The 106,926-nt window shown below is 66.5% G+C and carries 55 protein-coding genes and 2 pseudogenes; 27 read left to right on the top strand and 30 right to left on the bottom strand.

From position 1 onward, the window contains the following. The 5 genes from QRN34_RS15385 to QRN34_RS15365 all read left to right on the top strand — a co-directional run. Positions 1 to 1,094: thioesterase domain-containing protein (locus QRN34_RS15385; protein WP_285405766.1), on the top strand; the 1,094-nt coding region annotated here is incomplete at its 5' end. Beyond that, a complete protein-coding gene (locus tag QRN34_RS15380; RefSeq protein WP_285405764.1) occupies positions 1,091 to 2,698 on the top strand; it encodes an MBL fold metallo-hydrolase in 1,608 nt (535 codons plus the stop codon). The genes QRN34_RS15385 and QRN34_RS15380, both read left to right, overlap by 4 nt. Next, on the top strand, positions 2,673 to 2,945 hold the full coding sequence (locus QRN34_RS15375) for an MbtH family protein (RefSeq protein WP_345782909.1): 273 nt from the start codon (positions 2,673 to 2,675) through the stop codon (positions 2,943 to 2,945). Before QRN34_RS15380 ends, QRN34_RS15375 begins: the two co-directional genes overlap by 26 nt. An 89-nt stretch (positions 2,946 to 3,034) precedes the next feature. Next, entirely contained in the window at positions 3,035 to 3,634 is a 600-nt protein-coding gene (locus QRN34_RS15370; RefSeq protein ID WP_285405760.1) for a hypothetical protein, read from the top strand. Beyond that, positions 3,622 to 4,398, top strand: a complete 777-nt coding sequence (locus tag QRN34_RS15365; protein ID WP_345782908.1) for an alpha/beta fold hydrolase — start codon at positions 3,622 to 3,624, stop codon at positions 4,396 to 4,398. Before QRN34_RS15370 ends, QRN34_RS15365 begins: the two co-directional genes overlap by 13 nt. A gap of 4 nt (positions 4,399 to 4,402) precedes the next feature. Here QRN34_RS15365 and QRN34_RS15360 read toward each other — a convergent pair whose 3' ends face one another. Further along, positions 4,403 to 5,455 carry a TauD/TfdA family dioxygenase gene (locus QRN34_RS15360; protein ID WP_285405758.1) on the bottom strand — a complete coding sequence of 351 codons (1,053 nt, stop codon included), beginning with the start codon at positions 5,453 to 5,455 and terminating at the stop codon, positions 4,403 to 4,405. A 1,477-nt stretch (positions 5,456 to 6,932) separates the two neighbouring features. Further along, positions 6,933 to 7,237 (bottom strand): annotated as a pseudogene (locus tag QRN34_RS15355) (transposase); the annotation flags it as partial. Between the two features lie 321 nt (positions 7,238 to 7,558). Here QRN34_RS15355 and QRN34_RS15350 point away from each other — a divergent pair. From QRN34_RS15350 to QRN34_RS15340, 3 genes are all read left to right on the top strand, one after another. Next, positions 7,559 to 8,218, top strand: coding sequence for a contact-dependent growth inhibition system immunity protein (locus QRN34_RS15350; RefSeq protein ID WP_285405756.1), 660 nt, complete (start codon positions 7,559 to 7,561; stop codon positions 8,216 to 8,218). Between the two features lie 125 nt (positions 8,219 to 8,343). Beyond that, on the top strand, positions 8,344 to 8,670 hold the full coding sequence (locus tag QRN34_RS15345; protein WP_285405755.1) for a hypothetical protein: 327 nt from the start codon (positions 8,344 to 8,346) through the stop codon (positions 8,668 to 8,670). A 32-nt stretch (positions 8,671 to 8,702) separates the two neighbouring features. After that, entirely contained in the window at positions 8,703 to 9,266 is a 564-nt protein-coding gene (locus tag QRN34_RS15340; protein ID WP_285405753.1) for a hypothetical protein, read from the top strand. A gap of 120 nt (positions 9,267 to 9,386) precedes the next feature. Here QRN34_RS15340 and QRN34_RS15335 read toward each other — a convergent pair whose 3' ends face one another. Both QRN34_RS15335 and QRN34_RS15330 read right to left on the bottom strand, forming a co-directional pair. Beyond that, a complete protein-coding gene (locus QRN34_RS15335) occupies positions 9,387 to 9,590 on the bottom strand; it encodes a hypothetical protein (protein WP_036141265.1) in 204 nt (67 codons plus the stop codon). Positions 9,591 to 9,747: 157 nt separating this feature from the next. Then, positions 9,748 to 10,329: an ABATE domain-containing protein gene (locus QRN34_RS15330; RefSeq protein ID WP_285405751.1), complete on the bottom strand. Its 582-nt coding sequence runs from the start codon at positions 10,327 to 10,329 to the stop codon at positions 9,748 to 9,750. A 213-nt stretch (positions 10,330 to 10,542) separates the two neighbouring features. Here QRN34_RS15330 and QRN34_RS15325 point away from each other — a divergent pair, with 213 nt between their 5' ends. From QRN34_RS15325 to QRN34_RS15310, 4 genes are all read left to right on the top strand, one after another. Further along, the gene (locus tag QRN34_RS15325; protein WP_285405749.1) at positions 10,543 to 11,409 is read left to right on the top strand and encodes an alpha/beta hydrolase; all 867 of its coding nucleotides are present in this window, start codon (positions 10,543 to 10,545) and stop codon (positions 11,407 to 11,409) included. A 155-nt stretch (positions 11,410 to 11,564) separates the two neighbouring features. Next, positions 11,565 to 11,960: a VOC family protein gene (locus tag QRN34_RS15320; RefSeq protein WP_285405747.1), complete on the top strand. Its 396-nt coding sequence runs from the start codon at positions 11,565 to 11,567 to the stop codon at positions 11,958 to 11,960. Positions 11,961 to 12,105: 145 nt separating this feature from the next. Next, complete coding sequence (locus QRN34_RS15315) at positions 12,106 to 12,534, top strand: lysozyme inhibitor LprI family protein (protein ID WP_285405745.1); 429 nt, start codon at positions 12,106 to 12,108, stop codon at positions 12,532 to 12,534. Positions 12,535 to 12,591: 57 nt separating this feature from the next. Beyond that, entirely contained in the window at positions 12,592 to 13,971 is a 1,380-nt protein-coding gene (locus QRN34_RS15310; RefSeq protein WP_285405743.1) for a peptidoglycan-binding domain-containing protein, read from the top strand. 89 nt (positions 13,972 to 14,060) lie between these two features. On the opposite strand, the gene QRN34_RS15305 is transcribed toward QRN34_RS15310, so the two are convergent. Continuing rightward, the gene (locus QRN34_RS15305) at positions 14,061 to 14,348 is read right to left on the bottom strand and encodes a DUF1330 domain-containing protein (RefSeq protein WP_285405741.1); all 288 of its coding nucleotides are present in this window, start codon (positions 14,346 to 14,348) and stop codon (positions 14,061 to 14,063) included. Positions 14,349 to 14,386: 38 nt separating this feature from the next. After that, positions 14,387 to 15,121, bottom strand: a complete 735-nt coding sequence (locus QRN34_RS15300; RefSeq protein WP_285405739.1) for an SDR family oxidoreductase — start codon at positions 15,119 to 15,121, stop codon at positions 14,387 to 14,389. Between the two features lie 270 nt (positions 15,122 to 15,391). On the opposite strand from QRN34_RS15300, the gene QRN34_RS15295 reads away from it, so the two are divergent. Both QRN34_RS15295 and QRN34_RS15290 read left to right on the top strand, forming a co-directional pair. Further along, positions 15,392 to 15,931, top strand: coding sequence for a GNAT family N-acetyltransferase (locus QRN34_RS15295; RefSeq protein WP_285405738.1), 540 nt, complete (start codon positions 15,392 to 15,394; stop codon positions 15,929 to 15,931). Positions 15,932 to 16,090: 159 nt separating this feature from the next. Then, positions 16,091 to 17,206, top strand: a pseudogene (locus tag QRN34_RS15290) (glycoside hydrolase family 5 protein); the annotation flags it as partial. A 107-nt stretch (positions 17,207 to 17,313) separates the two neighbouring features. Here QRN34_RS15290 and QRN34_RS15285 read toward each other — a convergent pair. The 4 genes from QRN34_RS15285 to QRN34_RS15270 all read right to left on the bottom strand — a co-directional run bounded on the left by QRN34_RS15285 (position 17,314) and on the right by QRN34_RS15270 (position 22,173). Continuing rightward, complete coding sequence (locus QRN34_RS15285; protein WP_285405736.1) at positions 17,314 to 18,561, bottom strand: PAS domain-containing protein; 1,248 nt, start codon at positions 18,559 to 18,561, stop codon at positions 17,314 to 17,316. 115 nt (positions 18,562 to 18,676) lie between these two features. Then, positions 18,677 to 19,615 carry a Gfo/Idh/MocA family oxidoreductase gene (locus tag QRN34_RS15280; protein WP_285405734.1) on the bottom strand — a complete coding sequence of 313 codons (939 nt, stop codon included), beginning with the start codon at positions 19,613 to 19,615 and terminating at the stop codon, positions 18,677 to 18,679. A gap of 2 nt (positions 19,616 to 19,617) precedes the next feature. After that, the gene (araD1, locus tag QRN34_RS15275; RefSeq protein ID WP_285405732.1) at positions 19,618 to 20,610 is read right to left on the bottom strand and encodes an AraD1 family protein; all 993 of its coding nucleotides are present in this window, start codon (positions 20,608 to 20,610) and stop codon (positions 19,618 to 19,620) included. A 36-nt stretch (positions 20,611 to 20,646) separates the two neighbouring features. Beyond that, positions 20,647 to 22,173 (bottom strand): aldehyde dehydrogenase (NADP(+)), encoded by a 1,527-nt coding sequence (locus QRN34_RS15270; RefSeq protein ID WP_285405730.1) that lies wholly within the window; start codon positions 22,171 to 22,173, stop codon positions 20,647 to 20,649. 119 nt (positions 22,174 to 22,292) lie between these two features. Between QRN34_RS15270 and QRN34_RS15265 the strand changes: the two genes are divergently transcribed. Next, positions 22,293 to 23,051, top strand: a complete 759-nt coding sequence (locus QRN34_RS15265) for a FadR/GntR family transcriptional regulator (protein WP_285405729.1) — start codon at positions 22,293 to 22,295, stop codon at positions 23,049 to 23,051. Positions 23,052 to 23,099: 48 nt separating this feature from the next. Here QRN34_RS15265 and mmsB read toward each other — a convergent pair whose 3' ends face one another. Genes mmsB through chvE form a run of 3 tightly spaced genes read right to left on the bottom strand, consistent with a single transcriptional unit; the run spans position 23,100 to position 26,997 of the window. Beyond that, positions 23,100 to 24,305, bottom strand: a complete 1,206-nt coding sequence (gene mmsB / locus QRN34_RS15260; RefSeq protein ID WP_221174305.1) for a multiple monosaccharide ABC transporter permease — start codon at positions 24,303 to 24,305, stop codon at positions 23,100 to 23,102. After that, entirely contained in the window at positions 24,289 to 25,845 is a 1,557-nt protein-coding gene (gene mmsA / locus QRN34_RS15255; RefSeq protein WP_285405727.1) for a multiple monosaccharide ABC transporter ATP-binding protein, read from the bottom strand. Before mmsA ends, mmsB begins: the two co-directional genes overlap by 17 nt. 24 nt (positions 25,846 to 25,869) lie before the next feature. Next, positions 25,870 to 26,997, bottom strand: coding sequence for a multiple monosaccharide ABC transporter substrate-binding protein (gene chvE / locus QRN34_RS15250; protein WP_285405726.1), 1,128 nt, complete (start codon positions 26,995 to 26,997; stop codon positions 25,870 to 25,872). Positions 26,998 to 27,253: 256 nt separating this feature from the next. Here chvE and QRN34_RS15245 point away from each other — a divergent pair, with 256 nt between their 5' ends. Beyond that, on the top strand, positions 27,254 to 29,047 hold the full coding sequence (locus tag QRN34_RS15245; protein WP_285405725.1) for an IlvD/Edd family dehydratase: 1,794 nt from the start codon (positions 27,254 to 27,256) through the stop codon (positions 29,045 to 29,047). Between the two features lie 52 nt (positions 29,048 to 29,099). Here the strand turns inward: QRN34_RS15245 and QRN34_RS15240 are convergent, their stop codons facing one another. Next, entirely contained in the window at positions 29,100 to 30,776 is a 1,677-nt protein-coding gene (locus tag QRN34_RS15240) for a methyl-accepting chemotaxis protein (RefSeq protein ID WP_285405724.1), read from the bottom strand. 151 nt (positions 30,777 to 30,927) lie between these two features. Continuing rightward, positions 30,928 to 32,352, bottom strand: coding sequence for a glycosyltransferase family 39 protein (locus QRN34_RS15235; protein ID WP_285405722.1), 1,425 nt, complete (start codon positions 32,350 to 32,352; stop codon positions 30,928 to 30,930). Positions 32,353 to 32,475: 123 nt separating this feature from the next. On the opposite strand from QRN34_RS15235, the gene QRN34_RS15230 reads away from it, so the two are divergent. Then, positions 32,476 to 33,720 carry a hypothetical protein gene (locus QRN34_RS15230; protein ID WP_285405720.1) on the top strand — a complete coding sequence of 415 codons (1,245 nt, stop codon included), beginning with the start codon at positions 32,476 to 32,478 and terminating at the stop codon, positions 33,718 to 33,720. A gap of 26 nt (positions 33,721 to 33,746) precedes the next feature. On the opposite strand, the gene QRN34_RS15225 is transcribed toward QRN34_RS15230, so the two are convergent. Further along, on the bottom strand, positions 33,747 to 36,167 hold the full coding sequence (locus QRN34_RS15225; protein ID WP_285405719.1) for a penicillin acylase family protein: 2,421 nt from the start codon (positions 36,165 to 36,167) through the stop codon (positions 33,747 to 33,749). A 187-nt stretch (positions 36,168 to 36,354) separates the two neighbouring features. Here QRN34_RS15225 and QRN34_RS15220 point away from each other — a divergent pair, with 187 nt between their 5' ends. The 3 genes from QRN34_RS15220 (at position 36,355) to QRN34_RS15210 (ending at position 38,126) form a co-directional block, all read left to right on the top strand. Further along, positions 36,355 to 36,804 carry a VirK family protein gene (locus QRN34_RS15220; RefSeq protein ID WP_285405718.1) on the top strand — a complete coding sequence of 150 codons (450 nt, stop codon included), beginning with the start codon at positions 36,355 to 36,357 and terminating at the stop codon, positions 36,802 to 36,804. Between the two features lie 186 nt (positions 36,805 to 36,990). Then, positions 36,991 to 37,176: a hypothetical protein gene (locus QRN34_RS15215; RefSeq protein ID WP_285405717.1), complete on the top strand. Its 186-nt coding sequence runs from the start codon at positions 36,991 to 36,993 to the stop codon at positions 37,174 to 37,176. Positions 37,177 to 37,241: 65 nt separating this feature from the next. Further along, the gene (locus tag QRN34_RS15210) at positions 37,242 to 38,126 is read left to right on the top strand and encodes an EamA family transporter (RefSeq protein WP_285405716.1); all 885 of its coding nucleotides are present in this window, start codon (positions 37,242 to 37,244) and stop codon (positions 38,124 to 38,126) included. Here the strand turns inward: QRN34_RS15210 and QRN34_RS15205 are convergent. Next, the gene (locus QRN34_RS15205) at positions 38,110 to 41,121 is read right to left on the bottom strand and encodes a TonB-dependent receptor (protein ID WP_285405715.1); all 3,012 of its coding nucleotides are present in this window, start codon (positions 41,119 to 41,121) and stop codon (positions 38,110 to 38,112) included. The genes QRN34_RS15210 and QRN34_RS15205 overlap by 17 nt on opposite strands. Before the next feature lie 161 nt (positions 41,122 to 41,282). Next, positions 41,283 to 42,434, bottom strand: coding sequence for a sialidase family protein (locus QRN34_RS15200; RefSeq protein ID WP_285405714.1), 1,152 nt, complete (start codon positions 42,432 to 42,434; stop codon positions 41,283 to 41,285). 162 nt (positions 42,435 to 42,596) lie between these two features. Here QRN34_RS15200 and QRN34_RS15195 point away from each other — a divergent pair, with 162 nt between their 5' ends. The 3 genes from QRN34_RS15195 (at position 42,597) to QRN34_RS15185 (ending at position 48,605) form a co-directional block, all read left to right on the top strand. After that, positions 42,597 to 44,153 carry a methyl-accepting chemotaxis protein gene (locus QRN34_RS15195; RefSeq protein ID WP_285405713.1) on the top strand — a complete coding sequence of 519 codons (1,557 nt, stop codon included), beginning with the start codon at positions 42,597 to 42,599 and terminating at the stop codon, positions 44,151 to 44,153. A gap of 286 nt (positions 44,154 to 44,439) precedes the next feature. Continuing rightward, entirely contained in the window at positions 44,440 to 46,680 is a 2,241-nt protein-coding gene (locus tag QRN34_RS15190) for a protease pro-enzyme activation domain-containing protein (RefSeq protein ID WP_285405712.1), read from the top strand. A gap of 116 nt (positions 46,681 to 46,796) precedes the next feature. After that, complete coding sequence (locus QRN34_RS15185; RefSeq protein WP_285405711.1) at positions 46,797 to 48,605, top strand: glycoside hydrolase family 97 protein; 1,809 nt, start codon at positions 46,797 to 46,799, stop codon at positions 48,603 to 48,605. Positions 48,606 to 48,608: 3 nt separating this feature from the next. On the opposite strand, the gene QRN34_RS15180 is transcribed toward QRN34_RS15185, so the two are convergent. Then, positions 48,609 to 50,327 (bottom strand): M1 family metallopeptidase, encoded by a 1,719-nt coding sequence (locus QRN34_RS15180; protein ID WP_285405710.1) that lies wholly within the window; start codon positions 50,325 to 50,327, stop codon positions 48,609 to 48,611. A 390-nt stretch (positions 50,328 to 50,717) separates the two neighbouring features. On the opposite strand from QRN34_RS15180, the gene treS reads away from it, so the two are divergent. Then, complete coding sequence (gene treS / locus QRN34_RS15175) at positions 50,718 to 52,790, top strand: maltose alpha-D-glucosyltransferase (protein ID WP_285405709.1); 2,073 nt, start codon at positions 50,718 to 50,720, stop codon at positions 52,788 to 52,790. A 10-nt stretch (positions 52,791 to 52,800) separates the two neighbouring features. On the opposite strand, the gene QRN34_RS15170 is transcribed toward treS, so the two are convergent. The 4 genes from QRN34_RS15170 to QRN34_RS15155 all read right to left on the bottom strand — a co-directional run bounded on the left by QRN34_RS15170 (position 52,801) and on the right by QRN34_RS15155 (position 56,185). Next, positions 52,801 to 53,676 carry a bestrophin family ion channel gene (locus QRN34_RS15170; RefSeq protein ID WP_285405708.1) on the bottom strand — a complete coding sequence of 292 codons (876 nt, stop codon included), beginning with the start codon at positions 53,674 to 53,676 and terminating at the stop codon, positions 52,801 to 52,803. 23 nt (positions 53,677 to 53,699) lie between these two features. Next, on the bottom strand, positions 53,700 to 54,137 hold the full coding sequence (locus tag QRN34_RS15165; RefSeq protein WP_285405706.1) for a hypothetical protein: 438 nt from the start codon (positions 54,135 to 54,137) through the stop codon (positions 53,700 to 53,702). Positions 54,138 to 54,429: 292 nt separating this feature from the next. After that, the gene (locus tag QRN34_RS15160) at positions 54,430 to 55,749 is read right to left on the bottom strand and encodes a sorbosone dehydrogenase family protein (protein WP_285405704.1); all 1,320 of its coding nucleotides are present in this window, start codon (positions 55,747 to 55,749) and stop codon (positions 54,430 to 54,432) included. Further along, complete coding sequence (locus QRN34_RS15155; RefSeq protein ID WP_285405702.1) at positions 55,742 to 56,185, bottom strand: hypothetical protein; 444 nt, start codon at positions 56,183 to 56,185, stop codon at positions 55,742 to 55,744. Before QRN34_RS15155 ends, QRN34_RS15160 begins: the two co-directional genes overlap by 8 nt. A 146-nt stretch (positions 56,186 to 56,331) precedes the next feature. Between QRN34_RS15155 and QRN34_RS15150 the strand changes: the two genes are divergently transcribed. Next, on the top strand, positions 56,332 to 56,961 hold the full coding sequence (locus QRN34_RS15150) for a TMEM175 family protein (RefSeq protein WP_285405700.1): 630 nt from the start codon (positions 56,332 to 56,334) through the stop codon (positions 56,959 to 56,961). Between the two features lie 19 nt (positions 56,962 to 56,980). On the opposite strand, the gene QRN34_RS15145 is transcribed toward QRN34_RS15150, so the two are convergent. Further along, the gene (locus QRN34_RS15145) at positions 56,981 to 57,181 is read right to left on the bottom strand and encodes a hypothetical protein (RefSeq protein ID WP_285405698.1); all 201 of its coding nucleotides are present in this window, start codon (positions 57,179 to 57,181) and stop codon (positions 56,981 to 56,983) included. 73 nt (positions 57,182 to 57,254) lie between these two features. Further along, positions 57,255 to 65,591 (bottom strand): glycoside hydrolase family 94 protein, encoded by an 8,337-nt coding sequence (locus QRN34_RS15140; protein WP_285405696.1) that lies wholly within the window; start codon positions 65,589 to 65,591, stop codon positions 57,255 to 57,257. Positions 65,592 to 65,642: 51 nt separating this feature from the next. Between QRN34_RS15140 and QRN34_RS15135 the strand changes: the two genes are divergently transcribed. Continuing rightward, a complete protein-coding gene (locus QRN34_RS15135) occupies positions 65,643 to 65,837 on the top strand; it encodes a hypothetical protein (RefSeq protein WP_285405694.1) in 195 nt (64 codons plus the stop codon). A 65-nt stretch (positions 65,838 to 65,902) separates the two neighbouring features. Here QRN34_RS15135 and QRN34_RS15130 read toward each other — a convergent pair whose 3' ends face one another. The 5 genes from QRN34_RS15130 to QRN34_RS15110 all read right to left on the bottom strand — a co-directional run bounded on the left by QRN34_RS15130 (position 65,903) and on the right by QRN34_RS15110 (position 105,349). Beyond that, the gene (locus tag QRN34_RS15130; protein WP_285405692.1) at positions 65,903 to 67,294 is read right to left on the bottom strand and encodes an MATE family efflux transporter; all 1,392 of its coding nucleotides are present in this window, start codon (positions 67,292 to 67,294) and stop codon (positions 65,903 to 65,905) included. Further along, a complete protein-coding gene (locus tag QRN34_RS15125) occupies positions 67,291 to 68,736 on the bottom strand; it encodes a cytochrome P450 (protein WP_285405690.1) in 1,446 nt (481 codons plus the stop codon). Before QRN34_RS15125 ends, QRN34_RS15130 begins: the two co-directional genes overlap by 4 nt. A gap of 17 nt (positions 68,737 to 68,753) precedes the next feature. Continuing rightward, positions 68,754 to 101,642, bottom strand: a complete 32,889-nt coding sequence (locus QRN34_RS15120) for a non-ribosomal peptide synthetase (protein WP_285405688.1) — start codon at positions 101,640 to 101,642, stop codon at positions 68,754 to 68,756. Positions 101,643 to 101,671: 29 nt separating this feature from the next. Continuing rightward, entirely contained in the window at positions 101,672 to 104,986 is a 3,315-nt protein-coding gene (fabD, locus tag QRN34_RS15115; protein WP_285405686.1) for an ACP S-malonyltransferase, read from the bottom strand. 153 nt (positions 104,987 to 105,139) lie between these two features. Continuing rightward, positions 105,140 to 105,349 carry an MbtH family NRPS accessory protein gene (locus QRN34_RS15110; protein WP_285405684.1) on the bottom strand — a complete coding sequence of 70 codons (210 nt, stop codon included), beginning with the start codon at positions 105,347 to 105,349 and terminating at the stop codon, positions 105,140 to 105,142. 846 nt (positions 105,350 to 106,195) lie between these two features. Between QRN34_RS15110 and QRN34_RS15105 the strand changes: the two genes are divergently transcribed. After that, positions 106,196 to 106,384, top strand: coding sequence for a hypothetical protein (locus tag QRN34_RS15105; protein WP_285405682.1), 189 nt, complete (start codon positions 106,196 to 106,198; stop codon positions 106,382 to 106,384). Positions 106,385 to 106,926 lie beyond the last annotated feature (542 nt).

Raw genomic sequence — 106,926 nt, 5'->3', positions numbered from 1 at the left:
TGCCGCGCACGCCGCAGGAAGAGATTCTCGCCGGTCTCTTCGCCGAGGTGCTGGGTCTGGACACCGTCGGCATCGACGAGTCCTTCTTCGACCTCGGTGGCCACTCCCTGCTCGCCACCCGGCTCGTGGGCCTTATCCGCTCTCGCGTCTATCCTAGCCTCTCGATTCGGGCGTTGTACGCAGCGCCTACCGTTGTCGCGCTCGCGGCATCAATCAACTCGGCCACCGTGCCAGAGCAGTTGGATGCCATGCTGCCACTGAGACGAGGCGGTGCGGAAAACGCGATCTTCTGTTTTCCACCCGCGGGCAACTTGGCATGGTGCTACTCCGGAATGGTGGGGCACCTTGCTGTGGATTGCCCGGTCTTCGGCATGCCGATGCCACGTCCGACGACCGAGAACGCCCAAGATATGCAAGCAATTGCAGCGCATCACGTCGACGCCATTCTTACGAAGCAACCCCAAGGCCCGTACCGACTGCTTGGCTGGTCGGTGGGGGGGATGATGGCGCACGCCGTCGCGACAACGCTCCAGTCGCGGGGCCGTACCGTTGAACTGCTCGCGATCATCGATGCCTATCCCACGGTGGAGGTGCAATACGTCCAGTCACAGACCCATGACGAGACCGACATTCACGCGAAGAGCTTTCATGCCCTGCTACGAGGTTTTGGTGTCCGGTCCCCTGAAGCCTTCGTTCCAGGCACCGACATGGTGTCGTTGAGACGCCAGTTGTCAGAACTCGTGGACCTGTCTAACGCGGATGTCGAATTGCTTTGCGACACGTTCCTGTCGGTTCACGAAAGTCGACGACTGACCCGGACATTCGTTCCGTCGGTCTTTAAGGGTGACGCCCTATTTTTCCATGCGACCGCTACGCCTGCCGGCATCGTACCGCCTTCGCCAGCGGACTGGGCGCCCTATATCACAGGAGACCTTTCGATCACGGAGCTGCCAACCGACCACTTCGCGATATTGGACGCGCCTTACCGCCAGCGCATTGCCGCACGACTTACCGAAATCCTCACAGTTCCTCGAGACCGGGGTCTTCGGGACCATAGCTCATCAGAACATGTAACGACAAAGGGAACCCTATGAGTACTGACGCTCAGACCGAGATGGTCTATCTGGCAGACGATGTGAAGATCGAGCCGCTCGTGCATCGGTGGTATGCCTGGAGCCACTTAATTTCGCCGGCGCAATTGGCGCTCAATCTCGCATATCGGCAAATTCCGATGCTTCGCTCCTTCGTTACCAATCCTCGTGTACACGAAGCCGCGTCGAGCGACCCGCGAATGCTCGGCGGCTCCTTCCTCGAATTGAAAGCAGACGATGTCATAGCTGCTAGACAGTTACTGCAAGACACGCTTAAGTCCGGTGCGCCATTGCTTCGACTTGCGGAGGACCTAATTAAACAGGATCGCCAGCTCCACAAGGGTGAGACAGGACATAGTCTTGACCACGTTTACGCCAACCTCCCGGAATCGCTCGCAGGAATGGTCGAGGTAACCTATGACCTAAACGGGAACCCCTCGCTTCGTATCTTCGAAGAGATGCTTTATAAGGACCGGCCGACGGATGCTCGCGCGGAAGAAATCGCGTTCAGCAGAATAGATGACTCGAAGCGGAATTTCTTTCTCAACACCCCGCGCCTTCCCACCGACGAAAGAATGATAGTTCCCCTGCCCTTCAGCAGCGAACATTTCTCAGTGCTGTCGAGGGCCCGCATCGAGAGGGTACCGTTCTCCGAAATCACTTCGGCGCTGGGTGTCAGCGACGAGGAATCGGCCAAGCGCCTACGGAGCTATTTCAGCACCGAGCCACCTGCGCGGCACGGTACCGCGTATGAAGGCGAGGGTATGCGAGTGCGCTATTTCGGCCACGCGTGCGTCATGGTCCAGAGTGCCGAATCGACTATTTTGATTGATCCTTTCCTGGCCTGGGACCGTAATGACGAGGACGGCCGACTCACATTTCATGACCTGCCCGACCATATTGACTATATCTTCCTGACACACAACCATCAGGACCACTTCAGTATTGAATTGCTGCTCCAGCTTCGTGGACGAATTGGCCAGATCCTCATTCCACGCAACAATCCCCACAGCTTGGCTGATCCTTCGATGAAGCTCGTTCTCGAGCATATTGGACATCGAAACGTGAGAGTGATGGACCCATTGGAAACCATCGAGCTCTCTTCTGGCCGGCTGATGAGTATTCCTTTTTACGGCGAGCACGCGGACCTCAGTATCGACAGTAAGCAAGGCTTGTTCGTCGAGCTAAAAGGGAAAACATTTATGTTTCTCGCAGACTCCGACAACAAAGATAGGGCGCTCTACAAACGGCTTGTCAAGTTAGTAGGAACGGTAGATATCCTCTTCATCGGTATGGAGTGCGATGGAGCCCCATTGACATGGCTTTACGGCCCCTACCTTAGTGCCCCTATTAACCGCAAAGACGACGAATCTCGACGCTTATCCGGTTCGGATAGCGACCGCGCTTGGTCGATAGTTGAGGAGCTCCAATGTAAAACAGCCTATGTGTATGCCATGGGGCAAGAACCGTGGCTCCGCTTCGTCGCGGGCCTGGAGTACACCAAAGACAGCAAGCAGATCATCGAGTCTGATAGATTTGTCACCCGTTGTCGGGCAGAGGGCATCCACTCCGAGCGGCTCCATGGAAGCCGAACGTTTGAATATTGAACAGTCTCTTGTAAAACACCTTCATCGACACAGGACTATCATGACCAACCCTTTCGACAATGACACCGTATCCTTTCTCGTCCTCATCAATGACGAGCAACAGTACTCGTTGTGGCCTGAGTTTGCCGACATTCCCCACGGATGGTCGACGTGTTTCGGACCAGAGAAAAAACAGGCTTGCCTGGAATACGTCGACCAGAACTGGTTCGATATGCGACCCAAATCGTTAGTCGAGGCTATTTCCTAAGGCGGGGGGGTAAGAGCGAAATGTTGCTTGGCGTACGATTATGGGCCTCTAGGCATAGAACAGCGAGGGACATCCTTAAGAACGGCACCGTGTTGGGCATCGTTCTCGCGATGCATGTCTTTCTATTGGCATTTTTGATGGCAGGTTCGAATAGCAACTACGAATGGACGCAACGTGCTGCCGCAAGCACCGTTACGGCGCTTGAGGTCCATTTCATCGAGCCTCGACGATCTTTGCCTCCGCCGCCGCCTCAAGCGACGTCTCTACCGCCCCAAGCTAAGCCCGACCATGCGCCCCGGCGAGACGTTGCACCGCGTAAGATCGTCAAGGCCGAACCGCCCAATGCTGCCTCACCGGTAGAGGCTCCGGCGCCGATGCCTGACGCCCCGCCGCAATTGCGTTACGACACGGCGGACACCACGATGCCCTCGTCGTCGTACGGTGACCCCTCACTTCGCAGTGCATTGGACGCAGGTCAAGCGCGTTCTGCGGCCAAGTTACCAGGATACAAGGACGGCTCTGTCGTACAGGGCATCAAAGTGTCGAATCCGGGCAGCATTAGGGATTCAATTCGGAAGGTTGGCGACTTCATGAATTGCAGCGCCGTTGAAATGCAACGAAACAAGCCTGGGGGAAGCCTTAATCAGAGCCTGCTCAAGGCGTATGACGAGATGGGATGCAAGAAATGAGTCTATCGCCATGGCTGGTACCGCTGAGGAGATCGGCGCGTACGGAAAGGAGATTGATCTGCCTACCGCACGCAGGAGGGAGTGCCCATACATTCCGATCCCTAGCCGCGTACTTACCTGAAGACATTGATATGTGGTCGGTGCAGCTTCCTGGCCGAGGAAGCCGATTTAATGAACCACCGTTGCAGTCCATGAGTGAGGTGCTCCATGAACTGCTGCCGGTAGTCGAAATGCTGCTCGACTACCCTTCAGTGCTCCTGGGCCACAGCCTTGGATGTCGGATCGGATTCGAACTAATCCGGAAATTAGAATCGGAGGGCCGCCTAGTACCCTCCCACTTCATCGCGTCGGGGTGCCGCCCCGTTCACCTTGCCGACGACGCCACGCCTATGTGGCCCCTCTCTCACGACGAATTCGTCGCACGACTCACTCAATACGAAGGGATGCCGAGTGAGTTGCTCAACGATAAAGATGTCATGGCGTTGATCGTTCCAACGCTTCGAGCGGACTTCCGCGTCGCGGAAACCCACCGAAATACAATCAACGACACAATCTCCGTCCCGGCCACGGTCATAGTCGGCAACGCCGATCCCAGTGTACCCGTCACGACGCTAGCCAGCTGGAAAACCCACTTTCTTGGGGATATGGATATTGCGATTGTGGACGGCGGCCACTTTTTCTTGCAGGAGCAATTGGAGAATGCGCTACCCGCGTTGATGAGTATTCTAGCCAAGGTGAAACGTTCTTCCGAAAGTGTGGCGTGAGTCCTCAATCGCCGGTAGCTACATTTTTCCAATCACATAAGTCGGCAAAGCCCGTCAAGATTCGGCGGTAGCCCTCGTAAGACTCTCTACCGTGCGCTACCGTCATATTGTCGAGCATCAACACGTCACTGCGCTGCCAAGGAAAGGCTACGCTTTCGATCTCATAGGCTTCTCGAAGTGCAGCAAGGACGTCGGCTTCGATTATCCCGCCATCGCCGTAATAGGTATTGTTGGGTAGCTCATCGTCGGGCATGAGTTCAGTAAAAATGTTCCTTATGTCCTCCGGGAGCGTCGTCACGTGAAAGAACGTCAAATGATTAAACCAGCATAGTTCTCCCGTAGCAGGGTGCCTAGCCGCTGTCTCCCTAACCTGCCGCGTGCGTAAGCGACCTCCCTCAAGCCATTCAACGGCGATATCGTTCTCACGGCAATAAGCTTCAACTTGCGTTCGATCAGATGTCTGAAAAACATCATGCCAATGCAGACCAATATCGCCACCTAGAAGCCGCTGGTAGAGGTATTTCCTCTTTGCGAACTCCGCAACGACTTCCGACCGCAGCCGCGCATATACGCGCCGGACGTCTGCAATAGGCGTCGCGCCGTTTCGCGCGGCCGCATCGATGCACATGAAATAGATCTTTCGAGGAAAAGAGAGGTTATAGGATTGCTCGTTATGAAGAAAAATCGGGTAGTCAGGTGGATAATCTGTCGATGTGTAAACATTTCCCGTTACCCGGCTTCGCGGAGATGATCGCTCAGTGTACGGAAGCGCTCCGGACGAGGTGCCCGAGATGATCGTTTCGAATGAATTTTCATCGGCCTCGAAGCCCCGAAACAGCAGTGCTCCGAATATATTTAGTTGAGCGTCGAGAAATTCTCGATGCTCGCATACCCACTCTGAAAGAACTTCGCGGTCAGCCACAGGCTCGACGATCAGCGGCAGGCGGCAGTTTTCGAAAAGCAACGTGCGAACTGAAGGTGGCATGCGATCCACAGGGTGGAGGACGGCATGCCGGTGATTTTCGGCAACTCCATTACGACTGTCTACATCGCTCATGGGTGACTCCTCAATATTTTCGATTCATTGCATCGCAAGACACGCATCACATCGACGAATGCCAGGTTCGCAAGCTTGCACCGTACGCGAGGAGAAGTGTGCTTGAAAGACTGCACGGTTGTCACTAGAAGGAAAGGCATGGAGTGCACGAATGTTACGTCCAATACCGCCCCACCGCGGCCGCGGTTCTCGCGCCGAGTGAACACACTAGTCGCACTCGTTCTCGTGCCTGTTTGGATGGCCTATCGTGAAACCAAAGTCGATAGCACCGACACGACTACGAAGCCATTCCCGCCGGGCCGGTTGATGTCCAGATTCTTTCGGGAGCATCTCTGGATAAGCCCAATGTATCGATCGGGATACCGAGAGGTCTAGCCGATTCGTCTCCGCCGCCCGGCGGCGCAACTAGCTTAATTGATCCGCATACCGTTCGAGGCCTCGCGAACCTGCGTCGGCACTGCCGGCAGGCCGTGCGCTGCCGATCGACCATGGCGTTTGATGGCCTTTACATCACCGCACATCGGACGGCTTGCACCGCGCCGGTGGCACCAGGGACGCAAAGGAAGGCGCGGACGGGAATGGCCACGCCCGCGCACGTCAATACGCATTCTCGCAGCTGACCAGCGTGGCCCCGTTCGGGTTTAGTCGTCCGGTCAAGCTCACACTCTAATACGGCAGCGTAACTGGCGCGTTCTGATTGAACGATTCCGCTTCACGACGTGCATCTGCTTCGTTGCCCCGCAGCACAACGTTCGTCAGGCGCTCGTATTTGAGGCCTCAATGTGAGACAGGCGGGCTGCGCCGAAGGCGGAAGCACGCAACGAAGCGTCGAGTTGATTCACCTATAGATGTAATCTATCGTGGTTGACAAGGGTGATCATCGATCCCGATACCCAGCCGCCGGATTGGTAAATCGCGGCACCATCGCCGGATCCGAAGTATAGGATCCTCTGTTCTTCGCCGCGTTCTTGACCGCGTCCGTCACAGTCCCGTTGCCAGCGGAGCTCTGCGGTGTCGCCATGCCGTTGGTCCAACCGAGAACGAGCGTGATCCCAAGGATCAGCGGCGTGCGCTTCTGGAACTCATTTTGAGGCATCTTCCGCACGTGAACTACATGTACGTTCAGTACAGAAATTCAGACTGGATCGCAGAAAGCTGTCGATCAACTAGCCCGACTGCAGCAACAGGGCGCCGCCCTTGCGAGGGACACCGCGACCCATCGCCAGACCCAGACGTCTCCGCGTCCGTACAGCCAGTGGTTTAGCTTCGATCAGCTGAAGGAAGGAAAATGACAATCCTCCATCCGATCTTCGTTCCCAAAGGCTACACGCTCTATACGCTCCCCACAGAGCGCTATATGAATTATCTAATCGACAGTATCAAAAGCGACAATCATGGAAGCATTACGGGAGGACCGGGTCGTATCGGCAAGACGGAAATGGTGAGGTGTCTGTCAAACGAAGGAAAGATATGGCTAGCGAAAAGCGCTTGCGCTCATATCAACTATGGCCAGGGAGCGGCGGTCGCTCAGCTTTCGACTAACTAGATAGCGCACCAGCTCGCGCCGGTCCGGTGCGCTCACCATTTTTTTCGCAAGGCGTCCTTGATCACCTCGTTTTCCAGCAACTGTTCGGCCAGTAACTTCTTCAGGCGGCCGTTCTCGGTCTCCAGGTCCTTCAGGCGCTTGGCCTCGGGCACGCTCATGCCACCGAACTTGCTCCGCCACAGGTAATACGAGGCCTCGCTGAAGCCGTGCTTGCGGCAGAGATACTTTACCGGCATGCCGGCCTCGACCTCACGCAGGAACCCAATGATCTGTTCTTCGGAAAAGCGCTTCTTCACGTCCAATCTCCTTCTCGTGGGGGATTGAACTCGAAACCGGCGCACTACTCAAATCTGGGGGGACGTCGAGCTCAGCATGGACACTTCCAAGAATGCCATGTGGCCCTCGGTGGCGATTGGAATGGCTTACCTATTTAAGGCCGTGGCTTCACCCACGACGATCTAGGCGTGCTGCCTGCTTAATATTTGTCCCACTGGGGGTAATGGTTTTCACGTGGGCGTGGTGGTATTTTCGCCCATTGTCTTTGGGCGCATTCTCCTTTGAGCGCTGACCTGCCATTTCCGTCTCTTGCCGCCATGATGGGCCATTGCTTCCATCAGGATATGGATCTCGAGGCCGAGACCGTTCCCGAAGCCGTGGCGCAGTATGTGCGCGGTCTGACTGGCGAGGCGGGACGCGCGCTTCAGGCGGATATCGAAAGCTTCCGGCAACAACATGCCGACGATCTGAACGCGGCATTCCTACGGGCCTTTGGCGACGATCTCGATCCTCGCGAGGTCGGGCTCAGCGTGGGCGATTTCCTCAAAATGGTCGAGGCTCTCGTCGATTATCCCGCGTCGTTCCGTCAGTTTCTGGAAGAGGATCTGAACCCCGAATTCCCGCAATTACGCCGCTTCGCAAGCGCCCGCCTCCATCCGCATCCCATGGGTGCCGAAGCCCGCAGGATCGGGCGGTCAGGCGTGCAAAGCATGCCGAATGTCCTGGCGATCCATCTGGGCGCTCTTCCGCGGGATCACAAACGAGCGTTTCTGGACGAGTTGCAGCAATTCGAAGATCGTTACGGAGATCGTGCGTCGCAGGTTTTCGGCAAGCGCTGGCTCGATCTTAAGACCAGCGGGTTCGGCGGTTTTCGTGAGTTCCGGCAGTTTGCCGAGCTGTTAGCGCGGGCCAGTGTCAGCGAGACGGAAGCGAGACTTTAATGAAGCGCTTGTTTACATCTCTGTTGTTAGCGCCCCTTTGGGCCCCAGTCGCCATGACAATCCTCGCTGTTTTGTCACCCCCACCCCACTTCCTGGAAAGCGTCGATCGGGGATCCTGGATAGGCATGGGTGCTGTACTCGGTGGAGTGCTTGGATATATATCGGTTCTGGCAGTCGGACTGCCGATCCACAAGATGCTTCAGCGGCGAGATCATCGTTCGGTCCGGGCCTATCTGATAACGTGGTCCGCTGGCGCTTTGTTTATTTGGGCGCTTGCCTTCATCGCAGGCTTTGTCCGGGACGGGCTGGTCTTCTCTGCCTCCTATCTCGCGGAAACCATTGTCAATCGGCCCTATGTGCCGCTGTCCTTCGCAGCGATCGGGGCCCTCGTCGGCTGCACGTTCTGGGCCATAGTGAGACCCGATCGCGCTTCGCGTGATCTGCGTAGCTAGCGTCGATCCAAAGCTGCTTTGAAGGAAGTGGAATGCAAGCGACAGGGCTTATTACGGCCGGTGAATCCACAACCGCGATGGCCTATATCAAGGGTCGAAGGGGCGTGTCACCACGCCAGATGAAACTGATCCTGTTGATCTGCATGGTGGCGATCGGCATCCCTATCGGGGGATGGGTGTCGGGATCATGGACCGCAGCCGCGATTTCGGTCGAGTTCGCCTTCATCGGCGCTTGGGTGGGCTTGCTGGCAATCCAAAAACTGGCCAGCTCTTCAATGAGGAAGGCTCTTGCTGAGCGAGGCCAGGCATACGAGCAGCCGCTCACGCTTCGCTTAACCCCTGAGTCGCTAGTCTATGATTTGGGCGACCTGACGATGACCGCCCATTGGCGTTGCGTCACGGATCTCTTTCAAACCCGCAAATACTGGGTGTTTCTGGTTCAAAGCAGCGCCATGGTCCTTCCTCGCCGCTTTTTTCCAACCCCCGAAGCCGAACAAGAATTTATTGCCGAGGCCATGTCGCGGATGACGGATGCGGCGCGTGCGAGAAGCCCGGATGCGGCACGACTGAATGGCCCACCAGCACGCCGCGGCTAACAAGCTCAACGGCGATAGACACCGCCGCTGAGCCTTAGGGCCAGTGTTGGAGCCTGGCGGCAGCTTCCAGCTTGCTCGACACACATGCATTACTTCTCCAACGATTCCCCGTAGCCGCCATCAGCGCCCGTTCGGATCGGGCGTGCCGACGCATTCGTAACCGGTGATCCGCCCATTCGCGTCGTAGTGGGTGACAAGCGTCTGCCCGATCAGGCAGGAGGGTGGGAAGAATCCCTGCAGAGGGCCATGCATCTTCGTCGCGGTCGATGCCTGCGTCGCCAACGCGACGGTGAGCAAGACGAATCCAATCAGCAGCTTCTTCATAAGACGTTCCTTCTTCATGGATGTCTGGGTGCACTCCCCTGCCTACGGACATCCGGAACGTTCGGCATGTGCCGAACCTACAACGCGGCTCCCGCACCTGCCAGTGTCGACTTGCCGCGCGAGGGCAACGTTGCCTAATTAGGGCCAACATCGCGGTTTACCCGCGCTTACGCGCCCTGAAAGCGGCCACCTTCATCCGGTTGCCACACGTCGCCTGGCTGCACCAGCGACGATGATGCGAGCGCGTGCGGTCGTGGAACCACAGCGTGCATTCGTCGCTCTCACACTTTCGAACGAGATCGAAGTTCGCCGTGGAAAGCAGCGTAGCGAGCGCGTTCGCCACAGGCAGCAACAGTCCCGACGTGCCCTCCGCACGTTCATGCATGGCAATGGAGGGAACGTCGCCGGCAGGCCAGTCCAGCGTGGCATAGGCACTTCCCGCCTCCAGCACGCGGTTGAGCAGGCCAGGGTCGGCGGGCTCACCTCGCTTGCGCCGCTCCACGAGATCGCGCGCATGGTCGCGCAGTTGTCTCGCCTCGGCCGATAGGGCGCCGCGCGCCCTGCCCGCTGCCGGCGTCGCGAGTCCGGCAGCCGCGAACCAGGCCGACGTACGTTCCGGATCCTCGAAGTGATCGATGCGGGCTCCCCAAGGACCGTACGCGCTGTTGATGAAGTCGAGGGCGAGATCGTCGCCGAGGAACAGGGGTGCAGTGCCGCTTTGAATGACGGAGGTAGCCATGGGCTGCATCCAGGAAGGGTGCGCGTAGTGTAACTTCTAACTTACAAATTGACCAGTTACATGGATCGGATGTAACTTCCTTAAACCACGTTTTGACGTTACACCCACTCAGCACCCCAGGAGTCTCCGATGTCCAGCCAAAATCCTCCCCTCGCAACGCTTGCCTCAGCAGCCGCCACCGAACCACACGACACAATCGACCCGCGTCCCCCGATGCCTGTCCACTACCGCTACGCCGAGGCAGACGGGTTAAAGGTGTTCTACCGGGAAGCAGGCGATCCCGCCGCCCCCACGATCCTGCTGCTGCACGGCTTCCCCACGTCGTCCTTCATGTACCGCAATCTGATTCTCCTGCTGGCCGATCGCTATCACGTCGTCGCGCCCGACCTGCCCGGCTTCGGGTTGACCGAGGTGCCCGAGCACGCGGCCTATGCATACACCTTCGATCGTCTGGCGACGACGATGGACGCTTTCACCCGGGCACTTGGCCTCGAGCGTTATGCGATGCAGGTGTTCGATTACGGCGCGCCCGTCGGCTGGCGTCTGGCGGCGGCGCACCCGGAGCGCATCACCGCCATCGTGACGCAGAATGGCAATGCCTACGAGGAAGGCCTGAGCGAGGGATGGAATCCCATACAGAAGTACTGGCAGGACGCGAGCGATGCCAATCGCGAGGTGGTGCGGGAGTTCCTGAGCCTGGAGGCGATCAAGTGGCAATACACCCACGGTGTGCCCGATCCGTCGCTGGTGGCACCGGACACCTATGCACTCGACTTCGCGCAGGTGTCGCGGCCGGGTAATCACGACATACAACTGGACCTGTTCCTGGACTACCGCAACAACGTAGCAAGGTACCCGCAGTTCCAGGCCTACTTTCGCACGCATCGGCCTCCCCTTCTCGCCGTGTGGGGCCAGCACGATCCCTTCTTCCTGCCCCAGGGTGCGGAGGCCTTCAAACGCGACCTACCCGATGCCGAGGTGCACTTCTACGACACGGGGCATTTCGCATTGGAGTCGCATGGGCCGGAGATTGGCGCACGGATTCGTCGGTTCCTCGACCGGGTCCTGACGCGCAAATAGGCGACGCGGCGGCACACGGGATGAGGCGTGTGCCCGTCCTATAGGACGCGGGAAGCGTAACCGTTACGATCCCGATCCAGCACGCCTTGTCCCGCCAAGCACGGCACACATGGCCCCCGGCGAAACCATGAGATGAAACACAGGAAGCATTCTTCATGTCCGTTCCCTTGGTAAGGCTCATCATCTACGTACGCGACGTTGCAACGATCAAGGCTTTTTACCGCACCTATTTCGAGCTGCCCGTTGTCGAGGAAATCGGCGGTGAATGGGTGGTTTTACAGGCCGGCGGCATCGAACTAGCTCTTCACCTGATGGGTGCAAGGTTTCGAGACACCGCGGCCTCCCCCAGGTCGCCGATGCAGGACGAGAGCACCGGCCCAACGACCAAGTTCGTATTTGCCATCACATCGGATCTCGCAGCCCACCGCGCCAGACTCCAGGCCGCGGGCACCCGGGTCGGCGAATTAAAGCGTTACGAAGGGTTTCCATACGAGATGTACGACGGCCGCGATCCCGAGGGAAACGTATTCCAGGTCATGCGATTCGATTGATACCGCGCAGCGGATTTCAGATGCGACGCCCCCTGCGCGGCGTCCCGTATCGAGGAATCCGAGCTGATTTACGAAATAACTCAAAGCCTTGCCGCGCACGACACGGTATGATGCGCGTCCGGGTGGAACACAAGGAAACACAGCAGTGACGCGATATTCCCTTCGTGCGGCAACCATGGCCGCGCTCGTCATGGCCTTTGGCGGCGCCTTCGTCGCCCCCGCGCATGCTGACGACACCTCCGCATCCAGCGCAGACAAGCACCTCCGGCCAGGCTTCGACACCTGCATGGATGCCTCCGAAGGCGTCACCGTGAAGATGAACAGCTGTCTCGCCAAGGAATTCGACTACCAGGACAAGCGGTTGAACACCGCCTACCAGGCCCTGCGCAAGTCGCTTTCCGACAAGGACCGCCTGGCACTCCGCGATGAGGAGCGCGCCTGGATCAAGGCACGCGACACCAAGTGCGCGCCCGACAAGGATGGCGGTACGGCTGCCCTGCTCGTCTCCGGCGATTGCGCGCTGACGCAGACGGCGGAGCGTGCGACGGAACTGGAAGGCCGACTGAAGAAATAAATACCCGTGCCCGGCGGCATGCCGGGTGTTTTCGATAGTGAACCAGGAGTTAGATGCATGACGGATGATCTCGATAAAGCAAAACGCGTCGCCGGTAGCTGGCACCTTGGCCAGACCTCGGCTGGTTATGAATCCGGCGCGGCCGGTCCCGGCGCGGTATCCACCGGCAAGGGCGATCACGGTGGTGTGTCGTACGGGTCCTTCCAGCTGTCCACGAAGATGGGCACGCTGCAGGAATACCTCGACCAGTCGGCCTATAAGGACCAGTTCAAGGGCCTGACGCCCGCCACCCCCGCCTTCGACGAGAAGTGGAAGGCACTGGGCAAGAACGATCCGGGCTTCGGTGCCGACCAGAAAGACTTCATCGGCCGCTCGCACTACAACGAGCAGGACAAGGCGCTGAAAGCCGCCGGCATCGACCTGTCCGGCCGCGGCATGGCGGTGCAGGATGCCGTCTGGAGCACGTCCGTGCAGACCCGCGACCTCACGCCGAAGATCTTCGCCAAGGGCCTGAAAGAGAAGTTCGGCAACGACTACCAGCTCGACAAGCTCAGCGACAAGGACATCGTCGATGCCGTGCAGGATTACAAGGCGGCGCACGTCAAGGATATCTGGGCCAGTTCGCCCCAGCTGCACAAGGGCCTTTCCAAGCGCATCGCGCACGAGAAGGAGTCGCTCGATGTCCTCGCCGACGCCGATCGCGTCCTCAAGGAAAACGGCGTGACCGTCGAGCACAAAGGCAAGGCAGCATCCGCCGCCGATCATCCGGGCCAGGCATCGGCTAACCATGTACAGCGCGCCGGCACGTTGCGCCTGCACGATCATTCGCCCGACGTCGCGGCGCTGCAGGCCATGCTCAACAAGCACGGCAACCTGGGCAACGACGGCAAGTCACTGACGCCCGATGGCGACTTCGGTCCCCACACCCAGGGTGCGCTGAAGCGCTTCCAGACCGAAGCCGGTCTGACCGCTGATGGCATCGCCGATCCGAAGACCATGGAAGCGCTCAAGGCGGCAACGCGCGAGCAGCCCATGGAAAGCCTGAAGGACAAGGATCACCCCGGCCACGCCCTGTACGAACAGGCACTGGCGCAGGTGCACCAGCTGGACGCAAAGCTGGGCCGCACGCCCGACGCCATCAGTGAGAACGTGGCCGGCGCCGCTGCACAGAAGGCACAGGCCGAAGGCCTCACCCGGATCGACCACCTGGTCATGGCGAATGACGGCTCGACGGCGTACACGGTCCAGGGCGACCTGAACTCGCCGCTGAAAAAGGTCTCCGGCGTCGACATGAACACGGCGATCAGCCAGACGCCGGAACAAAGCGCAAGTCTGTGGAACCTCGAGGCCAACAACCAGAAGCTGGCCGCGCAGGAACGCCAGCAGCAGGCACAGGCCCCGGCCGCCGCCCAGCAGGCCGCGGCACCCCAGCAGTAACCGACCACCGCAAGGCAAAGGGCCGGCAGGATGCCAGCCCTCCGCGAAGCAAAAGCCTCTCGTGACCCTGCCTGTTCAGGTGACTCGGGTCACACGCCTTCGACCATGTAGACCCGATAGTCCGCTCCCTTGAAGCGGTGTTCGCGCGCTGCGGTGTACGCCGGGCTGTTGTACCAGGCCAGCGCCTCGGCCTTAGTCGGGAAGCTGATGATCACCGATCCGTCGACCGGATCGCCTTCCAGCGTTTCCACCTCGCCATAGAAAGCCAGCCGCGTGGCCGGATGCCCTTCGCCCGCCTTGGCGGCGAGCTGCCCGTAGGTAGCGAACTCTTTTTCGTCTTTGATGCGATCGCGCGTAAACACGACATAGGTCGTCATAGCCATTTCCTCATGAGCCAGAAGCGTGGGTGAGCCGTTTACCAGGGAAGCGTCTGGCCAAGGTAGGTAAAGCTGCCGGTCGGACCGTCCTCGCCGATAAGGGCCATGCCCACGCTGCTCTTCGCACCGGTCGGCACGTCGATCTCGCCCTGCCCGCCGTTCATGTCCGTCTGCACATAGCCCGGATGGATCGCGTTGACCTTGATCGGGGTATCGCGCAGTTCGTACGCGAGATGGATGGTCCACGCGTTGATCGCGGTCTTCGAAGCGTCGTAAGCGGGCACCTTGAAGCTGTAGATCGGCGACGTCGGATCCACGTGCAAAGCCAGCGAGCCCAGCTGGCTGGACACATTGACGATGCGTGCAGCGTCCGCTTTCTTCAGCAGAGGCAGGAACGCCTGCGTGACTTCGACCACGGCGAACACGTTGGTGTCGAAGGTCTCGCGCCAGACGGCGAGCGTCTGCTCGGACGGCGCCTTGCTCATGTCGTCGACCATGATGCCGGCGTTGTTCACCAGGATATCGAGCTTGCCGAAGCGGGACGTGACCTCGGCCACGGCCTTGGCGATGCTTTCGGCATTCGTGACATCCAGGGCGATCGGTTCGACGGAAAGCCCTTCCGCCACCAGCTTGTCGGCAGCGGCCTTGGCCCGACCGGCATCTCGGCCAGCCAGGAGGGTCAGCACGCCGGCCTGGGCCAGCTGGCGCACCGTTTCGGTGCCGATACCACGGGTGGCACCCGTAACGAGTGCAATTTTCTGCGAGGTATTCATGAGACGTCCTTTATCTATCGACGGAAGGCGGATGCCCCCGGACCTCTTCTGCACCAGGCGAGTGCAAGGACAAGGCGGGAACGCTGTCTGTCGAGATAGGGACGCCGGGGCACCGGATAAAGCCCCCCTCATGCCGGCAATCCTGGTCCCAGGCACCGGTAGTCATCCAGTGAGGCACGCGCGGTCGGCGGTGCATACGCGGCATAATCGGCAACCACGGCGATGGCATCGGCTTTGGCCGGCCATCGGACATCACCTCGTTCGTCGCCCATGGGCGACAGCATGCACAGGGAACATCGCATGATCGAAACAGACCGCCTCATCCTGTCCATCCCGACCCTCGCCGACTTCGAACCGTTCCACGCGATCCTTTCCCAACCGGAGGTCTACCGGTTCATCGGCGCGGGGCCTTCGCCGCGCCCCGAGAGCTGGGTGCGTTTCCTGCGCAGTGTCGGCCACTGGAGCCTCTACGGTTACGGCCTGTTCGCCATCCGCAACAAGGCCACCGGCGAATACGTCGGCGAGACGGGCACGGCGCACTTCGAGCGCGACCTCGGTACCGACTTCGACCCCTATCCGGAAAGCGCCTGGCTTCTGGGTGCGAACAGCCATGGCAAGGGGTACGCGACCGAGGCGGCGGAGGCAGCGCTTCGTTGGTTCCTGCGACTGAAGGGCCCGCAACGCACGGTGTGCATCATCGATCCACTGAATATCGGATCGCTTCGGGTGGCCGAGAAGCTCGGCTATCAGCCGATCGACGAGCGCGATTACCGCGAAAAGCCGGTGATCGCCTTTGAACGCCTGCCGTGAAGCGCCGCTGAATTCGCTACCGCGTTTTCGGACGAAACCTGCATCTGTGCTCGCAGTCACAACGCACGACCGATCCACTCACGATGATGCACGCCACACGCCACGTACGTTCAGGCCTTGGCTTTCCCTTTCCGGGAGGGCCGTCTTCGGAGACAGACCATGTCGATGCCAAGAAAGTCCTGTCTGGCGCGCTGCCTGCTTGCCGCAGCGCTGGTGGTAACGAGCGGTTCGGCGTGGAGCCATGCCATAAAGAACGGCCAGGTGGTCGACGACAACGGCAACCTGGTGCAGTTACGCGGCGTCAACTGGTTCGGCTTCGACACCAACGTACACACCGTGCATGGCCTGTGGGCACGAAACTGGAAGGACATGATCACGCAGATGCAGGGCCTGGGTTTCAACGCAGTGCGGCTGCCGTTCTGTCCGCAATCCTTGAACGGAGTGGCACCAAGTAGCATCGATTACGGACTCAACCCGGACCTGCAGGGCCTGAATTCACTGCAGGTGATGGACAAAGTGATCGACGAGCTGAGCAGCCGCGGCATGTACGTCCTGCTCGACCATCACACGCCGGATTGCAACGCCATATCCGAGCTCTGGTACACGTCGTCCTACAGCGAACAACAATGGATCGACGACCTCACCCTGGTCGCGACGCGTTACGCCGCGGTACCGGGCGTGATCGGCATCGATCTGAAGAACGAACCGCATGGCGCGGCCACATGGGGCACGGGTAACGCGGCAACCGATTGGAACACCGCCGCCGAACGCGCATCGGCCGCGGTGCTGAAGGTCGCACCCAAGTGGCTGATCGTGGTCGAGGGCATCAGTGAGAACCCCAGCTGCTCGAGCAGCGGCGGCCATTTCTGGGGTGAGAACCTGGAGCCCCTCTCGTGTACGCCACTAAACATTCCGGCGGACCGGCTGCTGCTGGCACCGCATGTCTACGGTCCCGACGTGTCGATGCAGTCGTATTTCAGCGCGTCGAACTTCCCGGCCAACATGCCGGCCATCTGGGACCAGCACTTCGGCCGCTTCGCGACATCGGGCCAGGCGTTGCTGCTGGGCGAATTCGGCGGAAAGTACGGCCAGGGCAGTGCGCAGGACGTGACCTGGCAGAACGCACTGGTCGACTACCTCATCGGCAAGGGCATCCACGGCGGCTTCTACTGGTCGTGGAATCCGAACAGCAACGACACCGGCGGCATCCTCAACGACGACTGGTCATCGGTGCGTACGGACAAGGTGACCCTGCTGAAGAAACTCTGGGCCACGCACTAAGGCCGGTGTGCCGGACCTTCGTCGCGCCGGTGCGACGAAGGTCCCATCCCAGGCGGCGGCCGAGCCCATACATCGGCCGCCGCCTTTCATCTCAGATGCCTTCAGTCCTCGATACGCTGGAGATCGTCCGCGTCGGCCGACCGGGCGATGGACTCCTGCAGGTGCGCCACGTGTTTCGTGATGTCCTGCGTCGTATGGGCAAGCCGCCGGATCTCGTCGGCGATAACGGCGAAGCCCTTGCCTTCCTGCCCGAGGCGCGCCGCCTCGATGGTCGCATTCAACGACACGATATTGGTCTGGTGCGCGATCAGCTGGATATCGGCGACCAGTTCGCCGATGCGATCCGCATCCGCCTTGGCGGCAAGGCGCTTGGACTGCCGGTCGTCCTCCATCACCAGGCGGTCCTTTTCCGGCTGGATATCGGTAAGCACGCCCACGGCGCGCAGCGGCATGCCTTGGTCGTCCCGGCTCGTCTGCCCGCGGGCACGGAACCAGCGATAGTCGCCGTTCTTGCACAGCAGCCGGTATTCGATATCGAAGCCCGTCGCCCCGGTCGTATCGTTGAGGTGATCCGCGAATGCCTGCAACGATCGGGCCTTGTCTTCCGCATGCAGCTTCGACGCCCAGCTGTCCAGCACATCCGGAAATTCCGCGACGCTCGTGTATCCCAGCAGTTGCCGGAACTGCGGCGACCACCAGAAGGCGTTCTGCGGATTGACCGGATCGCCCGCGATGACGCTCATGTCCCAGAGCCCATCGTTGAGCATTTCACGCGACAAGTTGAATCGCGTGAGCGTGATGTCGAGTTCCGCGTCGCGGGCCAGCTCGTCGTGGATGTCGCTCAGCGAACCCGCCACCCGGATCGGCTCGCCATTGGGATGACGGATGGAATCGCCCTTCGCGCGGAACCAGCGGTAGCTGCCGTCCTTGAGCATCAGTCGATAGCGAACGTCGTACGGGGTCTTACCCGAGCGATCGGACAGGTGGGCCGAAAACGCAGCGAGCGTGCTTTCCAGGTCTTCGGGATGCAGCCGGTTCGACCAGCTGCCCAGCACGTTCGGGAAATCGTTCTCGTCCTGGAAACCCAGCATGGCGCGGAACGGGTCCGACCACCAGAACGGCTGCGACGCATCCACCTGGCCGCCCACGGCCTCCATATCCCAGAGGCCGTCCGTGGAAACGCGACGGGTCAGGTCGAAGCGTTTCTGCAATGCATCCAGCGCATTGCGTGCTTTTTCCAGATCGTCGGAACTGTGAACCCTTTCCACGTCCAGATCGTCGACCGATGCCACCTCGATCACCGGGCTCGCCAAGACCACCTTGCCTGCCCTTTTGCGCCAAAAACCCATGACCACCTTCTTCGCCTTACGTTATCGAATAGGCGGTATCGGCAAGAACAAAGGATTATTTAACAGCTCGTTTAACCTGGAGACAGGCTGAAAGGTGCATCGAGGCTCGCACGCATCAGGATGGATCGGCCCATTCGAAGGGCTCTACCCGCTCCTGCAGACCGATGAGGAACGCATCCGCCACCAGTCGCAACGGCCGCGTATCCACGTCCCTGCCCCGTTCGCGAATCAACGTCGCGAAGCGCGCATACAGGCCGGCATATTCGCGATCATCCGCCGTCAGCGTCTGATCCGGCAGGATGAGCACATCGCCACCTTTGCTGAGCTTCAGTGTCCCGCCATCGGTTTCGACCACGATGTCCCACGTCTGTGGGCCGGTCTGTCGCCAGTCCAGGTCCATGGCGATCGGCACGCCGTCGCTGTCGGCGAACTGCAACGCCGCCGCGATCGGCGCCGCGCGATTGGCGGGAAACGACAACGTGGCGGAGGTGAGGAAAAACCCGTTGGGCAGGATGCGCGTGGCGATCGACAAGGCATTGATGCCCGGATCGAACACGCCCAGGCCACCCGGTTCCCACACCCACTCCTGCCCGGGATGCCAGACGCGCACGTCTTCCCGCCAGGTGATCGCGACACGATCGATGCGCCGCGTGGCCAGCCATTCGCGCGCCGGCTCGACGCCCGCGGCATGCTGGGAATGCCAGCCGGCGAACAGCGTCAGGCCGCCCGCCTCCGCCCGCTGTTCCAGCACGGCGACTTCCGCGAGCGTGGCGCCGGGAGGCTTTTCGAGGAACACATGTACACCGTGCTGGAGTGCTTCACGGGCCAGTGCGTACCGCACCTGCGGCGGCGTACACAACACGACGGCATCTACGGCCGGCCCGTCGCGGAACAAGGCCGTGAGGCTGTCGAAGGATGTCACGCCTTCCACCGAAGGCAGCGCCGGATCGACCACCGCCACCAGCTGGAAATCCGGGCTACCCGCCAGCGCGGGCAGGTGCTGGTCGCGCGCGATCTTGCCCAAGCCGATGACGGCGATGCGAACAGGCGCCACGGTCAAAGTGCCTTGACGGTCACGGCCTGCGCGTCGGCCTGCGCCAGCGCATTGCGTAGCGGCAGGGTGAACGGCGCCGCCTCGATCTCGAATTCATCGCCCACTTGCGTCGTGATGCCTTCCGAGAACGACAGCGTGGCCGTGCCGAAGAAATGCACGTGCACGTCACCCGGTTGGCGGAACACGTCGTATTTGAAGTGATGCGCTTCGAGGTTGGCGAAGCTGTGCGACATGTTCTCTTCGCCGGACAGGAACGGCTTCTCCCACAGCACCGCACCGTCGCGATGGATGCGGCTGCTGCCCTGGATCTGCGCCGGCAGCGGCCCTACCAGCAGCTCGGGCCCCAGCGCGGCCTGGCGCAGCTTGGAATGGGCCAGCCAGAGGTAGTTGTGCCGTTCCGTCACGTGATCGCTGAACTCGTTGGCCAGGCACACGCCCAGCCGGAACGGCGTGCCGTCGTCACCGATCAGGTAGATGCCGGCCAGCTCGGGTTCTTCGCCGCCGTCCTTCGCAAAGGCGGGCGACGTGAGCGCTGCGCCCGGCCCGACCAGGCCATGGCCGTTGCCCTTGTAGAACCACTCCGGCTGGCTGCCGACCTGCCCGGCCGCGGGCTTTCCGCCTGCCACGCCCTCGAGGAAGATGCGCATCGAGTCGGTCTGCTTCTCCGCGGCGGCGGCCTCGCGGTGCATCTTGTCGCGTCCTTCCGCGGAACCCAGGTGGGTCAACCCCGTGCCGGTCATGAACAGGTGGGCCGGGTCCGCGTGATCGATCGGCGCGAGCAGGCGCCCGGCCGCCAGTTCGGCCGCGATATCGACCGTGGCGCCGACGCCGCAGGCCGCAACGGCACCTGCCAGGTCGGTGCCCGCGGCGATGGCGCGGTTGGCCAGGGCGCGCACGCTATCCACGCCGGGAACAAACGCGGCGGTGTCACCCCGCGCGGCGATCACGGAGCGCGTGCCGTCCGCGGCACGATGTTGCAAAAGACGCAAGGTCATGGCGTTGTCTCTCCAGGGCACACGGGGCGCGGGGAATCAGGCGGCGGGGACACCGTTGACGAGGCGCGGCAGGCCGGCGTCGTCACGCAGCGCGGCGGGCAGCAGGGCCTGCGCGAAGTTCTGGTACGACACCGGGCGCAGGAAGCGATCGATGGCGAGGCTGCCCACCGAGGTGGATCGTCCGTCGGATGTGGCCGGGAACGGGCCGCCGTGGACCATGGCGTGGGTGACCTCGACGCCGGTCGGCCAGCCGTTGACGACGATGCGTCCGCACTTCCGCTCCAGCAGCGGGATCAGGCGCGCGGCCAGCGCCGTGTCGCCCTCGTCCATATGCAGCGTCATGGTCAGCTGGCCTTCGGCGGCCGCGACGACCGCTTGCAGCTCGGCTTCGTCGGCACAGCGCACCAACAGCGACGAGGCGCCGAAGACTTCGTGTGCGAGCGCCTTGTCGGCCAGGAACGCCTTGCCCGTGGTAGCGAACAACGCGGCGCTTCCGGCGCTGGCACCGTCGCCGGGCAGACCCTGCGCCACGGTGGTGACCTCGTCCTTCTGCCGCAGCGTGTCGACGGAGCGCTCGTACGCGCCGTGGATCGCGCCGGTGAGCATCGTCTGCGCCGGGGCCTTCGACACGGCGCCACCGGCAGCCGCGACGAACGCATCCAGGCCCTCACCCTCGATGGCCAGCAACAGGCCGGGGTTGGTGCAGAACTGCCCCGCGCCCATGGTCAACGAACCGACGAAGGCCGTACCGAGCGCGTCGCCGCGCGCACGCAGCGCTTCGGGCAACAGCAGCACCGGATTGATGCTCGACATCTCCGCGTACACGGGGATGGGCACCTCGCGTTCCTGCGCCAGTTTGACCAGCGCGAGGCCGCCGGCGCGCGAGCCGGTGAAACCGACGGCGGTGATGGCGGGGTCCTTGACCAGGGCAGCGCCCAGTTCGATCCCGGGACCGGTCAGGTTGGCGAACACGCCCGCCGGCAGGCCACAGGCTTCGACCGCGGTGTGGATCGCCGAGGCGACCAGGGCGCCGGTCGCCGGATGCGCCGGGTGGCCCTTGACGACCACGGGGCAACCCGCTGCCAGCGCGGACGCGGTGTCCCCACCGGCCGTGGAGAACGCGAGCGGGAAATTGGAGGCGCCGAATACGGCCACCGGGCCCAACGGGACCATGCGCAGGCGCAGGTCGACACGCGCGGGCGTCACGTCGGCCGCGGTGGCCGGGTCGATGCGCAGGCCCATCCAGCCACCGCGGCGCAGCACGCCAGCGAACAGCTTCAGCTGGCCGACGGTGCGGCCACGCTCGCCTTCCAGGCGCGGCCGCGGCAGTCCGCTCTCGCGCATGGCCGTGACGATCAGTTCGTCGCCCAGTGCCACGATTTCCTCGGCGATGCGCTCGAGGAAGGCGGCCCGGCTCTCGGCATCTGTCGTACGATAAACATCGAACGCGGCGTCGGCCGCGGCGCAGGCCGCCCTGACCCGATCGACGCCATCCGACGCGAAAGGCTTACCGAAAGGCTGCCCCGTCGCGGCATCCACCGATCGAAAGGCGTTGGGAGTCACACCGGTTTTTTCGTCGTTCGACATATGTTGCACCGCGATAATTACTCAGACAATTAGGGTAAGGCGGTTATACTGCTTTTGCAATGGCGGGCGGCCGAGGGACGGGAAGGAATGAACACGTGAGCAACACCAAGCCGACAGCACCGATCAAGGCGGACACCCAGGCACCGCGCGAGCCGCGTGGCACGGGCCGGCGCCTGTATGGCGCGATCGCGCACAAGCTGGGCGCCGCCATCCTGGCGGGCGAATACCTGCCGGGCGACGTGCTCTCCGGCGAGGTGGTGTTTTCCGAGCAACTGGACGTATCGCGCAGCGCCTATCGCGAGGCGATCCAGGCGCTGGCGGCGAAAGGGCTGGTCGAGAGCCGGCCCAAGGCCGGCACGCGCGTGCTGCCGCGCAGCCGCTGGAACCTGCTCGATCCGGAAGTACTGGGTTGGGCGTTTGCCGGCAGCCCGGACACGGCGTTCATCCGCAGCCTGTTCGAGCTGCGCGCCATCGTCGAACCCGCTGCCGCCGCGCTGGCCGCCGAACGGCGCAGCAAGGACGACCTGAAGGCCATGCGTGATGCCCTGGCCGGGATGACCCGCCATACGCTCGCCACCGACGCCGGCCGCATGGCCGACCGCGACTTCCACAGTGCGATCCTGCATGCCACGGGTAACGACGCCTTGATCGTATTGAATGCGAGCATCTGCGCGGCGGTCAGCTGGACCACGCAATTCAAGCATCGCCAGCGCGCCCTGCCCCGCAACCCCATTCCCGACCACCGTCGCGTGCTGGTGGCGATTGCCGACGGCGATGCCACGGCGGCCAGCGAGGCGATGCGGGTGCTGGTGGAACTGGCGCTGGAAGACACGCAGCAGTCGATGCAGCCCTGAGCGCGGGCGGCATCGACTGCCTGTAGACGTCATTCCTGGAACGTCGCCTCAGCGACCGCCGGTGCGACGCTTGTTGTAGACGTCGAACGCCACCGCGGCCAGCAATACCAGGCCCTTGATCAGCGCCTGGTATTCCGTGCCCACGCCGAGGATGGACATGCCGTTATTGAGCAGGCCGATGATCAGGCCGCCGATGATCGCGCCGGTGACCGTACCGATACCGCCGGTGACCGCCGCACCGCCGATGAACACGGCGGCGATGGCATCCAGCTCGAAGCCCGTGCCGGCGCTGGGGCTGGCCAGGTTGAGCTGCGCGGTGAACACCAGACCGGCCAGGGCCGAGATCACGCCCATGTTCACGAACAGCAGGAACGTCACCCGCTTGGTCTTCACGCCCGACAGTGCCGCGGCGCTGAGGTTGCCGCCGATGGCGTACACGTGCCGGCCGAACACGGACCGCGCCATGATCGCCGCATAGGCCACGATCAGCACGCCAAGGATCACCAGCACGATCGGGGTGCCGTTGTAGCTGGCCAGCAGGAACGCCATGAAGGCGATCAGGAACACGGAGAACGCCAGCTTGAGGACGAAGTACCACAGCGGCTCCGATTCCAGCCCATAGCGATGCCGCACCGCCCGCTGCCGCAGCGAACCGTACAGCAGCACCAGGGCGGCAACCCCGCCGAGCACCAGCGTCAGCGGCTCGTAGCCGCTGGTGCCGAAGGCCGGCAGGAAGCCCGAGCCCATCCGGCGGAAGGCCTCCGGGAACGGCGAGATCTGCTGGTTCTGCAGCGCGATCTGCGCGGCGCCACGGAACAGCAGCATGCCCGCCAGGGTGACGATGAAGGCCGGTATGCGGAAATAGGCGATCCAGAAGCCTTGCCACGCGCCGACCAGGCCACCCAGGACCAGGCACAGCACCACGGCCGCCGGCCAGGGGATATGCCACTGCGTGATCATCACGCCGGCCATGGCCCCGATGAACGCCACCAGCGAGCCCACCGACAGGTCGATATGCCCGGCGATGATGATCATCACCATGCCGATGGCCAGGATCAGGATGTAGCTGTTCTGGATGACCAGGTTGGAGACGTTGATCGGACGAAGCGTGATGCCGCCGGTGGCGAACTGGAAGAACAGCACGATGACGATCAGCGCGCTGAACAGGCCGACCTGCCTCAGCTGGCCGGTCAGGTAGCTCAGCGCCTTCCTTACCCCGCCACCCTGCGGCGTCATTTCATTGGACGTTGTCACTGGCGACCTTCTCCCGTTCTCGTGTCATGTGCTGCATAAGGACCTCGGCGGTCGCCTCGGATCGTAGAATGTCCGCGGTGACGCGCCCCTCGGCGAGGGTGTAGATGCGGTCGCAGACGCCGAGCAGCTCGGGGAGTTCCGACGAGATCATGATGATCCCCTTACCCTCGTCGGCGAGCCGGTTGATGATGGCGTAGATCTCGTACTTGGCGCCCACATCGATGCCGCGGGTGGGTTCGTCGAGGATCAGCACGTCGGGATCGGCATACATCCATTTGGACAGCACCACCTTCTGCTGGTTACCGCCCGACAGCTTGCCGGTGATGGCATCGACACCGGGCGCCTTGATGTTGAGGTTCTTCAGGTACTCGCCGGCCACGGTGGCTTCCTTGTGGCCATCGACGAAGCCGAACAGACTGGCCAGCTTGTGCAGGGCCGAGCCCGAGGTGTTGCGGGTGATGTCGTCGATGAGGTTCAGCCCGTAGCGCTTGCGGTCTTCCGTGGCATAGGCCACGCCGTTCGCGATCGCCTTGGGTACGGTGCTCATGTCGATCTCGACGCCGCGCTTGAACACCTTGCCGCTGATCTTCACGCCGTAGCTGCGCCCGAACACGCTCATGGCCAGCTCGGTGCGCCCCGCGCCCATCAGGCCGGCGATGCCGACGATCTCGCCGGCGCGCACGGTGATGCCGGCATCGGTGATGATCTGGCGGTCGACGTCGATCGGGTGGAAGCAGTTCCAGCCCTCGATCCGCAGCAGTTCGTCGCCGATCGTCGGCGTGTGCTCCGGATAGCGGCTTTCCAGCTCGCGTCCGACCATGCCCTTGATGATCCGTTCCTCGGTGACTTCGCCCGCGCTCATGTCCAGCGTCTCGATCACGTGACCGTCGCGGATGATCGTGACCTCGTCCGCGATCGCTTCGATCTCGTTGAGCTTGTGGCTGATGATGATCGAGGTGATGCCCTGTTCCTGCAGCTGCTTGATGAGGCCGAGCAGGTGGGCGGAGTCGGCATCATTGAGCGCCGCCGTGGGTTCATCGAGGATCAGCAGCTTGACCCGCTTGGACAACGCCTTGGCGATCTCCACGAGTTGCTGCTGGCCCACGCCCAGGTCGGTGATCTTGGTGATCGGGTTGTTGTTGAGGCCTACCCGTTCCAGCAGCTTGGCCGCTTCCAGGTTGGTCTTGTTCCAGTCGATCCAGCCGTGGCTCTGCTGCTCGTTGCCGAGGAAGATGTTCTCGGCGATGGACAGGTACGGGCTGAGCGCGAGCTCCTGGTGGATGATCACGATGCCGGCGGCTTCGGAGTCGTTGATGCTCTTGAAGTCGACCGGCGCGCCTTCGAAGACGATCTGCCCGTCGAAGGTGCCCGCGGGGTAAACCCCGCTGAGCACCTTCATCAGTGTCGATTTGCCGGCACCGTTCTCGCCGCAGATGGCGTGGACATGGCCGCGTTTGACACCGAGCGACACGTTCTGCAACGCCTTGACGCCGGGGAAGGTCTTCGTGATGCCCTGCATCTCGAGAATGTTGGTGGTCACGTATCCTCTATCCTCAGGCAGGACTTACTGCAGCTGCGCCGGCGTGTAGTAACCGCTGTCCACCAGCACCTGCTGGTAGTTCGCCTTGGTGACCACGGTGGGCTGGAACAGGTAGGTCGGCACGACCACGACCTTGTTGTTGTAGGTCTTGTCGTCGTTGGTTTCCGGCTTCTTGCCGCTGAGCAGGTCGTTGGCCATCACCGCGGCCTGGTCGGCCAGCTTACGGGTGTCCTTGTAGATCGTGGAGTACTGCTGGCCGGCGATGATCGACTTGACCGAGGCGGCCTCGGCATCCTGACCGGTGATGACCGGCAGCGGCTTGGACGCATTGCCGTAGCCGGCACCCTGCAGCGCGGAGATGATGCCGATCGACATGCCGTCGTACGGCGACAGCACGCCGTCGAGGTTGGCGCCGCCCGAGTACGACTTGGCCACCAGGTTCTGCATGCGCGCCTTGGCCGTGGCCGGGTCCCACTGCAGCGTGGCGACCTGGGTGAAGCCGGTCTGGCCGCTCTTCACCACGATGCTGCCATCGGCGATGTACGGCTTGAGGGTATCCATCGCACCGTTGTAGAAGAACGTGGCGTTGTTGTCGTCCGGGCTGCCGGCGAAGATCTCGACGTTGAGCGGGCCTTTCTTGTCGGTCTTCTTGCCGTCCGCGCCCAGCAGGCCCAGGCCGGTGAGCAGGCTGTTGGCCTGGTCGACGCCGACCTTGTAGTTGTCGAACGACACGTAATAATCGACGTTCTTGCTGCCGGTGAGCAGGCGATCGTACGAGATGACCTTGATGCCGGCCTTGGCCGCGGCATCGAGCTGGTCGCTCAGCGAGCCGCCGTCGATCGACGCGATCACCAGCACCTTGGCGCCCTTGGTGATCATGTTGCTGACCTGCAGCACCTGTTGCGGAATCTTGTTGTCGGCGTATTCCAGGTCCACCTTGTAGCCGAGCTTTTCCAGATCTTCCTTGACCGCGTTGCCGTCCTTGATCCAGCGCTCGGAGACCTTGGTCGGCATGGCGACGCCGACGAGGGCGCCCTTGTTGTCGCCGGAGGCGGCGGCCGTGTCGCCGTTGCCGCGGCCGCCGGAACAGGCGGCGAGCGAGAAGGCGAACCCGACGGTGGCGAGGCCGAGGAGCAGGTTGCGTGAGTTCACTGGGGGGTCCCTTTCAGTTGGATGCTGCATGGTGGCGTCATCTGAAGGGGCGACTCGTGAATGCACTGCGCGCAGGCCGTGCCGAGGTATTCGTCCAGACAACGTGGGTTCGGAAAATTCCTTTACCGCCGCTTGACTCATGGATTATCTTGTCTGAGTAATAGACTATCGACGCATCCATCGCGCGTCAACGGCTGGCCGGAGCCCCTCACCGCGCCGAGCCGTCCACCGATTCCTGAAGAGACCGCCGCTCGCCATGACTCATACCGCCCCTCCGCTTCGCTCGCGCGCCTGGTTCGACAACCCCGACAACATCGACATGACCGCGTTGTACCTGGAGCGGTACCTCAACTTCGGGCTGTCGCTGGAAGAACTGCGTTCGGGCAAGCCGATCATCGGCATCGCCCAGACGGGCAGCGACCTGTCGCCCTGCAACCGTCACCACCTGGTGCTGGCCGAGCGTGTGCGCGACGGTATCCGCGAAGCCGGCGGCATCCCGCTCGAATTCCCGGTGCATCCCATCCAGGAAACCGGCAAGCGCCCCACCGCAGGCCTCGATCGCAACCTCGCCTATCTCTCGCTGGTCGAAGTGCTGCACGGCTATCCGCTCGACGGCGTGGTGCTGACCATCGGATGCGACAAGACCACGCCGGCCTGCCTGATGGCGGCGGCCACGGTGAACATCCCCGCGGTCGCCCTGTCGGTGGGCCCGATGCTCAACGGCTGGCACAAGGGCGAGCGCACGGGCTCGGGCACCATCGTGTGGCGGGCGCGCGAGATGCTGGCCACCGGCGCCATCAACGAGGAAGGCTTCATCAAGCTGGTCGCCTCGTCCGCGCCGTCCACCGGCTACTGCAACACGATGGGCACGGCCACCACGATGAACAGCCTGGCCGAAGCCCTGGGCATGCAGTTGCCCGGTGCCGCGGCCATTCCCGCGCCGTACCGCGACCGCCAGGAAATCGCCTACCTGACCGGCAAGCGCATCGTCGGGATGGTCGCCGAGGACCTGAAGCCGTCGGACATCCTCACGCGCGAGGCCTTCCTCAATGCCATCGTGGTCAATTCGGCCATCGGCGGATCGACCAACGCGCCGATCCATCTCGCGGCCATCGCTCGCCACATCGGCGTAGACCTGGCGATCGACGACTGGCAGACGCACGGCCACAAGGTGCCGCTGATGGTCAACCTGCAGCCGGCGGGTGAATACCTGGGCGAGGATTTCTACCACGCGGGTGGCGTACCAGCGGTGGTGGGCGAACTGCTCAAGCAGGGCCTGATCCACGCGGACGCGAAAACCGCCAACGGCAAGTCGATCGGCGAGAACTGCCGCGATGCCACGATCGAGGACGAGCGCGTCATCCGTCCCTTCGCCACACCGCTCAAGGAAGATGCCGGCTTCATCGTGCTGCGCGGCAACCTTTTCGACAGCGCGATCATGAAAACCAGCGTGATCAGCCCGGAGTTCCGCGCACGTTACCTCAGCGATCCCAACGACCCGGAAGCCTTCGAAGGCCCGGCGGTGGTCTTCGACGGTCCGGAGGATTACCACCACCGCATCGACGATCCGTCGCTGGGCATCACCACGGACACGCTGTTGTTCATGCGTGGCGCGGGCCCGGTGGGCTACCCGGGTTCGGCGGAGGTGGTGAACATGCGTCCGCCGGCCTACCTGATCCGCGAGGGCGTGCACGCCCTGCCCTGCATCGGCGACGGGCGCCAGTCCGGCACGTCCGGGTCACCGTCCATCCTCAATGCCAGCCCGGAGGCCGCCGTGATGGGCGGGCTCGCGCTGATCCGCACGGGCGACCGTGTCCGCATCGACCTGGGCAAGGGCACGGCCGACGTGCTGATTCCGGACGATGAACTGGCCGAACGCCGCCGTGCGCTGGTCGAGGCGGGTGGCTACCGGTACCCCGCATCGCAAACCCCCTGGCAGGAAATCCAGCGGGCGCTGGTCGGCCAGATGGAAACCGGCGCCATCCTGGAAGGCGCCGAGAAGTACCAGCAGATCGCACAGACGAAGGGGCTTCCGCGCGACAGCCATTGAACCGGCTGCGTGCGAAAGCCCCTGCGTGTCGCCGAGGCTCTGGCCGGTCCGGTCAGAACTCCTGCCAGGACGAGGCCAGCGCCGGGGTCGACATCATCGGGCGGCTAGCCGCCTGACGCGGTGCGACGATCGGTGCGGGGGCGTGCGTCGCAGCCACCGGAGCGGTTTTGGCTGGCTGCGATGCGAGTTCGCTTGCATCACCACGAAGCTTGAAGAACGACACCTGGCGCATCAGTTCGTCGGCGACATCCAGCGCGGTACGGCTCGCCGCGCTGGCTTCTTCCACCAGGGCCGCATTCTGCTGTGTTACTTCGTCCAGTGCGGACACCGCCTGGTTGACCTGCTCCACGCCGGTGGACTGCTCGTCGGAGGCTGCCGCGATCTCCGCGACCAGGCCCGAGACCCTGGCGACATCGGTGGCGATCTCCGCCAGCGCACGCCCCGTGTGCTCTACCAGGCCGACACCTTCGGCGACTTCGTCTCGGGTGGAAGAAATCAACTGCTTGATGTCCTTCGCCGCCGCCGCGCTGCGCTGGGCCAGCGACCTGACCTCGCTGGCCACGACGGTGAAGCCACGGCCCTGCTCGCCCGCGCGGGCCGCTTCGACCGCCGCATTCAGCGCCAGCAGGTTGGTCTGGAACGCGATTTCGTCGATGAGCACGGCGATCTCGCCGATATCCTTGCTGGCCTTCGCAATGCGGCCCATGGCGCCGACCGCCGACGTGGCGACCTCATGGCCGCTCGTGGCGTCGGTACGCAGTTTTTCGGTGAGGCGCCGGGTATGCCCGGCCGCCTCGGCGTTCTGCTTCACCGTCGCGGCCATTTCTTCCATCGACGCGGCGGTTTCTTCCAGCGACGAGGCCTGTTCCTGCGTACGGTTGGACAGATCGTCGTTACCCGCTGAGATATCGCGGGCCGCGCTGTTCACCTGTTGTGCGTTTTCCCGCACCTTGCGCACGATGGCGGACAACTGCGTATCCATGTCCGCCAGTGCCTGCAAGGTCTCGCTGAGCTCGTCGTTGCCGGTGACGACCAGTTCGTTCTCGAGGTGGCCGTCGCGGATACGCACGGCCAGCCCGCGTGCCGCGACCAGTGGACGCATGACGGCGCGCCGCAGGAAGAAGCCGCCCATCGCGACCAGGGCCGCACCAAGCAGAAGCGTACCCGCCATGATCTCCGCCGATCGCTTGCCGGACGCCACTGCGGCGTCGTACGTGGCACGTGCCATGTCGCGGTTCTTGGCCACGAGGGCAGCGATCAGCTCCGCATCCTTGTCCATCGACGGCGCGATGACGTTCAGCATGCGATCGATCGCGGCGGCACGATCCGTGGGCAGGATCTCCAGCATCGCATCGACCTGACGACGCGTACCCGAACGCGATGCATTGAAGGCGTCGGCCATCTCGCGCAGCGTCTGGTTCTCGCTCTGCGTCGCATAGTAGCTGCGCCAGACCGTGTCACTTTCGGCGCGAATCTGGGCAATCTTGGTCTTGGCCGCCGCGGCGGCATCCGGCTTGTTGAGGAGCAACGCGCGATTGAGCGCGCCACGCTGCTGGGTCACGAAATGGCGAACCTCGGTGATCTGAGTGACAGGCACCAGCGCATCCGAATAGATTCGGTTGGCTCCTTCGGTAGCCTGGCGTGTGGAGAAGAAACCCACGGCACCCACGGCCAGGGCAATGGCGACCGAAGCCGCCGATGTCAGTACGATACGCAGTCCAATTTTCACATCCACCCCCGAGAGCCATGCAACGGACGTCGCACTCGATGGGGTTATCGGCCCTATGCAATAACGGCATATAGGCCGTAAGTTATGTTGCCAATCGTCGCCATGTCATGCGATACGCAGAATTCGCTGCTTTTGCCTTTCGCAGGCCGCGTCAGCCGAACTCCGCGCCACGCCTCCACAGCTCATCTAGGGGTAGTCGCGAAGGGCCACAAATAAGGATATCCGGGTGATCTCTGCTCTCCTCATTGACGACGCCCAGCCTGTTCGAGCCACGGCCTGCCACGCGGCACTTCGTGAGTATTTCCTCAGCGCGCGCTAGCGAGTTGCCCAGCACGATGTACGTGGATGGCGCGGGTTCCGGGTAGCCGCGCAGCCATCCGGAATTGATAGTCGTGACAGGTACCGGCAGGTGATAGGCCGGCCCGAGCAACGCGATGGCGCCGTACTCACCGTAGTTGCCCACCGCGATGCCCAGGTTCGCTTGCTCGGCCGGCGGCAGGCTGTCGCGAATCGCGGTGACCTGTGCGACCAGCTCCGGCCAGCCGATCTCCTCGCGTAGATCGGCGTTGTGACGAAGTGCGTAGTCGCGTAAGGGGCCGCTCGATGCGATGGGTACGATGCGCAGTGCCGCGTATCCCCCCAATCCCAGCAAAGCGGCGAACGCCAGCGCGACGACGCCCCGCCGATGCAGGGGGCGCAGGCTGCCCAGGCGACTCTCCGCGACCACCGCCCCCATGGCCAGCAGCATGGGATACGCGCCGGACACGTAGTAGAAACGCCCTTTCGCGAGCAGGAAGAGGAGCAATGGCACGGCATACATCCATGCCAGCATGCGGTGGTGCCGGCTCGTGGCGAAGGCGTACAACCCCGCAAGCCACACGGGTGCGGCGATCAGGTTCACATTGAGCAGGAACTGGTCGCGCAGGAAGCCGTCAGCCCGACCCAGGCGCACATCCCGTGCATGGATGCCCTGCAGGAATCGGTACGAAATGAAGTCGTGCCGCACGAGCCAGAGCAGGTTGGGCGTGACGATCGCGAGCGCGACGAGACCTCCTGCCCAGAACCACCCGCTTTTCATATACCGGCGCGCATCGGTCAGCAACATGCCGACGAGTACGCCGACCAGCAGGAAGGCAACGGAATACTTGGTCTGCAAGCCAAGGCCGGCGACGACGCCGATCGCGATCCACCAGCGCGGCTCGTCGTCGCGCAGCAGACGGATCACGCACCATGCGATCAGCACCCACCAGAGCAGGTCGAAGGACGAGTACTGGAACTGGGTCGCCTGGAACATCGGCACGGGAGACAGCGCCACCGCCATAGCGGTAAACACCTGGGCCAGTCGGCCACCGCCGAGGTCACGCGCCATGAGCCCCGCGATGACGATCACCAGCATCTGCGCAAGCACCGAGAATAGCCGCAACCCCACCAGCGACAGTCCGAACAGCTTAAGGCCAAGGGCTTCCACGGCGGGTGTCAGCGGCGGGTATGGCACGAACCCCCAGTCCAGGTGCTGGGCATCGCTCAGGAACTGCCATTCGTCCCGATGGAATCCGTACTGCCCGTTGGTCAGCATGTGAGCCAGACCGGCCAACAGGGCGATGCCCAGCAGCGGTAAGGTCGTTATCGCTTTATGTCTGTCCATGAAAAGCCTTGTCATGCGATACCCTCATCTTATTACTCAACGCGGACGACCACGATGGGCCTACTCGATATCTTCATGCGCAAGCCGAGCCCGGATAGCTTTGCCGACATGGTGATGAAACGGGCACACGTGCTTTCACCGCAGCTATCGGCCAGGTACGACGACAAGGCATTCCAGATCCATTTCGATTCGCCGGAAGGCAAGCCGTGGACGATGAACCTCCATAACGCCTATCGGGATGCCCTCGCCGCATCTCATGCGAAGCGCGGCGCGGTCATCGAGCACTACCTGCTCTCCATGACGCATGGCCTCGCGGATGATAGCGCCGAGGGTATTGCCGCCAACCTGATGCCGGTCATCCGTGACACCGCCATGTTCGACTGGATGCGGCTGTACGCCAGGGCCGCGGGCGACTTATCGACCGACACAGGACCACTCGCGCGAACGTTCACGGACAATCTCTCGGTCGCACTGGTCCTGGATTCGGAACGCGCGACTCAGACCGTTGGTCGAGGACAGCTGGCGATAGCCGGCCTGGATCGCGATGCCGCCTTTCGCCAGGCCGTCGACAATCTGCGGGACAGGACGGACCCGTCGGGCATGTCTCGGCAGGGCGGCGTCTGGATATCCACGTGGAACGACATCTACGATGCATCGCGACTGCTGCTCACCGACATGATTCACCGCCTGGATGTGCATGGCGAGCCGGTGGCGATCATTCCCTCGCGCAACCACCTGCTGGTGACGGGAAGCCTCGATGCGGAAGGTCTCGAACGTATCGCTACACTCGCGGCGGATGTGCTCGAGCAGGACACGCGACCGCTGGGCGATCAGTTTCTGCTGCTGCGCGATGGAAACTGGCTTCCCTTCGAGACACCGCTTTCGCCTGAAACGGCGCGCCGCCTGTCGCTGGCGCGCTACAGGCGCCTCGACGGCGCGTACGGGGAACAGAAGAAGGTATTGGAAACCATCCACGAGAAAGAGCAGACCGATCGCTTTGTCGCCTCATATCGCGCCGCGGAGGAGACCCATACCGGGCGCATCTTCAGTACCGCACAGTGGACTCGCGGCGTCGAGACCTTGCTGCCCCGGGGCGACCAGTTGTTGCTGTTCTGCGATGTCCGGCGAGAACTGCTGACGATTGACTGGGAAGACGCCGTAGCGCATATCCCGCAGCTTGCCGTGCCCTGTGCGGACCTTTGCCCTCCCCGTTTCCTCCTGACCGATTTTCCGGACGACGCTACCTATGAGGTACTCAAGCAAAAGTCCCTCAATGTGCAGCCTGTCCCCGACGATTGAAACAGGATAATGCGTGTTTTTCGGACCTAGTGCAGCGGCACCAGCCGAAACGTGCTCGTCGCCACGCCCGGTTGCAACGGCGTCAGCTGGCCGAGCCGCCAGGCGTCGGTGCCGGCCAGGTAGGTCGATGCCAGCGGGTGGTCCGTCTGGCCACCGGGCATGTGCAGCAGGCTGCGTGCCGCGTCACCGGGCGCGGCCACCATCCGTTCCGAAGCGCCGAACCGGGGCGCGCTGACGAACGGCATGTCACGGTCGCCGGACAGGGGCTGCGCGCGCGCGTCGAGGAACCGGGCAACGATGCCCGGGAAGGCGCCCGACAAGGGGTGCCGCAGATTGAGCACGTTCTCGTCGCCCCAGGTGGCCTTGCCGTCCTGCGCCACGTCGCGCAGCGTCGCCAGGCACGCCTCGTCGAGAAGATCGTCCCAGCTGGCATAGCGAGGGTCGCGCAGGTGCGATGAGGACGGTGCGTGGATCAGCTGCCAGACGGCGTACTCGGGTGCGGTACCTTCGGGCCACGCAAAATCCTTGAAGCGCCGGGTAGCCAATGCCACGAAGGGACGCAGCACCCTTGCAGTCACTTCTTCGTGGAAACGTCGCACGGCGCCATAGCCGGGGCTGGACGCATCCGCGCTGGCCCCCCACCGGGCGACGCGATCGTGCAGCGCGGCCAGTCCGGCCTCGTCGGCATGCCTGGCCCGCGCCTTGTCGATGACCTCAAGCATCAACGCCTGCCATCGCGCGAGGAACACGGCGCGGTCGTCGCGCTGGATGGCCAGCATGGCGGCAGGTGTGGCGGGGTGGCCGCCGGCAAGGTCGTCGCGGATCTGCCTGGCACGGGCGCCCAGGTTGTAGCCCCCATTGCCCAGCAGCGCCAGGGACGCACCGCCGACCGCGCGGTTATTCGCCGTCCACAGATACCCCTGCGGCGGGTTCTCCACCCGCGGATACCGCGACGCGTCCAACCATCCCGACCACCCTGCCCCGGATACGCTCCAGTCGGCGGGGTTGGCGAAGCCAGCGGTGCCTCGCACCGGGATGGCGTTGCCGGCAATCGTCCAGCCGATGTGCCCCTGCCGGTCCGCGGCAAGGACGTTCTGCAACGGCAGACCGGCGTGTTGCGCGATATCGAGTGCCGCGGGCACGTCCGTCGCGTCTTCCATCTGCATGATCGCCAGGTTATAGGCGCGCGGTGAGGCACCGGTCCAGGCCAGGGCCATCGGCTCGCCCTGCGCGGACGTCGCCATGACCGGGCCCCAGCGCGTTTCCGCGATACGCAGCGGCACGGACGCGCCGCCGCGTACCTGGATCACCTCGTCCCTGTAGACCATGGCCTCGATACCCTGCGGCGACCGGTAACGCGTGCCCTGCGGATCGGTCGTGTGCACGACGACCCAGTCCTGCACATCGGCGTAGCTGTTGGTGAAGCCCCAGGCGACCTGTTCGTTCTGGCCCGTCACCAGCGCGGGAGTGCCCGGCAGGGTAAGGCCGGCCACCTGCCGCACGACAACCTTGCCGTTGGCGTCGGCCTGCCCGTAACGAAGCGTCGCGCGGTACCAGATGTTCGGCACGCCCAGGCTCAGGTGCATGTCGTTCGCCAGCAGCGCGCCAGGGTCGGACGCACTCGTGCCGGCCACGGCGAACGCATTGCTGCCGATGTCGGCCCCTTGCCGCGGTGAGAAAGACAGGTCCAGCGCCACCGCGTCGTCCGTGTGCGATGGCAGGACGAACACCGACGCGTCCGGCACGGGCGGCGCGTTGGACACCGAACCATCCAACGCGGCTTCCCATGTGGGATCGGGCGCGGTGAGGAAGGCCACGACCGATGGCGGAAGCACGGCGTCCAGTTGCAGCAGGCGCAGTTTGCGCTCGTTGTGGCCGCCGTCGTTGAGTTCGAGGTACATGGCGCCGAGTACCAGCAGGGAATCCTCGGGCCGCCAGGGTTGTGGCGCCTGCCGGAACACCAGGTATTCCCACGGTCGCACGCGCAGGCCGGCCAGGCCTGCGTTCACGCCCGCCGCGTAGTGCTGCAACTGGTCGCGCTGGTCGGGGGGAAGCGTCCGGTAGGCCTGCTCGGCCACCGCGCGCAGCCGATGGCGACGATAGTCCTTGTCCAGGTCGATAGCCGCGGGACCGACCAGTGCCGCCAGCTCACCGGCCGCCTTGCGTCGCATGAGGTCCATGGCGAAGAACGTGTCCTGCGCATGCGCGAAGCCGAGTGCGAACGATGCGTCCGCCCGGCTGGCTGCGTCGATGGTCACCGCGCCCACCGCATCGCGCGCGATCGTCACGGGCGAGGCGACGGAGGCCGCGACATCGCCTTCGGTGGTGGCGGCACCTGCATGGAGCAGCACGAACACGGCAACGAGGATCGATGCGGCCGCCCCGAGGACCAGCGCCACGATCAGGGCGATCAGCCGGCGCACATGCCGATAGGTGAGATGCGTCACGTTTTTGTCCTTTGTCGAAGGCATCCTATTCGTCCGTCGCGGGCACTCACCTGCGGGCGGACATCCAGGACGGCAACGCGCATACGTGCGGGAAAACGAGACGAATCTACACCTTTATCGACAATTACAATCGATTGCATCACGAATCGTAACTCTTTTCGACGACATCACCGTTGAGGAACACACCATGATGAACATGCGACTCTCCCTCCTGGCGGCACTGGCCGCGGTCGTGCCGATTTCCGCGTCGATGGCGCAATCCCCCTCGTCGATCTACAGCCTGGAGGAATTGAAGACAGCGGCAGACAACGGCGCGAACATCGCCGTCACCGTGGACCTCACCAAGTGCAAGCCGACCGGTACCACGACCGCGCCGGGCACCACGAAGGGTGGCCTGAAGATCGGCGCCTACCGCGTGACGCCGGATGGCGTCTTCAGTTTTTCCGACGCGCATGAAACCGTCGGCCAGGACGGCAAGCCGTTGTGGCAGTTCCTCCGCTACCAGGTCAAGCCGGACCAGACCGTCGCGTTCACGGCATTCATGTATTCCCTGCCGACCTATACGCCGCTCGGACCCGAGATCACGTACGAGTGCGGGATCAACCGTGGGGTGACCTTTATTCCCGAGCACCACTGAGTACGTCGCATGCCCTTGCCGAGCGACCGGATGTGCCGTTTCGGCAGCAACACGTGAACGCAAGTGACCATGCGTTGCGCCCGGGCAACCCGGGGTGTACACGAAAGGCAGGCATCCTCGCCGGTCACGGCATGGGTGCCTGCCTTTCGTGACATTCCGATCGTTACCGCCCAGGGAACAACGCCCATGAAAACCACCCTCGCCGTCCTCGTCCTGATCGTGGCAGGCGCTTCCGCGCACGCCGTTGACGCCCGCCAGCTGACCACCCCGGACAACGCCCCGCGCAATGCGCCGGTGTGCCCGGAGGGCCAGGTCGCCGAGTTCGTCGGTGTGATCAACGGCAAGGCCACCTGGCGCTGCGTGCCCGCTTAAACGGCGCCGTGCAACCTGAGGGCGAATCGGCCACTATGCCCGTTTGAATGGGCGGGTTGTTTGTCATGAGCGAGGCCAAGCCGTCCTCGGGTCCGGTCGTCGCACTGGGCGCCACCGTCGTCATCTGGGCGTTCAGCTGGATCGTGATGAAGCTGGCGATGCGCTACGCCGGCCCGTTCGACTTCTCAGCGTTGCGCTACGCGCTGGGCGCCGCCCTGCTTTTCGTCGTCGTGCTGGTGCTGCGCCGGCCGCTGGCGCCGCCACCGCTCGCCGGCACGATCGTCACCGGGCTGGCCCAGACCGCTGCGTTCCAGGGACTGGGCCAGTGGGCCCTGACCTCCGGTGGCGCCGGTCACGTGGTGCTGCTGGCCTATGCCATGCCGTTCTGGGCCGTGTTGCTCGCGTGGCTGTTGCTGGGCGAACGTCCACAGCGCCGGCACTGGATCGGCATGGCGCTGGCCGCGGCGGGACTCGTCTTCGTCATCGCACCCTGGCACGGTCTCGGCAACCCGCTGAGCACCGGCATGGCCCTGCTGGGCGGGATGTGCTGGGCGCTGGGCACGGTGGTCAGCAAGCGCATGTTCCAGCGCCACCAGCCCGATCCGCTGACCTTCACCGCATGGCAGATGACCTTCGGCGCCCTGGCCCTGGCGGTCGTCGCCTTCCTCGTCCCGCAACGGACCATGGTCTGGAGCCCGGCGTTCATCGCCGGGCTGGCCTACTCGGTCATCCTGGCCACCAGCCTGGCCTGGACGCTCTGGCTGCTGGCGGTGCGTCGCCTGCCCACGGCGCTGGCCTCCATGTCGTCGCTGGCGGTGCCCGTGCTCAGCGTGCTGATGGCATGGTGGGTGCTGGACGAGAAGCCCCTGCCCAACGAATGGGTGGGCATGGGCTTCATCGTCGCCGGACTGGTCGCCGTCAGTGGCGTGACGATCAGAAGTCGTAGCTGACCGAGAGCCGTGCGTAACGCGGCTGCTGGCGGATCGTCACCGTGCGATACAGCGGATTGGTCAGCTGCGGGCTGAGTTCGCTATAGGGAGACAGCTGCAGCGGCCGCTGCTCGTTCATCAGGTTGAAGATGTTCGCGCTGAAGCTCAGCTTGTGGTCCGCGAACGCTGGGCTATAGGTCGCGCCGATGTCCAACTGGCGGGTCCACGGCAGGTGGCCCTGCTTGCCCGGACGCGACGGCTCGCCGTTGCAGAAATGGTAGAGGCTGCCGTACGACAACGGATCGGTGCCGTCGGCGCCGTAGAAACCGAGGCAGTGCCGGGGGCTGCCGGAGATGATCGCCAGGTTGGCCGACACCAGCCACTCGGGATCGATCTGGTAGTAGCCGTAGAGCTTGATCTGGTGCGTGTGGTCGTTGTTCTGCGGCCCGTTCGCAAACTGCATGATCGACGCGCCGTCCCAGTCGTAGCTGGTGGATGCGTTGGCCTGGCTGACGTCGGAACGAAGCTGGCCCTCGGTGTTGCCGTAGCTGCGCGAGAACACGTAGTCGAACTTGGCGTACCAGTGCCCGTCGAACGGATGCTCCAGCAGCGTTTCCAGGCTGTAGTACTGGCGCTTGAGCTTCGGGAAGCCGAGCTCCGCGTTGCTCATCGGCACCTCGACGTAGTTGCCGCTGGCGTCCACGAGCGTGAACGTGTTGGCCCGGCCGGGGTTGATCAGGAAGCAGCTGTTGCTGGTGGACGCGTCGTAGCCCAGCTGCGCCGACTTGGCCAGCACGGCGTTGCGGTCGCAGTAGTCGTCGATCGCGTTGCGCAGGTTGCGGTACATCAGCTTCGCGCCGTAGACCCACTCGGGGCCCGCGGTCTTGGTAAAGCCGAGGATGTATTCGTCCTGCTTCTCCGCCGTGAGTCCCTTGGCGGTGGTCACCTTGGGATCGGGCTGCTGGCCGTAGAGGTTCAGGCCGGAGACCGGCCCGGACATCGGGGTCAGGCCGGTGGGCGTGCCGTCGGCGGCGATCCCGCCATAGGTGTAGTACTGCACGGTGTTGGTCGTGGCGGCCGCGGAATTGAGTGCGGGGTTCAGCGGCAGGCCGAGGTAGTAGCGTCCTGCGTTGCCGTACACCTTGAAGCTGGCGTCTCCCATCACGTCCCAGCTGAAGCCCAGGCGTGGGGCCCACTGCGGCTTGGTCTGGGTGATGTAGGCCTGGCTGGCGGAATCGTAGTTGGTGAACTGGTCGTTGCGCAGGCCCAGCTGCAGCAGCAGCCGATCGTTCACCTGCCACTTGTCCTCGACGTACTGCGCGCGCTGCGTCGAGCGCACCGTGGCGATCTGGCTGTAGGTGTTCTTCTGGACGAAATAGCCGTCCGCGCCGTTCGGGAAGTCACCCGTGGCACCCACGCCCAGATCCGAGTTGATCGGCACGTTGGGCAGCGACTGGCTGTACGACCAGGTGTAACCCGGGCCGGACGACTCGCTGCCCTGGTTGGCGGCCTTGGCGGTCAGGTTGTCGATACCGACGCTGATGGTGTGGTCGCCGATCGCATAGGCAAGGTCGAGCCGGGTGTTGGTCGTGAAGTTGCCGCGCTTGGGATCGCTCAGGCCATCGGTGGTCTGCGCGTTGCCGATGGGCACCCCACCGTTGAGCGCCGGGTTCTGGTTCACGTCGCCGTCGATGTAGGTGAGGCTGCCGTCGTAGTTGGCCGGTGCCTGGTAGGCCTGCGTGTGCATCTTGCCGTACTCGGCCGTGAGCGTCAGCGCATCGGTGATATAGCTGGTGAACTTGCCGCTCCACAGGTCGCCGCCGTTCTTCTGCCGGTCCGCATCGTTGACGAAGGCACCGCGTCGCTTGGCCACGTAGTCGTAATCGTAGTAGCTGCCGCGGTTCTCGGTCTTGTCCGAGGCACCGGTCAGCTCGAGGATGTTGCTGTCGGTGATGTTCCAGTCCAGCTTGGTGTACCAGCGCGGCATGGTGCTGCGCGACTTCTCGAACGAGTTGCTGGCTTCCTCGTTGGCCACGGTCTGGGTGTCACGGCGTTCCACTTCGGCCGCGGCGAAGACGTAGAGCTTGTCCTTGATCAACGGGCCGCCGGCATAGACCGACGCCGTGCTGTCGACGTTGCGGTTGTCGCGGTTGTACGCATACAGGTTGCCGGCCTTGGCCGATTGCGGCACGCCGCTGGCGTAATAGTTGTTGGCGCCCTTGGCACGGGCGAACTGCGGCTCCCAGAGGAACTGCACCCCGTAATGCCAGGTATCGGTACCGCGCTTGCCCACCGCGTTGATCACGCCGCCGTCGGAGCGACCGTACTGCGCGCTGTAGCCGCCGGTGTACACCTCTTCCTGGTCGATCGCGCCATACGGCAGCGTGATACCGCCGAGGGCCTGCAGCGGGTCCGTCGTGTTGAAGCCGTTGATGTAGTACGCGTTGGCGTTGGCGGACGACCCGCCGAAGCTCACCAGCGACTTGCCGGTGTCACTGGTGAACCCGCCGCTGTTGGGGACCACGCCGGGGGCCAGCTGGGCAATCTGTTCGGCGGTACGGCCCAGGGGCAGCTTCGCCAGCTGCTGCGCGTCGATCACGGTACGCGAATCGACACTGGCGACATCGATCGGGGGTGTCGCGTTGGCGGACACCTGCACGCCGTCGAGCGTGGCGGCCTGCGCCGTCCCGGCGGAAAACGAGACCTCGCTCGCGTTGCCGACGCGCACGGCCACGTTGTCGCGCGTGTCCAGCACCTTGCCGTCCCGCAACAGCGTCACCTTGTAGGTGCCGATCGGCAGGGCCGGCGACTTGTACCGCCCACTCGCATCCACCGGCAGGTCGCGACTCACGCCGCTCTGGTTTTCCACGCGTACCGTCGTGCCGGCCGCGACGGGCACGTCGCCGAACAGGCTGCCCGTGGTCGACTGCGCGAAGGCGACCGGCATGCCGGCGGCGGCGAGAGCGAGGCACAACGCGTGCAGCGGAAGGCGACGCGAGAAAGGCGATGTCGGCATGGGAAGGCCCCTGTAGCGGCATGACCGTGCGCACGGGACCCTCCCGTGGACGAGATGCAAGTGAATGGGATTGCCGGCGCCGTGAAGGCCGACGCCTCACCTTCTAACATCGCGTAAACGTTTACACAACGGTTACATGAGCGTTACGTAAAAGTCGCAAGTTATTGCGCCTGCTTGGTTTTCAGGGGGCGTTGTTCGGCGTGGACATTTACGCCGGAGCACGCATCGGGCGTGAGCCGCGTGGGGTCGATCACGACGTGGCGCATGTGCGATCTCTCCCACGTGTAAAGCACATGCACGCGGCCGTCCGCCGACTGGATGATCGCGGGGTACGAGTATTCCTTGCCGGGGTGGTCCTCCAGCGTGAGGACGCGCTTCCAGTGGTGCCCGTCGGCACTCAGGGCGACAGCGAGGGTTCCTCGACCGTCCCACCAGTCCTTGCCCGGCAGCGTGGGGTTGTAGACCAGCAGGTAGCGCCCGTCGGCCAGGGCCACCGCGTCGATCCCCGCGTTGGGATTGTCGATGTCGAGCAGGCGCAGCGGCGACCACTGTCGGCCACCGTCGTGCGAGCGGGTGTCGAACAGGCGCCCCTGCTTCGTGCGGCCGATCGCCTGCAACGTACCGTCGCCATGCACCAGCAGGCTGGGCTGGATCGCGTCGATGCCTGCGGAGGCCACGTCGGGCTCGCGCTGCCAGGTGCGGCCCTCGTCGTCGGAACGTTCCATATGGATATGCCAGTCGCCCTGCTCCGTGCTGGACGGACTGACGATAGCCCCATCGGCCAGCTGCACCGGCTTGTCCTTGATCGGTCCCAGGATGCCCGGCGGCAATGCGCGGGCCGCCGACCAGTGCGCGCCGTCATCGCGAGAGGTCATCACCATGCCCCACCAGTGCTGCGGGTCGGGGCCCACCTTGTAGAACAGCATCAGGCTGCCCGCGCGCGACCGGAACAGCACCGGGTTCCAGGTGGGCAGCCGCGATCCGTCCGCCTGGACGCCGGTGGCGACCTCCCGTGGCGGCGTCCATCCCTTCGCGTCGCGTCGTGCCAGCCAGATAACCACGCTGGGATCGCGCTCCTGCTTGCCACCGAACCATGCCGCCACCAGTCCGTGCGGGGTATCGACGAGGGTGCCGGCGTGGCTTGCGGCCGTCGGCGAGGGATCGGCGACGAAGTCGCGACTCACCACGGCGTGGCACGGGTCGCCCGGCTCGGCCACCACCGTGGGGGTCACCAGTGCCAGACCCAGGCACGCGGCGGCAGCGAAGGCGGCGCGGCTACGGACCACGGGGCGGCGCGGTAGCAAATCGAACATGGCATGACCTTTCAGGAGCGCCGGGCGATCACTCACCTTATCCTCACCAAACACGCTCATATATGAACAGAAGTTTCTGAAAGCTCAATTTTGCCAAATTTTTACTCCAGATCGGCTCGTCGTGGCCGCTGACGAGGAAGCACCGACTACCGATGAGCAAAAATGGCAACGTTAAGCGTCAAGGCACAATTGGCGATCCTCGCGGGTGGACTCGCCCTGGCGATGGTGGCGACCTGCGCGTCCGGGCTTTACGCCCTCTCGGCAACGGGCGAGGCACTGCGCACCGTCTACGAGGACCGCACGGTCTGCATCCAGCAGCTGTCGATCGTGAGCGATCGCCTGCGCGACGAGGCGGCCCAGCTGTCACGGGCCGCACTGGACCCCTCGCGGTTCCCGGCTCGCGATGCGGTGGCTGCCAGTCTTTCGCATCGCGGCACGCTGGAGGCGCAGTGGAAAACCTACGCGGCCACGTACTGGACGCCTGACGAACGGAAACTGGCCGAAGCCTTCCATGCCTCGTACGAGACGCTGGAAAGCCAGGGCTTCGCCGCGACCCGCAAGGCCCTGGAGGCCGGCGACACCGCCGGCGCCGACAAGCTGCTGCACGCCTCGGTCGATGTCCTGCTGCCGCGCACCCTGTCGCACCTGGACGCCCTGCGCACGTTGCAGATCGACGTGGCCTCCAGCGAATACCAGGGCTCGCGCGAGCGCTATGCACTGTTGTGGCGCACCCTGCTCGGCATCGCCACGGGTGGCCTGCTGATCGGCGCCGGCGTCGGCGTGTGGACGGGGCGCCGCCTGTACCGCGCCCTGGGCGGGGAACCGATCTACGCCGCGGAAGTGGTCCGCCGCATCGCCGATGGCGACCTCACCGTGCGCGTGGACCTGAAGGCCGACGATTCGTCGAGCCTGCTGCATTCCATCGCCACGATGCGCGACCACCTCTGCGGCATCGTTACCGGCATCAAGCAGTCCAGCCACTCCATCGCCATTGCCGCGGAACAGATCTCTCAGGGCAACTCCGACCTTTCCCAGCGCACCGAGGAACAGGCCGCCTCGCTGGAGGAAACCGCCGCGAGCATGGAGCAACTGACCGCCGCCGTGCGCGAGAACACCGACAACGCCATGCTGGGTACGACCCTCGCCGGCACCGCCTCGGCGACGGCCAAGCGCGGTGGCGAAGCCGTCGCACGCGTGGTGGACACGATGGAGGGCATATCGAGCAGCTCCGCCCGCGTCGGTGACATCGTCGGCGTCATCGATTCGCTCGCCTTCCAGACCAACATCCTGTCGCTGAACGCCGCCGTGGAAGCGGCCCGTGCCGGCGAGCATGGCCGTGGCTTCGCCGTGGTGGCCAGCGAGGTGCGTTCGCTGGCACAGCGCAGCGCTACCGCCGCGAAGGAGATCCGCGGCCTGATCGACGCGTCGATGGAGCGGGTCGCCGAGGGTTCGTCCATGGTCGCCGAGGCGGGATCGACGATCGAGGGCGTGGTCACCGCGGTGTACCAGGTGTCCGGCGTCATGACCGGCATCTCCGCGGCGTCGCAGGAGCAGGCCTCGGGTATCGAGCAGGTCAATCGCGCGGTGACGCAGATGGACCAGGTGACCCAGCAGAATGCCGCGCTGGTCGAGCAATGCACGGCCGCCTCGCGATCCATGGCCGAACAGGCACAGTTGCTGCGCACCGCGGTGGACGTGTTCCGCCTCGAAGCGGCCTGATCCGAGCCTCAGGTTATTGCGATCCGTGGCGCGCAACGACGCCCGGATCGCAATAACTTGCTTCATTGTATCTTTCACGCATGAGAAAGCGCATAGACGTATAGACGTCTGTGCGTCTTTTGCGATCCAGCGCACTTTTCAATCGCGTTACAAGGGAATACGCTCGGCTCATTCCCGGGCAACCATTTGCCTTGGGAAGACGCGGCCGGTCCGCGTCGGCGAAGGCGGTGCCGACGCTTTCGCGCACGACAAACAGGGGAACCACAAAACTCGAGGGAGACGATCCATGACGTATCGCAAGTCGTTGCTGTGCGCGGCTGTCCTGTGCGCGCTTTCAGCACCTGCCGCCGTATTCTCGCAAACCGCCGCGTCCGCGGTCGCCGATATCGACACCACGGAGGCACCACGGATCACGCAGGCGGTCGATGCCCGTCAACGTGTTGCCATTGCCGGGAGCCACATCCCGCTGGTCGATGCCGTCGCCGCGACCTCCGTCGCCACCGACGACCTGCCGATGAACCACCTGCAGCTCGTGCTCAAGCGCAGCGCGAAGCGCGAAGCCGCCTTGAAGAAGGTGATCGCCGAGCAGAACGACCCCTCCTCCGCCCGCTTCGGTCGCTGGCTCACCCCGGAAGCCTTCGGCAAGAGCTTCGGCGTCACCGACGCCGATCTCGCCACCGCCGTGTCCTACCTCACGGCCCAGGGCTTCACCGTCAACGGTGTCTATCCCAGCCGCATGCAGATCGACTTCTCGGGTTCCGCCGGGCAGGTGCGCAACGCCTTCGGCGTGCAGGAAAAATACTATGCGGTGGACGCGAAGCAGCACCTGGCCAACGCCGGCGACGTGACGATTCCCAAGGCCTTGAGCGATGTCGTCGCAGGCGTGGCCGGCCTGACCGACCTGCGTCCGCAGGCGCAGCACACGCCTTTCGTGCATGCCGCGCGCGATCCGTCGGGTACGGGCTTCATCCGCAAACCCGCCACGGGTACCTCCGCCGATGTGGCCGCGGCCAAGGCCAGCCCGCAGCTGTTCCCGTTCAACGACACGATACGGCTGCTGACCCCGTACGACATGAGCGTCATGTACGGCACCGCGCCGCTGATCGCCTCCGGCATCACCGGCAAGGGCATCACCGTGGCCGTGGTGGAGGACGCCGACATGCCCAAGGCGGACTGGGACAACTTCGTCAAGACCTTCGACCTGGCGAAATACGGCGGTACGTACGCCCTGGTCAATCCGCCGGCAGCGGGCCTGTCCAGCACCAACTGCATCGACCCGAACGTCAGCGCCGGTATCGAGGAGGAATCCGGTGAAACGCTGCTCGACGCCGAATGGGTCACCGCCATGGCCCCCGGCGCCACGCTGAAGGTCGCCACCTGCGACGACTCCGGCACGAACAACTTCTTCGGTGGCGTGTACACCGCGGCGAACAACCTCATCAACGGCGCCGACCGGCCGGACATCATCAGTGCCAGCTACGGTTTCGACGAACTGGACGTGGACGTCGCGACCAAGATCGCCCTGGACGGCATGTGGCAGCAGGCCGCCGCCGAAGGCATCTCGGTGTTCGTTTCCACCGGCGATTCCGGCGTGAACACGGGCTACAACGGGTCGGCATTCATCACGCTGGGCATCAGCGCCAATGCGCTGGCAACCTCGCCATACGTTACCGCGGTGGGCGGCACGGATACGGCCGATGTGCTGGACAAGACCACGGCCACGTATTTCGCGGCCAAGCCGAACAGCGTGCTGGGCAGCGCGTTGTCCTACGTACCCGAGATCCCGTGGAACGAGTCCTGCGGCAACGGCGTGGCAGCCAAGGCCAACGGCTATGCCAGCGCAGTGAAATTCTGCCAGGCACAGTACGCCAAACTGGGCCGCTTCAACACGCCGTTCACGGCGGAAGGCTCCAGTGGCGCGCCTGCGTTGTACAACGAGAAGCCGGCATGGCAGGCCAAGGTGCACGGCGCATCGAAGGACGGGGCACGCGACATACCTGACGTGGCCCTGTTCGCCGGCAGCTACGGTAATGTCACCTACGCGGTGACGTGCGATTCCAGCGCGCTGTGCGCGCCGGGCCTGCCCAACGGAGCCGACGGCAGCGGTGGCACGTCGCTGGCATCGCCCATGTTCGCGGCCATCCAGGCCCTGGTGAACCAGTCCACCGGTCGCCGGAAGCAGGGTGTGGCGGCGACCACGCTCTATGCCCTGGCCGCAAACGAGTACGGCACCGCCGACGGCGCGGCGCCCGCCACGCTGGCCGCGTGCGATGCCGACAAGGGCGCCACCGGCACCGCCGGTTGCGTGTTCCACAACATCACCCGCGGCGGCATCTCGACCAACTGTTCCACGGGTGCCGACAACTGCTATGCCTATACGGGGCCCTACGGACTGACCTCGATCACCACGAAGAAGTACAAGGAGGCCTACCCCGCGCAGCCTGGCTGGAGCTTCGCCGCCGGCCTGGGCTCGGTCAACGCCGCCAACCTGGCCAAGGCCTGGAAGGCATACAACAAGCAACACTGACGAGGCCCCGTCCACGGCGCGACACGCCGTGGACGGGATCGTGGTGCGATGGCGGCGCATTGAGCACGCCGGTGTTTTGTGGAACCCTCGGTATTCGTTGCCGTGAGGATGTCCGCATGCAGGCTGCTTCGCCCGTGTCACGCGTTCGCCGGCTCGTGCCGGCACTCTCCCTCTTCCTGGCCGTGCCGGCGATAGCCGCGTCGCCGCAGGCGACGCTCACCGTGGCGAACGGCGGTCGGCCCGTGCTGACGGTGCGCGATCCTGGCAGTGCCCTGCCGATCACCATCGCACTCGGCCTGAAGACGACCGCGGCGGATCTCACCCAGGGGCTGACCCTCCAGCGCACCACCGAACACCACGGCATCGTCGAGCACTACCGCATGACCACCGGCAAGCGCCTGCAGCGCGAGGCCACCTTCGACGAGACCCGTTACGCACTGCGTAACGCCATGGGCCAGCAGCTCGATGTCGTGCTGCGCACGGCACCCGATGGCATTGCCTTCCGCTACGAACTTCCCGGCGTGCACCAGGCCACCGTTACCGGTGAAGCCACCGCCTTCGCCGTCCCCGCCCACTCGCCCGCCTGGCTGCTGCCATACGGCCCCCAGTACGAAAAAGAACGCATCCAGACGACGGCAGGCACGGCGGCCGCCGGCGACTACGGGTACCCCTCGCTGTTCCGGCTGGGCGGGCACTACGCCCTGATCACCGAAGCCAATGCCGATGGCCGCTACGACGGCAGCCGCCTGGTCCATGCCGCGGGTAGCGGCACCTATACCCTCGCCCTTGCCGATCCCCGCGTCGACAGCCAGGGCGTGACCCCGTGGCGCGTGGTGATCGCCGGCGATCTTGCCACGGTCACCGCATCCACCCTGGTGGACGACCTGGCCGACCCGGCACGCTTCGACGACACCGCGTGGATACGGCCCGGCCGCGTGGCCTGGTCGTGGCTGAGCGAGCACGACAGCCCCTCGAACGTGCAGCGTCAGCGGGCGTATGTCGATTTCGCCGCGCGAAACCGTATCCCTTACGTGCTCGTCGACGAAGGCTGGAGCGACACGTGGGTGCCCGACCTGGTGCGCTATGCGAACGGCAAGGGCGTGGACATCCTGCTCTGGTACCACTGGTCGAAGCTGGACACGTCGAGCAAGCGCATGGCGGAGCTGACCCGGATCAAGGGCTGGGGCGTCAAGGGCGTGAAGATCGACTTCATGGAATCCGACTCGCAGGCCCGCTTCCGCTGGTACGACGATACCCTGGCCGACACCGCCCGCCTGCACCTGATGGTGAATTTCCACGGTGCCACCATCCCCCACGGGCTGGCGCGCACCTGGCCGCACCTGATGACGATGGAAGGCGTGCGCGGCGCGGAGAACGATCCGCCTGTCGCCGGCAACACGATCCAGCCGTTCACGCGCAACGTGGTCGGTTCCATGGATTACACGCCGGTGGCCTTCGACACCGGGACGCAGAAAGCCAGCATCGCGCACGAAGTGGCGCTACCCATCGTCTTCGAGTCGGGCTGGACGCATCTGGCCGACCGGCCGGAGGCGTACGAGCGTCGTCCGCTGGCCCTCGCCTTCCTCAACCAGGTGCCCACCGTGTGGGACGACACGAAACTGATCGCCGGCACGCCCGGACAGGAGGCGATCATCGCGCGGCGCAGCGGCGACCGCTGGTTCATCGGCGCAATTGCCGCGGGGCCTGCCCGGCGCCTGACCGTGCCGGTGGCATCGCTCGGCACGGGCCCGTGGCATGCGGATATCGTGCGTGACGGCCATGACCGGAGCGACGTGGCACGCAGCGCGCAGACGCTCGCCGCGGACGGCACGCTCGCCTTCGACGTGCCGCAGGACGGCGGCTTTGCGGCGGTGCTGTGCCCGGCAGCGACGGCCACCCCGGACGATGGCTGCTATCGCCGATGACCGTTACGACGCCTTCGGCGCCTTGTGCTTGCGGGTATACGCCTGGAAGGCCTCGATGGCCGGGTCGCGGCGCAGGAGCTTGGAGGCGGGATCGACCGTGAACGTCGCGCCCGGCGGCAGGGCCACCTCGCCCTGCCCCGCAGTCATCGGAAGCGTTACCACGTTGTCCCCGATACGCACCTCCACGGGCAGCGGGAACGGACCCTTGCCCGGCACCTGCCAGGCGAGGTGCAGCTGCTGGCCTTCGCGCGTCACCTTCAGCTCCGGCAGGGCCGCCTGGTAGAGGTACACGTCGAAGAACCAGCGCATGTCACGGCCCGTCACACGGTTCACGATGTCGATGAAATCCTTCGTGGTGGCGTAGCGCGGCGCGAACTGGCCAGGCACCGGATGATCGGTGCCGTAGACCAGCTCGCGGGTCGCACGGAAGAACGCCTCGTCGCCGATCAGCCCGCGCAGGGTGTGCAGCATCAGCGCACCCTTGTTGTAGATGTCCTGCCCCGGGCCGCCGCGGGTGTCGTCGTAGACGTCTTCCTCGCGGCGCGGCTTGCCGGACACGATGGGATGCTTGTTGTCGATGCGCGCGCGCAGCTGCATCAGGCTGGCGAAGTAGGCCTGGCTGCCGCCCAGCGATCCCGCGTACAGCGGCTGCATGTACGTGGCGAACGCCTCGTGCAGCCACATGTCGTCCCAGTTGGCGTTGGTGACCTGGTTGCCGAACCACTCGTGCGACAGCTCGTGCTGCAGCAGGTCGTCGTAGCCGTAGACATTCTTCGCATAGGCGTTGCCATAGGCGTTGATCGTCTGGTGTTCCATGCCCTTGAACGGGGTTTCGGCCACGCCCATCTTCTCGCCGCCGAACGGATACGGTCCGACGGCGCTTTCGAGGTAATCGAGCATGGCGGGAAACTCGGCGAACAGGGCCTTCGCCTGGCTCTCGTCGTCCACGTACCAGTAATGCAGCGGCACCACATTACCGAACCGGCTGCGATACGACGCGGACAATTCGCGATACGGCCCGATGTTGAGCGCCACGCCGTAGGTGCTCACATCGTGGCTGCGCCAATGGTAGGTACGCCTGCCCTCGGCCTCATCCATGCCCATGGCCACGCCGTTGCCCACCGCCACCAGCGGCGCCGGCACCGTAATGTGCTCGTCGACCACCTGCGGGCGGCCCATGGGGTGATCGATACACGGCCAGAACAGGTCGCAGCCCTCGCCCTCCACCGCGGTCGCCACCCAGGGCATGCCGTTCGGCGCCTTCGTCCAGACGAAGCCGCCGTCCCACGGCGCGTGCACCGCCGTATGCGGGCTGCCGTGATACACCACGCGCACCGTGGTCCGCGCGCCCTTCTCCAGCGGCCGCGGCAGGTCGATGGACAGTCGTCCGTCGGGATTGCGCCAGGTGGCGCTCGCCAGTGCCTTGCCATCGACCTCGACACGGTCGATCGGCAGGTTGCGATCCAGGTCCAGCACGATGCGGCGCAACGGTGCCGTCACCCCGAAGGTCAGCCTGGCATCCCCTTCGATCCAGTGCCGCACCGGGTCCACGCGGATGCCGAGGTCGGCATGCTCGAAGGTCACCGCCATCTGCTCGGGCGCACGCGCCGCCCCGGAGTTGCGGGTCAGGTCGGTTAGCGGCGGCGGTGCCGGCGGCGTCGAGGGCGTGCATGCCGCCGTCGCAAGCGCGACACCGGCACCGAACAGGAGGGGAATACGCATACGTTGAGCGACCGTCGGCGAGTGAAATGTGCGCGGCCACCATACCCAGATGCCGCGACCCCGTCCTAGGTCGAAAGACGGATGGTAATTACGCGCGAACCCGCCACGTCGCCGGAAAGAACGAGGGCGTAGGAGCCCACGATGTGGGCGAAAAGCCAACAAAGCGAAGACGCGGCACCATCCATCGCCCCGCGTCGCGCCTATCATCCTGCGTCTACGGCGAATAAGACCGAGATTCGCTTCGTAGACGGGAACGCTCGCTCGCATGTTACCCAAGGCCTCCCTCGCCCTAGAAACGCTGAGGGCTTCGCCGACATCGTCGGCTCCTACACCGCCTATGCACCGCGATCCGCTACCATCGCGACCTTCCTCGCCAGCGCCCCTTCCCCGATGACCGACAACTCCCAGGACTACGTGGCATGGCTGCTCGAGCGCTCCATGCTGGAGAAAGCCCGCGAACGCGCCAGGCTCTATGGCGGACAGGCGCGCCTGTGGGCGTATCCGTATGCGGAAAGCCGCGGGCGTAGCGCCTCGGAGATGGCCTCGGTGTGGTTCACCGCCTATCCGGCCTCGCTGGTGACGCGCCCGGGGCAGTCGGTGCTGTCGGCGCTAGGCGAGCACGATTTGTGGCACGCGCTTTCGGTACTCGGCGTGCAGGGCATGCACGTGGGCCCGACCAAGGAGGCCGGTGGCCTGCGTGGACGCGAGAAGACGCCGACCATCGACGGGCATTTCGACCGTATCGGCCTGGACACCGACCCCGTGTTCGGCACCAGCGCCGAGTTCTCCGACATCGCGCGTATGGCGTCGGTGTTCAGCGGCATCGTCATCGACGACGTGATCCCGTCGCATACCGGCAAGGGCGCCGACTTCCGCCTGGCGGAAATGGCCTATGGGGACTACCCCGGCCTGTACCACATGGTGGAGATCCGCGAGGACGACTGGACGCTGTTGCCGGACGTGCCGGAAGGCCGCGACTCGATCAACCTCGGGCCGCTCACGGTGGACGCGCTGCACGACAAGGGCTACATCGTCGGCCAGCTGCAGCGGGTGATCTTCCTCGAGCCGGGGGTGAAGGATACCGACTGGAGCGCCACGGCGATCGTCACCGGCGTGGACGGCAAGCCGCGCCGCTGGGTGTACCTGCACTACTTCAAGGAAGGCCAGCCGGCACTGAACTGGCTCGATCCTTCCTTCGCTGCGCAGCAGCTGGTGATCGGCGACGCGCTGCACAGCCTGGACGTGATGGGCGCGCGTGGCCTGCGCCTGGATGCCAACGGCTTCCTCGGCATCGAGCGTCGCGCCGGCGGCCCGGCCTGGTCGGAAAGCCATCCGCTGTCGATCACCGGCAACCAGATCATCGCCGGCATGGTGCGCAAGGCGGGTGGCTTCAGCTTCCAGGAACTGAACCTCACCGTGGACGACATCGCGGCCATGTCGCGCGGCGGTGCGGACCTGTCGTACGACTTCATCACCCGTCCCGCCGTGCAGCATGCCCTGGCCACCGGCGACACCGAATTCCTGCGCCTGATGCTGCGCACCGTGCACCAGCACGGGATCGACCCGGCCTCGCTGATCCACGCGATGCAGAACCACGACGAACTGACCCTGGAGCTGGTCCACTTCTGGACCGCCCACGCCACCACGCCGTTCTTCTTCAAGGGGCAGACCATGCCCGGCGCGCTGCTGCGCGAGCAGATCCGCGAGGCCATGTACGAGCGGCTCAGCGGCGAGCACGCCCCGTACAACCTGCGCTTCGTCACCAACGGCATCGCCTGCACCACGGCCAGCCTGGCGGCGGCCGTGCTGGGCCTGCGCGACCTGGACGCGCTGTCCGCCGAGGACATCGAGCAGATCCGCAAGCTGCACCTCCTGCTGGTGATGTTCAACGCGCTGCAGCCGGGCGTGTTCGCCATTTCCGGGTGGGACATCGTCGGTGCGCTCACCCTGCCCGTGGACGACGTATCCTCGCTCATGGGTGACGGTGACACGCGCTGGATCAATCGCGGTGCGTATGACCTGATGGAGCTGGACCCGGAAGCCACCGTCTCCGGCCAGGGGCTGCCCCTGGCACGCACGCTGTACGGCAGCCTGAAATCGCAGCTGGAAGACACCACCTCGTTCGCCAGCCGCGTGCGCCGCGTGCTCACGGTGCGCCATGCCACCGGGTTGGCCAGCGGCCACCAGCGGCCCATTCCGGACGTGGAAGCCGCGGGCCTGCTGGTGATGCTGCATGACCTGCCCGCCGGACGCGGCGTGCAGATCACCGCCCTGAACTTCACTGCCGAGCCGATCGACGAGCGCCTGGTGCTGGAGAACGTGGGAGCCGGTCCGGTCGTGGACCTGCTCAACGAGACGCTGGAAGGCGACGTCGGCGAGGACGGCGTGCTGGACATCCATCTCGACGCCTACGAGGGTCTTTGCCTGCGCATCGTCAGCGTATCGGCGCCGCCCGGCTTCTGAGCGCTGCCACTCACTTGAGCACGCCGGCCTCGATCGGGAACGGCTTGAGGCGATGGTCCTCACGCATGCCGTCACGCAGGTCGATCTCGATCCCGCGCGTGACGGCCGTCATCGGCACGTCGTTGACGCCGTTCTCGAACGGGTCCTGCAGGTCGTTGCCCGATTGCAGCAGGCCGAGGAACAGCACGCCGGCCACCGTCGAGCCCAGCGGGGTGTACAGGCCCAGCTGCTCTACCAGGCCGAACGGCAGCAGCGCGCAGAACAGGTGCGTGAATACCACCGGATAGACGGAGTACTGCTGCGGCAACGGCGTGTTCTTGATCCGCTCCATGCCGCCCTGCGCGTTGGATATCTCGGCCAGCGTGCGGGCGAAGGCGGCGCGGATGATCGAATCCGGCGCCGCATCGCTCAGCAGCGCGCCCGTGCGCAAGGCGATCGCGTTGGGCGCATTGGCTACCGTATCCAGGTCGGCCAGCTCCTCCTCGGACAACAGGCCGACCAGTTCGTCGCGCTCCTTCTGCCGGCGCAGGTGCAGCCGCAACGCGTGCACATAGGCGATCTGGCGATAGGAGATCTCACGCGCCACGCGGGCGTCACCCAGCAGCGTCCACGCATCGCGAACCAGCGTGCGCGAGCAGTTGACCATCGCTCCCCACAGGGTGCGTGCCTCCCACCAGCGCGCATAGGCGGTGGCATTACGGAAGCTCAGGTAGATCGCTACCGCGGTGCCGAACAGGGTGAGCGGCAAGGCGGGAAAGTTGTCCCACCCTGCCTGCGTGCAATACCACGCGGCCGTGACCAGCACATCCCAGCAGAACAGGATGAGCAGCGGCACGCCGACATAGCGGGAAAGATGACTCACATGGGCATGACCGGGAACCAGCATCGGGGTGTCCTCCTGGGTGACGATCAGCTGTTGTGCGCGGCAGCGCGCGGCGTGGTGTACGCGCCGAAACCGTCGGATGCGGTCGGCAGGCGGTTCTGATGGGTGTGCGGCGACGGACGGCCACCCTCGGTGACGGGTGCGTCGTCACGGCCCTGGGCAAGCGCCACGGCCATCGCCAGGGTCAGCGCCATCACGGGGGCCACCTTGCGTACGCGCAGTCCACGCACCAGCAACAACGGCACCATGCCCAGCGCGACGGCGCTGCCGAACCATTCGGCGATCAACAGATCCATGCGTCGCGGCGGGTCGGCCGCGACGACGACGGTCGCGCACACCGCCAGTACGAGCATCAGCGGCAGATGCGGACGCACTTGGGCGAGCGCGGGAGCGATGTGATCGGGAGGACCGACGGTGGGGTCGGCGTTATCCGTGCGATCGGGGGACAGCTGCTGTATCGGCATACGCAATCCGGTGGCGGTGGGGACGCCCCGAACTTGCAAGACCCCGCGTGGCGATGGCAACCCCGGGTTGGCGACGGCATTCAGCGAAGGCCCGGGTGACAGGTAACGCCCCTGTTACGGACGTCCATGCGAACCGCGTCGCCATGCGGCATCGCAGCATTCGCACCCGTGAAATAGACGTCCATGTCACGGATGCGAGCGCTGCCAGTCGTTCAGCCAGGGCCTGAAATACGTCGCTCCGGACGTCCGGAGCGACGTGAGGTTCTTCTGAACGCTGGCCAGTGCATGTGGCTCAGGGCGCCGCCGGTGTGACCCGCCACACCGTATCGCCCACATCGTCGGCGATCAGCACCGCACCGTCCTTGTCCTGCACGATGCCCACGGGAGCACCGTAGAGTTGCTTCTGGTCGTCGGAATAGAAGCCGCTGACGATGGTCTCTGGCTTGCCCTGCGGCTTGCCATCCCGGAACGGCACGAAGACCACTTCGTAGCCGCTCAGTGGCGAGCGATCCCAGCTGCCGTGCTCGCTGATGAAGGCGCCGTTGTGGTACTTCGTCGGCAGTGCGTTGGCCTGGGTCAGCAGCAGCCCCAGCGGCGCGACGTGCGAGCCGATGGCGTAATCCGGCCGGATCGCCTTGGCCACCAGGTCGGGGCGTTGCGGCTTGACGCGGGTATCCACATGCTGGCCGTAGTAGCTGTACGGCCAGCCGTAGAAGGCGCCCGGGCGTACCGAGGTCAGGTAATCGGGCACCAGGTCGGCACCGATCTCGTCGCGCTCGTTGACGATGGCCCACAACGTGTTGCCCACCGGATCCCATTGCAGCCCCGTGGGGTTGCGCAGGCCCGCCGCGTAGATCCGGCTGGCGCCCGTGGCCACGTCCACCTCGAGCACGTCCGCGCGGCGATATTCCACGTCCAGGCCGTTCTCGGTGATGTTGCTGTTGGAGCCGACACCGACATACAGCTTGGTCCCCTCCGGGTTCGCCTGCAGGGCCTTGGTCCAGTGATGGTTGATCGTGTCGGGCAGGTCGGCGAACACGGTGGGCGCCGCGGCGATATGGGTCTCGCCCTCCGTATACGGGAAGGTGACGATGCCGTCGGTGTTGGCCACGTACAGCGTGTTGCCGATCAGCTGCACGCCGAACGGCGAGTTCAGCCCGTCGACGAAGTCGTGTTTCTCCCAGGCGCCCTGCCCTTGCCCTTGCCGGCGCAACAGGGTGATGCGATTGCCGCCCTTGCCACCCTTGCCGGATTGATCCTTGACCAGTCCCGCCATCAGTTGCTTGGGCGTGGTGACCGGTTCGGTGCCCGGGCCGTTGGATTCCACCACCAGCACGTCGCCGTTGGGCAGCGTATAAAGCTGGCGCGGATGCATCAGGCCGGTAGCGATGGCCTCGATGGCCAGACCGGGTGCCACGTGCGGGATCTGCCCCGGCTTCCAGCCGGCCTTGTCGGGCACCTGCATCGGCGGGACGAGGAAGTGCCGCGGCGCGGGCAGCGAAGGATCCGCGCCGGACTGGTCCGGCGGCGCCAGCGAGGCTTTTTCGCTGCATCCCGAGAGGCCGACCAGGCAGGCCAGGGCAAGGCTGCTGAGTGCGAAGGACTTAGTCATGGACGATCACTCCGTGGTCGTTCGCGTACACCGCGACGAGGATATGGGCGACGGCCAGCAGCAACACCGTCACGGCAGACAGCCAGACGCCCATCGGTACGGCGGCATAGGCGTCGCGGGTGTGGACGAAGGCGTTGACGATCGCCACGACGATCGCCACCAGGTTCAGCCAGAAATCGATACGCGCACCACGCCATAGCGCATGGCGCGAGGTAATCCATACCTGCACCAGGTTGACCAGCCGGGGAACGATAGCGAACAGCAGGCCGAACACGATCAGCCACGCGGCACCCTTGATCCACAGCAGGACGCCGGTGTGGGCATAGGTCGCATCGAAGATCAGGGCGGCCACGAAGCAGCCGAAGGGGATGGGATTGAGCAGGCCATAGAGCGTGGTGGCCACCACGTTTCGCTGCGACACGACGCGGGAATGCATGATCGAGGGTCTCCCTGGATGGTTCGGATGGATGACGCACGGGCCATGCTGGTCCGCGTCGTGTCTAGGCCATGTCTGCTGCGCGCCCTTCCCATGCATACCCGTGACAAGCGATCATCGCGCCGGGATCATAACGAGGGGTGGGGATGTCGGAGCATGGCCAGGATCAGCAGCTGGAGCGGCTGACGTTTTTTTCGGATGCGGTATTCGCCATCGCCATCACGCTGCTGATCATCGAGGTGCACGTGCCGCATCCGGCGGCGTCCAGCGATGCGGCGTGGCTGGAGGCCCTGGTGGAACTGATACCCCAGCTGGCCGGCTTCTTCCTCAGCTTCGTCGTCGTGGGCGCGGTCTGGGCGGCTCACCATCGCGTGTTCGGCCTGTTGCGCCACTACGACCCCTCCATCGTGTGGCCGAACCTGTTCCTGCTGATGGCCATCGCCTTCACGCCGTTCTCCACGGCGTTGATGAGTGCCCACCCCGTGGAACGCGTGCCGGAAGTGTTCTACGCGACCAGCCTGCTCATCGCCGGTCTGCTGCAGTACCGGCTGGTACGCAAGGCATTGCGGCCACCCTTCCTGGCGCCGGGTGTGAATGACGACACCGTGGCCGTGCTGCGTCGTCGCAGCCTGGCGATGCCGTCGATGGCCCTGCTCTCGGGCATCCTGGCGATGTGGTGGCCAGGGCGCAGCAACATCCTGCTGGTGCTTACGCCGCTGGTGGTGATGCTTTATGCGCGCATGGGGAAGCGCAAGGTCACCGCCGACGAGGCCTGACGCCGACCGGCGGCGAGGCTCAGGTGCGCTTTGCCGGGTGCGACGGCCGGGAGGCAGGTGCCACCTTGGCGGCATTGTTACGCGGCACGCAGGCACCGGACGCGTCCACTACGCGTACGACGCAGGCACCGGGATGCGTGGCCGCGGCGACGTTGTAGGCGCTGGTGCGATCCTCGCGCAGCTGGGGCTCGGGTGACGGATGGTCGGGGCGCTTGGACATGAGCGTGGCACTCCTTGGCCGCCGGGCGTGCCCCGGCAACCCCTACGCTGCGCCTTCCCGCGTTAGCTTGCCGTCAGTGCCGCAGGTACACCACCTCTACCCGGTGCTCCGTGCCATCGTCGACCAGCGGTATGGCCCCGTCGGCGACCAGAATGCCGTCGACGTGAAGGCTGCCGGCCTCCCCGTCGGCCGCAGGGCGCAGCGCGATGACATAGCCGGACCCGCCGTGGCGATAGCGCATGCCATAGCCGGGCCACGCCGCGGGCACGCGCGGTGCGATCCACAGCCGATCGCCCTCGCGACGGAGGCCCAGCAGCGTTTCCACCAGCAGGCGGTACATCCAGCCGGCGGAACCCGTGTACCAGCTCCAGCCGCCGCGCCCCACATGGGGCGGCACGGAATACACATCCGCCGCGATGACATAGGGCTCGACCTTGTAGCGATCGATCGCCTGCGCGTCGCCCGTGTGGCTGGCCGGATGGATCATCTTCACCAGTTCCCACGCGCGCTCATGGCGTCCCATCTGCGCGAAGGCCATGGCCGCCCACACCGCGGCGTGCGTGTACTGGCCGCCGTTTTCGCGCACGCCCGGCACGTAGCCCTTGATGTAGCCCGGGTCCATGGCCGACCGGTCGAATGGCGGATCGAGCAGCCGGATCATGCCGGGGTCCTCCAGCACCAGGTGCCGGTCCAGCGAGGCCATGGCCTGCTCGCGCCGCTCGGTGCCGGCCACGCCGGACAGCACGGACCAGCTCTGCGCGATCGCATCGATGCGGCACTCGTCGTTGGCGGCGGACCCCAGTGGCGTGCCGTCGTCGAACCAGGCACGGCGGTACCAGTCGCCGTCCCAGGCCTCGGCGTCGAGCGCCCGTGACAACGTATCGGCTTCCGCCAGGCAGCGCCCGGCAAACGGTGCGTCGCCGTGGCCTCGCGCGGTGACCGCGAACTCGCGCAGCACATGGACGAGGAAGAACCCCAGCCAGACGCTCTCGCCCTGCCCGCCTTCACCGACCTTGTTCATCCCGTCGTTCCAGTCGCCGCCGCCCATCAGCGGCAGGCCGTGCCGGCCCCGTGGCATGGCGTGCTCGATGGCGCGTACGCAGTGCGCGTACAGCGTGGCACGCTGGCCGGACGGACGGGCCTGGTCGTACCAGGATTCCTCGCCGTGTCGCAGCGTACGGCCTTCGATGTACTCGATGGACTCGTCCAGTACGCCGGTGTCGGCACTGGCCTGGACGTATCGGCTGGTCGCCAGCGGCAACCACAGGTAGTCGTCCGAGCAGGTGGTACGCACGCCGCGGTCGCCGGGCGGGTGCCACCAGTGCATCACGTCGCCCTCGGCGAACTGATGCGCCGCGCATATCAGCAGTTGCGCCCGGGCCATGGCCGGTGCCGCATGCTGGGTGGCCATGGAGTCCTGCAACTGGTCGCGGAAACCGATGGCGCCACCGGACTGGTAGTAGCCGCTGCGCGCCCATAGCCGCGCGGCGATGGTCTGGTAGAGCAGCCAGCCGTTGGCAAAACGGTCGGTCGCCGCATCGGGCGTGCTGACCTGCACCGCACCGAGCGTCTGCCGCCAGTGCTCGCGCACGGCGGCCAGCGCGCGTGCCGCCGAGCCGTCGTCGCGGAAGCGCAGTACCTGGCCGCGCGCGTCCACCTCGTCCACGCCCATGCCCAGGCGGATCACCACGTCGCGCGATTCACCCGGTGCCAGGGTGATCGTCGAACGCAGCACGCCGCAGGGATCCAGCCCCGCGCCGACGCGGTTATGCCAGCCGGCACGGCGCATGCCCAGGGGGCCACCGGTGTGCCCATTGCGGCCGAGGAAGCCGGTACGGTCGCCGCCGACGTCGCGCTCCGCGTCTTCCACATCGAGGAACGCGACGCGATCGGGGAACTCGCTGTTGTACGCATTGCGCGCGAACAGCGCGCCCGTCGACGGATCGATCTCGGTGACCACGTGCATGGCACTCTTCTCGCGCACATCGCCGAGCAGCCATTCCACATAAGCGGTGATCGACAGCCGCCGTGCGTCGGCACCGCCGTTGGTCAGGCGCAGCACGTGGAACTTCACCGACGCATCCAGCGCCACGAAGACCTCCAGGCGCGACGACAACGTGCCTTCCGTGTGCTCGAACACGCTGTAGCCGAAGCCGTGGCGCGTGGTGTATGTGCCTTCACCGCGCATCGGCAACGGGGTCGGGCACCAAGTGTGCCCGGTGGCTTCGTCGCGCAGGTAGATCGCCTCGCCGCAGGCATCCTCTACCGGATCGTTCTGCCACGGCGTCAGACGGCAACCATGGGCGTTCTCCGCCCAGGTGTAGGCACTGCCGCTTTCCGAGACCACGCTGCCGAACGACGGATTGGCCAGCACGTTGCACCAGGGCGCGGGCGTGGTGGCGCCGGGCGCCAGGGTGATGACGTATTCCGTGCCGTCGGCGGAAAAGGCTGCCGAGACGGGCACCGCCGGCACCGGGGCGGGACGCCTGCGCGCCGGCCAGGCCGGCTCGGCGGCCGCGGCACGCTCACCGATACGGTGTCGCTCCATCTGCTCGTGCAGCGACCCCAGGGTGTCCACCACCACGATGCAGGCGCTGGCCTCCATCACCAGGCGGTCCTCGTGGGACAACGACTGCGCGGCACGGATGAACACGCCGCCGGGGCGGTCCAGCAGGTTGGTTTCCGCACCGGTGGCCAGCAGGCCGGTCAGCGCATCGTGCAGCGTCTGCCGGTAACCCGTGCTGTCCTCGTTCCAGATCACCAGGTCCACGGTCAGCCCGCGCTGCCGCCAGTACGCCGCGGCACGGACCAGCTCGCGCGCGATGTCCAGTCGCGCGATATCGCCGATGCGCAGCAGCACGATGGGCAGGTCGCCCGAGACCGCCTGCCCCCACAGGCCCGACTGGCCGCGCCGGTTGGCCGCGATCAGCTCCGGCTCGGCGCGCAGGGCGAGGTTCGGGTACAGGATGGACGTCGCCATGTGCTCGTAGAGCTGCGCGTCCACCAGCGTGGCGTTGGCCTGGCGCAGCAGCACCTGGCTGCGGGTCCAGGCCAGGTCGAACGTACGGTCGGCCAGGTAACGATCGCGATACTTCTCGATCAGGCGCAGGCACCCCGGGCGCGTGTCGGCCACGCCGGTCACGAAATCGAGCGTGGCGCTCTGTTCCGGATCGAGGGTGATCCGCACGCGGATGGCGACGATCGGGTCCAGCACCGCGCCGTGGCCACCGGAGAGCGCATCGTGACCGGCATCCATCGCCACGGGGCTCGCCGTACTGCGACCGCGTCCGATGAAGCGCGCGCGGTCGGTCTCGTACGAGATCGCATCCACGTCCGCATCGTGCACCGCGACCATGTGGCACATCGACGGCGGTGTCTCGTCCGCCGAACGCGGCCGGCGGGTGCACAGCAGGGCCTGCATGGCCGGTACGATCTCGGTGGTGACGAACAGCTTGCTGAAGGCCGGGTGCGCCGCGTCGCCGCGCGGGTCGGCCAGCACCACTTCCGCGTAGCTGGTCAGCTCGACCGTGCGCCGCGTGTTGCCACGGTTGGTGATGCGCGTGCGCCGGAGTTCGATATCGTCCTCGGGCGATACCACGATCTCGGTATGCGTTTCGAAGCCGCGCTGGCGCACGCGGAACTCCGCGCGCGACTCGGCGAAGATCGCCTCGAAGCGATCGGTGTTGCGCGCCACCGGCTGGTACGCCGTGGACCAGACATCGCCCGATTCCGGATCGCGGATGTAGCAGAACATGCCGTCGCTGTCGCGCGTGATGTCCTCGCGCCAGCGCGTGACGGCCATGCCGTCGCGCCGGCTGTAGCCGCCGCCGGCGCTGCTGACCATGACGTGGTAACGGCCGTTGGACAGCAGTTGCACGGCCGGGCGCGGCCGGTCGGGGTCGGTGAACAGGCGCAGGCGGGCTTCCGGCAAGGCCGGTGCCGTCGCCACTTCGCCCAGGCCCGCCGTGTGCAGGTATTCGGAGGCCATGCGCGGCACGCGCTCCTGCAACAGCAGGCTGGTCGCCATCATGCGCGGGTCCGACTCGAAGCGCTTCTGCATCGGCCGGTCCAGCAGCACGTGACCGATCGCCAGCAGCGACATGCCCTGGTGGTGCGCCATGTACTGCCGCACCACGGCGGACTCCTGGCCCGGGGGAAGGCGCGAGGGCGTGTAATCGACCGCCTCATACAGGCCGAAGCGGCCGGCCAGGCCGGCACGCGCGAGCCGCCGCAGGTTGTCGGTAGCCGCGGCGGGCGCCACCATCAGGGCCAGCACCGACGCATACGGCGCCACCACCAGGTCCTCGCCCAGCCCACGTTTCAGGCCCAGGCCCGGCACGCCGAAAGCGCGATACTGGTAGGTCATCTGCGCATCGACCGCGTGGTAGCCCGATTCGGACACGCCCCACGGCAGGTTGCGTTGCCGGCCGTATTCGATCTGCCGCGCCACCGCGGCGCGGCAGGTCTGCTCCAGCAGGCTGCCTTCGTACGTCGGCATGACCAGCATGGGCATGAGGTATTCGAACATCGACCCCGTCCACGACAGCAGCACGGGCGAGCCGCCGGTGCTGGTGAGCAGCCGGCCGAGCGAGAACCAGCTCTCCTGAGGCAGCTGGCCCTGGGCGATGGCCACGAACGTGGTCAGGCGCGCTTCGGAGGCCAGCAAGTCGTAGAACGACGCGTCCAGCGTGCGCCGTTCGACATCGAAACCGATCGACAGCAGGCGGCGATGGGCGTCGTAGAGGAACGCGTGGTCCATCACGGCCAGTTCGCCGGCCAGCGAGGCCGTGGCCTCCAGGGCCCGCAGGCGTGCCGTGGCACGGTCAGCCTGCGCGGCATCGGCCGTGTTCGCCGCCCGTTCCGCCAGCGTGGGAATGGCCTGGCCGTCGGTGGCCGCGTCGTACCAGAGGCTCGCCTCTTCGTGCAGCTCGTCGCACAGTAGGGTCAACCGCGAAAGCCAGAAGACGCCTTCGTCGTCGCCGAAAGATACGGTGTCGGGTGCCTGGGCGGTTACCTCGCGCAGCCGCTCCTGCTGCACGGTGACGAACGCGAGCACGTCGCGCATGCATGCCGGCGGGGCCGGCATGGCGGCCGCCAGCTCGCTGGCCCACGCGGTCAGCGGTGCACGGTGGCCTTCGTCCGTGGACTGCGCCAGCAGTGCCACGGTGTCGCGCAACCCGGCGATGGACGCGTTGCGGAACACCGGGGCCTGGGCGACGTCGAGCAGGCCGCGTTGCAGGGTCAACAGGTGGCCGGCCAGGTTGCCGCTGTCCACGCTGGAGACGTACAGCGGACGCATCGGCGCCAGCGTGGCGGTGTCGTACCAGTTGTAGAAATGGCCGCGATGCCGTTCGAGCCCCTGCATGGTGGCCAGCGTGTTCGCCAGCCGTTGTACCAGGGCGCCGGCACCGAGGTAACCGAAGTCGTAGGCGGCCAGTCCGGACAGCAGGCCCAGGCCCATGTTGGTCGGCGACGTGCGCCGGGCCAGTTGCGCCGACGGTGCCATCTGCACGTTGTCCGGTGGCAGCCAGTGGTCGTACGGGCCCATGTGCGTTTCGAAGAAGGCCCACGTGCGCCGCGCCAGCAGCCGCAGGAAGGCGTGATCGGCCTCGCTGGGCGCGAACGGCTTGCTCACCTGCGCCCGGCTGATCCACCAGGCCAGTGGTGGCGACGCCAGCCAGGCCAGCAGCCAGGGCAAGGCGATCGGCAAGGCCGACGGCCGCACCAGGGCCAGCAGCACGGTCAGCGCGATGGCAGCGACCGGTCCGGCCCACAGCGCGCGCCAGGGAATCTGCCGCGTGCCGCGGCCCTGTCGTTCCACATCGGCGGACGAGCGCCATTCGAGCAGGTGCCTGCGGCTGACGCATACGCGCCACAGCGACCGAACGATCGCATCGACGCTCAGGCGCGCCTCGTGCGGCAGCCAGGCGATCGCCAGGCCGAGTCGCAGCGCGTGTTCGCCCGCCGCACGCGACTGCACGCTGGCGTGCTGCTGCCAGGCGACGTCGTGCGGCTTGCGCGCGGCGTCCATCAGCGCCTGCAACAGCACCGGCACCACCATCATGGCGAGGATCGCCGCCGTCCAGGTCAGCGCCGGAGCGATCCACAACCACCCGGCCACCAGCAGGGCCAGCGCGGCCGGAGCGACCAGGCTGCGGCGCAGGTTGTCGAACAGCTTCCAGCGCGACAGTGCGCTCAGGTCGTTGGCCACCCACCCGTGCGGGCTGGGCACCGTGGGCAACAACCATGGCAACAGTTGCCAGTCGCCGCGCATCCAGCGATGGCGGCGCACGCTGTCGTCTGCATAGCGTTCGGGGATTTCCTCGAACACCAGCACGTCGCTCAGCAGGGCCGAGCGAACGAAGCAGCCTTCGATGAGGTCGTGGCTGAGCACGCGCTCGTCCTTCAGCCGCCCGGCCATGGCGCGCTCGAACGCATCCACGTCGTAGATACCCTTGCCGGTGAACGAGCCCTCGTGGAACAGATCCTGGTACACGTCCGATACCGCGCGCGTGTAGGGATCGACGCCGGCGTCCGCGCCGTAGAGGCGCGCATAGGCCGAGCGCGCCTGCGCCGGCAGCGCGATGCCAACGCGCGGCTGCATCAGGCTGTACCCGGCGATCACCCGGTTGCTGTCGGCGGCGAACACGGGGCGGTTCAGCGGATGGTCCATGGCGGCCACCAACTGGTGCGCGGCTTCGCGCGGCAGGTGGGTGTCGGTGTCCAGCGTGATGACATAGCGCACGGCGTGCAGTTCGGCGATCCGGCCCACGATCAGCAGGAAACGCCCGGCGCCTTCGCCGCGCAGCAGCGCATTGAGGGCGGCCAGTTTGCCGCGCTTGCGATCGAAGCCGATCCAGCGCCCCTGCGTGGGGCTCCACTCGCGCGGCCGGTGCAGGAGATAGAAGCGGTCGGCGGCACTGGACGGGTACGTCGCGTTGAGCGCATCGATCCGGAGCGTCGCCTGCGCGAGGATGGCCGCATCGCCGGGCATCACCGCCTGGTCGGCATCGGGGAAGTCGGTCAGCAACGCGAAATGCAGGGCATCGTCGCGATTGGCCAGGAAGCGCACTTCGAGGCCCTCCGCCACGTCGTCCGCGTCCTGGGGACTGCCCAGCATCGTCGGCACCGCCACCAGCGTGCGTGCGGCATCGGGCAGGCCGTCCTCGTAATCCATGCGCGGCAGGTAATCGGGCGCGGTGAGCAGCGAGGCGATCAGGTTGAGCAGGCTCAGGCCGAGCTGGCTGGCCACGACGATGCAACCCAGCGCAAGCACGGCCCGCTCCCACACATAGGCGGGACCCAGCGCCGCGGTGCCGACCAGCGCGGTGGTCAACGCACCGGTGAGCGTGAGGAAGGCCACCAGCGACCAGGCGAACGGCGCCCGGTCGAAGGCCTGCCGGCAGCGCGTGGCCAGTCGGCGCCGTGCGCCCAGCGCGCGTTCCAGCGCGGGACGTCCCGCGCCGACCAGGTGGTAACCCACGTGTCGCGCGGCGGGATGGGCGGATGTCGCGTCCGGTGCCTGGGCCGCCGCGATCGCGCGCCGTGCCACGGTCCGCTCGTCGATGCGCGTGGTGCGCGACAGTTTCTCCACCGCGTGCCGGTAGCGATCGCGGCTGGCGAAGTCCATGGCGGGATAGACACCCGACGGGTCTTCACGCAGGCAGCTTTCCACCAGGCTGGCTGCCTCCACGAAATGGCGCCAGTCGATCGTGGCCAGCGAGCGCAGGCTGCCGATGCTGTTGCCGACCGACACCTGGTGCATGGCTTGCTGCTGCGATTCCGCCTGGACCAGGTGATCGGTGCTGCGTCCCGACTCGGCCAGTCGTTGTTCCACCCAGCCCAGCGGCATGGCCAGCGCCGGCCCCTGCCCTTGCAGGCGGCGCACCAGCTCGGCGACGAACGGGGCGCTCATCACCGGCGCCGAACGTGCCATGTCCGCCACCACCAGCACCACGTTCTTCGGATCCTCCGCGGCCATGCGCGTCATTGCGTCGGCCCAGCGCGTGGCCCGGCGGCGTCGCGAGCGATCCAGCGTCACGCGCACGGCGATGCGGCGAAGGTTCTCGATCAGCGCCAGCCGCAGCATGATCGGCACGGCCCACAGCTCACCGAGGCTGAGCGGCACTACCGTCTGGTAGGCGTCGAGGAAGCGCGCCAGTCCGGCCGCGTCGATCCGGCCGTCGCCGTGGGAGATGACCTCCAGGGCGATGTCGTAGACCCGAGGCAGCCCGCTGGACGGTCCGCCGTCGAGCTGCGGCAGTTCACGGCTGTAACCCTTGGGGAAATCCTTTTCCGCGGCGCGGACGTGTTCTTCCATCACGTAGAGGTTGTCGAGCAGCCACTCGCCCGCGGGCGTGGTGCCCTCGCCGCGCTTGCCGGCGGCCATCAGGCCACGGCAGGCATCCACGATGACGGTCTCGTTGTCGGCCAGCCGCGGCAGCAGCCATTCGGCGGAGCGATGGGCCGCTACGCGGTGCCGCGTCGCCAGTTGCGCGCCGTAGGCTTCCAGTTGTTCGGTATTGAAGAGCTCGGCCCGGAGGGCCGGCTCACGCTCGGAGCCCGCGGCAACCCGGGTCCGCTTGCGCCGGAAGAGGTCTATAGACCCGCCATGAACATCGCGACGCTAAGCATGAGCCACTCCCGGCGCGGATGATCCACACCTGACCCCCGAGAGTAGTCCTTTCCGCGTGCAGGGCGAATGATCCGGGTGAAACCCGGTCAGGCCTGTGCCCGGGTCAGCACGATCGCGTTCTGCCGTTTACTCACCGCCACGGCGATCCGCCAGAAGTAGAACACCCCGATGGCCGCCTCGTAGCTGGAACCCACGATCCAGCAGGTGGGCAGGAACCCGGCATCGCCGACGTGGCCCAGGGTCATCAGGTACACCGTGGGGATACTCAGACCCCACATGAACACGAACCGGGTGATGAACAGGAAGCGGGTGATGCCGAAGGCCTCGAGCACCGCCTGCCCGGTCATCGAGAAGGCGAAGGCGAGCGAATAGGTCCACAACACCCGTGAGGTGGCGACCGAGGCCTGCCTGATCGCCTCGGGCTTGTCGGCCAGACCGAACGGATTCAGCAGCACGTCCGGGGTCACGATCTGGAAGAAGGACATCACCGCCACGTACGCCAGTTCGATGCCCAGCGTCACCGCGATGATCCGCGGCACCTGGTGGAACTCGTCCTTGCCCAGCGCATTGCCGCACAGCACGCTGCAGCCGATGCCCAGGCCCAGCAGCGGGATCACGCCCAGGTAGCTGACCGTCAGGTTGACGTTGTTGGCGGCCAGCGCGATGGCGCCCAGCCCGGCGATGATCCAGATGAAGGCGGCGTTGCCGAAATTGCCGATGCCCGCCGTCACACCCAGCGCCACACCCTTGCGCAGCCGCGGCGCCACCTCGGCCAGGGGAACGCCGCGCGTGCGCACCAGCCCGCGCAGGATCGACCAGACCTGCCGAGGCACATATGGCAGGTAGCAGGCGGTGATCGCCAGCGTGCCGCACAAGGTGCCCAGCGCCGAGCCGCGCATGCCCATCTCCGGCAGGCCGAAGCGGCCGAAGACCAGGCCGATGGTCATCACGATGCCGACCACCTGGCCGAGCAGCCCCGCCACCAGCGTGATGCGCGTCTTGCCGATGCCGTTGAAATACGACGACAGCGCCATGTTGAAGGTCATGCCGGCACCGAAATACGCCGACCAGTAGAGGAACTGCGACTCCAGGTGCGTGATGGCCGGGGGGCGCTGGCTCAGCGACGGGATCATCGCCATCAGCGGCGCCAGCAGCAGCAAGGCGACGGCGAACAGGATGCCGACGACGATGCCCACGGCCGCCTGGTAGGCCGCGGCGTCGTGGCCGGACCGGCCGAAGGCCTGGGCCACGCAGGAGCGCGAGAAGCCCACCACCGCGGCGAAGAAACCGATGATGGCCATGGCCGTATAGACCGCCGGGCCGGACGCGGCCAGGGTCTCGCTGGAATACCGTGCCAGGCACACCCGGTCCACCAGCATCATGATCAGGTTGCCGACCATCGAGCCCATCAGGGGCAGCGACACGCCCAGGATGCGCCGGGCGATCTCGAGGTTGGACTCGCGCGCCGCCGGGATCACGGGGCAGCCCCCGGCGGCGTGCGCAGCCTGATCCGTACCGGCAGCGAACTGGGAGCCATGAAGAAATTGAGCACCTCCCGCACCGGTGGCGCCTTCGTGTCCAGCTCCAGCTCGAAGTTGCGCAGGATCATGGAGACGACCATGGTGATCTCGGTGAGCGCAAGAAAACGACCCGGGCACAGCCGCGGTCCGCTGCCGAACGGAAACAGCTTGCGCGCCGGGTCCCGCTCGCGCGGCGGGCGCTGCTCGAAGATCCAGCGCTCCGGCGAGAACGCGGCCGGATCGGGAAACTGCTCTTCGTCCAGTCCCTCCCCCGCCGTCGCCACCACGATGGCGGTGTTCTTCGGGATCAGCGTGTCCGCGACCACGCAATCGATGTTGCTGGTGACCCCGACATACGGCGCCACCGAGCGCAGGCGCTGCGCCTCGCTGAAGGTGGCCTCCAGGTAGTCGAAGCGCTTCATCAGCTCCCAGTCGCGGATGAGCGTGTCCTCGCCGAGCACCGCGTCCACCTCCGCCGTGAGCGCCGCGGCCGCCGCAGGATGCTGGGCCAGCAGGTGGAGCATCCAGGCGATGGAGTTGGCGGTGGTGTCCTCGCCGCCGATGACGCTGAGCACCGCGTTGTCCATCAGCTCTTCGTCGGTGAAGCCGGACGCCGGGTCTTCCGCTGCGGCGATCATCGCTTCCAGCATGTTGCCGGGTTTCTCGTGCAGCTGGCGCTGCTGCGCCATGCGCGCGCGGGCGTCGCGGACGAAGCCCTGCACGGATGCCGCGATCTGCGCCGACGCGCGGTCGGCGGCGCGATCCACCGGCAACCGGACATGGCGCCAGTACGGGAACGCCGCCGTGGTGCGCTGGCCAAGCCGCTGGAAGATGGCATCGATGCTCCGCTGCAGCGGGCCGCCTTCGTCGTTGACCGCATCGATGTCGTGGCCCATCGCGATGCCCACGATCACGTCCAGCGCCATGGCCTTCAGGTCCCGGCGCAAGTCGACCGGCAGGCCCTGGGCGAGCCGGTGCTTCCAGCGGTCCATCATGCGTTCGGTCATGAAGCGCATGGTCGGGAAGAAGTTGCGGATCACCTCCGCGCTCAACCCGCTCATCACCAGCTTGCGCTGCTTGCGCCAGGCATCCCCCTCGGCGGTGATCACGCCGCGGATGTCCAGCTCCTGCATGATCGTCTTCAGGCTGCCGCTGCGCCGGAACACCTCGGGCCGTTCCTTGAGCACCGCCTGCACCGTGGGCGCGTCGGAGACGATGACGATGGGGTTGCCGAACACCTCCAGGCGGAACATCGGGCCGAACTCGCGCACCCAGGCGGTGAACTTCTGGTGCATCTGCCGCCCGCTGAGTTGCAGCGCGTTGCCCACCCAGGGCTGGCCCTTCGGGCCCGGCAGGTCCTGGATGCCGCGCGAGTACTTCAGGGCGGGTGTGTCGTTCATGGCGGTCCTGGAGGCGTTCACTGGTTGGCGGCCGGGCGGGCGACGGGTGCGGAAACGTGGCCGATCCGGCCGGCGATCTCGCGCGCCAGGCGGTCGAGCAGCGGCGGCCGCACCATCGACAGGTGGGTGCCGCCGATACGGACGATGTCGAGCGAGGAGCCGAGCAGGTCACGCCAGCCCAGGCTCACCTCCTCGCCGTCGCCGCGCCCGGCGGCGAAGAAGGTCACCGGCAGCCCGGCGGCGACCGGCGCGCGATAGGTGTCCGCGGCGCGTGCCGAGGCCCCGTAGAGCGCCACCGTCCGCCGTACCTGCGCGGTGTCCAGGTGGTCCGGCAGCAAGGCTTCGCGACGGCACACGTCGATCATGCCGGTAAGGTCGTCACGCGCTGCCAGTGCCATCAACTCGTCGAACGCGGGATGCCGACGCGGATCGTCCACGGCAGCCGGCAGGTCGAGCATCCAGTTCAGCAGGCCTCGGCAGGCCTCGGAGCGTACCGGGTGCTCCGCGAGCAGACGGGCGCGCATGGCGGGGCTCCCGGTGTCGAGCAGACCGACGAAACGCACGCGCTCGCCGGCCTGGACCAGGCGATGGGCCATGTCGTAGGCGATCATGCCGCCCAGCGACCACCCAGCCAGCTGGTAGGGACCCGTCGGCTGCACCTGGCGGATGGCGTCCACATAGGCGTCAGCCATGCCGGCAATGGTGTCCAGAGGGGTTTCGCCTTCCCCCAGCCCGGTGGCCGCAAGGCCGAATACCGGCTGGTCCGAATCCAGTTGACGGGCCAGGTCGAACGCATACTGCACGCCGCCACCGATCGGATGGACCAGGAACAGCGGTGTCGACGTGCCCTCCGCGCGGATCGGCACCAGGTTGGGATGGCGTCCGCCGGCGTGGCTGGCGTCGACGAAGGCGGCCAGCCCGCCCAGGGTCGAGTGGGCGAACAGGTCGCGCAACTCGATGCCGGCGATCTGTCGCTTGCGCAACTGCGACACCAGCTGGGTGGCCAGCAGCGAGTGGCCGCCCAGTTCGAAGAAGTCGTCCATCGCGCCGATCTTCTCCACCTTCAGCACATCGGCCCATACCGCGGCGATACGCTGCTCGGTCGGCGTGCGCGGTGCGACGTGCGCCGCTTCGTCCTGCACCATCTCCGGCGCCGGCAGGGCCTTGCGATCGACCTTGCCGTTGGCGGTCAGCGGCATCGCCGCCAGCGTGACGAAATACTCCGGCACCATGTAGTCGGGTAGCGTGCGCAACAAGGTCGCGCGCAGCGACGCCGCGTCCGGCAGGGTCGCCTCGTCGTGGGCCACCAGGTAGGCCACCAGCCGCGGTACGCCGCGTTCGTCGGCACGCGCGAGGACCACCACGTCGCGTACCGCGTCGATGGCTGCGAGCGTCGCCTCGATTTCCCCGAGTTCGATGCGCAGGCCGCGGATCTTGACCTGGTGGTCGCTGCGCCCGAGGTAGTCGATGGTGCCGTCGGGCAGGTAGCGCGCCAGGTCGCCGGAGAGGTACATGCGCGCACCGGGGCTGGCACTGAACGGATTGGGGATGAAGGTCTGCGCGGTCAGTTCCGGCCGGTTGACGTAGCCGCGCGCCAGGCCGACGCCCGCGATGTACAGGTGCCCGACCACACCCACCGGCACCGGCTCCAGCGCGTCGTCCAGGATGTGGATCTGGATGTTGGCGATCGGCAGGCCGATGGGCACGCAGTTGAGCGGACTGTCCTTGCGGCAGGCCCAGTAGGTGACGTCCACCGAGGCTTCGGTGGGTCCGTAAAGGTTATGCAGCGCCACGTGCTGCCAGGTGGCGAAGAAACGCTGCTGCAGTTCCAGCGGCAAGGCCTGGCCGCTGCACATCACCTGGCGCAGCGAGCGGCCGCTGCCCGGCTCCACCTCGTTGAGGAACACGTCCAGCATCGGCGGGACGAAGTGCGCCGTGGTGATCCCTTCCGCATCGATGATGCCGGCCAGGTAGGCCACGTCCTGGTGGCCGCCGGGACGGGCCACGACCAGGGTCGCCCCTTCCAGCAACGGCCAGAAGAACTCCCATACCGAGACATCGAAGCTGAAGGGGGTTTTCTGCAGCACGCGATCGGCGGCGGTCAGCGGATAGGCCTCCTGCATCCATTGCAGGCGATTGACGATGCCGCGATGGTCGATCGCCACCCCCTTCGGCTTGCCGGTGGAACCGGAGGTGTAGATCACGTAGGCCAGGTGTCCCGGCTGCGTGCGGTGATCCAGGTCGCCGTCCGCGTTTCCCTCCCACGGGGCATCGTCGACATCCAGGCAGAGCACCGGCAGGCCGGCCACCGGGGGTACCGCGTCGCGGTGCTGCCGCTGGGTGAGGATCGCCTTCGGCGCGGCATCGTCCACGATCGTGGCCAGGCGATCCGACGGATACGTGGGGTCCAGCGGCACATAGGCGCCACCGGCCTTGAGGATCGCGTACAGCCCGACGATCATCTCGATCGACCGTTCGGTGCACAGGCCGACCAGGGTGTCGGCCCCCACGCCCAGGCCACGCAGGTGCCGGGCCAGGCGATTGGCGCGGGCGTTGAGTTCCGCATAGGTGAGCGCGACGCCCGCATACACCACCGCGACCTGCTCAGGCGTGCGCGCCACCTGCGCCTCGAACAACTGCTGCAGGGTATGCGATGCCGGTCCGACGCGCGGATAGACCTTCGCCGTATCGTTGAAGCCGTAGAGCAACCGCTTCCGTTCCGCCGGCGCGATCATCGGAAGGTCGCCCAGCGCGCGGGTGGGTTCGTCCACGATGGCCTGCAACAGGTTGCCGAAATGCACGCCCATGCGCTCGATGGTGCCGGCGTCGAACAGGTCGGTGTTGTACTCGAAGCTGCCATGCAGGCCGGACGGGCCTTCCGTGAGCGTGAGCGTGATGTCGAACTTGGCCGTGACCACCTCGTGCGGCACCAGCTCCAGCTGCAAGCCGGGCAGCGCCAGGTTCATCGGCGAGTTCTGCAGCACCAGCATCACCTGGAACAGGGGCGTGTAGCTGGTGTGCCGTTCGGGCTGCACCGCGCCCACCAGTTGTTCGAACTGCACGTCCTGGTGTGCATAGGCATCCAGCGTGGTGGTGCGCACCTGCTTCAGCAGGTCGGTGAAGCCGGCCGACAGGTCCACCTGCGTGCGCAGCACCAGCGTGTTGACGAAGAAACCGATCAGGTCCTCGATCTCGCTGCGGTTGCGGTTGGCGATCGGCGTGCCGATGCAGATGTCGCTCTGCCCGGCATAGCGGGCCAGCAGCACGTTGAACGCCGCGCACAAGGTCATGAACAGCGTGCTCTGCGACTTCCGGCTGAGTGCGTTCAGCTGCGCGCTCAGCCCTGTCGGCAGCGCGTAGGCGAGCGCGGCGCCGTCCTGCCCCTGCCGGGCCGGGCGCGGACGGTCGGTGGGCAGGGTCAGCAGCGTGGGCGCGCCGGCCAGCTGACGCTTCCAGTAATCCAGCTGACGATCCAGCACCTCCCCGCTCAGCCACTGGCGCTGCCAGCGGGCGAAGTCCACGTAGCGCATGGGCAGCTCGGGCAGCGACACCGGTGCGCCGGTGCTGTGCGCGGCGTACAGCATGCCCAGCTCGCGCACCACGATGCCCATCGACCAGCCGTCGGAGACGATGTGGTGCATGGTCAGCAGCAGCAGATGTTCGTGCTCGCCCAGACGCAGCAGGCGGCTGCGGACCAGGGGGCCGGTCTGCAGGTCGAACGGCGTGCGTGCCTCGTCCAGCATCAGCCAGCGGGTCTTGACGTCGCGTTCCTTCGGCGACAGCTGGCGCAGGTCGTGGCGCACGAAGTCCAGCGTCACGTCGTTGGCGATGCGCTGCACGGGCGAGCCGTCGATGCTTTCGAAGCGCGCGCGCAGCGCATCGTGGCGGGCCACCACATCGTCGAGCGCCGCCTGCAGCGAGCGATCGTCGAGACTGCCCTTCAGGCGCACCGCGGCCGGGATGTTGTAGGTCGGGCTATGGCCTTCCAGCTGGTCCAGGAACCACAGGCGCTGCTGGGCGAACGACAGCGGAAACGCCTCGCTCTCGTCTGCCCCGCCAGCGTGGCCGTTCGTGTCGACGGCGGCATCCGTCGTGGCCGGCGGCGCGGACGTCGCTGCCGGCATCGGGGCGATGCCGCGCATCCGTGCGAGCAGCGCGGTCACGGTCGGTGCTTCCAGCAGCGTGCTTACCGGCACGTCTACGCCGAACTCGTCACGAATCCGTGCCGCCAGCTGGGTGCCCAGCAGCGAGTGGCCGCCCAGTTCGAAGAAGTCGTCGTCCTCAGCCACCGACGGACGACCCAGCAGGTCGCACCAGATCCGCGTCATGGTCGCCATGTCGTCGTCTTCGCGGACGGGACCGACGTGGTCCGTTGCGGCAGGCACCGCCGTCGCGGCGTGCATCGTCGTCACGCCCGGTGCATCCGGCGCATCCGGGTAGCGGACGTCGGTCCAGCAACGCTCGCGCGCGAACGGATAGGTCGGCAGGCTGATCCGGCGTGGACGTGCCTGGCCGTGCGCATACAGGGCGTTCCAGTCGAAGGAGAAGCCCTTGACCCACAGGTCCAGCAGTTTGCCGAACTTGCCCTTGGCCACCCAGGCCTGCACGGCCACCTGCATGTCCTCGTCGTCGGCCAGCATCGCGAAGGCGTTGCGCCGTGCCTGGCCGCGGTAGGCCTCGGCACCGTCGGCATCGCCTTCGACGAATGCCGCCAGCTTCACGCGCAGTTCGTCCAGCGATTCGACCAGCCAGGCCAGTCGTTCTTCCATCGCCTCGCGGCCGACCTGCAGCGTGTACCCGATATCGGCCAGCGTCGCCTCCGCTTCGATGCGTTCGGGCGCGAGCGCCGCCAGCAGCCGCCGCGCACGCGCATGCAGGCGCTCCGGATCGCGTGCGGAAAGCACGATCATCGCCGGGCCGTCGATGGCCCGCGCGGCCTCGGGCGGGGCGATGTATTCCTCGATCACCAGGTGCGCATTGGCACCGCCGGCACCGAAGGACGAGACACCCGCCCGGCGCGGCAGTTCGTGCGGCCGGCCGTCGATCTCCTGCGTCGGACGCGTCCACGGGCCCAGCGCCTGCTGGACGAAGAACGGCGTGTCGGCGAAGCGGATGTTCGGGTTGAGGCTGGCGGCGTGCAGGCTGGGCACCAGCGTGCGGTGCTTCATCTGCATCAGCACCTTGCTGATCGCGACAAAACCGCTGGCACTCTCGCTATGGCCGATGTTCGACTTGGCCGAGCCGATCGCGCAGAACTGCCGGTCCGCCGTCCACTGGCGGAACGCCTTCGACAGGCCGGCGATCTCGATGGGATCGCCCAGGCTGCTGCCGGTGCCCTGCGCTTCCACGTAACCGATCGAACGGGCGTCCACACCGGCGCGCCGCAGCGCATCGGCCACCAGTTGCGCCTGCAGGGCCGGGCTGGGCACCAGGTAGCTGTTGGTCTTGCCGCCGGCGTTGATCGCGCTGCCCTTGATGACGCCATAGACGTGGTCGCCGTCGGCCACGGCGCGGTGCAGCGGCTTGAGCACCAGCGCGCCCACCGCTTCGGCATCGACGAAGCCGTCGCCGTCGGCGGCGAACGACTTGCACTTGTCGTCGGCGGCCAACATGGTCATCGACGCCAGGTCGATCAGCTGGGTCGGGGCCACGATCAGGTTCACGCCGCCGGCGATAGCCACCTCGCTGTCACCGCTACGCAGGCTCTCGATCGCCAGGTGCACGGCGGTCAGGGACGACGAGCAGGCCGTGTCCACCGCCATGCTCGGGCCCTGGAAGTTGCACAGGTGCGAGATACGGTTGGCGATCGACCAGAACCGCGCGCCGGTGGCGTAGTGCTCGTTGGTCACCCCGACGAACACGCCGATCTTCCGGTTGGTGTGCAGGTTCGCGGCGGTGTAGCCGGCATCCTCGATGCTGGCATGCACCTCCTGCATGAACAGCCGCTCCTGCGGGCTCATCAACCGCGCCTCGCGCGGCGCGATGTTGAAGAACAGCCGGTCGAAGCGATCCACGCCGTCGATGAGGCCGGCCCAGCGCGTATAGGTCTTGCCCGGCACGCCCTTCGCGGCATCGAAGAAACGCGCATGGTCCCAGCGTTCCGGCGGCACTTCGGTGACGCAGTTGCGACCCGCGACCAGGTTCTCCCAGAACCCGTGCACGTCGTCGGCCGCGGGATAGCGGCCGGACAGGCCGACGATCGCCACGTCGAAGGGCGCCACGGGGGCCGGCGCGTGCACGGGGGTGGCTGCGGCGCCCTGCACGACCGGTGCCGTGGGCGTCGTCGTGGCGGGAGCCGTCGGTATCGAGGTTCCGAACGGTTGTTCGACCGCCTGCGCCGCGGCGGATACGGGCACCGGGGCAGGTGCAGGTGCCGCAGCCGATGCGGGTGCGACCGCTCCCGCGAGCCCGGTCCAGCGCAGCAGCCCGTCCGGATCGGTCTGCAGGAAATGCTCGACCAGGCTGTCGATGTCGCGGTGCTCGAAGAACAGCGTGGTGCCGATGTGTTCGGCGCCGAAGGCCTCGCGCAGCGCGTTGGTCAGTTCCATGACCAGGATCGAATCGATGCCGTACTCGTCGAAGCCGATGTTCTCGCCGATGGCATCCAGCGGCAGGGACAGCCCCTTCGCGATCAGCTTCCTCAGCTGCAGGACGCTCCGTTCGCGAAGCAGGCGCGAGGGGCCAGTGGATGCGGTGACGCCGGTGGTGTCGTTCATGTCGTGAAGGGTCCGGTCGGTGGGCGTGTCACGTGTCGGTGGAATATCCAGAAGGCGCAGGCTGAGCCGGGTCAGGCGCACGCAAACCGCGCCGGTCGGGTCGCACAGGTCGATGTCGAGGTACTGCACGGGTCCGTCGCGGCCCGCCGGATCGCTGTAGCGGACGAAGGCCCACATCCGGGACGTGCACGGCGCCAGCACATCCAGGGCGTCCAGCGCGAACGGCAGCGCGAGCGCCACGTCATCGTCGTTGTCGCCCGTGCCCAGGTGCAGGCCGAGCGCGGCCTGCAAGGCCGCGTCGAGCAAGCTGGGATGCAGCACGTAGTCGTCCAGCGTGGACGCCACGGATACCGGCAGCGAGATCTTCGCCAGCACCCGGCCGTCGCCGATGAACAGCTCGTCCAGGCCACGGAAGCCGGGTCCGTAGTGCAGCCCCTTGCGCGCGAAGACGGCCTGGCATCGAGCCGCGTCGGCGTGGGCCAGCGCGCAGTCCCGGCGCAGCGTGTCCAGGTCGTGTCGCACGGTGGCCACCGGCGCTTCCGCGGGTGCCGCGCTGCCCTGGCTGTACACCGTGGCGTCGTCGCCGGCATGGATCGTGTAGTCGTCGCGTCCGCTTCGATCGGTGGACCAGGCGACATGCACGGTCACGCCGTTCGCGTCGGCGACCAGCGGCCGCGCCCAGACGATCTTGCGCAGGCCGCGCACCTCGCGCCCCAGCGCCTGGCGGGCGGCAGCCAGCGCCATCTCCATGTGCACGACACCGGGCAGCACGCGCGCGCCGTTGACCTGGTGGTCGGCCAGCACGAAGGTGTCGCCGGCCAGGCGCGTGCCGATCCGCCGCGGCGCGCCGTCCGTGGTGTCTGTGGCCTCCGTTGCATCGCGATGCGTCGCGGATGGGCGATGCAGGCCCACCCAGCGTGCCATCGCGGACGGCTCGGTCGCGATGAAGTGGTCGGCCAGCGCATCGATGCTCGGATGCTCGAAGAACAGCGTGGTGGTCACCGCCTCGCCGATGCCCAGTGCCTCGAGCGTGTCCCGCAATACATGGGTCAGTTCCAGCACCAGGATGGAGTCCATGCCGTAACGGTCCAGTCCTATGTCGGTCTCGATACTGCCCGCCGGCATCTTCAGGCTGGCCGCGACCAGCTTGCGCAGGGCGGCCCTGCACTTGTCCGCCAGTGCGACGTCGGCGTGCATGGTTTGGCCAGCGGCAACGGGCGTGTCGGCGGCCACGACCAGCGGTGGAACCGTACCGGTCACGCTCGCCGTGGCGACAGCGGCGGGCACGGCTAAGCGTGGCACCTGCCGTTGCCGGGTGATCCCATCACTGCGCGCCACGATCACCTGCTGGCCCAGCGCGTGGCTGTCCTGCGCGGGGAACGCCACCGGGGCATAGCCTTCCTCGGCGAGGACCCTCGCCCAGCCCGCGGGCGACAGGCTGGGACAGCCGGGTATACGCAGGGCCTCGTCCTCGTACAGCCACCAGCCGTCCAGCAGGCCGAAGGTGAGATGCGCCCACAGCTCGCAGCTGCTGAGCTCGTTCAACGCCAGCAGGCCGTGCGGACGCAGCAGCGCTTTCGCGTTGCGCAGGCTTTCGCGGATATCGGGCGTGGCATGCAGCACGTTGGTGGCGACCACCAGGTCGTAGCTACCTGCCTCGATGCCCTGCCCCGCCAGCGGACGGCCGATATCCAGCAGGCGGTAGTCCAGGTACGGGTAGTGCGGACCGTAGGTGGCCTGTGCATGCAGCAGGAAGGCGCGCGAGAGGTCGGTGTAGCAGTAGGTGTCGACGTGCGCGGCATGCGGCACCAGGCGTGCCATCAGCCGTGCGCTGGTGCCGCCGGTGCCCGCGCCGATCTCGAGGATGCGCAGGCGGGCCGTCGGGTCGGCGGCGATACGCGCGGTGACGAAGTCCACCACCGCCTGGCCGAGCACGTCGTTGAAGTGGTCCGCCACGGCATTGCCCTGGTAGACGCCTTCGACCAGGCGCATGGACGACTCGGGGAACATCACCGCCGTGGCCTGCACCTGGCCGCTGAGAATGGCCGGCAGTGCGCGCAGCATCCCGTCCACCAGGCCGACCTGTGCACGACGTACGTGGCCCTCGACCAGCCATGTCGCCTTGCGCGCGTCCCACGTGGCCCAGGCCTCGGCTAAAGACGGCGTCGCATCGGCACCGGCCAGCGCATCGGCACGGGCGACCCGGTCCAGGCTGTGGGCCAGCCAGCGTGCATGGCGGGGATGCCACGCGACCGCCTTGGCCGTATCCGTCAGGCCCAGGGCCCGCAGCTCCGCGCGCAGGATCGCCAGCGACAGGCGGTCGATCTGCTCGCCCTCCGCCGCCAGTGCGGCGGCATCGCCCGCGAACCCGCCCGATGCGGCAAGAGCTGGCACCGCCACCGCGGGATACGTAGCGACATCGACACGAAGCCGGGTATCGCCGATAAGGTCGAACACGCTGCCATCGGTCTCGCGCCCGGGCACCACCTTGACGTAACCCAGTCGTGCAAGGGGCGTCCGCATCAGGCGATCCAGGGCACGCATGCCGTCGGCCGGCTCGATCGAGCCGATGCCCTGCCGTGCCATGCGCTCGCGGTACATGGGCGAGGCCACCGTACCGATGCTGCCCCAGTAGCCCCAGTCGATGACCTTCACCGGATACGGCAGGCGTGCGGCCAGGCGCAGCGCGTAGGCATCTTTGAAACAGCATCCGGCCGCATAGACGGCCTGCCCCGCCGGCGTCGTGAAGCCGATCATCGACGAGAAGAACAGCATCAAGTCCAACGGCAGGCCGGTGAATACCTGCGCCATGCGCACGCTGGCATCCACTTTCGCCGCCAATCCGGCGCGCAGGCCGTCCTCGTCCATCTGCGCGATGCTGCCGTCGCGCAGGGCGATGGCCGCATGCACGACGCCGTGGATGGCGCCATGGTGGGCCAGCACCGCGTCGCGGGCGTGCGCCAGGGCCTGGCGGTCGGACGCATCCGCCGCGATGTACCACGGGGTCGGGCCGACGGCAGCGATGCGCTGTCGCGCCTGCTCGATCGTGGCGTCCGCGGCGCGGCGCCCGATCCACACCACGTGGGCTCCGTACGTGCGCACCATGTGCTCGGTCCAGGCCTGTCCGATACCGCCGGCGCCGCCGATGACCACGTAGACGCCACCCGGCCGCCACGGCAGTTCGCCCGCCGCCGTCGCATCGACGTCCACGGGGGCAAGCCGCTGGCGCAGCCACTGGCCACGACGCCAGGCGCATGCCGCCCCGGCGGGTTCGCACGGCAGGTCGAACATCGTGTCAACGGGCCACGGTTCGCCAGCCGGCAGGTCGATCAGGCGCAGCTGCCAGCGCGGGTATTCCCGCGCCATCGCGCCGATCCAGCCATGCACACCGGCGCTGGCCGGCACAGGCACGTCGTTGCGATGCACCGCCTGGGTGCCGAACGTCACCACGGTCCACTGCAACGCGCGCGCATCGGCGCGGTGGCCGAGCAAGGCCTTGGCGAGGCGGAAGCCGGTGACCACGCCGTCCTGCTGGACGGCGATCAGAGCCTCGTCGTCGGTCAAGTCGTCGTTCGCGTGATCTGGCGCGGTGTCCACGGGGAGTATCCAGACCAGGTGATCGAACGTGGCATGGCCTGCCTCCTCGGGCGTGGCCAGCACCGTCGCACCCGGCCAGCGGGCGGTGAGCAGCGCACGCTGCGCGTCCGTACCGCCGAGCAGCGCCACGCGTTGTTCGGCGCTAGCGGCGCTACCGTCGACAGCGGCAGCCAGCATCACGTCCCACACCGGCGCAAGCAGCCATTCGTCGTCGGCCTGGGCCGGCGCCGCTGCCCTGTCGGCTACGGCGGCAGTGACAGGGGCAGTGGCAGGGCGCATGTCGATGACGGCGCCCACGGTTATCCAGTGACGCTCGCGGGCGAACGGATAGGTGGGCAGGCCGATGCGGCGTGGCATCGCCGTGCCGTACAGCGTGCGCCAGTCCACCGCACGTCCCTCGACCCACTGCCGCAGCAGCATGCCCCTGTCGCCGTCGAAAACGACCGGCGGGGCCGCGCGGTTGCGCAGCGCCCTGCCCTGTACGACACCCGCGACGCTTGCGCCATCGGCCAGCAGGGTCAGGGTCTGGCGCAGATGCGCCATGCTCTCGGCGACGAAGCCGAGCCGGGCCTCCATCGCCTCGCGCCCCACCTGCAGCGTATAGGCCAGGTCGGCCAGGTCGACGTCGCCTTGCAGGACGAAAGCCTGCAACGCACGCACCTGTTCGGCCAGGCGGGCCTCGTTGCGTGCCGAAAGCACGACGATCGCGGGTACGGCCGGTGCCATGGGTGGCCTCGGCGTCGCCGGGACGTATTCCTCCAGTACCACGTGTGCGTTGACCCCGCCGAAGCCGAACGAACTCACGCCGGCGCGTCGTGGCAACGGCCGGCCCTGCGCGTCGCTCACGGTGGCCCAGGGACGGGCCTCGCGCACGACGTAGAAGGGACTGCCGTCCAGGTCGATGTACGGATTGAGCGTGTCGCTGTGCAGGCTTTTCACCAGCGTGCGGTGCTTCATCTGCAACAGCACCTTGACCACGCCGGCCACGCCGGCGGCCAGTTCGAGGTGGCCGATGTTGGTTTTCACCGAACCCAGGCCGCAGTACGGCGCGGCTACCGTATCGTCGCCGAACGCGGCCTTCAGGCCCTGGATCTCCACGGGATCGCCCAGGCGGGTACCGGTACCGTGTGCCTCCACATAGGTCACCGTCCGCGGATCGATGCCGGCCTGGTGCTGGGCCTTGCGGATCACCGCTGCCTGCGCGACCGGATTGGGTGCGGTCAGCGAATTGGCGTGGCCGCCGTGGTTTTCGGCGGTGCCACGCACCAGGCCGTGGATCGTGTCGCCGTCGCGCTCCGCCGCAGACAGGGGCTTCAAAACCAGCATGGCGACGCCCTCGCCGCGCACGTAGCCGTCGGCATCGGCCGAGAACGTCTTGCAGCGACCGTCCTCGCTCAGCATGCCGGCCTTGCTGAAGCTGATGTGCGCCTCCGGCGTCACGATGGTATTCACGCCACCGACGACCGCGACCGACGTATCGCCGGCGCGGATCGCCCGCACGCCACGATGCAGCGCGATCAACGAACTGGAGCACGCGGTCTCCACCGGTTCGCTGGGCCCGTGCCAGTCGAACAGGTAGCTGATCCGGTTCGGCCCCACCGACGGCACGCCGCCGGTGGAGGCGTAGGCCTGTCCGCCGAGGTCCGCGCGGGCCACCAGCGTGGCGTAGCCCGTCGATCCGGTGCCGACGAAGATGGCGGTGTCGCTGCCGGCCAGGGACGGCCCGGCATAACCGGCGTCCTCGAGCGCCTTCCACACGTGGATCATCATCAGCCGCTGCTGCGGATCCATCAGTTCGGCTTCCTTCGGCGAGATACCGAAGAACATCGGATCGAATTCGTCGACACCGTCGATGAAGCCGCCCCGGGTGATGTTGGTCCGGTTCGGCTCGCGCGCCGGGTCGCCGAACCACGCACGCCAGTCCCAGCGCGAGGGGGGAACCTCGACGATGCTGTCCCTGCCTTCGCGCAGGTTGTCCCAGAACGCGGCGATATCGCGGGCCTGCGGGAACTGACCGCTCATGCCGATGATGGCGATGGGCTCGTCTGCGGCGCTCGCGTGTGCCATGGCCGTGTCGGTGAGAGTGGCGACGGCAGGTGCGGCCGGCGCCATCGGTTCGGCGGTCTCCGGGGTGGCCATGGCGGCCGTGGACAAGGGGAGCGATACGGACGCGATGGCCGCGGCGTGCTCGCGCACGAGGTAGGCGCCCAGACCATCGAGGGTCGAATGCTCGAAGAAGATCGTCGGCGTCAGTCGCAGTCCGTAATGCGTGTTCAGCGCGTTGCCGAACTCCGTCAGCGAGACGGAATCGAATCCGTATTCGCTGAACGTGGTATCGCCGTCGAGGTCTTCCGGTCGCACGGCGATCAGGCGCGACACCATGCCTTCCAGCACCTGCCCGACCTGCTCGACGAGCACCGCTGCCGGGGGCGCAGGCAGGTGTGCCGATACCGACACGGCTGCCGCAACGGATACCGGTGCGGACATCGATGCCGACACGGTCACGGAAGCCGAGGCGTCGCCGAGCAGGCTTTCGCGCAGGCGCGGCGCATGGCCGGCGATCACCAGCAACCGATCGTTGCCGCCGGTCCATGCCTGGCGCAGCGCATCCACGCCCGCCGCGCTGTCCAGGGGGTACATGCCCAGTTGTCCGGCCAGCATGTCGCGTGTGGCGGCATCCACCTGCATGCCGCCCTCCGCCCACAGCGGCCAGTCGATCGACAGGCTGCGGCCTTGCCGCTCGCCCAGCGCGACGCGTGCGGTGCGACGCTCGACGAAGGCATCCATGAACGCGTTGGCCGCTGCGTAGTCGGCCTGCCCCACGCTGCCGATCGCCCCGGCGATGGACGCGAAGGCGACGAAGACGTCCAGCGCCATGTCGCCGCTGGCTTCGTCCAGGTTCACCAGGCCGGCCACCTTGGCGCCGAACACCTCGCGCAACTGCTGCGGTGTCTTGGCGACCAGGTAGCTGTCGCGGGTCACGCCCGCGCTGTGGATGATGCCGTCCAGGCTTTCGAAGGTCTCGGGCAGTGAGCGCACCAGCGTGGTCACGGCCTCGGCGTCGGCGACATCCACGGCGTGGTAGCTCACCACGGCGCCCAGCGTCTCCAGCGAGCGCAACTGTGTCTTGATCGCATCGTTCATCGGCGTGCGACCGGTGAGTACCAGCACCGGATGGCGTACCTCGCGCGCAATGGCGTGGGCGAAGATCAGGCCCAGGCCGCCGGCGCCCCCGGTGATGAGGTAGACACCACGATCCTTCCACGGCGACGTGGCATCGGCCACGACGTCCTGCTCGGCCCACGCGGCCACTTCGCAGCGGCCGTGCACGTAGCGTGCGTGAGCGGCGCCGGTATCCCGCGCCCTATCGATCGCCTCGCCCACGTCCGGTCCGGACGCAACGGCGACGACCTGGCCGACGAGCCGCTCGTGTTCGCGCTGCGCCGTGCGCAGCATGCCGCCCAGTCCCGCCAGGATTTCGCCGTCGCTGTCCAAGGGGACGACCACCTGGATCAGGTGCCGTCCGGATTTGCCGATGCGCGCCTGGATCGCCTCCAGCAGGGCGATGGCCGCACGCTCGAAGACGCCTGGCAGGTCCGTCGCGGCACCGTCGATGCAGAGGCAGGCGAGCCCCGGCAAACGTGCGCGCAGATGGGCGGCGGTGGTTTCGTCGAAGCCGCACAGCATGACGAAGCGTGACGTGAACGCCTCCCCCGTCGGGGCCGTATCGGTGGCATCGGCCGCTCGCCACAGGGGGCGGAAAAGTAGTGTCTGCACGGGAACGTCCACGGCATGCGCCGCCGTCGAGGTCATCCGTGGCGCGGGTGCGAGTGGCATCGCTGTCGCTACGGACGCGACGGCCACGGCTGGCAAGACACCGCCCGGCACCGCGCCCGTCACGCTTTCCGTGGGCTCGGTGAGGGGGGCCACGTCGATCCAGTGACGCTCCCGCGCGAACGGGTACGTCGGCAGGCTGATCCGTCGCGACCGGCGTCCACCGGCGGCATGCAGGCGCGGCCAGTCGAGCGACATACCCTTGCTCCACAGGTCGAGCAGCCGGGCATGCTTGCCCCGGGCGAGCCATGTCGCCACGGTGCCGGCCATGTCGTCGTCGCCGGCCAGTGCGGCCAGCGCATCGCGGTTGCGCCTGGCCTGGCCGCGGTACAGGTCGTCCACCGATGCGTCGCCGGCCAGGAAGGCTTCCAGCTTTTCGCGCAAGGCACCCATGGAAGACACCAGCAAGGCCAGGCGCTCATCCATCGCCTCGCGTCCGACCTGCAGGGTGTACGCCAGGTCGTGCAGATCGACGTCGTTCGTCCGCAGGTGGTCGAGCAGCGCCTGCGCGCGTTCACGCAGGCACGCTTCGTCGCGGGCGGACAGCAGCACCATGGCCGGGCCCGCCGGGTTCGCCGCATGCGTGGCGGCGTCCTCGTGTGCCCTGGTGTCCTCGTATTCCTCGACCACCAGGTGCGCGTTGGCGCCGCCTGCGCCGAACGAGGACAAGCCGGCGATCCGCCGTTTCTCGCGGCCGTTCACGACCGGCCGCGACCAGGGCGCGAGTTCCTGCTGGACCACGAACGGCGTCTGCCCGAAGTCGATCGCGGGATTGAGCACGGCCGAATGCAGGCTCGGCACGAGTTGCCGGTGCTTCATCTGCAACAGCACCTTGGTCAGGCCGGCGATACCCGCGGCGCTCTCGGCATGGCCGATGTTCGACTTGGCCGAGCCGATCGCGCAGAAGCCGGTATCCGCCGTCCATGCCTGGAAGGCCTTCGCCAGGCCGGCGATCTCGATCGGGTCGCCCAAACGGGTACCCGTGCCATGCGCCTCGACATAGCTGACCTCGCGCGCATCCACGCCGGCCGCACGCAGGGCACGCTCGATCACGCTCGCCTGCGCGTTCGGATTGGGCACGGTATAACCGTGGGTTCGGCCGCCGTGATTGATCGCGGTGCCGCGGATCACACCGTAGATATGATCGCCATCGGCCACCGCGCGGGCCAGCGGCTTCAACAGCACGGCGCCCACGCCTTCACCGGGCACGTAACCGTCGCCACCTTCGCCGAAGCTTTCGCAGCGGCCCTTGCCCGAGATGAAACGGCCCTGGGCGAGCACGAGGTACTTGTTCGGGTGCAGCGACAGGTTGACCCCGCCGGCGATCGCCACGGAGCAACCGCCACGCAGCAGGCTCTCGCAGGCCAGGTGGATGGCCGTCAACGACGAGGAACACATGGTGTCCAGCGCCATGCTCGGGCCATTGAAATCGCATACGTGGGATACGCGGTTGGCGATGGACGCCGGACTGCCCGCCACGGCGACACCGTCGCCGCGTACCTGTGCCTGCGCGCCATACAGCTGGTATTCCTCGTACATGACGCCGACGAACACGCCGACGTCACGATCCGTCGCCACGCTGTCCGGCGTGTAGCCCGCATCCTCCAGCGTGGCGTACGCGCATTCGAGGAACAGACGCTCCTGCGGGTCCATCAGCGACGCTTCGCGCGGCGAGATATGGAAGAACCGCGCATCGAAACGGTCCACGCCGTCGATGAAGCCGCCCCATTTGCCGTACGTCTTGCCGGCGCGGCTGCGATCCTCGTCGAAGTAGAGCGTGTGGTCCCAGCGTTCGAGCGGAATATCGGTGATGCTGTCCCTGCCCTGGCTGAGGTTGGCCCAGAAGGCGTCCAGGTCGGCGGCTTGCGGGTAGCGCCCGGCGAGGCCGACGATGGCGATGCCTTCCTCGGCCAACGCCTGTACACCGGCCTCGGCGCCCGCGGCGGCAGCCACGCCGCCATGGCGGTGGCGCAGTGCGACGCGCGATGCGCCCGGGGCCACCGGAGCCGGCGACCCGAACCGCACCGCCGATGCCGCGGCGGCACCGACCGCGCGAACGGCGCTGTCGGCTGCACGAGTGGCGGCGACCTCACGGGCCGCACCGGCAGCACCCGGCGCTTCCGTCTCGCTCGTCTGGCCTGTGTTGCCGAACAGCGTCGCCAGCGTGGCGCGATGGGCTCGCAGGAAATAGCCAGCCAGTGTCGCGATGCTCTGGTATTCGAAGAACAGCGTCTTCGGCAGCACACCGAAGGTCTTCTCCAGTTCGGCGGTGAGTTCCAGGGTCAGCACGGAGTCGATGCCGTAGGCCTCCAGGCGCGCCTCCGCATCGACCTTGTGCGGCGGCAGGCGCAGCGTGTTCGCAAGGAGGCGGACGAGGTGGCGTACCGTGCGCTCGCGCAGGTCGTCCGCCGCGGCGGGCGCTGGTCCCTGAGCCACGGCGACGGGGTGAGCCGCCACGAGGGTGGGTTCAACGAGAGGCGCGATCGTCGCCATCGGCAGGACGGGAGCCGCCGTGGTCGTTGTCGTAGCGATGGTCGGCGCCTGCGTTTCATCGCCCAGAAGGGCCCTCAAACGCGCCGGATCGCCCTGCATCACCAGTACCTGCGACGCGCCGAGCGACCATGCGCCGGCCAGCGCACGGCAACCCGCGGCGGTCGGCAGCGGTGTCATGCCGGTTTCCTGGGCGAGGTAGCGCCGCGTGGCGGCACCGACCTGCATGCCGCCCTCGTCCCACAGCGGCCAGTTCACCGACAGGGTGCGGCCGGCACGGAGGCCCTGGGCGACCAGGTCGTTGCGGTGCTGCGCGAACGCGTCCATGAAGCCGTTCGCGGCGGCGTAGTCGGCCTGGCCAAGGTTGCCGAAGGCGGACGCGATGGACGAAAAACAGATAAAGCATTCCAGCGGCAGATCGCGGCTGGCGTCGTCGAGGTTGAGCGTGCCGGCAAGCTTCGCACGCAGCACGTCGGCCAGTTCCTCGTGCGTCTTGCGCATGATGAAGCTGTCGCGCAGCACGCCCGCGCTGTGCACGATGCCATGCAGGCCATCGGCAGCCGCCGTCTCGCGCACGCAGCGCGCCACGGCGTCCGCATCGGCCACGTCCAGCTGGCGATAGCGCACGGTGACACCCATGGCCTCCAGCGATGCCAGCGACTCACGCATGGCCTCGCCCGGTGCCGAACGGCCGGTCAGCACCAACGTCGCCCCGGGTGCCTGGGTGGCGATGTCGCGCGCGAAGATCAGCCCGAGGCCACCGACGCCGCCGGTGATGAGGTAGGTCGCCCCGCTGCGCCACACAGGCGCGGCGTCGATGGCGGCGTCCGCCTCGAGCCAGCCGCCTTCCTGACGCGATCCATCCACGTAGCGGATACGCGTCGCCGTGCTGTCGCGGTTTTCGTCGAGCACGCGGGCGATATCCTCGCTGCCGTCGAGCTCGATCACCTGACCGTGGATGGCCGGGTCCTCCAGCGTGGCCGTGCGCAACATGCCACCCAGTCCGCTCATGGTCCGTGCGTCGCCCTGCCCCGCGATCACGAACTGGAACAAGGCCGGCCCCGACGTACTGTCCTGCGCCTGCAAAAGCTCCAGCAGCATCACGGCAGCGGCGGCGTAATCCCCGGCAAGGGTTCCTGTCGAAGGCAGCGCCAGGCAGGTCGCCTCGGCAAGGCGCTGGCGCACACGTGCCAGCGCCGCATCGTCCACGCCGCAGGCAAGCACCACATGCCGCGCCCACGCCCTCGGCGCGAGCCCCGATCCATGGGCCGACCGTTTGGTCCAGTCGGGGGTGGCAAGCATCAGGCGCGTCCCGGGCGTCGCGTCCGGCACCGGCTGCACGACCAGGCCGGCCAGGCCGACGCAGACGCTGCCTGCGTCGTCGCACAGGTCGATGTCGAATCGCCGGGTGCCGGCATCCGCGCTGGCCACAGCGCGCACCACGGCCCACAGGTTCGAGGGAAGCAGCGCGTGCACGGTCAGCGCGTCCAGCGCCACGGGCAGCCACAGGGCCGGCTCGGCGGTGGCGTCCTCGGCGATCATCAGGCCGACCACGGATTGCAGCGCGGCATCCAGCAACGCCGGGTGCAGCGTGTAGCCGTCCATGCGTTGCGACGACGGCAGTTCGATACGCGCCAACAGCTGGTCCGTGCCGATGTGGAGCGTGCGCAGGCCGCGCAACCCGGGACCGTAGTCCAGCCCCATGCGTTCGAACCAGGCATAGCAGGCATCCGCATCCAGCTGCCCCAGGGTGGCCTGTTGCCTGAGCGCGTCAAGGTCATGGAACACCGCAGGAGGCGCATCGGCATGGACCTCCACCGTGCCATGCCCAAAGGTCGTGGTACCACCGTCGACATCACGCGCGATGTCGAAGCGGATGGCATCGCCATCGACGGCAAGGACAATGTGCAGGTCGATCGGCTCGTCGGCGACCGTGACGGCGCGCGTCCAGCGCACATCGCGCAGCGACAGGATGCCGGCCTCGTCCAGCGCCTCGGTTACCGCGTGGTAGGCCATTTCCAGCTGCGCGACGCCAGGCAGCATTCGGACGCCACGGACGACATGCCCGGCGAGGAAGAACTCATCGCCGGTGAAATGCGACGTGAAGCGCTGCTGCGCGAACGTGGACGTATTGCGATGCACGAGCGGGTGCAGCGGTGCCGTGCCCGCGGGCAGCGTCGCCGGGCCGAGGTCGACCCAGTAGCGCTCGCGCGCGAACGGATAGGTCGGCAGTCCGATGCGATGCGGCCGCGGTGAGCCCGCTGGATACAGCGCAGCCCAATCCACATCCAGGCCGCGCGCCCATAGCCCGACCAGCTTGCCGTACTTGCCCTTGTCGAGCCACGCCCGCACGGTGGCGGCCATGTCGTCATCGTCGTCCAGCTCGGCCAGCGCCTCCTGGTGGCGCCGGGCCTGGCCGCCGTGAAGATCGTCGATGCCGGTCTCGCCGGCCAGCCAGGCGGACAACTTCGCGCGCAGCGCGTCCAACGTGGAAACGATCAGGCCGAGCCGCTCGTCCATCGCCTCACGGCCCACCTGCAAGGTATGGGCGAGGTCGGCCAGGGACACCTCGTTGACGTCGAGGTGGTCGAGCAACGCCTGCACGCGTTCGCGCAGGCGATCCTCGTCTCGTGCGGACAGCAAGACGATGGCTGGCGGTGCGTTCGCGGCCACCGTATCCGGGCGCTCGGGCGCGATGTATTCCTCGATCACCACGTGGGCGTTCGCGCCACCTGCCCCGAACGAGGAGACACCTGCCACACGTGCGGCTTCGCGGCCGTCGAGGGTCGGCGCGTGCCAGGGGGCGAGCTCCTGCTGCACGACGAAGGGCGTGCGCGCGAAATCGATATCGGGATTGAGCGTGGACGAGTGCAGGCTCGGCGCCAGCTGTCGATGCTTCAGTTGCAACAGCACCTTGGTGACGCCCGCGATACCCGCGGCGCTTTCGCAGTGGCCGATATTGGATTTGGCCGAGCCGATCGCGCAGAAACCGGTGTCGGGCGTCCACTCGCGGAACGCCCTGGACAAGCCGGCGATCTCGATGGGATCGCCCAGGCTGGTGCCCGTGCCGTGCGCCTCGATGTAACTGATCGCACGGGCATCCACGCCGCCGGCGCGCAGGGCGTGCTCGATCACCTGGGCCTGCGCGTTGGGATTGGGCACCGTGTAGCCATGCGTCCTGCCGCCATGGTTGACCGCGGTGGCGCGGATCACGCCGTGGATGTGGTCGCCATCGGCGACGGCGCGGGCCAGCGGCTTCAGCAGCACGGCACCCACGCCCTCGCCCGGTACGTAGCCTTCGCCGCCCTCGCCGAAGCTTTCGCAGCGGCCCTTGCCCGAGATGAACCGGCCATGGGCCAGGGTCAGGTACTTGTTGGGATGCACGGAGACATTGACGCCGCCGGCGATGGCCACCGCGCAATCGCCACGCTGGATCGCCTGGCAGGCCAGGTGAATCGCCGTCAGCGACGACGAGCACATGGTGTCAAGCGCCATGCTGGGGCCGTGGAAATCGCAGAAATATGAAACGCGGTTGGCAATGGACGCGGGGTGGCCCGCCACGGCGAGCGGGCGGCCGCGCGCCTGCTCCTGCGCACCGTAGAGCTGGTATTCCTCGTACATCACGCCGGCGAAGACGCCGACACGGCCGTCTTCCGCCACGTTGTACCGCGTGTATCCGGCGTCTTCCAGCGTGGCGTGCACGCACTCCAGGAACAGGCGCTCCTGCGGGTCCATCAGGATCGCTTCGCGCGGCGAGATGTTGAAGAACAGCGGATCGAAACGGTCCACGCCGTCGATGAAACCGCCCCACTTGCCGTAGGTCTTCCCGGCCTTGCCTCGCGTCTCGTCGAAATACAGGCGGTGGTCCCAGCGATCGGCCGGGATCTCGGTGATGCTGTCCCGGCCCTGGCTGAGGTTGGCCCAGAACGCGTCGAGCGTATCGGCCCCGGGGTAGCGGCCGGCCACGCCCACGATGGCGATGTCGCCGACCGTGGGCGCGTTGGTGGTTGGCGGGGTCATCGCGGCGAACGGCAGGGACGCGGCGGTCCGGATGGCACGCGGCACGGCCACGGCCATCGCCGCAGGCGGCACGTGCGCCTCACCGATCAGACCGGCCATGGCGACCGGATGCTGCCGCACGAAATAGTCGCTCAGGGCGGCCAGCGTCTGGTACTCGAAGAACAGGGTTTTCGGCAGCGGCCCGAAGGTGGTTTCCAGGACACGCGTCAGTTCCAGCACCAGCAACGAATCGATCCCGTAGGTTTCCATCCTTGCCCGGCGATCGATGCGGTGCAGCGGCAGCTTCAGCGCCTTCGACAGGAAACGCTCGAAATAGCGCAAGGCGCGCTCCGTCGTGTCGTCGCTGGCAAGCGTCGACACGTCTAAGCCCGTCGTGTGGACGCCCGCTTCGATAGCGGCGCCCATGGCGACACCGATCGCGGCACCGGCACCGGGATCGAGGGGGACAGCAGCGACGACGTCGACCTCTGCGTCTGCGGCTACGCCGCCCACATACGCATGCCCGCGCTTCGATTTCGGCACGACTACGCGGAACACCAGTCCGCGCAAGCGCAGGCACACCAGGCCCTGTGCATCGCACACGTCGATGTCCGCGACGATCGAGGAATCCTCGCCGGCGACACCGTCCGCCGGCCTTACGATCGCCCAGAGTCGATCCGGGCACGGACCGAGCACATCCAGCGAAGCCAGCGCCACGGGCAGCATCGCCGGCGGCGGGCCGTCCATATCGATCACCAGCCCGATCGACGCCTGCAACACGCCGTCGAGCAGGCTGGGATGCAGGCCATACGCCGCCTGCGTGCCCTGCACCGACGGCGGCAGGTCGATCCGCGCCAGCGCCATGCGCTTGCCGAGCCGGAGTTCCGTCAGGCCGCGAAAGCCGGCACCGTAATCGAGGCCCATCGCCGCGAACACGGCATAGCAGCGCGCGGCGTCCATCGGCTCGCGGTCGCACTGCGCCCGAAGCGCGTCCAGCGAAAGCACGACCGTCGGCGCGGGGCCAGGGACACGGGATACCACGCCATGGCCATAGACGATGCCGTCATCGGCCAGCGACGAGCGGATCGCGTAGCCGGCATCGTCACCGCGACCGGCCTGCAACGCGATGTGCAGCTCCACGCCCTCATCGCCCACGCCGACCGGGCGCGCCCAGACGATGTCGTGCAGGCGCAGCCATCCTGCCGCCGCATCGGTGCGGCCCGCCACCGTGGCCGCGAAGCGGGCCATCTCCAGGTGCGCCACGCCGGGCAGCACGCGCCGACCGCGTACCCGATGGTCGTCGAGGAAGAATTCGTGGCCGTCGAAATGGCTGCTGAAGGACACGCCATCCAGGGTGGACACGTTGCGCTGGACCAGCGGATGCAGGGGTTTCCCCCCGGATCCGCTCGAACCGGTAGCAGGCACCCAGTAGCGCTCCCGCGCGAACGCGTAGGTGGGGAGGTGCACGCGACCAGGCCTGTCTTCGCCGTACAGGGCCGGCCATTCGACGGCATATCCCTTGACCCATAGGGCGAGAAGCCGGTCCATGCCGGCCCGGTCGATGGCGGGCCGCATGAGCCCGCGCAGCGCCATATCGGGCACGAAGGCATCCATCGCCTCGCGATGCTCGCCGACGTCCGCGCGATGCATGCCGCCGGCACCATCGTCGAGGTAGCGCGCCAGCTGGTCGCGCACCTCGGCGACTGATCCGGCCACGAAGCCGAGCCGGTGCGCCATGGCCTCACGCCCCACCTGCAACGTATACGCCAGGTCCGCCAGGGCGATGTCGCCCGACAGGCGGGCATCGTCGACGAACGCATGCAGCGCCTGCACCTGCTCGCGCAGGCGCTCGTCGCTGCGCGCGGAAAGCAAGACGGCCACCGGTGCGTCGACGACGGGTCGCCGGGCGGGCGCAACGTATTCTTCGAGCACCACATGGGCATTGACGCCGCCGAAGCCGAACGAGCTGACACCCGCGCGGCGCGGCAGCGGACGACCGTCCGCATCGCGCAGGGCGATCCACTCGCGCGCGTCGCGCAGCAGGTAGAACGGCGTGCCGGACAGATCGATGTACGGATTGAGGGTATCGCCGTGCAGGCTCTTCACCAGCGTGCGGTGCTTCATCTGCAACAGCACCTTGATGACGCCGGCCACGCCGGCCGCCAGTTCCAGGTGGCCGATGTTGGTCTTCACCGAACCCAGCCCGCAATGCGCCGAGGCCACCGTGCCGTCGCCCGTATCCGCGTAGAGTTCCGCGAAAGCGGCCTTGAGACCGCGGATTTCCACGGGATCGCCCAGGGGCGTGCCGGTGCCGTGTGCCTCGATATAGGTGACGCTGCGCGGATTGACCCCCGCCTGCCGCCAGGCGTCGCGGATCACCGCGGCCTGTGCCGTGGGGTTCGGCGCGGTGAGCGAACTGGCGCGACCACCGTGGTTCTCGGCCGTGCCACGCACTAACCCATGGATGGCGTCGCCGTCGCGCTCGGCGGCCGAGAGCGATTTCAGTACCAGCATGCCGACACCCTCGCCACGCACGTAACCGTTCGCTTCGGCCGAGAACGTCTTGCAGCGGCCGTCCACGCTGAGCATGCCGGCCTTGTCGAAACTGGCGTGCAGCGCGGGATCGACCAGGGTGTTCACCCCACCGGCGATCGCGACCGTGCACTCGCCGCGCTCGATCGCCAGCACCGCGCGGCGCAACGCGACCAGCGAGCTGGAGCATGCGGTTTCCACCGGCTCGCTCGCCCCGTGGAAATCCAGGAAGTAGCTCATGCGATTGGGGCCGACCGAGGCGACCGCTCCGGTGGACGAATACCCCTCCACCGCCATGCCGGCCCGACCGGCCAGCGCGGCGTATCCGCTGGGCATCGTGCCGACGTAGATCGCCGTGTCGCTGCCGGACAAGGCGCCACCGGCGTAGCCGGCGTCTTCCAGCGCCTTCCAGATGTGGATCATCATCAGCCGCTGCTGCGGGTCCATCAGCTCGGCCTCGCGCGGCGAGATACCGAAGAACATCGGATCGAACGCGTCGACCCCGTCGATGAAACCACCCTGCACCCGCAGGCTGTCCGGCCAGTCACGCCCCGCCGGTATCGCGTCGATGCAATCCTTACCGTCGCGCAGGTTGCGCCAGAAGCTGTCCAGGTCCGGCGCGTGCGGGAACTGCCCACTCATGCCGATGATCGCCACCGGCTCGCGGGTGCGTTCCGGCGCGGGGGACTGGGCCGCCGTCGTCGCCGCGAAACCGCGGCGCGCCGGGGTCGGCATGCGCATCGCGTCCGGCGCCGGAAAGGACGACAGCGGTACGGGCACGGATACCGTCGCGCTTCCAGCCACTGCCGGGACAGCCGCCACGGCCGGCGATGCCGACCGGGGCGCGAAGACCGGCGCAAGCAACGCCGCATGCTCCCGGGCCAGATGACCGGCCAGGCCATCCAGCGTGGGAAACTCGAAGAAGATCGTCGGTGTGAGGTCCAGCCCGTAGCGCTGGTTCAGCACGTTGCCGAACTCGGTCAGCGAGATCGAATCGAAGCCGTATTCGCTGAGCGCGGTGTCGCCATCCAGGTCGCCCGGCCTCACCTTGATGAGCGCCGATACCACCTCCATCAGCGCCCTTTTCACGTCGCGGCGCAGGTCGGGCACAGGCTGGCCGGACGCTTCGCCGGAGACGACAGCGGAGGCAACGGGCGCCACGTCCATCAGCACGCTGCGCATGCGACCCAGGTCGCCCTCGATCGCCAGCACCTGGCCCAGCCCGCTCGCCAGCGCCTGGCGCAAGGCCTGCACACCGGTAGTGCTGGCCATCGGCTGCATGCCCCACTGGCGGGCCAGCATCGCGCGGGTGGCCGCGTCCGCCTGCATGCCGCCTTCGTCCCATAGCGGCCAGTCGATCGACACGGTGTGTCCCCGGCGCTCGCCCCTGGCGACGCGACGGTTGCGCTCGTGGGCGAAGGCATCCATGAAGGCGTTCGCACAGGCGTAGTCGGCCTGCCCCACATTGCCGAGCACACCGGCGATGGACGCGAAGCAGATGAAGCAGTCCAGGTCCATGTCGCGGCTGGCATGATCGAGGTTCAACGTGCCGTGCAGTTTCGCGGCAAGCACCTCGCGCAGTTGCGCCGGTGTCTTCCTGGCCAGGAAGGCGTCACGCACCACGCCGGCGCTGTGGATGATGCCGTCCAGGCGCTCGAACTCCTCGGGGATGCTGGCCACCAGGTGCGCCACCGCCGCCGCGTCGCCGACGTCCACCGCGTGGTAGCGGACCACCGCGCCGAGGGTTTCCAGCTCGCGCACGCATGCGTGGATGCGCTCGTCCGGCGCCGAGCGACCGGTCAGCACCAGCACCGGATTGCGCGCGTGGCTGGCGATCTCGCGCGCCACGATCAGGCCCAGGCCACCGGCGCCGCCGGTGATGAGGTAAGCGCCGCGATCCCGCCACGGCACCGCGGCCTCCGCCACGGGCGTGTACTCCTGCCAGCCCGGCGTTTCACGCACGCCGCCGACGTAACGCACGTGCGTCGCGGTGTCGCCGAGGTTCTCCCGCAGTGCCGCGACCACGTCCTGTCCGGCCATCACCTCGATCACCTGGCCCAGCACACGCGGGTTTTCCCGCTGTGCGGTACGCACCATGCCGGCGAGTCCCGCCAGGGTCCGGCCTTCGCCGTCGCCCGGCACCAGCAGTTGCAGCCGCTGCATGCCGCCGCGGCCGTTCAGGACCTGCAATTGTTTAAGCAGCAGCGTCGCGGCGGCCTCGTAGCGTTCCGCCAGGTCGCCGGTGTTGTCCGCCACCACCAGCGTCGCGTCGGGCCACGCCTGCTGCACGCCCTGCGCATCGACGCCGCAGAGCACGATCAGATGACCGTCGAACGCGCGGTCGCCCGCGGTCGCGGCAGCCGCCGTCCACGACGGCTGCAAGAGGAGAAGGCCGGACTCAGTAGCTTCCGTGGCGTCAGATGCCGTAGCGACCATAGTGGCTGGATGGGCCCGATGGGCCGCGTGGGCTGTGGCCGCCGCATCCGCCGCAGCCGCAGCCGGGGCGGACATCGCCCGCAGGCCGAGGCCGGTCAGTCGCACGCAGACCGCGCCCTCCGTGTCGCAGAGGTCGATGTCCAGGCGCGGTACGGCATCACCCGGCGCACTGCCTTCGCTGTACCGCACCAGCGCCCACATATCCGGCTTGCACGCACGCAGGAACCGCAGGCCGCCCAGGGCGAACGGAATCATCGGCGTCGTGGCGTCGCCGGCCGACGTGGACGGCAGCGCCAGGGTTGCCTGCAGCGCCGCGTCGAGCAGGCTCGGCGGCAGGCCGTAGCCGTCCATTGTGGCCGACGGCGGCAAGGCCACCCGCGCAAGGACACGTCCCTCTCCGACGAACCACTCGCGCACGCCCTGGAACGCCGGCCCGTAATGCAGGCCCATCCGCTCCAGCCGCGCATAGCAGGCCGCCGCGTCGCTGTGGCCGAGCGTGCATATCGCGCGCCAGGCGGAAAGATCGTGCGTAATACCCGCATCCGCATCGTCGGGCTCGGCGACCAGCGTGCCCTGGCTATGGACCGAGGCATCACCGTTGTCACCGTCCGCGTAGATGGCGAAGCCGATCGCGGCGTCCGTCTGTGGATGCAGGGCGACATGCAGCGACACACCGGCACCGTCGTCGACGACCGGGCGCAGCCACGCCATGTTGTGCACGGCCCAGGTGCGACCGTCGTCGACCGCCTCGTGGAGCGCGGCACGTGCCATTTCCAGGTGCGCCACGCCGGGGAGCATGCGTGCGCCGCGGATCACGTGATCGGTAAAGAAGGATTCGGCACCGGTGAAGCCGGCGCTGAAGCGCAGTCCGCCGATGTCGGAGGTGTTCCGGTGCACCAGCGGATGCAGCACCGGCGCTTCCACGGCAGCAGCGGCGGGCGCGGCGGTATCGACGGGAATCCAGTAGCGTTCGCCGGCGAAGGGATAGGTCGGCAGGCTGATGCGTCGCGGCGTCCGCTCCGCATACAGGCGTCGCCAGTCGAACGGCACGCCCTTGACCCACAGGTCCAGCAGCTTGCCGAACTTGCCGCGCGCCATCCACGCGTCGGCCAGCGTGGCCATGTCGTCGTCGCCGGCCAGTGGGGCCAGCGCGTCCTTGTTCGGCTTGACCTGGCCGCGATACACATCCTCCACCGCCATGTCGCCGGCGACGCATGCCGCCAGCTTCGCCCGCAGGTCCGCCAGCGAGGTCGCCACGATACCCAGGCGCTCGTCCATGGCCTCGCGGCCGACCTGCAGCGTGTAGGCAAGCTCATCCAGGCGCATGTCCGGCTGGTCGTCGATGGCCGACAGCAGGCGCCGTACCTGGTCGACAAGCCGATCCTCGTGCCGCGCGGACAGCAGCACCAGCGCCGGACCGCTCGGTTCCGCGGTCACCAGTGATGGTGAAGCCACGTATTCCTCGATCACCACGTGCGCGTTGGCGCCGCCAGCACCGAACGACGACACGCCGGCCAGCCGCGGACGCTCGTGCCCGTCGAGCACGGGACGCGACCAGGCGGCGAGGTCCTGCTGCACGACGAAGGGCGTGCGCGCGAAGTCGATGTTCGGATTCAGCACGGCCGAATGCAGGCTCGGCGCCAGCTGCCGGTGCTTCAGCTGCAACAACACTTTGGTGACACCAGCAATACCCGCGGCGCTTTCGCAATGGCCGATGTTGGATTTGGCCGAACCGATCGCGCAAAAGCCGGTGTCCGGCGTCCACTCGCGGAACGCCTTGGACAGACCGGCGATCTCGATGGGATCGCCCAGGCTGGTACCGGTGCCATGCGCCTCGATGTAACTGATCGCGCGGGCATCCACGCCGCCGGCGCGCAACGCGCGCTCGATCACCTTCGCCTGGGCGTTGGGATTGGGCACGGTGTAGCCGTTGTTCTTGCCGCCGTGGTTGATCGCGGTGGCACGGATCACGCCATGGATGTGGTCGCCGTCGGCGATGGCTACGGCCAGCGGCTTCAGCAGCACTGCACCAACGCCCTCGCCCGGCACGTAGCCTTCGCCGCCTTCGCCAAAGCTCTCGCAACGGCCCTTGCCTGAGATGAAACGGCCCTGGGCCAGCATGAGGTACTTGTTGGGATGGACGGACACGTTGACGCCGCCGGCGATCGCCACCGCGCAGTCGCCGCGCTGGATCGCCTGGCAGGCCAGGTGGATGGCCGTCAGCGACGACGAGCACATGGTGTCCAGCGCCATGCTGGGCCCGTGGAAATCGCAGAAGTAGGAGATCCGGTTGGCGATCGAGGCCGGGCTGTTGAACACGGCGAGGTTCTGGCCGCGCGCCTGCGCCTGCGCACCGTAGAGCTGGTATTCCTCGTACATCACACCGGCGAAGACGCCGACGTTGCCGTCGCTGGATACGCTCTCGCGCGTATAGCCGGCGTCTTCCAGCGTGGCATGCACGCATTCCAGGAACAGCCGTTCCTGCGGATCCATCAGCTCCGCCTCGCGCGGGGCGATGTTGAAGAACAGCGGATCGAAGCGGTCCACGCCGTCGATGAAGCCGCCCCACTTGCCGTAGGTCTTGCCGACCGCGTTGCGGTCCGGGTCGTAGTAGAGGCGATAGTCCCAGCGATCGGCCGGAATCTCGGTGATGCTGTCCCTGCCCTGGCTGAGGTTGGCCCAGAACGCAGCCAGGTCGGCCGCCTGCGGATAGCGCCCGGCGACGCCGACGATGGCGATCTCCGTCGTTGCCGGGGTGTCCACCGTGGGCAGCGTGCGCGGCGGCTCGCTACCGAAGCGGGGCCGGCGGGGCATCGGCGGCGCGAGCGACTCGTCGTGCGCCGCGCTCTGCCCCGGACCGTTCGGCGCCCCGGACATCGGCTCTGCAACCGAGGTACTCGTTACGGTTGGCGCTGACGCCGAAGCAGTGGCAGCGGCCGTCACGTTGCCCGACGCACCCAGCGCCTCGACCAGCGCGGCGCGGTGCTCGCCCAGGAAATAGCCGGCCAGGTCGGACAGGGTCTGGTACTCGAACAATAGCGTCTTCGACAGCGGCCCGAACACCGGCTCCAACGCGCGGGTCAGTTCCATCACGAGGATGGAATCGATGCCGTACGCCTCCATGCGCACCCGTGGATCGATGCTATGGGCGGGACGTTTCAGCGTGCTCGACAGCAGGCGGACCAGGTAACGCTCGGCCTTGTCGCGCAGGGCGTCCGTGGCATCCCCATGATCCGCTGCGGCATGGTCCGCCGTCGGCGACGCCGCGAGCGCGGTGGACGCCACAGACGACGGCACCGATGCGGCCACGGGTGCCGTAGGGGGCGACCAGCTCGCCACGAAGCGATCGATCGCGCCTTCGGCCACCACCACCTGCGGCAACGCCGTCGCCATCGCCTGCCGGAGCGCGGCAAGGCCACTGGCGGTACGCAAAGGCACCAGGCCGGTCTGCGCGGTCATCGCCTCGCGCGTGGCGGCGTCCACGCGCATACCACCCTCCTCCCACAGCGGCCAGTCCACGGCCAGCGTGCGACCGTGGCGACGTCCCTCTGCCACCTGCGCGGCGCGCTGGATCGCGAAGGCATCCATGAACGCGTTCGCGGCGGCGTAATCGGCCTGACCTACGTTGCCAAAGGCGCCCGAGGTGGAGGCGAAACAGACGAAGCAGTCCAGCGGAAGATCGCGGCTGGCCTCGTCCAGATGCAGCGTGCCGGCCACCTTCGCCCGCAGCACGGCGCGCAGGTCGTCACGCGTCTTGCGTGGCAGCAGGCCGTCGCGCAACACCCCGGCGGCGTGCACGATGCCGTGCAGGCCATGCGTCGCAGCCACCTCGCGCACGAAGTGCGACACGGCGTCCGCATCGGCCACGTCGAGCGGGCGATACAGCGCCCTCGCGCCCAATGCCTTCAGTTCCGCGAGCAACGCCTGCACCGTGTCGCCGACAGGCGAGCGCCCGGTAAGTACCAGGGTCGCACCGCTGGCATCACGGGCGATGTCACGCGCCAGGATCGCGCCCAGGCCACCGGCGCCACCGGTGATGAGATACACGCCACCCGCCTTCCACGGCGAGGCGACGTCAGGCTGCGTCGCCACTTCGGACCACCCGGCCACCTGACGGATGCCATCGCGGTAGCGGCTGTCACCGGCCGGCGCGTTGCGATGTTCGACGATCGCCTGGACGATGTCCGCCGCCGAGCCGAGCCGGATCACCTGGCCGACGATCCGCGGGTTCTCCCGCATCGCCGTCCGCAGCATGCCGCCCAGGCCGGCCATGAGCTGCCCGGCGCCGTGGTCGGCGACAACCAGTTGGATCAGGTGCCGTCCCGACCGCGTGACGGCGCCCTGGAGCTGTTCCAGCAACGCGACCGCCGCGCTTTCGTAGCGTGACGCGAGCGCCGCGTCGTCGTCGATCGCAATGATCCGCGCCTCGGGCAGGCGTGCCTGCAGGTCGGTCGAAACGTGTTCCGGCAACGCCATATCCCGGCAAACCAGGACGGTGTGATGTGCATAGGCGGCCGGCTCGGTGGACACCGAGGACGGTTCCGTCCACGTCGGCATGAACAGTGACGTGCGCGTCGAAGCGGAGGCCATCGCCGCGGGGACAGTACGCGTGGAGAAGCCATCCAGCCGCGCCAGCACCGTGCCCTGCGCGTCGCACAGGTCCACGTCGAACGCCTGCACCACGGAGGCAGCCGAACCACGACCGGCGCGGTGCCGAATCACCGCCCAGCCATCGCCGTTGCACGTGCCGCGCACGTCGAGCGAGGCCAGCGCGAACGGCAACGACAGCGCTGCGCCGTCCCATGTGCCCGCGTCATCCGCCTGCACCGCGATAACGGCCTGCAACGCCGCGTCGAGCACGGCCGGGTGCAGGAGATAGGCATCGCTTCCCGACGTCATCGTCGCCGGCAGGACGATCCGTGCCAGTGCCACGCCATCGCCGATAAATAGTTCCTCCAGGCTGCGGTGGGCCGGCCCGTACTGCAATCCCACCCGGTCGAACAGCGCATGGCACGCCGCGGCCGATCGATGCGAGCGCGTGCACGCCTGGCGAATCGCGTCGATGTCGAGGCGGACGTCGACGGTCGCATCCCCATGTTCGGCGACGGCGAGCAGGCCCTGCGTGTAGACGGTACCGTCGCCGGTGGCGCCGTCGTCGTAGATCTCGAAGCTGAAACCGCCGCGGGCTTCGGGGAACAGCGCGACATGCAGTTCCTTCGGCGCATCGCCGACGGTGAAGGGGCGAAGCCACACCACGTCCTCGATGCGATAACGGATGGATGACGCACTGGCGAGGTCGGCGGCGCAGCGCAGCATCTCCAGCTGGGCCGCCGCGGGCAAGGTCCGCTCCCCGCACACACGGTGATCGTCGAGGAAGAACTCCCGACCGGTGAACCGGCTGGTGTATCGCAAGCCCGACGCGTTGGAGGTGTTGCGCTGGACCAGCGGATGGATCGCCGCCTGCATCGCCTCCGTGGCGGCCGGCTTCGCATCCACCCAATGACGCTCCCGGGCGAACGGATACGTAGGCAAGGCAAGGCGACGCCGCGGACCCGAGGCATACACGGGCATCCAGTCGACCGTGCCGCCTTTCACCCAGGCCGATGCCACCGCCGCCAGGTCGCCCCGGGCGAGGTGCCCGGCCAGGGTTTCGCTGCCGGACGTTTCGTCGCCCGTGGTCGTGACATCCACCGGCACCTCGCCCGTCATCACATCGTCGCGCTCCGCGGACGAAGCCAGCCATGCTTCCAGTCGCGAGGTCAGCAGCGCTACCGAATCGACCACCGTCGCCAGGCGCGTCGCCATGGCGTGCCGGCCGAGTTGCAGCGTGTAGGCCAGGTCGTGCAGGTCGGCGTCGCGCGATTCGTGCGCGGTGAGCGCATCGACCAGTTGCCGGACGCGCTCGCGCAGCGCCAGTGCCGTGCGTGCCGACAGCACGATCAGTGCCGGACGGGCATCGGCCACCGGCGCGGGTGCCGTGTCCACATGTTCCTCGACGATGACGTGCGCGTTGACGCCGCCGAAACCGAATGAACTGATGCCCGCGCGACGCGGCATCGCTTCCCCGCTGGCATCGGTCGGCACGGGCCATGGCCGTGCCTGGTCGACAATGAAAAACGGGCTGCCGGACAGGTCGATCCGCGGATTGAGCCGCTGGTAATGCACCAGCGGCGGGAAGGCCTCGTGCTTCATGCACAGCAGGGTCTTGATGAGGCCCGCCAGTCCCGCCACCGATTCCAGGTGGCCGATGTTGGTCTTGACGCTGCCGATCCCGCAGGTGCCCTCGCCCGGCGCTTCACCGCGATCCGCGGCCACGCGCGAGAAGGCCAGCTTCAGCCCCTCGATCTCGATGGGATCCCCCTTGGGCGTGCCGGTGCCGTGGGCCTCGACATAGCCGACGCTGGCCACGTCGATGTCCGCCTCGCGCAGGGCGTCGCCGATCACGTGCGACTGGGCCAGCGAGCCGGGATAAGTCACCGTGCGGGCGTGGCCGCCGTGGTTCATCGCCGTGCCGCGCAGCACGCCAACGATGCGATCGTTGTCGCGCAGGGCACGGTCCAGCGGCTTGAGCAGCACCATGGCCGCGCCCTCGCCACGCACGTAGCCGTTGGCCCGCTCGTCGAAACTCTTGCAGCTGCCGTCCGGCGAGAGCATGCCGGTCTTGGAGAACGAGATGAAATGCGTGGGGCTGCACAGCACGCTGACGCCGCCGACCAGCGCCTGCTCGCACTCGCCCCGGCGGATAGCGTGCGCGGCCTTGTGCAGGGCCACCAGGGAACTGGAACAGGCCGTGTCGATGGGCAGGCTGGGCCCGTGAAGGTTGAGGAAATACGAGATGCGGTTGGGGATCAGCGCGGTGTGCGTGCCCGTGGCGAGATGGCCCTCGATCGTCTCCAGCGCGCGGCTCAGGTGATCGCGGTAGTCGAAAGTGAAGACGCCGACGTAGACGCCGGTACGCGTGCCGCTGAACGCGGCAGGGTCGTAGCCGGCGTCCTCCAGGCAGTTCCATGCCTGTTCCAGCATCACGCGCTGCTGGGGGTCCATGACCGCCGCCTCGCGCGCGGAGATGCCGAAGAAATCGGCATCGAAATACTCCACGCCGTCGATGAAGCCGCCCCACTTGCTGACCGACCGGTTAGGCTCGCGCCCGTCGGCGGCGTAGAAGGCCTCGCGATCCCAGCGTCCCGCGGGCACCTCGCCGACGCTGGACACGCCCTGGCGCAGGTTGTCCCAGAAAGCCGCGTAATCGGCCGCGCCGGGAAAGCGGCAGGCCATGCCGATGATGGCGATATCGACGTTCATGAAAGTGCCCATGCGATAAGGTGGTTCACTCAGCGACGAAGTCGGCTGAAGGTGCGGGTGAGGTGAGCGGCAGCGGCATCCATGATCCGCACGGCGATGTCGTCCACATGGCGTTCGGTCCACGGTTCGAGTGCGGTGCCCTTCACCCACTGGTTGAACGAGCCCAGCGCCGGTCCCGTCTGGATCTGGTAGTTCACCCGGTCGTCGCCGTTGCCCTCCATGGCGATGCGCGTGCAGTAGGCGAAGTACCAGCGGAACACCAGCGCCATCTTGTGCTTGCCGTTGGCCTCCGCTTTGGCGATCTCGTGATCCCGGCCCACGGAGCGGAAGTACGCCGAGGTCTCCTGCCAGATCGCATCGAAGCTCTTGTGGAAGAACGTGGTTTCCAGCTGCTGCCGGGTGCGCTCGGGGATGTCCTCCAGGCTGTCGTGATGGCGGTAGAGCGACAGCAGCTTGTTGGCCCGCGCCGGGAAGAACACCGACTTCTTCAGCACCTGCACCTGCGCGCCGATCTCGAACATGTCGCCGGCGGGCGCGTATTCCGTGTCCTGGATGTCCATCGCCTGCAACAGCGCCTTGCCATCGGCGCTCATGCCCGACTCCACGGTGCACTGGTTGATCGAACCGGTGGCGATGAAGTCGGCGCCGAGCAGGAACGCCGCAGCCGCGGCCTCGGGACCACCGATACCACCGGCCAGGCCCATGCAGATCGGCTCGGCGTAGCCGTGTGCCGCCTGCATCTCGTCGCGCAGGCGCAACAGCGGCGGCAGCATCACGGCCGCGATGCCGCCGTCGGTGTGGCCACCGGAATCGGCCTCGACGCAGATGTCGTAGCTGACCGGCAACGCTTGCGCCCACTGCGCCTGCTCCGGCGTCACCTGACCCTTGTCCAGCAGGCGCTGCACCAGCGCCGGCGGCGGCGGGCTCATGAACGCCCGCGCCACTTCGGGACGTGACACCTTGGCCACGATGCGGTGATCGCTCACCACCGTGCCGTTCGCATCGCGGCGCAAGCCCTGCAGCCGGAACCGGACCAGCGCCGGGGTCATCTGCATGAAGGCCGCCGCCTCCACGTTCCGGATGCCATAGCGCAGGCAGAGGTCGACCACCGCTTCCTCGTGGGCCGGATTCTCGTAGTTCGCCAGCAGGTTCATGCCGTACGGCTGCCCGGCGTCCAGTCCCGCCTGGATGCGCACGATATTTGCCTCGATGGTCTGCGGCGACAGGCCACCCGCACCGAAGAAACTGAGGAAACCGGCGCGGCCCATGCGCACCACCAGCTCCGCGGAGGCGACACCGCGGTACATGGCACCGGTCATATAGGCGTAGCGCACGCCGAAGCGGCGCTGGAACACCTCGCTGCCCAGCGCCGTGGCGCGGATGCGAAACGGCCCATCGGGGCCGTCGTCACCGACACCGCCGGTATCCGCGCCATCGGCCGCCGAAGGCATCGCGGGCATCGCAGGCATCGCGGGCGCAGGCTGCACCACGGTGTCCCGCCGTTCGTCGTGGATCGGCGTTTCCTTGGTGCGGATCTCCTGCACCATCTTCGACAGGATGTTCGCGCCCATCTCCTGGAATTCGATGTCGCCCTTGCCCATCACGTAGCGGATGGAATCCACCCATTGCACGGGGCTGGCGATCTGGCTGGCCAGCGTCCGGGCGATGGCGGAACCGTCGTACGGCCTGGCTGTGGCGTTGGCGATCACGGTGGCGGTGGGCGCGGCAAAGGTGAACTGGCTCAGGTAATCGGCGAACTCGGCCTCGACCGGCTGCATGTGCCGTGAGTGGAACGGCGCACTGACGTTGAGTGGCACGCAGCGCAGTTTCAGCGTCGCGAACAGCTCGGCGGCCGCGGCCAGTGCCTCGTGATCGCCCGCGATCACGGTCTGCGTCGGCGTGTTGAGGTTGGCGATATCGACGCCGTCCAGCCGGTGCTCGTCGAGCATGACGCGGATCTGGCCGGCCGAGGTCCCCAGCACGGCGGCCATGCCACCGCCGCCGGCACGCCCCATCAGCTCGCCCCGCTTCTTCACCAGCCTCAGTCCGACCTCGAACGAGAACACCCCGGCCGCATGCAGCGCGTTGTATTCACCCAGGCTGTGCCCGGCAAAGAACGCCGGGGCCCGACCTGCCGCGCCATCGGCCTGCAACGCCTGCTCGCGGTAGTAATGCAGCGCATTCACCACGTACAGCGCCGGCTGCGTGTACTGCGTCTTCGCCAGCAGGCCGTCGCGGTCGTTGAGGCACAGGTCCTCGACGGAGTAGCCGAGGATCTCGGACGCACGGCGCACCTCGTCCGGATACAACGGGAACAGGTCCTTGCCCATGCCCCTGAACTGCGATCCCTGCCCGGGAAAAATGACCGCTTTCATCGTGTCTGGCTCCGGCATGCGTACGGTTAGGGTGTCGGGCGCCAGGGCATCCAGGCGCGCGAGGTCGCCGCCGAAGGGCGACATCACCGCGTGCACGCGGGACGCCGTACCGGCGGGCAACAGGTATTTGAGGAAGGTCGCCATCGTCCCTGCGGGGCCGACGTCGATGTAGCGGTAGTCGTCCCGCGGCGGCAGCGTCGCGAGGGTCTCGGCCAGGCGAATGGGTTCGCGCACCACCGCCCAGAAATGATCCGCCGACGGCGCATCTAGATGGCCACCCTGGGCGCAGCACATCAGCGGAACGTGCCCTTGCCGGTACGGCAGCGTGCGCAGGAAGGCCATGTACGGTTCGCGCGCCGCGTCGATCCAGCGCGAATGAAAGGCGAACCCCACCGGCAGCCGCTGGAACGCCAGGCCGCGGCGACGCAATGCCGTCTCGACCGCGTCGCTGTTCCGCGCGGGAAGTGAAAGCACGGAATGCGTGGCGAAGTTGCGCGCGCCAAGCTCGCACAGGGCGAGCACATCCGGCTCCAGGAATCGCGCCGGCTCACCCACCACCGCGATCATGCAGCCCGGCTCCGCGTGCGCTTCCACGATAAGGGCCTGCTCCACCACGGCCAGCAAGGCGTCGTCCGGGTCCAGCCATCCGGCCACTGCCGCCGCCGTGAACGAACCCAGGCTTGCGCCCAGCACGGCATCGACCCGCAGCCCGCGTTCGATCAGGCTGGTGGCCAGCGCATACTCCACCATGAAAATGGCGGCATGGCTGTACAGCAGGCGCTGTAGCGGCACATCCGCATCAACACCCTGCGCGAACAGCACCGCCAGCACCGACGCACCGGTCCGTTCGCGGAACAGCCGGTCGGCATGACGCATCGTCGAACGAAAGCAGCGATCGGCCTCGTACAGCTCCCGCCCCATCTCGACGTGCTGGGAGCCCTGGCCGGAAAAAAGAAATACGGTATTCAAGAGCGACGCATCCATCCTTGCACCTGCGCCCACGGACGATTCGTATCGACCCGGAACGCAGCGCAGACCGTGCTGCCAACTCCCCTCCCCCCCCGGGGCACGCGGACGACCCGTGCGGGTCGTCCGAAACACACTATCGATCGGTTCTAGCCGCTAATGCCTCGACTCGACAGCCAGCGACCGCGGACGCATGTCGGTCCACGCTTCACCGATATAGGTAAGGCACGAGGCCTTCGTTCCCTGTACGCCGACTTTCGTCCAGCCCAGCGGCAGCGACTTCGGCACCGGCCAGATCGAGTGCTGGCCCTCCTGGTTGACCACCACGTCGTACAAGGTTTCTGACGCGTTCGAACTCGTGGACATGCTTGCTCCTGTGCAAACGATGACGTCGTCGCTCTCGATAGTGCGATCGTCGTGTCACAGCGTGGAACGATGGTTTGTGTGGCCCCTGATCCCCTCGACCAGCACACGCAGCATGCTTGCAGGGTGCCGGTCTGTGTCCCAGATCATTCTTCGAAGAAGACCGTCGGCTTTGCAACCAGCAAGTTCTTGCGATCGGTAAATGCTGGCAGGTACGCCATGAAGATGGCTTCGCGCCGCGCAATCTGCCGGATAACGGCATGCGTCCACCATCACCTCCTGCCGTATTTGCACATAGGCAACCGTAGGAGCCCACGATGTGGGCGAAAAACCAACAGCGCGTTGACGCCGAATGCTTCGGAGCAAGAGCCGGCGGGTGCCACCCTCGGGGCCACGCCTGCGGCGACCCGTGAAGTAAGGGCCGCGGGCGCGGCCGTGTACCTGATTCGCGCACATCGTGCGCTCCTACCCGCGCCACATCCGGGTCGGGCTTCGAACGGGGATTTCCGACTCGACATCCTGTCTCGCGGAAATGGCCGGCCGTCCTGGCCGGCCCCGCTTCGCGGCCTTGTCCGTTCGAATCCCTCGCCTGCGGCTACCGGCCCCGAGGATGGCACCCGCCGGCTCTTTAGAAGACTGAGGTTGCGTGTGGGAAGAGCGAAATGCATGGTTTTGCTTTGTTGCAGGGAACGCTCGCTTACATGGTGTGCATCGCATCGATCGCCATGGCGTATGCGTACGGCCAAGTCACATTGATCGCTTCCGCGCGATGTCGGTTCAGCACGACAGCGGGTTCGGCTGGAGTCATGTCATCCATCTCAATTCGGCGACGAGCGAGCGGAGCGCGCCTTGCAGACCGACTACCTTGCCACCACCAGAAGAATCGCGCTGAGACAGCCGATTGCGAGCAAGCTACAAACCGACGCGAGCAATATAACCATGCACCTGGCTGCTGATCCGGCCTTGGTGGCGGTAATGCTAGAGAAAAGGACAACAGCAGCGCAGGATTGCGTGACGAGGGCGGTTACGGTCGCGTAAACAAGACAACCCAGATTCCATGTACCGCAAGTCAGTACCCCGCCGAACCCGTACAAAAATGCGGCGCTCAACGCTATGCCTGCAAAGGCTATGAAGATACCGATTGCGCGCATTAAGTACGCCGCCTGACGTGTTTTGACACTAGCTTTCATGCTGCCAGCATTGGCCGCAGGTAGATATAGCTGGCTTTGCGACGGCCGAGCTGACACCACACCAGAAATAAGTATCCCCACCGTCGAGGGGTCGCGCACGTGCGTGCGCTCCTACCCAGCCGGCAGATCACGCATTGGATATACAACAACCTGCCTACCCTTGCGGCAGGAGCCCACGATGTGGGCGAAAAGCCAACGAAGCAGCGACGCCGTACCCGAACGCTGCACGTTCACCCGCACGCACTGCTCGCCCAACACGTCACCTCAGTTTAAGGAAGAGCCGGCGGGTAGCCCCCTCGGGGCCGGTAGCCGCAGGCGAGGGATTCGCACAGATCAGGCCCGAAGGGGGCCGGCCAGGACGGCCGGCCGTTTCCGCTGAGCCATGGATGG

Source organism: Luteibacter sp. ME-Dv--P-043b, assembly GCF_030209605.1.
GTDB lineage: Bacteria > Pseudomonadota > Gammaproteobacteria > Xanthomonadales > Rhodanobacteraceae > Luteibacter.
The sequence above is the reverse complement of the archived record's forward strand: the minus strand, read 5'-3'. Positions and strand labels throughout refer to the sequence as shown.

Coding starts and splice junctions, on each gene's coding strand:
- QRN34_RS15345 (WP_285405755.1), top strand. CDS start 8,344: ATGGGTGCTGTACTCGGTGGAGTGCTTGGATATATATCGGTTCTGGCA.
- treS (WP_285405709.1), top strand. CDS start 50,718: ATGACCGACAACTCCCAGGACTACGTGGCATGGCTGCTCGAGCGCTCC.
- QRN34_RS15325 (WP_285405749.1), top strand. CDS start 10,543: ATGCCTGTCCACTACCGCTACGCCGAGGCAGACGGGTTAAAGGTGTTC.
- araD1 (WP_285405732.1), bottom strand. CDS start 20,610: ATGACCTTGCGTCTTTTGCAACATCGTGCCGCGGACGGCACGCGCTCC.
- QRN34_RS15360 (WP_285405758.1), bottom strand. CDS start 5,455: ATGAGCGATGTAGACAGTCGTAATGGAGTTGCCGAAAATCACCGGCAT.
- QRN34_RS15380 (WP_285405764.1), top strand. CDS start 1,091: ATGAGTACTGACGCTCAGACCGAGATGGTCTATCTGGCAGACGATGTG.
- QRN34_RS15180 (WP_285405710.1), bottom strand. CDS start 50,327: ATGCGTATTCCCCTCCTGTTCGGTGCCGGTGTCGCGCTTGCGACGGCG.
- QRN34_RS15170 (WP_285405708.1), bottom strand. CDS start 53,676: ATGCTGGTTCCCGGTCATGCCCATGTGAGTCATCTTTCCCGCTATGTC.
- QRN34_RS15145 (WP_285405698.1), bottom strand. CDS start 57,181: ATGTCCAAGCGCCCCGACCATCCGTCACCCGAGCCCCAGCTGCGCGAG.
- QRN34_RS15320 (WP_285405747.1), top strand. CDS start 11,565: ATGTCCGTTCCCTTGGTAAGGCTCATCATCTACGTACGCGACGTTGCA.
- QRN34_RS15160 (WP_285405704.1), bottom strand. CDS start 55,749: ATGACTAAGTCCTTCGCACTCAGCAGCCTTGCCCTGGCCTGCCTGGTC.
- QRN34_RS15365 (WP_345782908.1), top strand. CDS start 3,622: ATGCAAGAAATGAGTCTATCGCCATGGCTGGTACCGCTGAGGAGATCG.
- QRN34_RS15230 (WP_285405720.1), top strand. CDS start 32,476: ATGGGCCTACTCGATATCTTCATGCGCAAGCCGAGCCCGGATAGCTTT.
- QRN34_RS15235 (WP_285405722.1), bottom strand. CDS start 32,352: ATGCTGACCAACGGGCAGTACGGATTCCATCGGGACGAATGGCAGTTC.
- QRN34_RS15125 (WP_285405690.1), bottom strand. CDS start 68,736: ATGAACGACACACCCGCCCTGAAGTACTCGCGCGGCATCCAGGACCTG.
- QRN34_RS15110 (WP_285405684.1), bottom strand. CDS start 105,349: ATGTCCACGAGTTCGAACGCGTCAGAAACCTTGTACGACGTGGTGGTC.
- QRN34_RS15375 (WP_345782909.1), top strand. CDS start 2,673: ATGGAAGCCGAACGTTTGAATATTGAACAGTCTCTTGTAAAACACCTT.
- QRN34_RS15185 (WP_285405711.1), top strand. CDS start 46,797: ATGCAGGCTGCTTCGCCCGTGTCACGCGTTCGCCGGCTCGTGCCGGCA.
- QRN34_RS15220 (WP_285405718.1), top strand. CDS start 36,355: ATGATGAACATGCGACTCTCCCTCCTGGCGGCACTGGCCGCGGTCGTG.
- QRN34_RS15300 (WP_285405739.1), bottom strand. CDS start 15,121: ATGAATACCTCGCAGAAAATTGCACTCGTTACGGGTGCCACCCGTGGT.
- QRN34_RS15135 (WP_285405694.1), top strand. CDS start 65,643: ATGGGCCGCTACGCGGTGCCGCGTCGCCAGTTGCGCGCCGTAGGCTTC.
- QRN34_RS15305 (WP_285405741.1), bottom strand. CDS start 14,348: ATGACGACCTATGTCGTGTTTACGCGCGATCGCATCAAAGACGAAAAA.
- QRN34_RS15120 (WP_285405688.1), bottom strand. CDS start 101,642: ATGAACGTCGATATCGCCATCATCGGCATGGCCTGCCGCTTTCCCGGC.
- QRN34_RS15210 (WP_285405716.1), top strand. CDS start 37,242: ATGAGCGAGGCCAAGCCGTCCTCGGGTCCGGTCGTCGCACTGGGCGCC.
- QRN34_RS15150 (WP_285405700.1), top strand. CDS start 56,332: ATGTCGGAGCATGGCCAGGATCAGCAGCTGGAGCGGCTGACGTTTTTT.
- QRN34_RS15190 (WP_285405712.1), top strand. CDS start 44,440: ATGACGTATCGCAAGTCGTTGCTGTGCGCGGCTGTCCTGTGCGCGCTT.
- QRN34_RS15155 (WP_285405702.1), bottom strand. CDS start 56,185: ATGCATTCCCGCGTCGTGTCGCAGCGAAACGTGGTGGCCACCACGCTC.
- QRN34_RS15330 (WP_285405751.1), bottom strand. CDS start 10,329: ATGGCTACCTCCGTCATTCAAAGCGGCACTGCACCCCTGTTCCTCGGC.
- QRN34_RS15195 (WP_285405713.1), top strand. CDS start 42,597: ATGGCAACGTTAAGCGTCAAGGCACAATTGGCGATCCTCGCGGGTGGA.
- QRN34_RS15340 (WP_285405753.1), top strand. CDS start 8,703: ATGCAAGCGACAGGGCTTATTACGGCCGGTGAATCCACAACCGCGATG.
- QRN34_RS15335 (WP_036141265.1), bottom strand. CDS start 9,590: ATGAAGAAGCTGCTGATTGGATTCGTCTTGCTCACCGTCGCGTTGGCG.
- QRN34_RS15245 (WP_285405725.1), top strand. CDS start 27,254: ATGACTCATACCGCCCCTCCGCTTCGCTCGCGCGCCTGGTTCGACAAC.
- QRN34_RS15310 (WP_285405743.1), top strand. CDS start 12,592: ATGACGGATGATCTCGATAAAGCAAAACGCGTCGCCGGTAGCTGGCAC.
- QRN34_RS15215 (WP_285405717.1), top strand. CDS start 36,991: ATGAAAACCACCCTCGCCGTCCTCGTCCTGATCGTGGCAGGCGCTTCC.
- QRN34_RS15165 (WP_285405706.1), bottom strand. CDS start 54,137: ATGCCGATACAGCAGCTGTCCCCCGATCGCACGGATAACGCCGACCCC.
- QRN34_RS15200 (WP_285405714.1), bottom strand. CDS start 42,434: ATGTTCGATTTGCTACCGCGCCGCCCCGTGGTCCGTAGCCGCGCCGCC.
- QRN34_RS15205 (WP_285405715.1), bottom strand. CDS start 41,121: ATGCCGACATCGCCTTTCTCGCGTCGCCTTCCGCTGCACGCGTTGTGC.
- QRN34_RS15285 (WP_285405736.1), bottom strand. CDS start 18,561: ATGGGTTTTTGGCGCAAAAGGGCAGGCAAGGTGGTCTTGGCGAGCCCG.
- QRN34_RS15295 (WP_285405738.1), top strand. CDS start 15,392: ATGGGCGACAGCATGCACAGGGAACATCGCATGATCGAAACAGACCGC.